The organism is Lentibacter sp. (genome assembly GCF_965658795.1).
In the GTDB taxonomy this organism is placed as follows: domain Bacteria; phylum Pseudomonadota; class Alphaproteobacteria; order Rhodobacterales; family Rhodobacteraceae; genus Lentibacter.
On record NZ_CBFHTG010000009.1, the window covers coordinates 36,621 to 122,642 of the forward strand.

The following is an 86,022-nucleotide window of genomic DNA, read 5'->3' on the forward strand; positions in this document are numbered from 1 at the left end:
ACGGTGCAGCAAATAGGCCATGACACGCAGGCCATGCAGAAAGGTATTCATAGATCCCCCCCAGGAACTCATACTCAAAAACTGTCTCACAGATGGCAGCTGTGAGCGAAAATATGCCGACAGTTTTTAGAAATATAAGGGGAAAAACAAGTGTTTTGGCACAGCTTATGCGCGAAAGACTCCGTCTACGGCCTATTTATCACGTTGATTGAGAGCCAATCTGGCTTTTTGTGAGGGATTGTTTCGTCAAAATCCCGATGACGAGTGAGGCGATGATACAGGCGGTGAAGAGGTAAAGCCCCCAGGCTGTCTCAAGCCGGCCCACGCCGATGCCCTTGGCCAAGGTGATGTAAAGCGCGATGAGAAAGATATCGGCCATGGCGAGCTTGCCCAAGATATTGAGCGCGGGCAGCACAACGGGCTTGAGCAGGCCAAACTGCACCAGCGCGAGGCCCAGTGTTTTGATGTAGGGCGCAAAGAGGGCAAAGAAAGTGACGGTGAGTGCCAGCAGAACATCTGTGCCCCACAGCGACTGCAGACCCGAGACAACCGAGATTTCGCTGAGCTTGAAGAGCGGCAGCAGCCCCGCCTTCATGAGCGGCGCAAACCACGCCACGGGAAAGAGGACGAGCAGCGAAAGATTGGCAAAACGTAGCAACATGGGCGGCTCCTTTGGGGCTGTGTTAGCAGGTAAGGCGGCTTTGAGCAGCCCGCTATGGGGAGAAAGCGCCGCTTTTTCCCAGCCGCGTTAAGACCTGACTGATGTGGGAAAAACGGGGGGGTGATATCCGTGCACCACGCGTGCACCCCCCGTGCACCGCCTGAACGGACGTTTGGGGGGCTCTGCCTTTGTAAACAGGGCGTGCGGGGCAGTCTGAGGATGTTCATATTGGCTTGCGCTGCGGCTGCGCCGCATCGCGGCGGGCGAGGGGCCAGCCCCTCGCGCTCCCCGGGATATTTGGGGCAAAAAGAAAGGGGGCGGCTCTGGTGCTTAGCGCACCGCTTCGATGGGCCCTTCGGCGCGGCCGTGGATGAACTGGTCAAGGTAGGGGTCGCCCGAGCTGTCAAGCTGGCTGGCGGGGCCTGTCCATTTGATGGTGCCGTCATGGAGCATGGCCACGGTATCGGCGATGGCGCGCACAGAGCTCATGTCGTGGGTGATGGTCATGGCGGTGGCGCCCATTTCGACCACGATTTCGCGGATGAGTTCGTTGATGACGCCTGACATGATCGGGTCAAGGCCTGTGGTGGGTTCGTCAAAGAAGATGATCTCGGGGTCTGCCGCAATGGCGCGGGCGAGGCCGACGCGCTTTTGCATGCCGCCAGAAAGCTCTGATGGGAAGAGATCGGCTGTTTCGGGCTTGAGGCCGACGCGGCGCAGCTTCTCTATCGCCACCTCGCGGGCCTCGGCCTTGGGGCGCTTGAGGCCGCCGCGCAAGAGGCGAAAGGCCACGTTTTGCCAGACGGGGAGGCTGTCAAACAAAGCGCCGCCTTGGAAGAGCATCCCGAAGCGGGCGAGAAAGGCGTCGCGGTCGCCTGTCTGGACATCGTGGCCATCGACCGTGATGGTGCCGCTGTCGGGCGTTACGAGGCCGAGGACAGACTTGAGCATGACCGACTTGCCCGTGCCCGAGCCGCCGATGATGACCATGGAGGTGCCTTTTTCGATGCTCAGGTTGACGCCTTGCAAGACGTGCTTTGAGCCGAAGGATTTATGGACGTCTGTGAGCGTGATCATGATGTGAAGAACGCCTCTGTGAGCAGGTAATTGGCGGCGAGGATCATCACGCTGGCGGCCACCACGGCGGCCTTTGTGGCGCGGCCCACGCCCTGGGCGCCGCGGCCTGAGTTCATGCCGTAGTAGCAGCCCATGGTGGCGATGATAAAGCCGAAGGCCGCGCCTTTGATGAGGCCGGATGTGATGTCCCACATCTCAAGGAAGTCGACGGTATTTTTGAGATAGGCGGCTTCATTGAAGCCGAGGCGTGTAACGCCGACGATATAGCCGCCCATGATGCCGATGGCATCGCCCACAGCCACCAGAACGGGCACAGCCAGAGTGGCGGCGAGCACGCGGGGCAGGGTGAGGTATTTCATCGGGTGGGTCGAAAGCGTTGTCAGCGCGTCGATTTGCTCGGTGACTTTCATTGTGCCGATTTCGGCGGCGATGGAGCTGGCGACGCGGGCGGCGACCATGAGGCCGCCAAGCACGGGGCCAAGCTCGCGCACCATGCCGATGGCGACAATGGAGGGCACAACTTCTTCGGCGTTGAAGCGTGCGCCGCCAGAGTAGATCTGAAGCGCGAGCGCGCCGCCTGTGAACAGCGCTGTGAGGCCGACGACAGGCAGGGAGAGCCAGCCGATTTGCACCAGCGCGATCCAGAATTCGCGGCCATAATAGGGCGGGCGAAAGAGATGTGTGATGGTCTCAAAGGCAAAGAGCGCGACACGGCCCAGTGCCGCAAGCGCGCCAAGAACAGCAGCGCCGAGCGCCGCAACGGGAGAGAGAATGAGCTGCATGATCAACCGCCTGAATAGCGCCGCGTGTAGCGTGCGCCCAGAGATGTGAGAATTTCATAGCCGATGGTGCCTGCTCCTTGCGCGAGCGTGTCCACGCTCTGCTGGCGGCCCAACAGAGTGAGCGAGGCGGGGGTGTCTGACAGGTGGGTGATGTCTACCGTGATCAGATCCATAGAGACGCGACCCAGCAGCGGGCATTCGCGCTGGCCGTAAAACAGCTTGGCCTTGCCTGACATGGCGCGGATGAGGCCGTCGGCGTAGCCTGCGGCGAGCGTGGCCACGCGGCGGGGCTGGCGGGCAACATAGCCCATGTTGTAGCCAACGCTTTCGCCGGCTTCCACGTCGCGCACCTGAACGACGGGCAGCTCGAGGTAGGCCACGGGCAAGCCGCTCTGGAACGGGGCGCCGCCATACATGCCGATGCCGGGGCGGGTGAGGTCAAAGTGGTAGTCTGCGCCAAGGAGTGTGCCGCCCGTCGCCGCGAGCGAGCGGGGGGCATTGCAGCCCTCGGTCATCTCTTTGAACACGCGCAATTGGGACAGGTTCATCGCTGAGGTCGGCTCATCGGCGGAGGAGAGGTGGGACATCAGAAGCGCGGGGTTTGACGGCATGACCATGTCTTTGACAGCGGCCCATTCGGCGGGCTCCATGCCAAGGCGGTTCATGCCTGTGTCAAGCTGTATGCCAAAGCGCGCCTTGGGCAGGGCCTCAAGGTGGCGCTGAAGCTGGTCAATCGAGTTGAGAAGCGGGGTGAGCGCGAGATCATGGAGCATCTCGGTGTCGCCCATCATATGGCCCGAGAAAATAAAGATCTCGGGGCCCTCGCCGAGGGCGTGGCGCAGATCGGCGCCTTCTTCTGCGGTGGCAACAAAGAAGGTCCGCGCGCCGGCTTTGGCCAGAGCGCGCGACACGGGGCCAACGCCGAGGCCATAAGCATCGGCTTTGACAACAGCGCCTGTTTCGGGCGCGCCAGCCAAGGCCCGCCAGTTTTGCACCAGCGCATCAAGGTCAACAGTCAGGGTTCCACTCGCCATGGGGACTTGTTGTGCAGAGGGGGGCTGCACGTCAAGGGGGAAATGCGCCCAATTTAGAATTGTGGCGGAGCTGGCAGGCCTTTTCGGGGGCTTTGCCCCCCGCGCTCAAAAGCTGTGGCTTTTGAACGCTCCCCCCAGGATATTTGGGGCAAAAAGAAAGACAGGGCCAAGGGAGTGGCCTCTGGGCTACTTTGGCTCTGCGGCCAACTCGGCGAGCTTGAGGCACATGGCGGTCGAGACAGCCATATCCTGCACCGAAATCCACTCCAGCGGGCCGTGCAGCTCTTGCATCCCTGTGAAAATATTTGGGCAGGGCACACCCAGTTCGGTGAGGCGGGAGCCGTCGGTGCCCCCGCGGATGGGCGCGGAGCTGGGCGTGAGGCCGATGGCCTTGGCGGCATTGTGCGCGAGGGTGACGGGGGTCATGTCCTCTTCCAGCCAATAGCGCATGTTGCGGTACTGGGGCGTGATCTCGCAGGTGATCTCGGCGCGCGGCTCGCCTTGGGCCACGGCTGTCACAACGCTTTGCAAGAGCGCGCCTTTGGCGGCGAGGCCCTCAAGCTCAAAGTCGCGCAAGATAAAGGTGAGCGTGGCCTCGGCGGCATTGCCGACCATATCGGTGGCCATGATAAAGCCGTCGCGGTCCTCGCTTGTGTCTGGTGTCATGGTGACGCTGGGCAGGGCCGAGAGGATCTTGGCCCCAAGGCTGAGTGCGTTGACCATCGTGTCTTTGGCGGTGCCCGGGTGAATGGAGACGCCGGTGATCTCGACTTTTGCGCCATCAGCGGAGAAGCTCTCGTATTCGATGTTGCCAAGCGCGCCGCCATCGAAGGTATAGGCAAAGTCTGCGCCCAGATCGCGGGGCAGATCGGGGTGCACGCCACGGCCGATCTCTTCATCCGGGGTGAAGGCGAGGCGGATTTTGCCATGTTTCAGCGCGGGGTTGGCCAAGAGGTGGCGCGCCGCAGTCATGATGATGGCGACGCCTGCCTTGTCATCGGCGCCCAAAAGTGTGGTGCCTGAGGCTGTGATGATGTCATGGCCCTGCTTTTGGGCCAGATAGGGCGCATGCGCGGGGCTGAGCGTCAGCTCGGGGGCATCGGGGAAGGAGATATCGCCGCCGTTGTAGCTCTTGTGGACAACAGGCTTTACGCCCGTGGCATTGAACTGCGGGGCCGTATCGACATGGGCCAGCAGGCCAAGTGTGGGCGCATCTGGCCCTGCGGTGCCTGGCAGGGTGGCCAGCACGGTGCCGTAGTCTGTGAGCGTGATCTCGTCTGCGCCGATCTCGGCCAGCTCGGCCATGAGCAGGCGTTGCATATCCAGCTGGATCGCGGTGCTGGGGCTTGTAGGGCTATCGGCATCAGACTGGCTGTCTATTTTGCAGTAGCGGATGAGGCGGCTGGCGAGTTCTTCGGTGAAATCGGTGCTCATGGGGTCTCTCTTGGGTTAAAACTGGTCGCCGCCGCCTTGCTGCCATGGCTTCACAAGGTTGCCAAAGCGCGTGAACTGGGCCTCGAAAGACAGCTCGACCGTGCCGATGGGGCCGTGACGCTGCTTGCCGATGATGACTTCGGCCTTGGCATGGAGGCGGCTCATGCGCTCTTGCCACTCGGCCATTTTATCAAGCTCGTGATCAGACGGCTTTTCGCGCTCGGCGTAATATTCCTCGCGGAACACAAACATAACAACGTCGGCGTCTTGCTCGATAGAGCCGGATTCGCGCAGATCGGAGAGCTGCGGGCGCTTGTCTTCGCGGCTTTCGACCTGACGCGAGAGCTGGGAGAGCGCGATGACGGGGATCTGTAGCTCTTTGGCGATGGCTTTGAGGCCCATCGAGATTTCGCCGATCTCCTGAACGCGGTTTTCCGATGTCCCGCGCACGAGCTGGAGGTAGTCAACGATGATGAGATCAAGGCCGTGGGTTCGCTTGAGGCGGCGGGCGCGCGCGGCGAGCTGGGCGATGGGGATCGCGGCGGTGTCATCAATGAAGAGCGGGCAGGCTTCCAGCGACTTGGCCGCATCCACAAAGCGGCGGAACTCGCCTTCGTCCATATCGCCCTGGCGGATTTTGTGGGAGCTGATCTCGGAGGCCTCGGCCAGAATACGCCCTGCGAGCTGCTCGGCGCTCATCTCAAGCGAGAAGAAGCCGACAACGCCGCCATCGACCGCGCCTTCGGAGCCATCAGACAGCTTGCCGCGCTTGTAGGCTTTGGCCACGTTATAGGCGATGTTGGTGGCGAGTGATGTCTTGCCCATGGAGGGGCGACCCGCGAGGATGAGCAAGTCGGACTTGTGCAAGCCCCCGAGCATTTTATCCATATCGATGAGGTCTGTGGCGATGCCTGCAAGGCCACCTTCGCGCTGGTAGGCGGCGTTGGCGACATTAACAGCATCGGTTACAGCCTTGAGAAAGCTTTGAAAACCACTCTCGGTCTGGCCTTGCTCGGCGAGTTGGTAGAGCTTTTGCTCGGCCTCGACGATCTGTTCTTTGGGTTCGCTCTCGATATCGACGCGCGCGGCCTTGGCGCTGATTTCCTGCCCGAGGGAGATCAGATCGCGGCGGATCGCGAGATCATAGATCAGCTGGGCATAGTCGCGCACGGCAAAGGCCGAAATGGCTGCGCCGGCAAGGCGCGCAAGATAGGCAGGGCCGCCGAGCTCTTTGAGGCCTTCATCGTCATCAAAGAAGGCTTTCAGGGTGACAGGCGAGGCGAGCGCGTTCTTGGCGATCCGCGCCGCGGCGGTCTCGTAGATGCGGGCATGAACGGGATCATAGAAGTGTTTGGGCGTGATGACGCTGGCGATTTTGTCATAGACATCATTGTTGGTGAGCAGGGCGCCCAGAAGCTGTTGCTCGGCCTCGATGGAATGCGGAATGCTCTCGGGTGAGGAGATTTCGGCAGGGAGGGTCTGACCTGTGGCGTTGAATGCTGCGATTTCGTTCATGCCTCGGAAAGTCCTTTTTGTGCCTGCTGTGAGAGAGTTCTAGGGCATTGGGCGGGGAAACGCACTCTGGAAATCTCTGTGGAGAGTATGCGGGATAAGCCTGTGGATAACCCGATTTGCCAAGCGCGCTTCCAATATAGTGTAGCACAAATGGCTCAAGCCACCAAATCTGGCGTTGGTGTTTGATTCTGTCTCGGGCGTGCGCGGGCGGGCTGTGGATAAGTTTTCCGCCCTGCGCGTTTTTGCAGCAATTTGGCTGGCTTAGGCCTTTTTATGGGCCTCTTGCCACGCGCGCGGGTCTTTGAGGAAGCGCTCGACCTCGGCCAAGGTCGCCTCGGAGAAGGCCGCTTGAGCGCGGGCTTCGGCCAGAACATCCCACCATGTGCACAGGTGGTGCAGGCTGACGCCATGATCCCCCAGTGTTTTGACGGTCTCGGGGAAGATGTCATAGTAAAAGATCACGGCTGTGTGGGCGCAGGTTGCGCCTGTGTCGCGGATGGCATCCACGAAGCTGAGCTTGGAGCCACCATCTGTTGTGAGGTCTTCCACCAGCAAAACGCGCTCGCCCTCGGACATGGCGCCTTCGATGCGGGCGTTTTTGCCGTAGCCCTTGGGCTTTTTGCGCACATAGGTCATGGGCAGGGCCATGCGCTCGGCGACGAGGGCGGCAAAGGGGATACCGGCGGTTTCGCCGCCTGCGATGTTGTCAAAGGCCTCAAAGCCCGCGTTGCGCATGACGGTCACTGTCAGGAAATCCATCAAGGTCGCGCGGATGCGCGGGTAGCTGATGAGCTTGCGGCAGTCGATATAGCTGGGTGAGGGCAACCCCGAGGCGAGCGTGTAGGGCTCGTCTGTGTTGAAGTTTACCGCGCCGATCTCGAGCAGCATACGGGCTGTGAGGCGGGCAATTTCTTCGGCGGTGGGGTAGCTTGTCGGGATCATGATCGGGCCTTTGGACTTGTGGCAGAGGGCGGGAGCCTCCGGCGGGGATATTTCGTGCAAAAAGAAAGAGCTCAGGAGACGTGCCAATGCAGGGGCATGCCCGGGTCAAACACGGTGACGGTGTGTTCGCCTGCGGGGAGGCTCTTGTCAAAGGTGAGTGGCGCGCCTTTGGTGAGGGTGATTTTGGCGTCGTTTACGGGCAGGCCGTAAAAGGCAGGGCCGTGGAGCGAGGTGAAGCCTTCGAGCTTGTCGAGCGCGCCTGCGGCCTCAAACACTTCGGCGAGGCAAGACAGGGCGATGGGCGCTGTGAAACAGCCTGCTGCGCAGCACTCGGCCTCTTTGGCGTGTGTGGGGTGGGGGGCGCTGTCGGTTCCGAGGAAATAGCGCGCATCGCCCGAGGTGGCTGCGGCCAGAAGCGCTTCGCGGTGCTCGCGGCGCTTGAGGATGGGCAGGCAGTAATAATGCGGGCGCATGCCCCCTACGAGCATATCGTTGCGATCGAGCATAAGGTGCTGCACCGTGATGGTGGCAGCAAGGCCTGCTGCGTTGTCTTTGACATAGTCGGCGGCGTTTTTGGTGGTGATATGCTCCATCACCACTTTCAACCCGGGCACGCTTTTGCGGATGGGATCAAGGATGCGGTCGATAAACACGGCCTCGCGGTCAAAGATGTCGATCTCGCGGTCGGTGACCTCGCCGTGGACACAGAGCGGGCAGCCGATTTCGGCCATACGCTCAAGCACGGGGCGGACATTTTCAAAGTTGCTCACCCCTGAGGCGGAATTGGTTGTGGCGCCTGCGGGGTAGAGCTTCACCGCTGTGATGAGGCCTGCGGCATGGGCGGCGGCCAGATCATCGGGGTCTGTGTCTTCGGTGAGATAGAGCGTCATCAGCGGCGTGAAGCCGGCCCCCTCGGGCAGCGCGGCCATGATGCGTGCGCGGTAGCTTTCGGCATCGGCCCCTGTGACCACGGGTGGCACAAGATTGGGCATCACGATGGCGCGGGCAAAGTGGCGGGCCGTTTCGGGCAGAACGGCCTTGAGCATTGCGCCATCGCGCAGGTGCAGGTGCCAATCATCGGGGCGGGCGAGCGTAAGCGTGTGTGTCATGGCCGAGCGCTTACACAAATTGCGCGCTTTGCGCCAGAGAAAACAGTGTGGCGTGGCTCAGCTGTCGGCGGCCTCAAGCTCGCTCAGGCGGGCTTCAACCCCCTTCAGGCGGCGCTCGAATGCGGGGACGCCATCAAGGCGGGCGATGACGTTTTTGCAGAGGGCATAGGCAAGTTTTGTGCGGCCCTTGTCATCAATATAGCGCAAAAGATTGCGCAGATACTGGCGGTCGTCGCGCCGTGCGCGGGCCAGTTTGGCAAAAATTTCAGGCGTGAGACGGCCTGTGCCTGTGAGCGCGATGAGGCGGGACAGCACCTTCATGTTGCGCAGGCTGAACTGGAGCGCGCCGCCGGCATGGCGCATGCGCAGCTTGTGCACATTGGGCCGCGTAAAGAGGGCCGCATGCATGGCATCTTCTGTTTCTTCGGGGTCATAGATGATGAAGGCTTCCTGGGCCGCATCGATCATATCGGGGGCGTAGCCGTAGCGCGATGTGAAATCGAGCCGGCGCTGGCGGATGAAGCGCTCGTCCCATTCTGTGACGCGCGGATCAAGCGTGGCCTGGGGCTGAAGCGCGAGGACGCGCGCGCCGGGGGCCGCGATGGAGTAGGCGGCGGCGGCATAGCCACAGGGGCCAGCGCCATAGAAGATGACATTGTCAAACTCTTCAAAGAAGCCGTCATCAATCAGATCGTCAAAATAGGCATAGATCTCGCGGTCGCGAAACCAGCTTTGACCATCGGACATGACCGTGAGGGACGACCAGCCCAGAACCTTGGCCACTTCCCAGCCCAAGGGGTGGGCGTTGGGGGAGATGCGCTGGATGCCGTCATAGCTCTCAAAGGTGACAAGCAGGGTTTCGCCCCCTGCGATGTAGGAGGAGAAGTGCTTGCGCCCGAGCGGTTGGAAGTGGCCGTTCTCCTCGGAGATGTCAGCCAGAGCTGTCAGCCAGTCGCGCTTGGGCATTTCGGCCAGCGAGCCTTTGAGTGTGTGTGCCAGATCCTGCATGTCTCAATACCTTTTTTGCACAAATTTACTCTGTGCTTTGAAGACTAGTTACAGCTGGATTGGGGCCGAAATGCGGAATATGCGTGTAACTTTAAGGCTATTTATGGCCCTTTTGGGCATGTGCAAGGATGAGGCGGGCATATTCGGGCGGCACGGGGCGCGAGGGGGGCGTCTGCAAAAGGCGGCCAAAGAGGGCGCGGTAGGGCTCAAGATCCATCAGGGCGGCAATGCGGCGGCGGCGCCATGTGACGGCCTTGGCGTGTAGCGCTGCCAGCGTTGCATCGCTCTGGAGCGCGCTCCATTCGGCCTCAAACGCAGGTGAGAGCGCAAGGATGCTGGTGTCTTCACAGCTGCAGTGGTTGCGCTCGACCCAGTAGTCGACATCCAGCATGTGATCTGAATGCACCGCGCGGCCACGGTCGGCTTTGGTGAGAAAACTCTCCATGGAGCCAAGGGCGTAGTGGTTGAGCTGGGCCAGCGCATAGTTGCTGCGGCCATAGTCGGAAAAGATGCGCTTTGTCTTGAAGTCATCGCCAAGCGCGCGGCCCTCGCCATCATACCAGCGGGCGGTTTGCACGGTCTCTGTGTTGGGCTGGCGCGGGCGGTGGACGCCTATTTTGCCGTAGGTGCCATCGTTTTTGTAGAGCGTTTTGAACATGGCGGCGCGCCATGGCCAGCTCATGATGGCGGGGGCGGCGCGGGTGAACTGGCGCGTCACGGGCGCATCGGCGTAGCGCACCACATCGTTGTTGCCAAAGAGCCGCCATGTGAGGGTGATGGCGGTGGCCTCGGGCAGGGTGGCGAGCAGCGCGCCAAGCGTATGGTCGCCCACATGGATGTTGACGAACTCGTCGATATCCAGCGCCAAAATCCAGTCGGCCTCGCGCACGCGCTTGTGCTTTGACGCCAGCTTGAGGCCCGTGAACTGGATGCCGCTTTTGTCATAGGGGCCATTGTTGCGGATGTGGGTGATGAGGCCGAGGCTTTCGAGGCGGTCAAGCATCAGGTCGGTGCCGTCGTCACAGTCGTTTGAGAGAATAAGAAAGTCGGTAAAGCCCACGGCCCTGTGGTGCGCCAGCCATTCCAGAAGGAAGGACGCCTCGTTGCGCAGGGTCAGGACGGCGAGGGCCTTCACTTGGTGGGCCACTCGCGGCGGAAACAGACGACTTTCTGGTCAGACAGGCGCGGAAAATAGGTGAGGCCTGCGGCATGCATGGCATCAAACACCGCGCGCACACCCGCCGCGCCGATCCACTGGGGGTGCAGCTCGATGACCGCCGCACGCAGGCCCGTATACTTGAGGTGGGGCAGCAGATCGGCCTCGGCGCCTTCGATATCGCAGATGAAAACATCGGGTTTGATCTTGTTGAACATGGTGTTGATGCCGAGCACCTCGACCTCTTCAACCGATTTGACAGGCATGTTTGTCACCTCTGGCTCAAGCGAGGAGGCGAGGAAGTTTTCGCGCACATAAAAGCTCTGCGGTTTGCCTTTGCGGGCGGCCAGCAGGGCGTTGTGGGTGGTGATTGTGGTGACGTCGTTGAGCCGGTGCATCTGGCGGTGAAAGTCGATGAGATGCGGGTTGGCCTCGAATGTGTGGATCGCCTTCACATCGCGCTTTTTGGCCAGAATGGTGGAGACATAGCCGATGCCGCCGCCCAGCTCGAGCACGGTATCGCCGGAATTGACGACACGCAGCGCGGCGTTGACTTCTTTGCCCTCATAGCCGTTGAGGCGCAGGGAGCGCCTGATCCTTGGGGTGATGACAGCAGGGTCTTTTGGCACGCGCACGCCGCGCGAGCGCACGATACCTATTTCTGTGGCTGTGTCGGGTGTTTCGGTTTGAACACTGTCCATTTTAGCTCTCCATATCAAGGGCGAGGGAATAGGCCACGCGCTCGGTTTCGTTGAGTTTCACTTTGAGCGCTTGGGCATAGAGCTCTTGGAATTCCTGGGTTTGGTGCAGGTCTTGCACCTTGGCCTTGTGCCATGCGAGGCCCTCTTCGTGCAGCTTGCGCAGCGTTTCATCGCTGATCAGGCGCGCATATTCGGCGCGGGTGCGCGCGAGGTTGCGCTGGATCGTGATGTCGCGGTGATCAGACCAATCCATGCGGATCCAGTAGTTGAGGCCGATGGAGCGATCAACGTGCAGCGCGCGGCCGCGCTGGCGCTTGATGAGGAAGCTTTCGGCGGAGCGCAGCGCATAGTGGTTGAGCTGAACAAGGTCATAACCAATTGTTTTCTTTGAGCTTCTCCAGCCGCCTTTGATATAGTCGCCTGTCACGTCATCGCCAGAGCCGTTGACCCATTTGAGCTGGTCGCGCTTCTCGTCAATCACCTGATTGGGGCGGTGACACGAGATTTTGCGGTAGGCATCGAGGTTTTTGAACATGGATTTAAAGCCCCAGACGGTGTGGGGCTTGGGGCAGTATTTGGGCGCGCAGGTGTCAAACTGTTCGATGACAAAATCATCGCTCAGCTTGTGCACATCATTGTGCCCGAAAAGCCGCCATGTCATCGCGATGTTGGTGGCGCCTTTGGTGGCTTTGAAGAGATCTTCCAGCGTGCCGTTGCCTGTGCGCACGTTGATGAACTCGTCCACATCAATATGGATGATCCACTCGGCGTTCTGGATGACCGGCTCTTTCTGGGCCTTGTTGAGCGCAAATTGCTGGGGCGACTTGCCCTTCCACTTGTTGTTGTCGCGGTGCTGAAGCACGCCCATCTTTTGCAAGTGGTCCAGAAGCTCGGTTGTGTTGTCTTCGCAGCCGTTGGTGTAGATCAGGAAGTTGTCTACCCCCATGGCGCGGTGATAGGCGACCCACTCCAGAATATAGGGGCTTTCGTTCTTCATACAGCCGACAATGACATTGCCGGTGTTGCCCTTGGGCAGCTTGCGCATGGGCACTTCGCTATATTGGGGCTGCTCGGCTTCTTCGCGCACTTTGCCCATGTCGTTGTGCGGGCGGATGTGGGTGGACATGACGATCTGGTGGTTGACCTTGAACATCTCAAGGAACTCGCCGCGTTTGTCGGAGGTGCCGCTTTGGTGCTTTTCTTCAAGCTCGGCATCAACCGGCACAAACTCCGACAGGCGCGCGGCGCTGTCTTCCTGCTCGGTGGTGAGCGCCTTGATGTCTTCAAAAGTGGGTGCCTGTTTGCGGATGAAATGTGTGGAGGAGGCCATATATTGCGTGGCGCGCCAGCCGCCTGTCATGGGGGCGGGGGTCCAGAGCTCTGTGGCCTTTGGCGGGGTGAACCAGCCGTCTTCCAGCGTGTCAAAGCGCTTGGTCAGCGCTGCGTTGTCGGCTTTGAAGCGCTCGGCCACAGGAAAGAGCGCGCCAGCCTCGATCACGGGGCCGCGCACACGGTGGGGGTAGATGAGCTTCTTGCGCATCTCAAAGGGCATGGAGAGCTCTTTGGCCTGCATGTAGCGCACGAAAATATCGTTGAGCTGGCGCGCGCGCTCAAGGGTCTCTGCACTTGGGCTTTTGTCAGGTTCAACGGCCTCGATCTGGCCCATGGGGATATCGGTGCCAAGAATGGCGTTCAGCTCGGCGGCCCCGTCTTCGGAGCCGAGGCGCTCCATATTGAGGGAGCGCATATGCACGTTGCCTGCGCCAAACACCTCTTCCCAATGGGTCAGAAGCCCCATGTAATCGACCCAGAAGGGCGGAAAGTGAATGTCGTTATACTCGGCTGTGAGCGGGTTGGGGGGCGTGCGCATGGCAAGGGCCGCGTCCCACCAGCTGTCGGCTTTGGTGAGCTCTAGCTCGTGCGAAAGCGGGTGGCGGCGGCCATCCATGACGGTTTTTTCGTAGTTTTGCACCAGGGCGCGGCTCTGTTCATCGACGTAGGCGTGAATCTGGATATCGTCAGAAAAGGGGGCGAAAAAGGCGCGCAGGCGCTCAAGCTCGCTCTTTTTGTGCATGAGCGCGCCCAGCTGGCCCGAGCTGATCACGAGGTGATCGGGCTTTTCACCTTCAAGAGACGCGGCAATCTGGGATTGCAGGTGCGAGTAAAGCGCCTGTTGCGCTGCAAGCATTTCAAAGCCGCGCAAGTGGCGCACGAGGCCAACTTCGGAGTTGGAAGAGCAGGCCATATAGATACGGATATGGTTCCAGTCGGGGCTGAACACCTTATGCTTGGCCAAAAGCGCGGATTTCTTCTTCAGAACCGTGCGAAAGCGCGCTGTGCCGTAGTCTGTCGGGCCGATTATCAGGCTGATTTTCATCGTTACTCTTCTATTTACTCTTACTTACACAGGCGTGGTTTCAAACAGGGTCGGCAGGCTCCGCGGGGGCTGTCTTGTTTTCATTGGCGCGGCCCCACCACGGCAGCTCGAAGCCGAGAAAAGCGCCTATTTTGCCGGGGGCGTCAGGGTCGGTGATGTCAAAGGCCAGAAAGTTGTCAGCCCCCGCAAAAACACGTTCACAGAACATATAATGCCCCAGAACCCAGCGGGCGAGGTGGCTCTCGTCACTGCCGTAGCCCTTGGGCAGGCCCGGCACATTGGTGTTGGGCAGGCGCAAGGTGCCAAGGTTGCCCCATCGCATGATGGAGGAGGCGGTGGCGGCAGGGTCGCGCATATTCAGAAGAAACCGCGTGTCGGGGTGGTGACGCTGGATTGCGTCGATCAGGCCCCAGTCGGTCTGGGGCCAGATGGAATAATGCAGGCCCGCCTGAGACAGCTCGTTGAAGCCGCGAAACCCGCCAAGGCGGCGCAGCGGGTCGCCATGATCAAAGTAGTCGCGGTACATGACCGTGCCAAGGTGCTTGCCGACAAGCTCGGGATCAGCGCTTTGGCGGCGGTGAATGCGCCAGTCTACCGTGCGGATACGGGCACGGCGCAGCGCGCGCGTGAGCGTGGTTGTGCCTGTCTTGGGCAAACCCAGATTGATGATTTTGAACCCGTCGCTCATGCGGGCATCCCGATAAGCTCGCGCAGCGCGGCCTCGTTTGGCGCATAGGGCGAACAGGTCTGAAGCTGCTTGCGCATCTCTTTGTAGGTGTCTTGCGCCATCAGCTCTTTGAGCTTGGCGCGGTGCAGCGCGACGCTTTCTTCGTGCAGCTCGGCAATGCCCGGCAGCGCCTTGAGGCGCGCCATTTCGGCGGCGAGCGGCTCGGCGTAGCGCAGGATGCTGTCGTCAAAATAGGCCGCATCGTTGCGCTCGCGCCAGTAAGTGTCATCAAAGTCGCGGAACTCGCGGTTCACATCGCCGCGGTCATTCTTGACAAGGTAGCTGTCAAGCGAGCGCAGCGCGTAGTGATTGAGCGTGGCGAAGTTGCGCACGCCTTTTGAGGGAAACTTGCGGATGCGCCGCTTGTTGACCCGTTTGATAAACTGGATCATCGCAGGCTGGCCCGAGCCGTCTGTCCAGCTGGGCTGCTTGCGGCGGGGCAGGTTGGCGCCCTCGTGAAACGGGCGGTGCGCGCCATAATAGGTCATCGGGAAATCCGAGCGCACGAGGGATTTGACCTCGATCGCGGTTTCATGTGTCCAGATGTCGGGGTTGTGAGAGTAGAGGAACTGCTCGATCACAGGCTTGTCTTCATAGGTCTCGACACCGCAGTTGGCGAAGAACTGGAAGGTGACGGAGATACATTGCGGGTTGCCGCAGGCCTCGATCAGCGCGGGGATCGTGTGATCGCCGACATGGATGTTGAGAAATTCGTCGACATCGGCGACCCAGACCCAATCGGCCTTTTTGATCGACGCGCGGCGGCGCGACTTTTTGAGCGCCTCCATCTGGTAGTTGCGCCCCTTGGCGGGGTTCACCATGGTCTCGACGATGCCATGCTCCTGAAACTTCTCCAGCAGGCGGTCGGTGCCGTCGGTGCAGTCGTTGTGATAGATCATGAAATCGGTCACGCCGATGACGCGGTTAAAGGCGATCCATTCCAAGAGGAACGGGCCTTCGTTTTTCACGCAGGTGAGGGCTGTGATATTCATGCGGAGCGCTCCGCGCGGGACTCGGTACTATACTGCATTAACTGCCTGACTCGTTAACTGTGCCAGCCTTTTGGCTTGGTGGCATCTTATTGTTTCCAAAACTATGCCAGTTGCTCCCCTATGCGTCAATATCTGCGCTTGTTTGCTTAATATTTTCCGAATTGCTGTGTGATTTTGGCGCTTGGAGAAACAATATGAGGATGCATTCCAAACTTGATATGTGTCAAGTCGGCCGGCTTTGAGCTGTGATATTCAAAGCTTGGAATGTAACAGGAGGAAACACCATGACATTGGACTGGAAACTGGGCGGTGTGCTGCTCGGGGGCGTCTTTTTTCTTGCTGTGCTGCTCGTAAAGCCCATTGGCGTGAGCACGCAGTTTGTCATTTTGGACGCAATCATTGGCGACACGGTCAACAGCGCGCTCGTGAGCGAAACGGACACGGGCTATACCTCGACCAACGCCTATCTGGCGAAATCAGACGGCAAATATGCCAAAGCGGCGGCCAATCCGCTGAACTACTCGTTCATTTTTGTTCTGGCGATGATGGCCGGGGCCTTTGCCTCGACGCGCCTGCGCGGTGGTCTGGACGCAGCCGAGCGCAGCATGCCTGCGATCTGGCGTAACACCTACGGGGACAGCCCCGTAAAGCGCTATGCGCTGGCGTTTTTGGGCGGGTTTGTTGTGCTCTATGGCGCACGTCTCGCGGGGGGCTGCACCTCGGGCCATATGATGAGCGGCATGATGCAAACCGCCGTGTCGGGCTACATCTTTGCTGCGGGTGCCTTTGCAACGGCGGTGCCTGTGGCCTTGTTGATGTACAGAAAGGAGAGCTGAGATGGAAGTTTTACTCGCAATCGTGATCGGGGCCGCTTTTGGCGCGGTGCTTGACCGTATCGGCGCAACCAACCCCACCTGGATCGGGCGTATGCTCGCGCTGACGAACCTCAACCTGATGAAGACAATTCTTCTGGCCATTGGCACAGGCTCTATCCTGATGTTTGCAGGCCAGATGGCAGGGCTTGTCGATGTGGGCCACATGAGCGTGAAGGCGGCTTATGCCGGTGTCTTTATCGGTGGCCTGATGCTGGGCGCGGGCTGGGCGGCCTCGGGCTTCTGCCCGGGTACGGGCGTCTGTGCGGCGGCCTCCGGGCGCAAGGATGCCTGGTTCTTTATTGCGGGCGGCCTTTTGGGCGCTGCGGCCTATATGGTGACCTATCCGGCATGGAAGGCCAGCGGACTTTTGGACGATATCGCCGGTGGTAAGACCACACTCGGCACAGTGCCCGGCGCAAGCTATGACGGGCTGACCGCCATGTCAGGCGATCTGATCGGGATCTTGATGGGGCTGGCGTTTGTTGTCATCGCCTTTGTCCTGCCCGAGCGGATCGGCGGCGGCGGTGTGGCTGTGCCTGCCGAATAAGGCTGACCGAGACCCATGGGTGAACGGCGCGTGCTGAAAGGCAGGCGCCGTTTGCTTTTGGGGCGCTGAGAGGCTGGCTGTGACCCTGCGGGGCGGCTTGCGCCGCGCAGGTTTTTTGATTGGGGGCCAGCCCCCAAACACACTTTAGATTGGGGGCCAGCCCCCAAACCCCCGGGATATTTAGGGCAAAAAGAAAGATCAGGCGGGCTTGCGCGCGATGAAGTCGATCAGGGCCGAGCGGCCTGCGTGGGCGGTGCCTTCGCGGATCTCGGCCTCATAGGCGCGGCAGGTGAGAATGTCCCAGCCGGCAAAGGCCTCCTGGAGGAGTGCTTCTGTGTACATATTCGCGACTTGGGGTGGGCCGCCTGTTTTATAGGCGAGTTGCGCCGGCGTGTAGCCGTGCAAGAGCATGAGGCCCTGGGGGGCGACGGCCTGTTTCATCTTGTCAAAGAGGGCGGCGCGCGCGCTTGGCCCCATGAACTGGATGAAGATGCCGAGCACCATGTCGTATGTTCCGGTGAAAGGGGTGGTGAGGACATCGGCCTCATGGAATGCCACCTCTACGCCGCGCGCCTTGGCGAGCTTTTCGGCCTTGGCGATGGCGGAGGGGGCGTATTCCAGCGCGGTGACGCTCAGGCCCTTTTCGGCCAGAAACACCGCGTTGCGCCCCTCGCCATCGGCAACAGAGAGGGCGCTCTGGCCCGCGGTGAGCAAGGCTTCGTGGGTTTTGAGGAATTGGGCGGGGGCCGTGCCGAAGAGGTAGCCCTCGGCTTTGAAGCGGTCTTCCCACATGCGTTTGGGCTCCTTAAACGAAAAACGCCCCGCGGGTGATGCGGGGCGCTATGGTGTGTCGTGTGAGCAAGGCTTACTTGCTCGCGGTCGGGCCGATCAGCATAACCATCTGGCGGCCTTCCATTTTAGGGAAGTTCTCGATCTTGCCGAGTTCAGCTTCGGTCACGTCTTTGGCAACACGCTCCAGCAGCTCGCGGCCGAGGTTCTGGTGGGCCATTTCGCGGCCACGGAACCGCAGGGTGATTTTCACCTTGTCGCCGTTTTCCAAGAACTTGGTCACATTGCGCATCTTGACGTTATAGTCGTTGATGTCCGTGTTGGGGCGGAACTTGACCTCTTTGATCTCGATGATCTTTTGTTTCTTGCGGGCCTCGGCTTCGCGCTTTTGCTGTTCATATTTGAACTTGCCGAAATCCATAATCTTGCAGACCGGCGGGTTCGCGTTTGGCGAGATCTCGACAAGGTCCAGATCGGCGTCGGCGGCCATGACCATGGCCTGCGCAGGTGTGACAACACCGACGTTTTCGCCATCAGCGCCGATCAGGCGGATTTCATTGCTGGTGATACGGTCATTGACGCGGGGGCCAGTGTCGCGCTGTGGAGGCGCGTTATGAGGTCTACGGGCTATGGTTTTGATCCTTTGTGTTGTTGACCTTGCTAGTCTTGCGCAGGGTAGAGGGGAGCTTGGGCGGATTCAAGCGGCAATCGGCTGATTTGAGCTGATTTGAGCGCCTTTCCCCCTTGCAGCTTTCAGTGGCCTGCGCCATTTGGCACATTGAGTGCGCTCATGCAAACCTGAGCGCCCAACCTAAGGGGAAAGAGTTATGAAGAATTTACTTTGGATTGTGCTTGCTGCGATTGTTTTGGGAGTTGGCTATTATGTCTACTCAGGTCAAAGCGTGACAGAGGCCGTGGAGAGCGTGACAGAGACCGTCACCGAAGCGGCACCCGTTGACGCGGTGACCGAAGCGGCCACTGACGCGGCGACAGGTGTTGCCGAGGCTGTCGAGGGCGCGGTTGATGCGGCCACAGAAACAGCCGGTGAAGCGGTTGAAGCTGTGGAAGAGGCGGCAACTGAGGCGGCTGACGCAGCCACCGATGCCGTGGAGACAGCGACAGATGCCGCAGCAGAGGCAGCAACCGCTGCAACAGACGCCGCAGCAGAGGCTGTGGATACAGCGACTGAAACGGCCACAGAGGCAGCTGACGCAACGATGGACGCCGCCACAGGCGCAGCTGACGCGGCGGTTGAAGCGGCTTCAGAGGCTGCCGATACGGTCACCGAGACAGCAACCGACGCGGTAGACGCGACCACCGACGCCGTTGACGCCACAGCAACAGAGGCTGTTGAGGCGACAACCGAAGCAGCTGAAGCCGCGGATGCGACAGCAGACACAGCGGTAGAGGCAGCGGACGCGACAGCAGAAGCAGCCACGGACGCGGCCGAAGAGGCGACATCCGGCATGGGCGAGTTGCTCACACCAGAGGGCTTCAACTTTGACAAAGTGTCAGAGATGATCGACGGCTCGGAAGCCATCGGCACGATGCAGAAAAACGTTCTCAAGCAAGGCCTTAAAGCCGCACAGGACAACCCTGACGCGCTCAAGGAAATCTTGGCAAAAGTCAAAGAGGCAATGGGCCTGTAAGCCTGATCCCCTCTGACAAAGAGAAAGCCCCGCTGGTTTTAGCGGGGCTTTTTTTATGGTCGGTTTGCTCTGCGCATCTGCGCGGGCGGCAAGGCCTGCGCTAGTCCAGAAAGGCCTTTTCAACAACATATGTCTTGGGCTCGCTGTTGGCGCCTTCTTCAAGGCCGTAGTCTTCCAGCATTTCTTTCAGCTCGAGGTTGAAGGCCATATTTCCGCAGATCATGGCGCGGTCGTTCTTGGGGCAGATCGGCTCGACGCCAAGGTCGGCAAAGGCCTCACCCGAGCGCATGAGGTCGGTGATGCGGCCCATCTTGGCGCTCTCTTCGCGTGTGGTCGTGGGGTAATATTTGATCTTCTTCCAGAAGCCCTCGCCAATCACCTCGCCCAGCAGCTCGTTTGTCTTGAGGCCCTCGATAATCTCGGCGCCATACGTCAGCTCGCCGGCTTCGCGGCAGGTGTGGGTGATGATGACCTCGTCATAGTCGGCATAGGTCTGTGGCTCGCGCAGCAGCGAAGCAAAGGGTGCAAAGCCTGTGCCCGTGGCAAAAAACCAGATCCGCTTGCCCGGCAGCAGGGCATCATGGACGAGCGTGCCCACGGGCTTGGGCCGCAGGATGACCTCATCTCCGACCTTGATATGCTGCAAGCGTGAGGTGAGGGGGCCGTCCTGCACCTTGATGGAGTAGAATTCGAGCTCTTCATCCCAGCTTGGTGAGGCGATGGAATAGGCGCGCAGAAGCGGCTTTTGCTTGCCTGTCTTGGGGTCAGGCGCGCCCATCAGGCCGATCATGACAAACTCGCCCGAGCGAAAGCGCAATGTGGCAGGGCGCGTGCAGCGGAAGCTGAACAGCCGGTCGGTATAGTGCTTTACCTCGGTCACGGTCTGCGCATCGGGCAGGGTGGGTGTTTTGATCGGTTTTGCCTCGGTCATATCAGGCTCTCGCTGCTTATTTGGGTTGGCTACGGGGTAAACCCGTATCTTTGAAATAGCTTTGATCTGGATCAGATGCAGGGGCAAGCGCTGGCGATGTTGTTTTGCTTGAATGCGGGAAATTATCTCAGTATGAGGCGCTTAAAGGGCGCAAGGCGGAACATATGTTTTGCAGGCGCGCATGTCACACGGCTTTAACGGGAGTTTCCTCATGGGGCAAAAACTTGACGCGCTTGACCGCAAAATTCTGGCCGAGCTGCAACGGGACGGAGCGCAATCGCTTGACGAGATTGCAGGGCAGGTTGGCAGCTCAAAGACCCCTGTGTGGAACCGCATTCGCAAGATGAAGGAGGGGGGCGTCATTCGCCAGCAGACGGTGCTTCTGGATGCCGAGGCGCTTGGGCTTGAGGCCTGTTTTTTTGTGCTGATCCGCACGAGCGAGCACGAGAAAGACTGGCAAAACGCTTTTTTGCGCGCGCTGCACGAGCGCCCTGAAGTGATGGAAGCCCACAGGCTTGCAGGCGATATCGACTATATCCTGAAAGTGCGCGTGGCCAATGCGCGGGCCTATGATGTCTTCTATCAGGCGCTGATTTCAGAAGTGAAAATTCACAACGTCACAGCGCTTCTGTCGATGGAAGAGATCAAACACACGACAATGCTGCCGCTCTAGACCGCCTCCAACGCTTTGATAATGGGCGAGAAGTCGGCGGCTGTCAGCGAGGCTCCGCCCACAAGCGCGCCGTCGACATCGGGCACGGTGAAGATATCGGCTGCGTTGTCGGGCTTGACCGAGCCACCATAGAGCAGGCGCACAGAGCGGCCCACACCTGCGCCAAAGCGGCGTTCAAGGCGTGCGCGGATAAAGCCGTGGACTTCGCTGATCTGGTCAAGGCTGGGCACAAGCCCTGTGCCAATGGCCCAGATCGGCTCATAGGCGACAACGAGGTTTTCGCCTGTGGAGCTGTCAGGGATAGAGCCTGCGAGCTGGCCACCGATGATATCAAGCGTGTTCTGGGCCTCACGCTGGGCAAGGCTCTCGCCCATGCAGACAATCGCCATCAGCCCTTCGGCCTGGGCGGCGCGGGCTTTGGCGCGGACAAGGTCCGAGTGTTCTTCATGGGCGTCGCGGCGCTCTGAATGGCCCAGAATCACGGCTGTTGCGCCTGCATCTTTGAGCTGGGCTGCCGCAATATCACCTGTATGGGCGCCGGCGCTGGCCATGTGGCAATCTTGTGCGCCAATGGCGATGGGCGCGTGGGCGCAGGCGGCTGTGATCAGCGTAGCAGGCGGGCAGATGAGGATATCAACCGCCGGGGCGGCGTGGGCTGTGGCAAGTTTGCCCAGCTCTGCAAGGCTGGCTTGCGTTCCGTTCATCTTCCAGTTGCCTGCTGCCAGTTTGCGCCGCATGATCTGCTCCTCAATCGTGTTCAGGCAGACCTAGCAGCTTGGGTGCGCGGGGCCAATATGCTTCTGGCGGCATTGCACTCATGGACAGACAGTTTAGAACGGTTTCAGGCGGTATGAGGATTTGGATATGATTGATAAGATTGATTTTGCAGCGCTTGAGGCAGGGGATGCGCAAGCGCGCGCCAAGCTCGCGCGCGGGGTGCTGGAAACGGGCTTTCTACAGATCGCCAACACGCCCATCTCCAAAGCAGATACGCTGGCGCTGATTGCGGCTTACGAGGCGTTTTTCAAGCTGCCTGTGGCCGAGAAAGCCAAGGTGGATATGGCGCGCACGGGCTCCAACCGTGGCTGGGGGGCGAGTGGCTCCGAGCAGGTCGATCCGATGGCCAACCCTGATTATAAAGAAGTTTTTGACTGCGGCTATGAGCTGGATGCCGAGGATCCGCTGCGCGCCAGTGGCTTGCTTGTCTACGGGGCCAACCAGTGGCCCGATGCACCCGCGGGCTTTGCCAAGACAGTGCAGGGCTATTACGGGCAGGCGATAGCGCTGTGCCGTGCGCTTTTGGGCCATATTGCCGAGGCTTCAGGGCGGGATGCGACCTATTTTGAAGCGCGCTTCAGCCGGCCAATGGCGCTGTTGCGCAGCAATTATTACCCCGCGCGGCCCGATTGGGCTGGCGACAAAGACTTCGGCATCGCCGCCCATACAGATTATGGCTGTCTGACGCTGCTGACGGGCGACGGGACGGCGGGCCTTGAGGTTCTGGGGGCGGATGGCGCTTGGCACGCGGTCGAGGTGACGCCAGGGGAGTTTGTCATCAACTTCGGCGAGATGCTGGAGATGTGGTCGGGCGGGCGTGTGAAAGCCACGTTGCACCGTGTGGTGGGCACGGGCGAGGCGCGTATTTCGGTGCCGATGTTTTTCAATCCGAATTACGACACCGATGTCAGCGCAGAGGGCGCTGCGCCGATCTCGGCGGGGGACTATCTCACCAAGCGGTATGACGAGACCTACCTGCACCTGAAGGCCAAAGCCTAAAGGCTGCGCGCCAGAAGCCAGTGATAGAGAAGCTGGCCACCCAAGAGGCAGGCGCAAGCTGTGGCGATGCTTGAGAGAACAGGGACGAAGAGCACCATCAAAAGCAGGGTGCCTGCGGCAAGCGCGGGCATAAAAGCCAGCGCCACCCTGCGCGGGGCATGCCAGCCCGCTTGCCCTGTGGGGCCAAATTGCATGGGCAAGCTGCTATGGTTTTGAAACTGGCCATTGGCGCGCCATGCCACGCCAAGCATCACACAGAGTGTCAGCAGGCAGAGCAGGGCGGCCATGATCTCAGGCTTTGCCGAGGTCGGCGGCGAGGCTCTCAACGTCTTTGAACTTGATCGATTCGCCACAGCCGCAGGCGTCTTCGACATTGGGGTTTTTGAACTTGAAGCCCGCTTCCAAGAGCGAGACTTCATAGTCGATTTCGGTGCCGAACAGGAACATCTGCGCCATCGGCGCGATGAGGATGCGGGCACCGTTTTCTTCAACCACTTCGTCGTGCTCATTGAGCTCGTCGACGTAGTCCATCGTATATTCCATACCTGCGCAGCCGCCTTTTTTCACGCCAATGCGCAGCCCGGTGTGGCCCTTGGCCTCCATGAGCTTGCGGATTTGCTTGGCGGCGGACTCTGTCATGGTAACAGCTTGTTTGCCTGGGATGCCGAACATTTGGTTTCCCTTCTAAGAGTTTGACTTGGTTACATAAAGCCTAGTTCTAGGCGCGCTTCGTCAGACATCATGTCCATGCCCCACGGGGGCGACCAGATCAGCTCGACGTCAACTTGCTTGACGCCTGCGAGCGGCTCGATGGCTTCGGCAACCCAGCCCGGCATTTCGCCCGCAACAGGGCAGCCGGGCGCTGTGAGCGTCATCAGCACGCGCACTTCGCTCTCGGCGTTGATCTCGATGGTGTAGATCAGCCCAAGGTCATAGATATTCACTGGAATTTCAGGGTCATAGACCGAGCGGCACGCCTCTACGATGTTTTCATAGAGCGGATGTCCCGTGTCTGACGGGGCGATCAGCGGTGTGCCTTCAATCGGATCAATCATTTCAGTCATGGCGCGCGTCCTCTGGTTCCTGACTGTTTATATAGGGAAAGGCCCGCGCCGCGTAAACCCGCGTGGGCCTGCTTTTTTGGTTTGGCACGGGGCAGGCTGGGGCTGTGCGGGGGCCGTAGCGTCTGCGAATTGTGGCCAGTTCACAGGTTTTTGGCCCTGTTCAGCGCTGTTTGCGCCCAATCTGTCGCAAAACTTGCACATTTGAGCCTTGCCGATTGTCGCGCCGAAAGGCATCTTGGCGCAAACTTCGTGTTGAAAACGGTGCGGGCAACACCCAAGTTAACACTTCGAAAACGCGGAAAGCGCCGAAGCTGCCTCAGGTGAGGGGTGCGGGGCTTTGCCACTGAACAGGACAAGAGCATGACAGAACAAATGAACACCTCCTTCCCAGTACTGCCGCTGCGCGACATTGTGGTTTTTCCCCATATGATCGTGCCGTTGTTTGTGGGCCGTGAAAAGTCGGTGCGCGCGCTGGAAGAGGTCATGAACGACGGGAAGCAGATTCTGCTCGCCGCACAGGTCGATCCGGGCGATGACGACCCGGACACAAGCGGCATCTATCAAGTTGGCGTTTTGGCCAATGTGCTGCAGCTTCTCAAACTGCCCGACGGCACCGTGAAGGTGTTGGTGGAAGGCATCACGCGTGTCAGCGTCACCGGTTACCTCGACAACCCCGAGTTCTTTGAAGCGACGGCAGAGCCGCTGGATGAGACCATGGGCGATGATGCCACTGTTGAAGCGCTTTTGCGCACGGTTGGCGACGAGTTTGAGCGCTATGCAAAAGTGCGCAAGAATATCCCTGAAGAGGCGCTTTCAGCCGTGGGCGAGGCGCAAGAGCCTGAAAAGCTCGCCGACCTTGTCGCTGGACACCTCGGCATTGAAGTGGAGCAGAAGCAGGAGCTTTTGGAAACACTGGATGTGAGCGAGCGGCTTGAGAAGGTCTATGGCCTGATGCAGGGCGAAATGAGTGTTCTGCAGGTTGAGAAGAAGATCAAAACCCGCGTGAAGAGCCAGATGGAGCGCACGCAGCGCGAATATTATCTCAACGAGCAAATGAAGGCGATCCAGAAAGAGCTGGGCGATGGCGAAGAGGGCGAGGGCGAACTGGCCGAGCTTGAAGCGCGCATCTCGCAAACCAAGCTCTCCAAGGAAGCCCGCGAAAAGGCCGATGCAGAGCTGAAAAAGCTCAAGAACATGTCGCCCATGTCGGCCGAGGCGACCGTTGTGCGCAACTATCTCGACTGGATGCTCTCCATCCCGTGGGGTGTAAAGTCCCGCGTGAAGAAAGACCTTGGCCGCGCCGAGGCGATTCTGGATGCCGATCACTACGGGCTTGAAAAGGTCAAAGAGCGCATTGTCGAGTATCTGGCCGTGCAGCAGCGCAGCCAGAAGCTGAAAGGCCCGATCATGTGCCTTGTCGGCCCTCCCGGCGTGGGCAAGACCTCGCTTGGTAAGTCTGTGGCCAAAGCCACGGGGCGCGAGTTTATTCGCATCTCCCTTGGCGGCGTGCGCGATGAGAGCGAGATCCGTGGTCACCGCCGCACATACATCGGCTCGATGCCCGGCAAGATCATTCAGGCGCTGAAAAAGGCAAAAACCACCAATCCGCTTATCTTGCTCGACGAGATCGACAAGATGGGGCAGGATTTCCGTGGTGACCCTGCTTCGGCGATGCTTGAGGTGCTGGACCCTGAACAAAACGGCACATTTGTAGACCACTATCTTGAGGTGGAATATGATCTGAGCAATGTCATGTTCCTGACCACGTCAAACAGCTACAACATGCCCGGGCCGCTCCTTGACCGGATGGAGATCATCCCGCTGTCTGGCTACACAGAGGACGAGAAGCGCGAGATCGCCAAGCAGCACCTGACGCAAAAGCAGATCAAGAACCACGGCCTGAAGGCCAAGGAATTTGCTCTGACCGATGAGGCGCTGACCGATATGATCCGCTATTACACCCGCGAAGCGGGCGTGCGGAACCTTGAGCGCGAGATCGCCAAGGTGGCGCGCAAAGCGGTGACACAGATCGTGAAGAAAGAGGCCGAAACCGTGAAGGTGACGGCTGATAATCTTGATGATTTCCTTGGCGTACGCAAATACCGCCACGGGCTGGCCGAAGACGAGAACGCTGTTGGTGTTGTCACGGGGCTTGCCTACACCTCTGTGGGCGGCGATCTGCTCCATATCGAGGCGCTCAAGCTGCCAGGCAAGGGCCGTATGAAGACAACCGGCAAGCTCGGCGATGTGATGAAAGAGAGCATCGACGCGGCAAGCTCCTATGTGCGCTCGATCTCTCCGAGCATCGGGGTGAAGCCGACGAAGTTTGACAAGATCGACATTCACGTCCACGTGCCTGACGGGGCTACGCCCAAAGACGGGCCAAGCGCGGGTCTTGCCATGGTTACGTCGATTGTCTCGGTGTTGACAGGCATACCTGTGCGCAAAGACATCGCCATGACAGGGGAAGTCAGCCTGCGCGGCAATGCCATGCCGATCGGGGGGCTTAAGGAGAAGCTGCTCGCCGCTTTGCGCGGCGGGATCAAGACCGTTCTCATTCCGGAAGAAAACGAGAAAGACCTCGCCGATATTCCGGACAATGTGAAAGAGGGCCTTGAGCTTATTCCTGTGAAGCATGTCAGCGAAGTGCTGAAATATGCGCTGGTGAGCACGCCCGAACCCATCGAATGGGACGAGGAGGCCGAAGAGGCCGCCGCGGCGGCGCGCTTGGCGGGGCAAGCACCTGCTGGTGCCACAGCGCATTAAGCCAGCCTAAAGCGAAGCAAACAAAAAGCGCCGCCTCAGTCAGTGAGGCGGCGCTTTCGTTTGGGCGGCTAGGCCGCGCCTTAAAGCTGAGGGATCGCCAGAACAACCGCCAGAAGCGCCACAAGCGCTGTGCCTGACGACGAGGATGTGGCCTCTGCGATAATGATATCCTGCTCGATAACAGGGTCAGAGAGCGAGCCCGCTTGAGCGGCGCTGGCTGTGAGCGCACAGGATAGGGCGAAAGCTTTTACGAAGGTTTTCATGGTAATGTCCCCCAAGACAAAGTGTTAAAGGGCTAAAGATAGCGCCAGATCGGGCCGGGATAAAGCCGATATAGCGAATTTTGCCTGTTTTTAAGGGAAAACACTATGCAGCTTGGCGGCCAGTTGTTAAAGGTTAATGAAAAAGTATCGAAAGATAGAGGCGAGTAATCATGTCCACGACAGCACCAAAAACAAAGAAAACGGCTCCTAAGGCTCCAAAAGCCACCAAGGCGAAGACGCCAGCGGCCAAGGTTGCTCCAAAGCCTGCCGCAAAAGCACCAGCCAGCAAGGCCACTGCGCCCAAAGCTGTGGCAAAGCCAAAGCCTGTGTCCAAGCCCAAGCCACCTGCACCCACAGCCGCGCCAGAGGCCAGCGCCGCCGCCCCGAAAGTGACACCTGTCGTGGTGCAAGCGCCTGAGCCGACGCTGGCAAGCCCTGAGATGCGCAAGGAGCAACTCCTTGACGAAGTTGCCAAGCGCTCGGGCGCCAAGCGCAAAGATGTAAAGCCGATCGTGGAAGCCATGCTCGAAGTGCTGGGCGAAGCTTTGGGGGAGGCGCGCGAGCTGAACCTGAAACCCTTGGGCAAGATCAAAGTGGCGCGCACGAAGCTTGTGGCCAATGGCCGTGTGATTCAGCTGCGTCTGCGCCAGTCAGACATGGTAATCAAAGAGCTTGAGGACAAAGCCCAAGCCGCCGAGTGACAACATGCTCACATGACATGATAGAAGGCGCGCCACCGAAAGGGGCGCGCCTTTGCGTTTCCAAGGCTGCATCTGAGACTTGGGGGAGGCGTTTGGTCTGCGTTAAAAGCATTTAAAAACAAATACTTATTGCATTTCATCAAAGAAAATCACGTGTTTCTCGATATTTGTCACAAAACACGCTTGCAAGCCTGCGCTGCTGTCGCTAAATACCGCCGCACGGGTCGTTAGCTCAGTTGGTAGAGCGCTTCGTTTACACCGAAGATGTCGGGAGTTCGAGCCTCTCACGACCCACCATTCTCCCCCAGATCAGCACAGTTTACCAACAATCTGCAGTTTGCTGTGGTTGGCTGCGTAAATCTGCGCCAATCCCCCTTGCATCACACTCCCCAGCCTCCTAGAAGGGCGCAGATTTAGCTGGTGCGCAAGCGCTGGCCCGTGACGCAATGCCTATATGCAAAGGATGACAAAATGCAGGTCACCGAGACCCTGAACGAAGGCCTCAAGCGCGCCTATACCATTATGCTGACAGCCGCCGAGCTGAACACGAAAGTGGATGAAAAGCTCAAAGAAGCGCAGCCCGACATCGAAATGAAAGGCTTCCGCAAAGGCAAAGTCCCTATGGCACTGCTCAAAAAGCAGTTTGGCGACAAGGTCATGGGTGAAGCGATGCAAGAGAGCATTGATGGCGCGATGCAAGAGCATTTTGAAGCCTCAGGCGACCGCCCTGCGATGCAGCCAAAGGTCGAAATGGTCGATGGCGACAAGTGGAAAGAGGGCGACGATGTTGTCGTTTCTATGGAATATGAAGCGCTGCCAGAGATCCCCGATGTGGACCTCAAAGGCATCAAGCTTGAGCGCATGGTCGTCAAAGCGGGTGATGACGAAGTTGAAGAAGCGCTGAAGTCGCTTGCCGAAACAGCGCAGAACTTTGAATCACGCAAAAAAGGCTCAAAGTCAAAAGACGGCGACCAAGTGGTTATCGACTTCCTTGGCAAAGTTGACGGCGTGGCCTTTGACGGCGGTGCCGCCGAAGATTACCCGCTCGTTCTGGGCTCAAACAGCTTTATTCCGGGCTTTGAAGAGCAGCTTGTTGGCGTAAAAGCAGGCGATGAGAAAAACGTGGAAGTGAGCTTCCCCGAAGAGTACCAAGCCGAAAACCTCGCAGGCAAAGCCGCTGTGTTCGAATGCGTTATCAAAGACGTAAAAGAGCCCAAAGCAGCCGAGCTGAACGACGAGCTGGCCACCAAATTCGGCGCAGAAGATCTTGCCGCCCTCAAAGGCCAGATTGCCGAGCGTCTTGAAGCCGAATATGCGGGCGCGGCCCGTGCGGTTATGAAGCGCAGCTTGCTTGACGAGCTGGACAAGCTTGTCAGCTTTGATCTGCCACCGTCACTTCTGGACTCAGAAGCAGGCCAGATCGCCCATCAGCTGTGGCACGACGAAAACCCTGACGTTCAGGGCCATGATCACCCCGAAATCACGCCGACAGACGAGCACATCAAGCTTGCCGGCCGCCGTGTGCGCCTTGGCCTTCTTCTTGCCGAGCTCGGCCAGAAAGCCGAAGTTCAGGTGTCCGACGCCGAGATGACCCAAGCGATCATGAACCAAGCGCGCCAGTACCCAGGCCAGGAGCGTCAGTTCTTTGAGTTTGTTCAGCAAAACCAGCAAATGCAGCAGCAGCTGCGTGCGCCTTTGTTTGAAGACAAAGTCATCGACTACGCGTTTGAGCTTGCCACTGTGAGCGACAAAGAAGTCAACAAAGACGATCTGCAAAAAGCGGTTGATGCGCTCGACGACGAGTAAGCTGACCCTTTAACCAAACGAAAGGCCGCTCCATTCGGGGCGGCCTTTTGCGTTTCAGCCTGCGCGCAAGCCGGTTTCGACCAGCATACCCCGCCGCTTGGCCTCGTAATAATAGCCGCGCGCATACCAGCTGATGGCCGTGTCGATATCTCCATCAGACAAGAGCCAAGCGCCGCGCAGATATTTTCCTGCATATTTCAGATTGGTTTCTGCATCGAGCAGGCTTTCGGGCGGGCCTGTGTGGCCCATCGTGCGCGCGGTTTGGGGCAGGATTTGCAACAGCCCATAGTAGCGGCCATTGCGCGCGCGCGGATTGTGGGTGCTTTCGCGGATCGCGAGCTTGTGCAGCAAGGCGCGCGGCATCTCGTAGTGATCGGCGTATGTGTTGATCAGCGCGCGCAACTCTGGTGTTTCGTTGGGGTAGAGCGGCGGCTCATCTGCCGCGGAGCGCGAAGCCTCTGTTGCCTCGGGCGGGCTGCCGCAGGCAGAGAGCAGGGCGCTAGCGGTGAGAAGCTGCAAGGCGGTGCGGCGGGACAGGGGCATATGTGGCCTCGATACTTGTGAAACTGGGGGGATCTAACCCCAGTTTCCCGATCTCTGCCAGCCGCACCGCAGAGATGCGCGCGAAGCTGCCGATGCCTATAGCGTGGCGAGCGCTGCTTTGACCGAGGCCACAAGCGCGGCAGTTGGCTCAATGCCAAAGCTCAGGCGCAAAAAGCCCTCTGACACATCATCGCCCCAGCGGGCGCGTCTGTCGCCTGAGGAGTGCAGCCCGCCAAAGCTTGTCATCTGGGCAAAGCCTGCGTGCTTCAGAAAGCTGTCGGCTGCCGCCGCGCTGGCAAATTTGGCCCCGATCAGAAAGCCCTGATCGAGTGCCTGCGGATGCGGAGCCGGGTAGATCACACTCTCAACGGCACCACTGTCTTGCAGAAGCGGCAGCACGGCGCGGGCGTTTTCACACATGCGCGCCATGCGGATTTCGACCGTTTCCAGACCGCGCAGCAAAAGCCAGGCCTCATGCGGCGCAGGGATGTTGCCCGTGAGGTTCCGAACGCTCAAGAGCCGCGCCATATAGGCTTCATCGCGGCTGGCAACATGGCCCATGAGCAAATCGGTGTGCCCTGCCATGGCTTTGGTGTCGGAGACGATGACAATATCGACACCAAGATCGAGCGGTTGCTGCAAGAGCGGCGTGCAAACGGTGTTATCGACCACCAGTTTTGCGCCAGCGGCTTTGCAGCGGGCCGACAGCGCGGCAAGGTCGATCACATCAAGGCCCGGGTTTGAGGGAGTTTCCACCACCACAGCTGCGATGCCGTCAAGGTCTGCCGCCAGAATATCGGCTGCGGGGCAGGTGACAAGCTTGAGCCCGAAAGGGGCCATGATGTCAGAGACAAGGTTGCGCGCTGCGTAATAGCCGTCAGAGAGCATGAGAACAGTGTCACCCGCTTTCAAGAGCGCCATGAAGGCGGCGGAATAGGCCCCCATCCCCGAAGGGAACAGCAGGCAAGGTGCGGCTTCCAGTGCGGCAAGGCGCGCCTCAGTGGCCTCAATGGTGGGGTTGGTAAAGCGGGCATATGTGCGGCATGCATCAGGGTTGCTTGGCAGCGAAAACGCCGATGACAGCACAAGCGGCTCTGGTACGGGGTCGCCAGCTTCAAGCGCATCTGTGCGGGTGTGTAACATGGCCAAGAGGCGCGATTGCATAAGATCTGGGAGGGACATGGCGGGGCCTTATCTGTGAGTTTGCGCCGACTATAGGCGCTTCACAGGCATGGACAAGGCCAAGAAAAAAGCCGCGCTCCTGACGGGGCGCGGCTTTCAATGTCAGCAAAAAGAAGCGCTTAGCTTTCTTCGCTTGTCTCTTCTGATGCGGCGGCAGGGGCATCGCCCATGTCGTCGTCGTCATTTGCGGCAGCGCCGATATCGTCAAACAGCTCGGCGATTTCGAATTCGGCTTCAGCTTCTGCTTCGGCTGCGAGTTCTTGGATCGACTTGCCCGAGGCTTGCAGCTCGGCTTCTTCAGCAGAGCGGGCCACGTTGATTTCGATTGTCGCGCTGACCTCTGGGTGCAGACGCACAAACATGTTGTGCACACCGAGGTACTTGATCGGCGCTTCAACAGAAACCTGCTTGCGGTCAATCGTGAAACCAGCGGCTGTTGCAGCTTCGGCGGCGTCACGAGGTGTGACTGAGCCGTAGAGCGAACCACCGTCAGAGGCCTGACGAATCACAACGAACTGCTGTCCATCAAGACGGCCCGCCATGTCTTCGGCTTCTTTTTTGGTTTCGAGGTTCTGCGCTTCAAGCTGGGCTTTCTGCGCTTCAAAACCTGCGATGTTGGCTTGTGATGCTGTCAGAGCTTTCTTCTGTGGCAGAAGGAAGTTGCGTGCATAACCTGGCTTAACATCGACGACATCGCCCATCTGGCCAAGTTTGGCCACGCGTTCGAGAAGGATAACTTGCATGATCTCTCTCCTTATTTCACGGCGTAAGGCAGCAGGGCGAGGAAGCGGGCGCGTTTGATGGCACGGGCCAGCTCGCGTTGCTTCTTGGCCGATACGGCAGTGATACGTGATGGAACGATTTTGCCGCGCTCTGAAATGTAGCGCTGGAGCAGCTTCGTGTCTTTATAGTCGATCTTCGGCGCGTTGTCCCCAGAGAAAGGGCAGACTTTGCGACGGCGGAAAAATGGTTTTGCAGCCATGGGTTAGACTCCTTTCTTAAGAGGGACGGCGCTCGCGGCGCTCTTCACGTTTTTGCATTTGGGCCGAGGGGCCTTCTTCGTGAGCATCAACCTTGATGGTCAAGATGCGCATCACGTCGTCATGCAAGCGCATAAGGCGTTCCATCTCCTGAACGGCCGACGCAGGGGCGTCGGTGCGCAGGTAGGCGTAGTGGCCCTTGCGGTTTTTGTTGATCTTGTAGGCCATCGTTTTGACGCCCCAGTACTCGCTCTCGGAGACTGAGCCTCCGTTGTCCGCGAGGACGGTGCTGAAATGTTCGACGAGGCCTTCGGCTTGCGTGTTGGACAAGTCCTGACGCATGATGAAAACATGCTCATAGAGCGGCATGTGCTATTCCTTCGTTTTGTGCGCATTTCATAGGAGGGTCATGAAAGCCTTCTGCGACCCATCCACGAGAGCTGCGCGGTTTACTTTTATACAGAAGACCCGTGCGCTTAACCCGATTTGGCTTTGCTCGCAAGCCTCAATCCCTTGGAAACAGCTGCAAATGCGCGCTCCAGTGGCTGGCGGGATCCTATTTCTGCCCAATTTACAGAAAATTGCCCCAATCTTACCTCCTTTGGCCCCATGTTTCGCCCGATCCTTTGGGCAGTGTTGTCTCAAATCAGATGTCAGACGCGCCAGAACGGCGCTTGATCGGGAGATAAGACATGACCATGCACAGCGCCGTTGCCCAAGCTGCTATCCGCTCCAGTGCCATTCCTCAGACCTGTGCAGAAGGGACTGCCGAGCGCCACGCTTTGCAGGCGCTGCCGCCGCTGCGGTTGTTTCATGTGTTCTCAGGCTCTGTGCTGCTGATTGCCGCTTTAGGGCTTTGGGCGGTACCGGGCTCAAGCTGGGATCAGACGGCCCAGCTGATCAAGCTCTTTATGACAGCCACAGCCATTGTGGCGGGTCTCGCACTTATGGCCCCGATGCGCCGCTGCTATCCTGAAGTGACGCTGGATCCGCGCTCAGAGCGCCTTGAGGTGATCGAGCGCAACGATTTTGGCCGCATTTCCAAAAAGCAGGTCTTTACCTATGCCGACCTCAGCGAAGTGGATGTGCGCGATGGTGTCTTTATCGCCCGTGACCATCAGGGGCGCACTGTTGTCGAGCTGCCGCTTGGCGCACAAGTGGGCGAGCTTGACGCGTTGCGCGCCGCTCTCGGGCCGAGCTTTGCGCGCATGGCATAAGCCAAACTGACCCAGTCTCTTGCAAGGCCAGCGCCCCGCGCTGGCCTTTTTCGTTGCGGGCACGGGCTGCTTCGGGCTATTTGCTCTCAAAACAAGTGAGGGGGCCATAATGAGCCGAGCATTCGTATTTCCCGGACAGGGCGCACAAACCATAGGCATGGGGGCTGCGCTTGCGGCCGCTTATCCAGCGGCCAAAGCCGTTTTTGACGAGGTCGACGAGGCCTTGGGCGAAAAGCTCAGCGCGCTGATCTGGGAGGGCGATATCGAAACGCTAACGCTCACACAAAATGCGCAGCCAGCCCTGATGGCAACATCTCTGGCCGCGATGCGCGCGCTTGAGGCCGAGGGCGTCAGCATCACCGATGCAAAGCTCGTTGCGGGGCATTCGCTTGGCGAATATTCAGCCCTGGCCGCCGCTGGCGCGCTGACTGTGGGGGACACGGCCCGCTTGCTGCGCATTCGCGGCAAAGCCATGCAAGAGGCCGTGCCTGTGGGTGTCGGCGCTATGGCGGCTCTCTTGGGCCTTGATTTTGCGGCGGCGCAAGCTGTGGCCGCCGAGGCCGCAGAGGGCGATGTCTGTCAGGCCGCCAACGACAACGACCCGAGTCAGGTTGTGGTGTCTGGCCACAAAGCCGCCGTCGAGCGTGCGCTTGATCTGGCCAAAGCCGCAGGTGCCAAGCGCGCCATGCTTCTGCCCGTCAGTGCTCCGTTCCACTGCGCTCTGATGCAGCCCGCTGCCGATGTGATGGCAGAGGCGCTCGCGGGTGTTGATATCAAAGCGCCTGCCGTGCCGCTTGTGGCCAATGTGCGCGCAGAAGCCGTGTCAGAGCCTGATATGATCCGCGATTTGCTGGTTGAGCAGGTGACAGGCTCCGTGCGCTGGCGCGAAAGCGTTCTCTATATGGGCGCGGCGCAAGGCATCGGCGAGATCTGGGAAATCGGTGCAGGCAAAGCGCTCTCTGGCATGGTGCGCCGTATCAACAAGGAAATCACCTGTCGCAACGTGGGCACGCCCGACGATGTGACAGCTGCGCTTGAAGCGCTCAAGGGCTGATCGGCCCAAGGTAAAAAAGGAATTTGATATGTTTGATTTGACAGGAAAATGCGCGCTGATCACAGGCGCGTCGGGCGGCATCGGGGGCAGCATTGCCAAAGCGCTGCACGGGGCAGGGGCAACTGTTGCTTTGTCGGGCACGCGCGAAGAGCCGCTCAAGGCGCTGGCCGCAGAGCTGGGCGAGCGCGCCCATGTGCTGCCGTGCAATCTCTCTGACGGGGACGCCGTTGACGCGCTGCCCAAGCAGGCGATCGAGGCCATGGGCGCTTGCGATATCCTTGTGAACAACGCAGGCATCACCCGCGACCAGCTGTTCATGCGCATGTCAGATGACGAGTGGCAGAGCGTGCTTGATGTCAACCTGACATCGACCATGCGCCTCTGTCGCGGTGTGATGCGCCCGATGATGAAAGCCCGCTGGGGCCGTATCATCAACATCAGCTCGATTGTGGGCGCGACAGGCAACCCCGGCCAAGCCAACTATGCAGCCTCCAAGGCCGGTATGGTCGGCATGACCAAATCGATTGCCTATGAGGTCGCCAGCCGCGGGATCACCGCCAACGCGGTTGCGCCGGGCTTCATTGCGACGGCCATGACAGACAAGCTGACCGATGAGCAAAAAGACAAGATCAACGTGCAAATCCCTGCGGCACGCATGGGCACGCCCGAAGAAATCGCGGCGGCTGTGCTCTATCTTGCGAGCCCTGAAGCGGCTTATGTGACCGGGGCGACCCTGCATGTGAACGGCGGCATGGCGATGCTCTAAGATTTGGTGCGATGTCGCTCCTGAGCTTGCAAAGGATGTGGCGCGCGCTAATTTGGACAAAGCATTTGCCAATCCTTCGCCATATGCTATAGGCCACCCAGATTTCCGGATGTTCGCAGCTTGCGATCTTTCGGGCCCTCCCATGCGGGAGACGAACCGCCTCTCGGGGCAATCCAATCCGCCAGCCCCGTGGGGCATGGGCAAAACCCGGGCCGAGAGCCCAATGTAATGAGGATGAACACATGAGCGACGTAGCAGAGCGCGTTAAGAAAATCGTTGTCGAGCACCTTGGTGTTGAAGAAGACAAAGTTGTAGAAAATGCTTCTTTCATCGACGATCTGGGCGCAGACAGCCTCGACACAGTTGAGCTGGTTATGGCGTTTGAAGAAGAGTTCGGCATCGAGATCCCTGATGATGCGGCCGAAACAATTCAATCGTTTGGCGATGCTGTAAAGTTCATCAAAGAAGCTGCATAAGACGAGGGTTTAGGCCCGGTCTATGTGACGAAATAGAGAGAAGCGGCCCCAAACAGGGCCGCTTTTTTCTTTTTCCAAACCCTATTTGAGGAGCGCTGTCAGCTCGGCCTCTTTGAGGGGTTGCACAAAGTTGATCCCGCAGTATTCCGCGTTGCTCCACTGCACCTTTGACGCTGCGGTTTTGCCCTCAAAAAACACGGTGCAAGGCGTTCCAGAGCCGTATTTGGCATCAGACTTTATCTTGACACCACTTAAGCTGATATCAAGGCAGACGGTTTCGACGGTCTGGTTGTAGACACCCACCTTCACATTCAAATGGCAGGGGTAGCGTTTGTCTCTGCGGCGGTTTTTCTGAATGACCTTGGAGTAAATCGTGAGGCCGCCGCCGATCCCGCCAAAGACCGTGAAAAACGCGCCCCATGCGACAATCGGGTTTTGCCCCGAAAACAAAATCGAAATCCCTGATGCCTCTGTGGGCCGCCAGCTTGGGTCTTGCTTACACTCAAGTGTCGATATGACAGTGTTGAGTTCGTCCATCAGCAGATTTATTTTTTTGACCTGCCCTGTGGCGCGCGTGCGCGCAGGGCCGTAGCGCTCAAATGATTGCAGGATCACCTTCTGGCGTGTCGCGATCTGCGACAGCAGCGGGCCGTGCCGCGCCAGCCCCGATTTTTGCAGATCGCGCCGCACAGAAACGGTTGAGCGCGTGTTGGCAACAGCCTCAAGCGCGCGCGCCTTTTGGGCGGCTGATCCGCTATCAATGTTCTTCACAAAGGCCGAGGTGGCGCTGTGCAAATCCACCATCCACTGCTCGATTTCGCAGGTTTCAGCCGCGAGGTCTTGGACAAAGGCACACATCCAGATGAAGCTGGCCGTCAAGGATCGTGGAAATAAACGCATATTCATAAGCTCTTAAGGGTGTAGTGACACTAGATCGCGAATCTTAAGAACCGGTTTGCAGAGGCTGGGCGTCAGGGCGGGATTTGCCTATCTTTTGTGCAATTTATATCCCTTTGGGTGTGGTTTGTGGGTTTGCGGCGTGCCGCCCGGTCTGCGCGAGCAGTGATTTGCTCAAGATGGCCTTAGGTGCGCTCGTTTGCACCATCCTCTTGCCCCTTGCCCCCAAGGCGCGCTAAGAGCAGCCAAGAGATTTGAAAAAGGGGCACATTATGCGTCGTGTGGTTGTTACAGGGCTAGGTCTGGTTACTCCGGTTGGTGGCGGAGTCGAGGACAGCTGGAAAAATATTCTGGCAGGTAAATCAGGTGCTGCGCGCATCACGCAGTTTGACCCCGAGCGCGTCACAACGAAATACGCCTGCGAAGTCAAACATGGCGACGGCAGCGATGGCACGTTCAACGCCAATGACTGGATGGAGCCAAAAGAGCGCCGCAAGGTCGATGACTTTATCCTCTACGGCATCGCCGCAGCCGCTCAGGCCGTGCAAGACGCTGACTGGACACCCGAAGACGAAGAGAGCCGCCTGCGCACAGGCGTTATGATCGGCTCTGGCATCGGTGGTCTGAAGTCTATTGAAGCCACGACGTTGCTTATGGCCGAGAAGGGCCCGCGCCGCGTTTCGCCTTTCTTTATTCCCGGCGCGCTGATCAACCTGATCTCTGGACAGGTGGGCATCCGCTATGGCTTTAAAGGGCCAAACCACTCGGTGGTGACCGCCTGTTCGACAGGCGCACACGCCATCGGCGATGCATCGCGGCTCATCCAACACGGAGACGCCGATGTGATGGTCGCAGGCGGCGCAGAAGCGGCGATTTGCGAGATCGGGATTGCTGGCTTCAACGCCTGTAAAGCGCTCTCCACAGGCCACGACGAAGACCCGACAAAAGCCTCCCGCCCGTGGGACGCTGACCGCGACGGCTTTGTCATGGGCGAGGGCGCAGGCGTTGTTGTTCTGGAAGAATACGAACACGCCAAAGCGCGTGGGGCCAAAATCTACGCAGAAGTCGCAGGCTACGGCCTCTCGGGCGATGCCTACCACATCACAGCCCCGCCCCCCGACCATGAGGGTGCGGAGCGCGCCATGCGTGCCGCTTGTGCCAATGCAGGCATCGACCCCACCGAGATCGACTATGTCAACGCCCACGGCACCTCGACCATGGCCGACACCATCGAGCTGGGCGCTGTTGAGCGCATGATGGGGCCAGAGGCGAGCGCCAAGCTCTCCATGTCGTCTACCAAGTCAATGACAGGCCACCTTCTCGGTGCCGCTGGTGCGATTGAGGCGATTTTCTCGATCCTGGCGATCCGTGACCAGATCGCGCCGCCCACGATCAACCTTGATACCGTTGATTGTGAAACCGTTGTCGACCTTTGCGCCAACGCACCGCGCGAGCGCAAAATCGACATTGCGCTGTCCAACAGCTTCGGCTTTGGCGGCACAAATGCCTCGGTCATCTTCCGAAAGGTAGACTGACCCCATGTGGCGGCACATCGCATCAAACGCTCTGACACTGCTCATCGTCCTGACATTTCTTGTTGGGGGGGTGATCCTGTGGGGGCAAAGTGAGTATGCCGCAGAAGGTCCACTGGACGAGCAGATCTGTCTGCGTGTCGAGCGTGGCAGCAACATGACCCGCGTGTCTGAAAGCCTTGAAAAGCAGGGTGCGATCAGCTCGGGCATGCTCCTGCGTGTCGGGATGGACTATGCCGGGCTTGCCAGCCAGCTCAAGGCGGGCAGCTACCTGGTGCCAGCCAAATCCTCGCCCAAACAGATCGCGGATATCATCACCCGTGGTGGCGCCAGCACCTGTGGCACCGAGATAGTCTATCGCATCGGCGTCACCCAACTTTCCAACCTCGTGCGCGAGCTTGACCCTGCCACCAGCACCTATGTTGAAAAGGCCAAGTTCGACCCGGCTTCCGAGGAGGCACCTGCCGAATATGTCGCGGTGCGTGACCGCGCCGATACGCGCTTTCGGATTGCGATTGCCGAGGGTGTGACCAGCTGGCAGATCGTGGAAGGCCTCAAGCGGATTTCAATGCTTGAGGGCGAGATCGCTGCTGTGCCCGCCGAAGGCAGCCTTGCGCCGCAAAGCTACGAAGTGAGCAAAGGCGACAAGCGCGAGGCGCTTCTGGCCGAAATGGCTTCGCGCCAAGCAATCATTCTGGCCGCCGCATGGGAGGGCCGTGTTGATGGCCTGCCTCTCGCCAGCCCCGAAGAGGCGCTCATTCTGGCCTCATTGATCGAGAAAGAAACAGGCGTGGCCGCCGAGCGCCGCCAGGTTGCGAGCGTTTTCGTCAACCGTTTGCGCAAAGGCATGAAGCTGCAAACCGACCCGACTGTGATCTACGGGATCACGAAGGGGGAGGGCGTCTTGGGCCGTGGTCTGCGCCGCTCCGAGCTGCGCGCCCCCACGCCCTACAACACCTATGTCATTGACGCGATGCCGCCCACGCCCATCGCCAATCCGGGCCGCGCCAGCATCGAAGCCGCGCTGGACCCTGACAGCACAGACTACATTTTCTTTGTGGCTGACGGCACTGGCGGACATACCTTCTCGGTGACTTTGGCAGAGCACAACCGTGCCGTGGCCCGCTGGCGCGAGATCGAGGCGGAACGCGCCAACGACTAGGCTGAGCTGATTCTACAGCCTGATAAACGCCCCTATAGATCTTAGGGGCGTTTTCTTTTGGCCAAGCGGCAGGGCGACCTGTCAGGCCAAAGCCCTTGAAAACATCACATCATCAAACACTTGGCGCCTGTCTGCGGTTTGTCACAGCTCTGTCAAACTTGCCTGCTTATCTGCGCTTGGGGGGGGGCCAATCATGGCGCTTGCCCCAAAACAAACGCGAGATATAGTGGTTGGCATGAGCAGGGCGGCAACATATGCGCCTGGCCCTGCCTAAGGTGAGAAGGGCAAGATGGACGGACATTTCAGAGAAGACTTTGTGCGCAGCCCCGCGGGCCTGAAGCAGCACCCCGCGTTGGTTCTCAATGCTGACTATCGGCCGCTGTCTTATTACCCGCTCTCGCTCTGGCCATGGCAAGACGCTGTGAAGGCTGCTTGGCTGGATCGGGTCGAGATCATCGCCGAATATGACGAGGTGGTGCGCAGCCCCTCCACGGTGATCAGGATCCCGTCTGTTGTTGTCCTCAAAGATTATGTCAAACCTCAAAAGCGCGTGGCCTTCACGCGCTTTAATTTGTTTTTGAGGGATGAATTCTGCTGCCAGTACTGTGGCTCCAAAGGCGATCTCACATTTGATCATGTGGTGCCACGCGCCGCTGGTGGCGTAACAAGCTGGCAAAATGTGGTTGCGGCCTGTTCGCCCTGCAACCTGCGCAAAGGCTCGCGCAGCCTGCGCCACTCGGGCCTGAGCCTGCGCAAGCCCCCGCGCGCCCCCGCCGCAGAAGAGCTGCGCAACATGGGCCGCAAATTCCCGCCCAATCACCTGCATGACAGCTGGATGGACTTTCTCTACTGGGATGCCGAGCTTGACGCCTGAGCGCCCATGCCAAGCCATATGATGGCCGCAGACAAGAGCGCAAAAGCAGCCGAGGCCAAGGCGACAGCCTGAAAGCCCGAGATCATGGCCGCGCCGTGGCCCTCTGTCTCGGAGAAGGCCCCAAAGCTCTCAAGCCCGCCTGAGGCGACATAGCCCGCTTGCGCAAGCACGCCCAGGCTTGCCACCCCCATCAGCCCCGCCACCCGTGCGGCGGCATTGTTAACCCCGGAGGCTGTCCCTGCCTGCGCATCAGGCACCGAGTTCACAACAGCGGTGGTGAGCGGCGCCACAACAAGCGCCAGCCCGAAGCCCACCAGCGCCGTTGAGGGCAAGACACCAAACCAGAATGTCTTTAAGGCAACGGCAAAGCTCAAGCCCACAAAGCCGGCAGCGATAACCAGTGCGCCAGCGGCAATGAGCGGACGTGGCCCCCAGCGGTCGGCTTGCTTGCCCATTTTGGGCGAGAGCAGCGCAATCATAACAGACATGGGGGCAAAGGTCAGCGCGGTGAGGAGCGCATCTTGCCCCCAGCCTGCGATCAGGGTCATCGGCAAGTAAAACAGCACGCCCTGAAAGCCCATCCAAAGGAACAGCGTGGCCAGATTGACTGAGGAAAAGTCGCGCAAGGCAAAGAGGCCAATGTCGACCATTGGCTGCTCTATGCGCCGCTCATACCAGACAAAAGCCGCCAGAACCCCAAGCCCGGCAACCCCGTAGCCTGCGGTCTTTTGGGTAAAGGCAAAGGCGATCAGGAAAAAGGCAAGCGAGGCGAGGGCCGCACCTGCAAAGTCGATCTTCTGGGCCGGATCAGTGGCCGCGTCGCGGGTGTTGGCCACAATCAGCCAGATCGCGAGCGCCCCGAGCGGCAGGTTGATCGCAAAGATCATCCGCCACGCCTCTGGCCCGCCAAAGCTGAGGAACATGCCCCCCAGCATCGGCCCAAGCGCTGTGGTGAGAGACGAGCTGGCCGCCCAGAGGCCAATGGCCGCTCCGCGCTCGCCGCGCGGATAGGCCCGCGAAATCGCCGCCAAAGAGCCGGGGACCATCACCGCGGCACCAAGCCCCTGCGCGACGCGCGCCGCAATCATCTGGTCGGGCGTTTGCGCCAGCGCACAGAAGACAGATGCCGCCACAAAAAACGCGATCCCGCCCGCAAAGCTGCGCCCAAGGCCGAGCTTGTCGCCCAAAGCGCCCCCCGCAAGGATAAACCCGCTCAGCATCAGCATATAGCCGTTATAGATCCACTGCGCCTCCGCCAGCCCTGCGCTCAGGCTCTCACGGATGGCAGGCAGGGCAATGGCCAGCACCGAGCCATCGATAAACCCGAGGGCCGAGGCGAGGATGGCCGCAATCAGCACAAAGTGGCGCTTGTCGGCGGCCACAAAAGAAACGGGCACCACAGTCTCCTGTGATGCCCCTGTCTGACGTGTCATCTGGTCAGCCGCTTAGGCTGGATCTTTGGAGGCAGGGGCTGCCGCTGCGGCGGCCGCTTGGGCTGCGCTGCCTTTTGCGCCCGAGTTCAGCGGATCATCCTGACGCTGCACCGAGCCTTCAAAATGCGCGCCGCTCTCGATGGCGATTGTCTTGTGGATGATGTCGCCTTCAACACGTGCTGTTGAGGTCAGGCGCACTTTCAAGCCACGGACACGGCCCACGATACGGCCGTTTACAACCACATCGTCTGCAATCACTTCGCCTTTGACAGTGGCACCTTCACCAACCGTCAGAAGATGCGCGCGGATGTCGCCCTCGATCGTGCCTTCGATCTGGATGTCGCCCGTCGTGCGCAGGTTGCCTGTGACGTGAAGGTCAGAGGACAAAACCGAGGCAGGGGGCTTGGCTTTGGGCGCAGATGGCTTGAACTCGTTGCCGCCAGACATGGCAGGCTTGGACGGAGCCGCAGGGGCTCCCTTATCAGCGCTTGGAGCAGGTGTTGTGCTATCAGCCTTGGGGCCAGGTTCGTTGATTTTGCTTTTAGAAAACATCGTTAGCTGCCTTGATATAGATCATTGGGTTCACGGCTTCTCCGCCTACACGTACTTCATAGTGCAAGTGGGGGCCTGTCACACGTCCAGAGGCTCCCATATCACCAATTCTTTGTCCGCGCGAGACCCTTTGTCCAACTTTAACTCGAATTTGGCTCTGGTGTGCGTAGCGGGTCTCGATGCCGAACTCGTGCTGGATCTTCACAAGGCGGCCATATCCCGAGCTCCAGCCCGCATGTGTGACGATACCATCCGCCGTCGCATAGAGCGGTGTGCCGACGGGGCCGGCAAAGTCCACGCCCTTGTGCAGGCGGCGTCCGCCAGTCTTTGGGTCGCGGCGGTAGCCGAAAGGCGAGCTGAAGCGGTAGCCGGCTTTGACAGGGTTGGCAAAGGGCGCTTTTGAGGCGGCCAGGCGGTAAAGGTTGAGGCGGTCAAGTTCGCCGATAATACGGTTGGCGCGGCGTTCGGCGGGGGAGGGGTCTTCACCGCGCGTTGAAAACGACATCGGTGTGAGCGCGCCGCCTTGGCCCGAATAGCCACGGCGCACTTGGCGCAGAAGCGTCTCTGTGTTCATGCCTGCGGCGCGGAACATCTTGTCCAGCGGCTTCACAGACACTGTCATGGCTTCTTCAAGCTGACGGAAAATCTGGTCGTTCTGGTCTTTCATCAGTGCGATGCGCTCTTCCATCTCGGCGGCCTGGACAAAGGCGTCTTGCGCATCGGCAACCACTTTGTCGCGCTCGGCGGCGGTTTCGGCCAGCGCCTTGGTGATCAGGCCAAGCGCGTTGCTGTTCGAGCTGATCCCGGCAACCTGCACAGGGCTGCCGCTGTCTTGGGCGGCGGCCAGAGAGGCCAGCTGCTCACGGGCATCATCCCGCTCGTTCATGGCCGAGCGCAGAGTGTTCTGGATGATCTCGATGCCTGTTTCCATCTCGCGGCGGCGGGTTTCAGAGGCCAGAAGCTCTGATTGCATCCGCGAAATCTGCTGAAGCGCTGTGTTGAAGCGCTCTTGCGCGGCGAGGGCCTCTTCAGCGCGCACATCGCGCTGCTCGGAGATAAAGTTCAGGCGGGCTTGATAGGTTTGCTGGTCGCGTTTGGCTTGCTCGCGAAAGTTGCCCGCACCGATGCTGTCCATCATGAGAATGGCTGTCGCCACAATCGACCAAGCCACCACCGTGGCCGCTGCCATAAAGGTAAAGAGCTGCACCAGCGGACGAAGGCGGATAAACCGCGTGTCCTTGTCAGATCTCAAAAAGACACGCCGCTCTGGAAAATACCGTTCCAGAAACGAGTCGATACGTATTGCAAGCTGTGTGCGCAAAGATGAGTTCCTCGGCCGTTTCTATCATAACGTGGTGTGCCCCTCACGGGGGCTGCCACAGTCTGACGGCCCATCCCAAGACGCCATCTCAAAAGGGATTACCGCTCCGTTAACAAAGGCGCAAGTTTTTTGGCCAATCTGTAACGCAACTTATTGGAAACACGCATTTAACGGCGAAATCCCGCCGATCCGCACGCGGGCCTTAGCGCGCTTTGGTGGGCGTTTCGTCGGCAAGCGGCCAGTAAAAGTCAGGCGGCAAGCCTGCTTCGGCGCGTTTTTCTTCGTTGAACGGCGGTTTGAGCTGGCTGTGAAAGTAGTGTTTCACAAGACGGTGGAACTCGTCCTTCGGGTCAAGGTTGTGGCGCCCGCACAAGAAGTGGAACCACTTTGAGCCATAGGCCACATGGCCCACTTCCTCGCCATAAATGATCTCAAGCGCGTCGACCGCCTCGGTGAGGCCCGCTTTGCGAAACACCTCGATCATCCCCGGGGTCACATCAAGGCCGCGCGCTTCCAGCACCATGGGCACAACCGCGAGCCGCCCCATAAGGTCTTCGGCGGTGTCTTCGGCCGCGCGCCACATCCCCGCATGGGCAGGCAAAGCGCCGTAGTGGCTGCCCAAAGCTTCAAGGCAGTCGCTCACAAGGTTGAAGTGCTTGGCTTCTTCATCCCCTGCTTTGACCCAGTCGTCATAGTAGCCGATGGGAAAAGGCACATGCGAAAACCGCGCAATGATATCCCAATGCAGATCAACCGCGTTCAGCTCGATATGGGCCACCGCATGCAAAAGCGCGATGCGCCCCTTTTCAGAGCCGGGTTTGCGGCGGGGCACATCACGGGGGCTGAGCAGCTCGGGCGCGTCAGGGCGGGCAGGGTGCAAGGGCGGATTGGCCGTTCCGATCTCAAGCGGTGTGCCAGCAGCGCGCGCGGCAAACCATGTGGCCGCATGTTTGCGCGCCAATGCGGTTTTTTCGCGCCCGTCGGCACAGCTCAAGACCTCAACAGCCATCTCCGCCAGAGTATCAGCCATTGGCCAGCTCTTTCACGGCGTCAAGCACAGCCTCTACGTGCCCCGGCACCTTCACTTTGCGCCACGCGCGCACAACCTGGCCTTCGCCATCAATCAGGAATGTCGCACGCTCAATGCCCATGAAACTTTTGCCATACATCTTTTTTTCGGCCCAAACGCCGAAGTCCTCGCAGGCGCTGCCGTGCTCGTCTGACAAAAGCGGCACAGTCAGCTCTTGCTTGGTGCGAAACTTGCCGTGGCTCTCAAGGCTGTCCTTTGAAATCCCGAAAACCTTTGCGCCAGCGGCTTCAAAGGCGGCAAGATCGGCCGAAAAGCCCTTGGCCTCTGTGGTGCATCCGGGCGTGTTGTCACGCGGGTAGAAAAACAGAACAACAGCCTGACCGCGCAGCGCGCTCAGCGTCACAGTCTCGCCTGTGTCACTCGGCAAGCTAAAATCAGGGGCGGAAAATGGCGTATCTTGGGTCATCTTGGCTTTACCTCTACCGTCTCGTGGGGTTTCATATTATCGCGAGGGCGCGCACGCAAGGCGAACGGCTCTGACTGGCTACGGCCTGGCGTGCTGACCCGATGAAAGAAACTGCCAGCGCGTTGTGCGATGGCCCGAAAGCGGACCATGACCCAAGAGCCCGAAAGCCCAGAGAGCCCCCCCGAGGCGCCCCAGCTGATGAGGCCCAAAAGCCGGCGCAAGCGCGCGGCTGTGGGTGTGCTCAGTCTTGCGCTTCTGGCGCTCATGCTTGTGGCGGGCGCCATCGGCTTTGTTGCGCTGCGCACCGAGCCTCTGGCCATACCCGCTTGGGCCGAGGCGCGTATCCTCACACAGATTAATGCCAACCTTGCGCCTTATACTGCACAGATCGGCAGCACCTCTGTCGTGGTTGAGGAGGGCTGGGCCCCCCGTGTTTTGCTGACAGATGCCGAGCTGCTGGATGGCGAGGGCGCGCGCCTTGTCTCGCTTGAGAGCCTGTCTGTGGGGCTGGCGCTTGCGCCGCTTGCCAAAGGCGCGCTTCACCCGACAGACCTTCGCGTTTCAGGCACACGCCTTGGGGTGCGCCGTGACACGCAGGGCGCGTTTTGGCTCAGCTTCGGCGAAGAGCTGGCCGCTGGCGGCGATGCCGAGCAAAGCGCAGGGTTTGCCCAGAGCATGGCCAAGGTCGATGACTGGTTGGCGCGCGAGGCTTTGGCCAGTTTTGACCGTGTCGATGTGAGCGACGTGACGCTGCGCTATGAAGACGAGCGCGCCGCGCGCAACTGGACGGTGGATGGCGGCCGCCTTGAGCTTGTCCATGAGGCAGGCGATCTGCGCTTGCGGGCCGATTTTGCGCTGCTCACAGGTGGCGCGTCGGCGGCGGGTGTTGAGGCCACATTCGAGCGCCGCGCCGGTGCGCAGGACTCTGTGCTCAGCCTCAATCTGATAGACTTCCCCGCGCGCGATCTGGCCACACAGTCAGCCGCGCTTTCGTGGCTTGAAGCTCTCAACGCGCCGATCTCGGGCGCGCTGCGCCTTTCGGTGGGCGCTGCGGGCGAGCTTGGCCCGCTCAGCGCCACCTTGCAAATCGCCGAAGGTGTGCTGCAGCCCAATGAGGCGGCCAAACCTGTGCCCTTCACCTCGGCGCGCACCTATTTCAGATATGACCCGCTGCGCCAGATCGTGCAGTTTGACGAGATCGACCTGCAAAGCGACTGGGTGAGCCTGCGCGCCGAAGGTCAGCTTGGCCTTGTCATGGAAGAGGGGGGCTGGCCCGAAGCGTTCGTGGGCCAGCTGCGCCTTGGCAAGATCGAGGCGAACCCGACCGAGATCTTGCCAAACCCTGTCGGCTTTGATGGCGGCTTTGTTGATCTGCGCCTCAGCCTTGATCCGTTTCGGGTCGAGGTTGGCCAGCTCGGGCTGCGCGATGGCGAGACAAACCTCCATCTGGAAGGCAGCATCGAAGCGCTGCCCAAAGGCTGGAGCTATCAAGTGCAGGCTGCGGCCACAGCGCTTGATCTGGAGAAAGTGCTCGCGCTCTGGCCGGAGAGCGCCGGTGTGAAAACCCGCAAATGGGTGGCGGCCAACGTTCTGGAAGGCCGTATCAACGAGGCCCAGTTTGCCCTGCGCGCAGGCCCAGATGTCAAACCCGAGCCGCTTGTGTCTTTCGGGTTTGAGCGCGTTAAGCTGCGCTTTTTGGAGGGGTTGCCGCCCATCGAGGGGCTGGCAGGGCAGGCGAGCCTTCTGCGCAAGCGCTTTGCGGCGCGCGCCACACGCGGCACGGTGCTCGCCGCAGAAGGGGGGCGCGTCAATGTGGCGGGTACAGAGTTCATCATTCCGCGCACCTTACCCGCGCCTGCAAAAGCGCAGGTGAAGCTGATGGCCAAGGGGCAGATCACGGCACTGCTGAGCGTCGCCAATCTTGAGCCGATCAATGCGCTGCGCGCCACAACGCTGCCCGTGTCTCTGGCCGACGGGCGCGCAGAGGTCGAGGGCACCATCGGCTGGACGATGCAGCGCAATCCGCCCCCTGATGCGCTTGGCTATGACATCACCGCCAAGCTGACAGAGGTGCGCAGCTCCGTGATTGTGCCGGGGCGGGTTCTGGCCAGCCCCGCGCTTGAAGCGCGCATCACCCGCGAGGCGCTCACGGTCACAGGCGCGGCGCGGCTTGATACGATCCCTGTCTCGGGCACGTTCCGCGCGCCCCTTGGCCCTGAGGCCGATGCCCCGACTGTGACAGCAAAAGTAGAGCTTTCCCCCGAGTTTGTGCGCAGTTTCAACCTTGGCCTCCCTGACGGCACCGTCTCTGGACGCACCAACGCCGATATTGCGCTGACGCTCGTAAAAGGCGCAGGCCCGCGCTTTGAGCTGCGCTCTGATCTTGCGGGGCTTGGCCTTGCCATCCCCCAGATCGGCTGGCGCCACAGCGCAGCTGCGACAGGGGCGCTTGCGGTCACAGGGCGTTTGGGCAGCGATATGGCGGTTGACAAGATCAGCCTCGCGGCCTCTGGCCTGACGGCCGATGGCACCGTCTCGCTGGACCAAGGCCGCTTTCAAAACGCCAGCTTTGAGCGTGTGACCGTGGACAACTGGCTCTCGGTGCCCCTCAAGATCGTGTCTCGCGGTCAGGGCCGCGCCCCGCAGATCGAGATCAGCGGAGGCCGGCTGGATATGAGCCAGACCACGCTGGGCGCAGGGGGCAGCGCAGGCGACAAGGGGGGCGGGCCGATCCTTGCGCGCCTTGACGAGCTGGTCATTTCCTCGGGTATTTCGCTGCGCAGCTTCCGTGGGGAGTTTGACACAGCCAATGGCATTGAGGGCAACTTCTCCGGGCGCGTGAATGGCGAGGCGCTTGTGTCAGGGCGGGTTGTGCCCCAAGGCGGGCGCAGCGCCTTTCGTCTGCGCTCTGAAGACGGGGGGCAGGTTCTCAAGGCCGCAGGGCTGTTGAAGAACGCGACAGGGGGCACGTTTGATCTGACAATGGCGCCGGCCTCAGCCAAAGGCAGCTACAATGGCTCCCTCAAAATGACCGCCGTGCGCCTCAAGGATGCGCCCGCCATGGCCGAGCTTTTGAACGCGGCAAGCGTCATCGGGCTTCTGGAGCAGCTTGGCGGCACGGGTATTCTCTTTAACGAGGTCGAGTCCCGCTTCCAGCTCACACCCTCCCGCGTTGTGGTGAGCAAGGCCAGTGCCGTGGGCACGTCGATGGGCATCTCCATGGATGGCTATTACGACCTTGCCTCTGGCGCGATGGATATGCAGGGCGTTGTCTCGCCGTTTTTCATCCTCAATGGCATCGGCGCGATCTTTACGCGCAAGGGCGAGGGGCTGGTGGGCTTCAACTATAACATGCGCGGAACAGCCGCCGCACCCAAAGTGCAGGTCAATCCGCTTTCGATCTTTACGCCAGCGATGTTTCGCGAGATATTCCGCCGCCCACCGCCCGAGATAAAGCGTTAGAAAATATGAAACTTTCCGACTTCGACTTTCACCTCCCCGAAGCGCTCATTGCAACGCGCCCTGCGCGGCCTCGCTCCTCGGCGCGGCTTTTGGTGGCCGAAGGGGCCGAGACAGGCGCACCCCTTGCAGATGCGCAGGTGTTTGAGCTGACGCGCTGGCTCGGGGCCGGGGACAGGCTGGTGATCAATGACACCAAAGTCATTCCCGCGCGTCTCTTCGGGGCGCGCCACCGCACCGGTGAGGCAGGGGCCACAAGCTCCCAGATCGAGGTGACGCTTCTCAGCCCCACCGCCACGGGCGGCTGGTCGGCGCTGGTCAAGCCTTTGCGCAAAATCCGTGATGGCGAAGAGATCGTCTTTGAGGCGGGTCTTGTCGCCACGCTCCTCAGCCGCGCCGACGGGCAGGCAGAGCTGCGCTTCAACCTTGAAGGCGAGGCCTTTGAAGCCGCGCTCAACGAGGCAGGGGCCATGCCGCTGCCACCCTATATTGCCGCCAAACGCGCAGCCGATGCGCAGGACAAAACCGACTATCAGACCGTATTTGCCCGCCAGACAGGGGCCGTGGCCGCGCCCACAGCCTCGCTCCACTTTGATGATATCTTGCTGGAGGCGCTCAAAGAGGCAGGGGTCGCCTTTACCTTTGTCACGCTGCATGTGGGCGCAGGCACGTTTCTGCCCGTCAAAGTCGATGATGTGACAACCCATAAGATGCACGCCGAATGGGGCGAAGTTACAGAGCAGGCCGCTGCCGAAATTGCAGCAACCAAAGCGGCGGGTGGCCGTGTCATCCCTGTTGGCACAACAGCGCTCAGGCTGCTGGAGAGTGCGGCGCGCGGCGGGGCGATCAAGCCATGGGAAGGCGAAACCGATATCTTCATCTACCCGGGTTTTGAGTTTCAGGTGGCTGACGGGCTGATGACCAATTTCCATTTGCCCAAATCAACCCTGATGATGCTGGTTTCAGCCCTCATGGGGCGCGAACGTGTCATGGAAATTTACAAACACGCGATAGACACGGGCTATCGCTTCTTTTCCTATGGCGATTCTTCACTGCTTCTGCCCAAAGCCCGCGCAAACCGCTAGGCCAGCCACGCCGCACGGGGCGCAAAATCCGCCAAAGGCCAAAACAGACGTGAAGTGTCGGTTTCAATCCCGACATGAAGCTGTTTGAAGTCCACTCCCGCCGTGAGGCATAAGGATAAAGTCATGTTACAGGTTCTCTCATCATCTTGGGCGTTGATGCTCGGTATGATGCTTTTGATGGTCGGCAACGGCTTGCAAGGCACATTGCTTGGTGTGCGCGGTGACATCGAGGGCTTTAGCGCCTTTCAGATGTCGATTGTTATGTCGGCGTACTTTGTCGGCTTCCTTGGCGGATCGCGCCTTACGCCCACCATGATCCGCCGTGTGGGCCATGTGCGGGTCTTTGCGGCGCTTGGCTCGTTTATCTCGGCAGTGCTTATCCTCTACGCCACATGGACAGACCCTTGGGCCTGGACCTTCATGCGTGTGATCATCGGTTTTTGCTTCTCGGGCGTTTACGTGACAGCCGAAAGCTGGCTCAACAACTCAGCCGACAACCAGAACCGTGGCAAGGCCCTCTCGCTTTACATGATCATGCAGATGCTCGGCATCATCATTGCGCAGGCGCTGCTGCTGGTGGCCGATCCTGCGGGCTATGTGCTCTTCGTCATTATTTCGGTGCTGGTCTCGATCTCTTTTGCGCCCATTCTGCTCTCGGTCAGCCCCACACCAGCCTTTGAGGCGACCAAGCCCAAGACCCTGCGCGAGATCATGGAAATCTCGCCTCTGGGCTGTGTCGGCATGTTTCTCCTTGGCGGCGTCTTTGCGGCCCAGTTCGGTATGAGCGCGGTTTATGGCACAAAAGTGGGCCTGAGCCTGCCTCAAATCTCGCTGTTTGTGTCGATGTTCTATATCGGCGCAACGCTGATCCAGTATCCGCTTGGCTGGCTTTCTGACCGAATGGACCGCCGCTTGCTCATCATGATCGTGTCAGGCGTCTGTGCGCTTGGCGCGATGGTGGGCATGGTGTCGGGCGGAAACTATCCGCTCTTGCTGGTCTCGGCCTTTCTCATCGGCGGGCTGTCAAACCCGCTCTATTCGCTGCTCGTGGCCTATACCAACGACTTTATCGAGCTTGAGGATATGGCCTCGGTCTCGGGTGGGTTGGTGTTCATCAACGGGTTGGGGGCAATCTCGGGGCCTGTCATCACAGGTTGGCTCATGAGCACCTTTGGTGCAGGGGCCTATTTCTTGCTGATCGCGGCTTTGCTTGTGGCCCTCACGGTCTATGCCGCCTACCGCATGACACAGCGCTCCGCCCCTGCGGGCGATGAGACAAGCTCCTACGCGCCGGTCTCTATGTCGTCCTCCGCTCTGGCGGTGGAATATGCCCTCGAAGCAGGGGCCGAAGATGATGAAAGTACAGAAGCGTCATAATTTTGTTAATTTTGTTGCAAAACTTTACTTTCATTTGAATTTTTTGCCGCTAACCTCACGTTAACCGGGGGCAAATGGTGAGGAGTTGGACCCATGAGCATGCAGGTAACGCCAGAGGATGTTTTGGCATTTTGGTTAGACGACGTCGGGCAGGCGGGCTGGTATAACAGCACCGATGCGCTCGATGCCGAAATCCGCGACCGTTTTCTGGGCACATGGGAGGTTGGCGCAGCGGGCGGTCTGAGCGAATGGCTCAAGAATGCCGAGGGCGCGCTTGCCTATATCATTCTTCTGGACCAGTTCTCGCGCAACATGTTTCGCGGGCAGGGCGAGGCCTTTCTCACAGACAAGAAGTCGCTCTGTGCTGCCAAATGCGCCATCAACAAAGACTGGGATCTGAAAATCGCCGAGCCACAGCGCCAGTTCTTCTACCTGCCGCTCATGCACGCCGAAAGCCTCTCTGATCAGGATCGTTGCATCCGCTTGCTGATGAACCGCCTGCCAGAAACAGGCGCATCTAATCTATTGCACGCGCGGGCACACCGCGAGGTCATCCGCGAGTTTGGCCGCTTCCCGTATCGCAACGAAGCTTTGGGCCGCACAACAACTGCACCTGAAGCAGAGTACATGCAAAATGGCGGCTACGGCGCAACCGTACGCGCGCTTGAGGCAGCCTAAGCCCTTCTGTTCACTGTGAAATAGAGCGGAGCCTGCGCAAATTGCGCTGGCTTTTGCTCAAAAGATTGATCCGCGCCTGAATTTAGTTTAACGTCAAACTAATTTTTCAGGCGTGGTTTTTGCCGCGCGATTCTCGTGACAAAAGCGGAGACAGACATGGCAGCCAAATCCTTTGATATGATCGTGATCGGCGCAGGCCCGGGCGGTTATGTGGCCGCGATCCGCGGCGCGCAGCTGGGCCTGAATGTGGCCATCGTCGAGCGTGAGCACATGGGCGGCATCTGCCTCAACTGGGGCTGCATCCCGACAAAGGCGATGCTGCGCTCCTCTGAAGTCTTTCACCTGATGCACCGCGCCAAAGAGTTTGGCCTCAAGGCTGACGGCATCGGCTATGATCTTGACGCTGTCGTGAAGCGCTCGCGCGGGGTGGCCAGCCAGCTTTCAGGCGGCATCAGCCACCTGATGAAGAAAAACAAGGTTACAACCTTCATGGGCGAGGCCACAGTGCCCGCCAAAGGCAAGGTGTCAGTCACAACAGAGAAGGGCGTTGAAGAGCTCACCGCCAAGCACATCGTTCTGGCCACAGGCGCGCGCGCGCGCGAGCTGCCCGGCCTTGAAGCCGATGGCGATCTGGTCTGGACATACAAACACGCGCTCACGCCCAAGCGTATGCCCAAGAAGCTCCTCGTGATCGGCTCAGGCGCGATCGGCATCGAGTTTGCCAGCTTTTACAACACTTTGGGTGCTGACACGACCGTGGTCGAAGTCATGGACCGCGTGCTGCCCGTGGAAGACGCCGAGATCAGCGCATTCGCCAAAAAGCAGTTCGTCAAGCAGGGCATGAAGATCATGGAGAAAGCCATGGTCAAACAGCTCGACCGTGGCAAAGGCCGCGTCACCGCTCATATCGAAACAGGCGGGAAGACCGAAACCCAAGAGTTTGACACCGTCATCTCCGCGGTCGGCATCGTCGGCAATGTCGAAGGCCTCGGCCTTGAGGCGCTCGGCGTCAAGATCGACCGGACACACGTCACTGTTGATGAATACTGCCGCACAGGTGTTGAAGGCCTCTACGCCATCGGCGATATCGCAGGCGCGCCGTGGCTTGCCCACAAAGCCAGCCACGAAGGCGTCATGGTCGCCGAGATGATCGCGGGCCAGAAGCCCCACGCCGTGCGCCCCGAAAGCATTGCAGGCTGCACCTATTGCCACCCGCAGGTGGCGAGCGTGGGCTACACCGAAGCCAAGGCCAAGGAACTCGGCTATGATGTCAAAGTCGGCCGCTTCCCCTTTATCGGCAATGGCAAGGCCATCGCCTTGGGCGAGCCTGAAGGCATGGTCAAAACTGTGTTTGATGCCAAAACAGGCGAGCTTCTGGGCGCGCATATGGTGGGGGCAGAAGTCACCGAGCTGATCCAGGGCTATGTCGTGGGCCGTCAGCTTGAAACAACCGAAGAAGACCTCATGCAAACGGTCTTCCCACACCCCACGCTTTCTGAAATGATGCATGAAAGCGTGCTGGATGCATATGGGCGCGCGATCCACTTTTAAGGGTTTTGTCTATGGTGTCTCTCAACCGCGTGGTGATGAACAGATCAAGCGCCACGTGGTTGAATGCACTGCCGCTGCAAAGCATGGAGCTGGCCGAGATTTCCGGAAAATGGGGCCAGCGCCTCACGGCCAAGAGCTACGAGCGCTTCAAATATCCCGAGCATGACATCTGCAAAGGCCCCTACCTTGATAAACAGGGCCGCGCGCGCCAGTTTGATCTCATTCTGGCCAATCAGGTCTGGGAGCATCTCGACAGGCCTTTTACCGCGCTCTGCCATGTCCATGACATGCTGCGCGACGGGGGCTACTTCTGGATCGCGGTGCCGTTCTATCTGCCCTTTCATGCGGCGCCCAATGATTGCTCCCGCTGGAGCGCGCGCGGGCTGAAAAACCTGCTCATTGAGGCAGGCTTTCCAGAAGAGCACATCCGCGCTGAAGAATGGGGCAACCGCGCCGCAGCGCTGCGCAACCTCGAGCCTGACTGGCCCCCGAAATATGACCCTGCCACAGACGATCTGGGCAATGACCCAGCATTTCCGATCTGTGCCTGGGCCTTGGCGCAGAAACGCGACTAGAAGGCACGCCGCGCCTTTGGCGCGCCGATCCGCTGGGGGCTTGGCCTGTAACGCGCGCAGTCGGCCCCAGACCCTCGGGATATTTTAAGCAAAAAAGAGGGGCTAGCGGCTCAGCGCCCCGCCTGCGGCTTGCCAATGGCTCAGCCCGCCAAGGTTGTGGACGTGCTGATACCCCAGCTTGCGCAGGATCATCACCCCTTGGGCCGAGCGTGCGCCTGTGGCGCAGTAAAGGGCCACGGGCTTGTCAGGGCTCAACGCCGTGTGGCGTGCGCTGTTGCTGGCGTCTGCTGCCGCAGCCAAGCGCCCCAGTGGCAGGTTGATCGCACCGTTGGCAAAGCCTGTTGTGTCCAGTTCCTGCGGCTCGCGCACATCGACCAGCAGCATTTCTCCCGTCGAGATCCGCTCAAGGCAGAGGGCCGGGTCTGTGCGTTTGAGCGCGCGGAAAAAGGCAAACATGGCGAGGCCTCGCAGTGGGGCAGGGCAGTGTCCTGCAATATTCAAATTCTGATAATGGAATATAACCTGAGCAGCAACCCCGCATTGAGGCAGCCGCGCACTTGCGCCTATAAGCGCGGATGAAAACCAATTTTCCTCTTGTCTTTCTGCTCTGGGGTGCGGGCCTTGGCGCGGCAGCCCAATATGCCAAGGTCAGCGTGGTTTTTGATTCATTGCCAGAGCTTTACCCCGAGGCAGGCGCGGCCCTTGGGCTGGCTGTCTCTCTGGTGGGGGCGGTTGGTCTCGTGCTTGGCGTTGTTGCGGGCATTCTGGTGGCGCGCGCAGGGTTTCGCCGCACATTGCTGCTGGCGCTTTGGGGCGGCGCTGTCCTGTCGGCCTTGCAGGCGCTTGTGCCGCCCTTTGTGGCCTTTCTTGCGCTGCGCCTGCTGGAGGGGGTCTCGCATCTGGCACTTGTGGTGGCGCTGCCAACCTTTATCGCCCAGCTGAGCGCGCCAGCCCACCGCGGGCTAACCCTCACGCTCTGGGGCACTTTTTTTGGCGTAGCTTTTGCGCTTGTTGCGGCTTTGGGCCAGCCGCTCGTGGCGCGCTATGGGGTGCCGGCGCTGTTTTTGGCCCATGCGGCCTATATGGCCAGCTTTGCGCTGGTCCTGTCGCGCGTGCTCAAGCCGTTGGGGCAGGGCGTGCCCGAGGCCTTGCCCGGCTTTGGCGCGCTCATGGCGCAGCATGTGGCCATCTACTGCTCGCCAAACCTCTCGGCGCCTGGCTTTGGCTGGCTGTTTTACACCTTCTGCTTCGTCGCTGTGCTCACGGTTTTGCCGCCTTATTTGCCTGAGGCCGCGCGCTTCTGGGTGATGGCGGCAATGCCCTTGCTCAGCATCTTCAGCTCCATGACCCTTGGGGTTGCTCTGTTGCGCTTTATGCCTGCGGTGCGTGTGACCATTCTGGGGTTTCTGCTTGCTGTGCTCACCATGGTCTGGCTTTGGGCTGTTCCGGCCGCGCCTCTGGCCTGCCTTGCGCTGGCGCTAGCCTTGGGGCTGATCCAGGGCTCCGGCTTTGCCTCGGTGCCCGAGCTCAACCAGAGCGCGGATGCGCAGGCACAGGCCAACGGGGCGATGGCGCAGATGGGCAATCTGGGCAATACGCTTGGCACGCCTGTTATGGTCGCGGCCTTGGCTTGGGCTGGCTATGCCGCGTTGCCTCTGCTCATCGGTGCGATGCTTCTGGCGGGGGCGGGCGTACACCTCTGGCTCGCATATCGCCGTGCGCGCCACAGCTTTTCATCCGACAGGTAAAAACCTGCGTATTCCCTATGCTACCTTTGCGGGGCGTTCCTGAAACGTTCTCATTTTCGGGTTGGAAGTTACCCAAAACTTAACTACATCTGGGCCCAAGCAAAGCTGAAGGGCGAGCAGATGGCAGAACTCAAATACATCGAAGTGCGCGGCGCGCGTGAGCACAACCTCAAAGGCATTGACGTTGATATCCCGCGCGACCAGCTTGTGGTGATCACGGGTCTGTCAGGCTCGGGCAAATCAAGCCTCGCCTTTGATACAATCTACGCCGAGGGCCAGCGCCGCTATGTGGAATCGCTCTCTGCCTATGCGCGCCAGTTTCTGGACATGATGGAAAAGCCCGATGTGGACCACATCAGCGGCCTGAGCCCCGCGATTTCTATCGAGCAGAAAACAACGAGTAAAAACCCGCGCTCCACCGTCGGCACCGTCACCGAGATCTATGACTATCTGCGCCTTCTGTTTGCCCGCGCGGGCACGCCCTACAGCCCCGCCACAGGTGAGCCGATCGAGGCCCAGCAGGTGCAAGACATGGTTGATCGCATCATGGGCATGGAAGAGGGCACGCGCGGCTACCTGCTTGCGCCCATCATCCGCGACCGTAAGGGCGAATACCGCAAGGAATTCCTTGAGCTGCGCAAACAGGGCTTTCAGCGCGTGAAGGTTGACGGCGAGTTCTACGAGCTCGACGAGCCGCCCACGCTCGATAAGAAATTCCGCCACGACATCGACGTGGTGGTTGACCGGATCGTCATCCGCGAGGGCATGGAGACACGGCTGGCTGACAGCTTGCGCACAGCGCTTGATCTGGCCGACGGGATCGCGATCCTTGAGACAGCGCCAAGCGAAGGCGAGCCCGAGCGCCACACGTTTTCCGAAAAATTCGCTTGCCCCGTCTCGGGCTTCACCATCCCCGAGATCGAGCCGCGGCTCTTCTCGTTCAACGCGCCCTTCGGCGCGTGCCCCGAGTGTGACGGCCTCGGCATGGAGCTGTTCTTTGATGACCGCCTCGTGGTGCCTGATGCCACGCTCAAAATCTATGATGGCGCGCTTGCTCCGTGGCGCAAGGGTAAGTCGCCCTATTTCCTCCAGACCATCGAGGCCATCGCCAAACACTACGAGTTTGACAAAAACACCCGCTGGAAAGACTTGCCCGCCCATGTGCAGCAGGTCTTCCTTTATGGTTCGGGAGATGAGGAAATCCCCTTCCGCTATGATGAGGGCGGCCGCGTCTATCAAGTCAGCCGCGTGTTTGAAGGCGTGATCCCCAACATGGAGCGCCGCTATCGCGAGACCGACAGCAACTGGATCCGCGAAGAATTCGAACGCTACCAGAACAACCGCCCCTGCGGTGCCTGTGGTGGCTACCGTCTGCGCGAAGAGGCGCTCGCGGTCAAAATCGCGGGGGAACACGCGGGGCAGGTGGTGCAGAAATCCATCCGCGAAGCGCTGGAATGGGTTGAAAACGTGCCTGCCAGCCTCAGCGTGCAGAAAAACGAGATCGCCCGCGCGATCCTCAAGGAAATCGGCGAGCGCCTTGGGTTCTTGAACAACGTGGGCCTTGATTACCTCTCGCTCAGCCGCAACTCGGGCACGCTCTCAGGCGGCGAAAGCCAGCGCATCAGGCTTGCGAGCCAGATCGGCTCAGGCTTGCAAGGCGTGCTTTATGTGCTGGATGAGCCCAGCATCGGCCTGCACCAGCGCGACAATGGCAGGCTTCTCACCACGCTCAAAAACCTGCGCGATGCGGGCAACACCGTGATTGTGGTGGAGCATGACGAAGAGGCCATTCGCGAGGCGGACTATGTCTTTGATATCGGCCCGGGCGCGGGTGTGCATGGCGGTAACGTGGTGAGCCACGGCACCCCCGAGTATGTGACCAATGACCCAAACAGCCTCACAGGCCAGTATCTGTCCGGCACCCGCGAAATCGCCATCCCGCCCAAGCGGCGCAAAGGCAACGGCAAGAAAATCAAGGTGGTCAAGGCGACAGGCAACAACCTGAAGAACGTGACAGCCGAGTTCCCGCTGGCCAAGTTTGTCTGTGTCACGGGCGTGTCAGGCGGGGGCAAATCCACGCTCACCATCGAAACGCTCTTCAAAACCGCCTCGATGCAGCTCAATGGCGCGCGCCAGACGCCCGCACCCTGCGAGACCATCAAAGGGCTGGAGCATCTGGACAAGGTCATCGACATTGACCAACGCCCGATTGGCCGCACACCGCGCTCCAACCCTGCCACCTATACGGGCGCGTTTACCCCCATCCGCGACTGGTTTGCTGGCCTGCCCGAAGCCAAGACGCGTGGCTACAAGCCGGGGCGCTTTTCCTTCAACGTCAAAGGCGGGCGCTGCGAGGCTTGCCAAGGCGATGGTGTGATCAAGATCGAGATGCACTTCCTGCCGGATGTCTATGTCGAATGCGAAACCTGCAAAGGCGCGCGCTACAACCGCGAGACGCTGGAAGTAAAGTTCAAGGGCAAGAGCATTGCCGATGTGCTCGATATGACCGTGGAAGAGGCGCAAGACTTTTTCAAAGCCGTGCCCAGCATTCGCGAGAAGATGGATGCGCTCATGCGCGTGGGCCTTGGCTATATCAAGGTCGGCCAGCAGGCGACAACGCTCTCGGGCGGTGAGGCGCAGCGCGTCAAGCTTTCCAAAGAGCTGGCCAAGCGCTCCACAGGGCGCACGCTCTACATCCTTGATGAGCCCACAACAGGGCTTCACTTTGAAGATGTGCGCAAGCTTCTGGAGGTGCTGCAAGAGCTGGTTGAGGGCGGCAACACCGTGATCGTGATCGAGCACAACCTCGACGTTGTCAAAACCGCCGACTGGATCATCGACATTGGCCCCGAAGGTGGCGATGGCGGCGGCGAGATCGTGGCCGCAGGCACGCCCGAGAAAGTGGCTGACGAGCCGCGCAGCCACACGGGCTATTACCTCAAGCCAATGCTTGCCGCAAAGCAAGCCGCAGCGGAGTAACGCCATGACCCTTGGCCTCGCTCTCGGGTCTGGCGGTGCGCGCGGGTGGTGTCACATCGGCGTGCTGCAAGAGCTTGAGGCCATGGGCATCCGCCCCGACGTGGCGGCTGGCTGCTCCATGGGGGCACTTGTGGGGGCGGCTTGGGCAGGTGGGCGGCTTGATGCGCTGGCCGATTGGGCCACAGGGCTCACCCGCAGCCGTGTCATGCGCCTGCTGGATGTGCGCCTTTCGGGCGGCGGGCTTGTGCAGGGGGGCGCAATCGCCCAGATCATTGAAGAGATCGGGTTGCCCGATGACTTTTCTGACCTTGAGAAGCCCTTTCTGGCCGTGGCCACAGATATGACCACAGGTCAGGAAATATGGCTGCGTGAGGGGAGCCTTTGCAACGCTGTGCGCGGCTCGATGGCCATGCCCGGTGTCTTTGCACCGTTTCACCACGAAGGGCGTTGGCTCTTGGATGGCGGGATGGTCAACCCTGTTCCAAGCTCGGCCTGCCGTGCGCTTGGTGCCGATACAACCCTCGCCGTAAACCCGAACGGAGCGCATGATGACAAGCTCTGGGTGCCTGCGGAGCCGTCGCGCAGCTTCTGGCGCTTTGAGGGGCTCAAGGAGTGGGCCGATATCTTGCCAGAGGGCTTGCAGAAAATGCTGCCCGAGGCGCGCAAAGACGAGCGCCCCGTACCACCTGATTATCTTGATGTGGTGTCCACATCGATGGACATTATGAGCCGCTACCTCCGCCAGACGCGGCTTGCCAGCGATCCGCCCCAGATTTTGCTAGAGGCTGATCTGCGCCAGACTGTGCTTGTGTTGGAGCTTGAAAAAGCGGGCGTCGCCATTGAAGCAGGGCGCGAGCTTGTGCGCGCGCAGGCTGATGACATCCGCGCAGTCTGCGGCGGCAAAGGCCAGTAGCCCGCCGCCGCGCTGTCTTATTTTTTCATCGGGCAGGTGTTGAACCCGAAGATCTTGTAAAGCGGGCAAGTGCTCATCAGGCCTGTCGCAAGCGGGACGATCCCGATGAGGTAGAGCCAGTTGTAGCCATTGGCCGAGTTCAGAAAAAATCCGAGGATCAAAGCAGCACCGACAACGATGCGCAGGATGCGGTCAAGACCGCCAACATTCTTGGTCATAACGACCTCCAAAATAACATTCCACAATTCATATGTGTAATCTTAATTTTCGGTAAACAAAAGGGGGAAGTTGGAGGGGCCACTTCAGGAGCGCGCGCGGCCTTACCTAAATTTGTGTTAACACAAGCGAGGTGCAGGGCGGTGCACGCATGGTGCACGCCCGGTGCACAGGTATCACCCCCCCATGATAGACCCCCAGTGGAGGCGTTAACCCCGCCGCGCGATAAAGCCATATTTGAGTAACCAGACATAGCAGCGCTCTACAGTCAGCGGGTTGAATTTGAGGTCTTTGGCAATCTCTGTTGCGACAGCGCCCTGCGGGCCGACCTCTGTAATAGCGTCAAGAACGCGGCGCAGTGTTTCAACCTTTTCAAAGGGTTGTTTAAGGTTCTTAAACTGGCGCAAGTCATAGACGTCTTCCAGAGAGGGGCTGCGATGGGTTGCCACACAGGCCGCGATGCCACGGGGCAGCGGCGCACTCGGGTAGCTCGCAAAGAGCTTTGTTGGCGCAGGTGCGGCAGGATTTGGCTGTAATCCAGCCGTGTCACGGGCGCTCAAAGCCCTCTGGCGAATACTTGAAAGTTCTGCCCAAAGCATCTGATATTGCGGAATAATTTTGGCCCAAGAATACAGTTTTCTAACCCGTTTCAGGCCAGCCGCGCCCATGGCCCTCCGCTTCTCGGGGTCACACGCCAGCCTGACAATGGCCTCGGTGAGAGCCGTCAGGTCAACTTCAGTTAAAGCGCTGATATTGCTGGTATATTGCGCATATGACAGCCGTTTTGACACATAGGCCCAAGCCTCTGTCGCCCCATGGCCCGCGGCAAGCCCTCGGGTGGGAACGCGAATACCCACATCCTCACTCACCGTGTCGCGCATCCCGTCCCAATCCGTGGTGATCTGGGGCAGGCCTGCAGCCATGGCTTCCAGCGGGGCAAGGCCGAATGTTTCTTGAATGTTATCAATGGGGAAGGTGAAGATATCTGCGCCCGAAAGGGCCTCGTCGCGCGCCTCTTTCAGGCTGCCGTCAAGGTGGGTGTAGCTCACATTTGGCATGAGAGCTTTCGCACCTGTTTCAAAGATCTCTTGAGAGTGTTTGTCTGCATAAATCCCGCAAGCCACAAAGTGCAGCTTCATCCCCTTGGGGAGCTTGGCCTGTGCGGCTTCCATAGCCAGAAACAGCGGGAACGGATCAAATTTGCCATAGGGTGTCAGGCGGGAAAGTGTCGATATAACAATATCCTGTGCGCCAATACTCAAGCGCTCTCGCAGCCGTTTGCGCGCTGCAGGATCGTGGGCGTAATCCTCGGGTGTGATCCCCAGTGGAATAACAGGCATCATCGGGCGGGCCGGCACAGTGCCAAAGCGCTGGCGGATATAGTCATCCACCATATCGTGCTGTGCCTCCTGGCTCGCAAGCACCGCCTGTGAGGTACAGATCACCGCATCCCAAGGCATTTGCGGTGCAAGGCGCAGATCGACAGCCCCCTGCATGACCGCGCTTGTGGCGGTCGTATGGGTGATGCCGCAGATGGAATAGGCTGTATTTCCAAGGGTTTGCCGCCGCCACAGCTCGCTCGCGTAGTTGGGGGCCGGATAGTACAGCACATCAACAGGTGCTATCTTGCGCGCATTGAAAAACTCGACACCGCGAATTGGCTTCTTAGCACCCAAAGCCTTTAATTGTGCTTCAAAAGCCTGTGCGCCTGACAGGGTTTCGCTGAGGCTGACAAACTCATCCACCTGAGCATGCTGCACAAACCCTTTCAAAAACGAGGCTCCCGCAACACGGCGGCCATTGATCCCTTTTGTTTCAGGGTCATAGCCATCACTGGCATACCAGATTGCGGCGTTGGCAGACGGTGCGCTCACAGCGGGCGCTCACAGGTAAACATAAACATTTTAAAGCTCGATATCGTTTTCCAAACAGTAGCGCGCGGCACACAAAATCCAAAGCGCTGTTTGCTCTGCATTGTCCGCACCGCGCGTTAAATGTGGCTTAACTCTCCTCAGTCATGTTGGAGCGTGATAAGAGCTTAACCTCGGCTGCGTTTTTCAAAGCGTGGCAACATGGCAGAAAAGTCGGTTCCAAGGCCGCCTTCTTCTTCTACAAATTGCTCGTAGAGTGCCATAGCTGCTTGGCCCATTGGGGTATCAGCATCGGCAGAGGTTGCGGCTTGTTGTGACAGGCGCAGGTCTTTGAGCATGAGCTCAGAGGCAAATCCTGGCTTGTAGTCATTGTCTGAGGGGCTTTGTGGCCCAACGCCCGGGGCGGGGCAGTAGGCGTTCATCGTCCAAGAATAGCCCGAGGAGGTGCTGACAACATCAAACATTTTCTGGCGGTCAAGCCCGAGCTTATCTGCCAGTGCAAAGGCTTCACAGGTGGCAATCATGGTGACGCCCAAGATCATGTTGTTGCAAATCTTGGCCGCTTGGCCTGCGCCTGCGTCACCGCAATGTACGGCTTTTTGGCCCATGATCTCAAACAAAGGGGCCGCTTTGGCAAAGCCGGCTTTGGTGCCGCCCGCCATAAATGTGAGGGTTCCGCCCGATGCGCCGCCGACGCCGCCCGAGACAGGGGCATCGACAAACAGCACACCAAGCGCCTCGGCTTCGCCTGCAACAGCGCGTGCGCTGTCAACATCGACGGTTGAGCAGTCGACAAGTGCTGCGCCACTTGCCATGGCTGGCAGGATGTCTGCGGCCACTGCACGCAAAATCGCGCCATTGGGCAACATGGTGATCACCACGTCTTGGCCCGTGGCCGCCTCGGCGGCGCTGGCGGCCATGCTGACGCCTTCGACAGCAACATCTGCCATGTCAAAGCCGGTAACGCTGTGGCCTGCTTTTGCAAGGTTGCCCGCCATGGGCGCACCCATGTTTCCAAGGCCGATAAATCCGATTTTCATGGGGGTCTCTCCTTATGAGAAAGTCAGCTCGGCGCCGTCAAGCGGGGCCAGCATTGCGTCAATCATCTGCGGGTCGAGCTGTGCGATGGAATGCTTCCAGCGCGGGCTGCGGTCTTTGTCAATAATGGCGGCGCGGATACCTTCGAGGAAGTCGCCATGCTCCATCGCACGCGATGTGAAACGGTATTCGAGCTTGAGCGCGTCGCGGATGTCACGACAGCCCTTGAGCTGCTGCATCATGGTGAGTGTGGCAGCCATAGCCAGCGGCGAATTGCGTGTTACAGCTTTGAGGGCAAACGCGGCAAAGGCTGTGTCACTGGCCTCAAGGCGGGCGACCAGATCCGGCAAGCTTGCTGCGCCAAAAACCGCATCGATCTCGGCTTGGTGTGCGCCAAGTTGGCCCTCTGGTGCCGTGCTGCTCGCAGCGCTCAGCGCCCCGAGTTCTGCGCCAGCTTCAAGCGCTTCGATCAGGGCAGGCCATTTGTCGTCGCTGATGTAAGTATCTGCAAAACCTGCGTAAATTGCATCAGCCGCATTCAGTCTTGCGCCCGTTAGGCCAAGGTATGCACCAGATGCGCCCGGCGCATTGGCAAGGATCATGGAGCCGCCCACATCGGGCACAAGGCCAATCCCGCATTCTGGCATCGCTATCTGGGAGGTTGCGCCCACAATACGGTGAGAGCCATGGCAGCCCACGCCCATACCGCCGCCCATGGTGAAGCCTTGCAGGAACGACACGATGGGTTTGGAGTAGCTGCGCAGGGCTGCATTCATACGGTATTCATCGCGCCAGAAGGTCTGGCCAAAAGCGTAGTCGCCGCGCTTGCCTGTCTCGTAGAGCTCGGCGATATCACCGCCCGCCGAGAAGGCTTTCTCGCCTTCAGCATCAATGATCACGCGCGTGACAGCGGAGTCACTTTCCCAAGTCTTCAGGGCCGCGGCGATGGCTGTCACCATTGGGTAGGTCACAGCGTTTAGAGCTTTGGGGCGGGTGAGGGTGATCCGCCCCGCAGCGCCGACAACGCGTATCGAAATATCGCTCATGCTGCGTCCGAGATCATTTGGCGGGAGATGATCATACGCATGATCTCGTTGGTGCCCTCAAGGATCTGGTGAACCCGCAGGTCACGGACGATTTTTTCGATGCCATAATCTGCAAGGTAGCCGTAGCCGCCGTGCATTTGCAGGCAACCGTTGGCCACATCAAAGGACACATCTGTCACCATCAGCTTGGCCATAGCGCAGAATTTGGTCGCATCATGCGCGCCTGTGTCGAGCTTCCATGCGGCTTGGCGCAGAAAGATACGCGCGGCTTGAAGCTGGGTTTCAAACTCGGCCAGTTTGAACTGAAGCGCTTGAAACTGGTTGATGGGTTTTCCGAAAGCCTTGCGCTCGGCCATATATTGCATGGTGAGGTCGAGGGCATTTTGTGCGCCCCCAAGCGCCGAGGCGGCAATGTTGAGGCGCCCACCATCCAAACCTGCCATTGCATAAGCAAAACCCTGTCCTTCTTCGCCAATGAGGTTGTCATGAGGGACGGTGCAGTCATCGAATTGGACTTGCGCTGTGGGCTGGGCACGCCAGCCCATTTTCTCTTCAAGCGCGCCAAAACTCAGGCCCGCAGCGCCATCTTCAACAACAACGGTCGAAATGCCTTTTGGCCCGTCGACACCTGTGCGCACCATCGTCACATATGCGTCTGAATAGCCACCGCCAGAGATAAAGGCTTTGGTGCCGTTCAGCTTATAACCTTCGTTGGTCTTTTCGGCGCGGGTTTTCAACGCCGCCGCATCCGAGCCTGAGCCCGGCTCTGTGAGGCAGTAGGAAAAGACTTTTTCCATTGAACACAAGGCAGGGAGCCATTTGGCGCGGGTTTCATCAGAGCCGAACTTGTCGATCATGCCACCGCACATATTGTGGATCGACAGAAACGAGCCAACAGCAGGGCAGGCCATGGCCAGCGCTTCAAACACCAGTGTCGCATCCAGCCGAGAGAGGCCTGAGCCGCCGCTTTCTTCGCGTACATACAGCCCGCCAAAGCCGAGCTCGGCCAACTTGGGCCAAAGATCTTTCGGAATGGTGCCTGCCTTCTCCCACTCCATAGCAAAGGGCGCGATATGCTCAGCGCCGAAGCTTTTGGCCATGTCAAAGATCAGGGTTTGCTCTTCACTCAATGCAAAGTCCATGACGTTATCCTTTTCCCTCAGAGTGGCTTGCGCGAATTGAACGCTTGTTTAATTCCTAAACCTTACAGGAGTTTTGCAAAGCTTCAACCCGTCTACTCAACGATGATGGTTCCTGTCATGCTGCCATGCCAGCGGCACACATACTTGAATTGACCTTTGTTAGGAAAGGTGATGCTGGCAGATTTTCCGCGCCTCAGGTTGCCTGTATCCCAGCTGTCATCTCTGGCTGTGGCGGTGTGTTCCATTGTGCCTTTGTTTTCAAACAGCACGGTGTCACCAGCCTTGATCCTCAGTTGGCTGGGTGAAAAGCGCATAGACTGCATCCGCACGGTATGCTGCGCAGCTGCAGCCGATTGAGGGGTGAGCAGGGCGAAGGCAGGGAGGGAAAAGATAGCTTTGAGGGTATGGCGGCGTGTCAGCATTTCGGGCTCCAGTTTGGGTTATAGATCGGCATGAAACTCTGCGATCAGGTGGGTTACAACGACACCAAGCGCCGCCTCTTCATTTTGTCCGGTGGCGCGGGCTTCTGTGTAGATACGGCGCTGCGTGTCAGCGGCATTGCCGTGTGCGGCAATGTCGCGCGCGCGTTCGATTTCTTGGCGGCAAGACAAGATACCTGCGTCTTCGTCTATGAGGTCGACAAGCTCGTTGATGAGGGTCTCAAAGGGAACAATTTCGCGTGCACCAAGGTCGATCAGCCCCTCGCTAACGCCGTAACGTTGCGCGCGCCAGCGGTTTTCGGCGATGAGGAAGTTATCGTAAATCCGCCAGCGCTGGTTTTTCATAGCCAGCCGCCACAACATACGGGTGAGCGCTTGGCTCAAAGCGGCCAGCGTGAGCGCAGTCTCCATTCGGGGGGCTACATCGCAGATACGGCTCTCGATCGTTGGAAAACGGGAGGAGGGCCGCAGATCCCACCAGACTTTTGAGCTGTCTTCAATCACGCCCAGCTCCACAAGCGCTTCGATAGAGCGTTCAAATTCGCCCCAGCTTTCCATGCGCGGTGGTAGCCCCGTACGCGGCAGGTTATCAAATACAGAGAGACGATAGCAGCTCAGGCCCGTGTCATGCCCCTGCCAAAACGGTGAAGAACAGCTGAGCGCCAGAAGGTGGGGCAGGAAATATTTAAGCTGGTTCACCAGATCTATGCGCATGGATTTTTCGGGGATACCAACATGGACGTGGCACCCGCAAATGAGCAGTCTCTGAACCACACCGGCGAGGTCATCATGCAGCTCGTTGTAGCGGTCCTTCGGTGTATGGTGCTGGTCACGCCAGTCTGAGAACGGGTGGCACGAGGCCGCGATCGGCGCGAGCCCAAACTGTCCTGCAATCCTTGCAACCGTGCTGCGCAGGTGCTTCAGGTCTTCCCGGGCTTCGGCAACATTCGCACAGACTTTTGTCCCAATTTCGATCTGACACTCAAGAAACTCGGGGCTGAACTGGCCTTCCAGAGCCGAGGCACAGGCTTGCATCATCGCCTCAGGCGCCCGTGCGAGCGCGAGGCTGTCTTTATCTACGAGCAGATACTCTTCTTCGATGCCAATCGTAAACGCGGGTTCGGCACGTGACATGGCCTCTCCTTTTCTGCAAAGATTAAATGCATCTCAACAGGAAAGACCGCTTAGCGCAAGCTTGCCAGCTCAGGCTTGTGTCACCCAGGCTTTCGCCTCACTCATAGAGCAGAAGATGCAGGTTTGCGCCCAATGAGATTGCTCTGTGAGGTTTTCAAAGATGCGGCTCATGCCGAAGACAACTTCGCTATCAGCAACAATTGCCACCCTCATTGGGACGCCCGCTTCTGCGTAGCGGCGGCCAAACATTGAAAACAGCGTGTACACCTCGTTGAAACCGACAGAAGAGATGTCGACCGTTCGCAAGTCTGCAATATGGGGGCGCCTGAGCTCGAATTCCGGAGCTGCTTGGTAGCTCTCAAACATCGCAATGATATCTTCAATGCGCACCACTCCGCGATAGTGCGCCATCACCACATTTGGGCTTTCCAAGATTTCATAGGTGACAGGCATGGGGCGCTCGAGTTCTTGTTAGCATGACGAAAAACGGCCTCCCAACTTGGAAGGCCGTTTCTACCATGAGGTCTATCTAAAGTTTAGTCCATAGGCTTAAAGTTGAATTCACCACCATCTTTGATACCTGATGGCCAGCGCGATGTAACGGTTTTGGTGCGCGTGTAGAACTTGAATGCATCAGGCCCGTGCTGGTTCAAATCGCCAAAGACTGATTTCTTCCAGCCACCAAAGGTGTGATATGCCAAAGGCACAGGGATTGGCACGTTGATCCCGATCATGCCCACGTTGATACGGTTGGCAAAGTCACGGGCCGAGTCGCCATCACGCGTGAAAATGGCGGTTCCGTTGCCATATTCGTGATCCATGGCCAATTTGAGCGCTTCCTCATAAGAGCCCGCGCGCACGGTGCAAAGCACTGGGCCGAAGATCTCTTTTTGGTAGATGTCCATATCCGGTGAGACGCGGTCAAACAGGTGGGGGCCAACAAAGAAGCCATCTTCATAGCCTTGAAGCGCGAAGTCACGGCCATCAACAACCAGTTCGGCGCCTTGCTCAACACCTGATTCAACGAGCTTGAGGATGTTTTGCTTGGCGGCAGCGGTCACAACGGGGCCGTAGTCTACATCATCACCTGATGTATACGGGCCAACTTTCAGCTTTTCGATGCGCGGAATAAGCTTTTCGATCAGTTTATCAGCGGTTTCCTCGCCGACAGGAACCGCAACAGAAATGGCCATACAGCGTTCACCCGCAGCACCATAGCCTGCACCGATCAGAGCATCGGCTGCTTGGTCAAGATCGGCGTCTGGCATAATGATCATGTGGTTTTTGGCACCGCCAAAGCACTGTACACGTTTGCCTTGTGCGCAGCCCGTGCCGTAGATGTATTCGGCAATCGGTGTTGAGCCGACAAAGCCCACTGACTGGATCGTCTCGTCATAAAGAATAGCGTCTACGGCTTCTTTGTCGCCGTTGACGACCTGCAGAATACCCTTGGGTGCGCCAGCTTCTTCCATCAGCTCCGCCAGCATGAGCGGAACAGAAGGGTCACGCTCGCTTGGCTTCAGGATAAAGGCGTTGCCACAAGCAAGTGCCGGGCCGAACATCCACATGGGGATCATGGCAGGGAAGTTGAACGGGGTGATGCCCGCTGTCACGCCGAGCGCCTGACGCATGGAATACATGTCAATGCCCGGGCCAGCACCGTCGGTATATTCACCTTTCAGCAGCTGAGGGGCGCCGATGCAATATTCGATAACTTCAAGACCGCGCTGCACATCGCCCTTGGCGTCAGGGAATGTTTTGCCGTGCTCGCGGCTCAGGGCTTCTGCGAGCTTGTCCATATCGCGGTTCAGCAACTCGACGTATTTCATCATGACGCGGGCGCGGCGCTGTGGGTTGGTGGCGGCCCAAGCAGGCTGTGCGGCGGCGGCGATGGCGACAGCTTTTTCCATTTCCTCTTTTGAGGCAAGGGGGACCTTGGCTTGAACTTCGCCTGTGGCGGGGTTGAAAACATCCGCAAAGCGGCCTGACGTGCCTTTGACGTGTTCGCCGCCAATGTAGTGTGTAAGTTCTTGCATGTTATCCTCCAACAGATTTAACGCCACCTTAGCCTTGCATTTATGCCGCAAAAAGCGGCAAGTTCTCACAGCAAGTTTTGCATTTTTGCATTATGGGGGGCCGATACCGTGAATTGGGACGATATGAAGAGCTTTTTGGCTGTCGCACGTGCCGAGACGCTGTCTGGTGCTGCTGCGCTCCTGAAGGCCGATCCTGCAACTGTCGGACGACGCGTTGCACGGCTCGAGGAGGCAATGAGCGAAGTCTTGTTCACAAAGTCTCCGCAGGGCTATGTGCTCACCGCTCAGGGCCAAAAGCTGATGCCTCATGCTGTGCGCCTGGAGCAGACCATGATGGACGCGCGTGATGCAATGGCAGGGCAGGGTGCAGCCCTCTCAGGCCAAATCAGAATAGGAGCGCCAGATGGTTGTGCGAACTTCCTGCTGCCTCAGGTTTGCGCCGAGATCACAGAGCAAAACCCCGACCTGGACATTCAGATTGTCGCGCTCCCGAGGATCGTCAACCTCACCAAGCGAGAGGCAGACATGGCCATCACCGTAAGTCGCCCAGAAGCGGGACGACTGCTGGTGCAAAAGCTGGCTGACTATCAGCTACACCTTGCTGCCTCAGAGGCCTACCTTGCGACGCACGCGCCCATCTCAGACGTAGCGGCCCTGCATGATCATCGGATTGTGGGCTACATTCCGGATATGATCTTTGACAAAGAGCTGGATTATCTGAGCGGCACGCCGTTTTCGCGTGTGGCCCTGGCGTCAAACTCTGCATCAGTGCAGCTCAATGTGATACGTCAAGGTGGTGGTGTCGGGGTGGTCCACGACTTTGCTTTACCTGCCGCTCCCAATCTTCGCAGGGTTTTGCCTGAGAGTTTTAGCCTCAAGCGTAGCTTTTATCTTATTCGACACGAGGATGACCGCAGGGTTGCCCGCTTGACACGGTTTGCGGAAGCTCTGACCGATGGTTTGCGGCGTGAGGTGGCTCGGCTTGAAACGCTAGCTTGACAGGTCGGCCCATCACGTCGCAACCTGAGAAAAAAGGAGAGTGCCCCATGCTTGTGCTGCAAATCCTCAAATCAAAGGGCGATGGTCCTGTGATTACGATTACCGCAAAAACCTCTATTGCGGAGGCAGCCAATGTGCTTGCCGAGCGCCGTATTGGCGGTCTGATTGTCTCGGACGATGGCAAAGAGGTGGAAGGTATCCTTTCTGAACGTGACATTGTCCGCTCGCTGGCGTTGCGTGGGGCCGTTTGCCTTGAAGAAACTGTTGGGGACCTGATGACCCGCAACCCGGTGTGTTGCAGCAAAGACGAGACGACTGACTCGGTTTTGGAGAAGATGACCAACGGACGTTTCCGACATATGCCCGTCACTGAGAATGGCGCGCTGATTGGCATCATTACAATCGGAGATGCGGTAAAGGCCCGCTTGGAAGAACTGGCCATGGAAAAAGACGCGCTCCAAGGGATGATCATGGGCCACTAACGATGACATCACATCCTTAGGGTTGCAATTCGTGCGCTCATACTGCATTGCGACGTAATATTGTTTCGCACTCAACTCACGAGGCTCTTCATGCGCATTGGTCTATATCCGGGGACGTTTGACCCAGTTACTTTGGGTCATCTTGATATTATCAAGCGCGGGGCCGCCCTCGTGGACAGGTTGGTTATAGGGGTCGCAATCAACCGCGACAAAGGCCCGCTGTTTCAGCTCGAAGAGCGTGTCGAGATGATCGAATCCGAGTGCGAGGCGCTCTCAAAGCTCACTGGTACGGAAATCGTTGTTCATCCGTTTGAAAACCTGCTGATTGATTGCGCCAAAGACGTTGGAGCGCAGGTTATCGTACGGGGTCTGCGCGCTGTTGCTGACTTTGAGTATGAATATCAGATGGTCGGGATGAACCGGTCACTCGACGACTCTGTGGAGACAGTTTTTTTGATGGCTGAGGCGCGCCATCAGGCGATTGCCTCTAAACTGGTCAAAGAAATTGCGCGGCTGGATGGGGATATCTCAAAGTTTGTGACGCCGCTTGTGCGTGAGCGCGTGCTAAAGCGCCTTGGCAAGGCTTAGCGCCAGAAAGCCAGCCACTCGATCAGTTCTGCCATCTTTCGCATAAGAAAAACGGTACCGTCCCAATCGTAGAAGAACTTGTCCAAAAACAAGAGTGACACAATCACAAGTCCAAGGCCTATTGAGATTTGTGTGTTCATACCGTGACTTTCTACCAAATAAAAAAGCGCTCCAGTGAGATATGCCCCACCAGAACGCTTTGCGCAAGAATACTGCTGTTGCCTTAAAGGCGGCCCATCATGGCGGCAACATCGGCCATGCGGCAGCTGAAGCCCCACTCGTTGTCATACCAGGCCAATACGCGGACCAGACGGCCACCCATTACTTTGGTTTGCGCAGGGGCAAAGATCGAGCTTTCTTCTGAGTGGTTGAAGTCGATCGAGACCAGCGGAGCCTCTTCATATCCGAGGACACCCTTCATTACGCCCTCAGCTGCTTCGCGAACAATTTCGTTGATATCTGCAACGGTGACATCTTTTTTAGCCATAAACGTCAGGTCTACAGCGCTTACATTCGGGGTCGGCACGCGGATGGCCGAGCCATCAAGCTTACCTGCAAGCTCCGGAAGGACCTCGCCAAGGGCTTTGGCCGCACCTGTTGATGTGGGCACCATGCTCATCGCGGCGGCGCGCGCGCGGTAGAGGTCATTGTGGCGGCGGTCCAGTGTGGGCTGGTCACCCGTGTAGGCGTGGATTGTGGTCATGATACCGCTTTCAATCCCCACAGCGTCGTTGAGGACTTTGGCCACGGGCGCGAGACAGTTTGTTGTGCAGGAGCCATTGGAAATCATCGTATGCGAGGCTTCCAGCGCTTCGTTGTTCACGCCATAGACAATTGTGCGGTCAACATTTTTGCCTGGTGCTGAGAGCAGAACTTTCTTTGCGCCTTGAGCAAGGTGCGCTTTGGCTTTGTTGCCATCGTTAAACTGGCCTGTACACTCAAGAACGACATCAACGCCTGACCAATCGAGCTCTTCCATATTATAGGTCGAGAACATTTGCATCTCACCTGCGCCCAAGTCGAGCGTTCCGTCTCCGATTTTGACTTCGTTCGGGAAGCGACCGTGGACCGAGTCATACTTGATCAGGTGCGCAGCTGTTTCGAGTGAGCCTGTCGCGTTGACTTTCACTACCTTCACGTCTTGGCGTCCTGATGCCGCAATATGTGAAAGTGTGCAGCGGCCGATGCGGCCAAATCCATTGATGCCTACGGTGATTGTCATGGTCTCTCTCCTTGCGCGAATGTCTTGCCCTGCTCTTAGCGAGGTCGGCGCAAGGCGGAAAGGGGGGCGAAGGCCAAATCATCCACCTGTTAGCGTTAAACCTGACCCAAATCCGACTCTTCTGGTTTCGCGGTTGCGCTGAAGCAGCCCTAAGGGCAAAACTGCGTTCAAATTGAAAGGGTATTTGATGAGTGGATTGTTAGCACTTTTAGACGATGTGGCAGCGATTGCGAAGGTGGCGGCCGCTTCTGTGGACGATGTGATCGGGCAGGCGGCAAAAGCAGGAGCTAAAGCTGCAGGTGCCGCGATTGATGATGCCGCTGTCACGCCCAAATACGTCCATGGCTTCTCAGCTGATCGTGAGCTGCCCATTATCTGGCGTATCGCGCGGGGGTCAATCTTCAACAAGCTCGTGTTTCTGTTGCCTGCGGGGCTCGCGTTGAGCAACTTTGCGCCTTGGGCGATCCCGCCGCTGCTTATGATGGGGGGAGCCTATCTTTGTTTTGAGGGGGCTGAAAAAGTGGCGCATAGTTTGGGCTGGCTAGAAGCACATCCTGCAGAGGCCGACGCAGAGTCTGATGACCCGGCACACCTTGAGGAAGAGCGTGCAAAAGGCGCGATCAAGACCGACTTTATCCTATCGGCGGAAATCATGACCATTGCGTTGGCCGCCATCCCCAAAACGACGTTCTGGATGGAGGCCTTCACTTTGGCCGCTGTCGCCGTGATGATCACCGTGGCGGTGTACGGATCTGTTGCGCTGATCGTTAAGGCCGACGACGTGGGGCTGCATATGGCCAACACGGGTCGTTTGGGTCTGACACGGCGGTTAGGGGAAGGGATCGTGAAAGCGATGCCCGGTTTCTTATGGGCGCTCACGGCTATCGGGACTGCAGCAATGCTTTGGGTCGGCGGGTCGATCATTCTTCACGCACTACACGAGATGGGCGTGCACCTTCCTTACGAAAGCGTCAAACAGGCGGCCAGCGCTATGGCCTCTGGGCTTGGTGGCCCAATTGGTGCGTTGAAGTGGTTGTTTACAGCGTTGATGGATGGGATCTTGGGGCTTGCGCTTGGCCTTATTCTAATCCCGATTGGTCTGAAGCTCGTGACCCCTCTTTGGCAGGGGTTGCCTCGCAAACTTAGCTGATGTGGGTTTAAGGCAATGCTAAAAAAAAGCGAGGGAGGCATAGCCCCCCTCGCAATAATCAATGAGTGAATACCGATGCTTTTACAGCAAGGATTTTACTTTGGCGGCAACGGCTTCAGCCGTAATGCCGAATTTTTCAAACAGAACTTCAGCTGGTGCCGAAGCACCAAAGCCTTCCATACCAACGAAAGCAGCTTTGCCTGATTTACCACGCTCGCCCGTCAACCAACGGTCCCAACCAAGGCGGCCGCCGGCTTCAACGGCAACACGCACAGGGCCTGCTGGCAAGACTTTGCGGCGGTAGGCTTCGTCTTGCTCTTCGAACAGTTCCAGACACGGCATGGATACAACGCGTGTGCCAATGCCCTCTGCTTCAAGGATCGCGCGGGCGTCCATCGCGACAGATACTTCCGAACCCGTTGCCATCAGGATGGCCTGACGCTTGCCTGTCGCTTCGGCCAGAACATATGCGCCTTGGGCCGAAAGGTTCTTCAATTTGTGCTCTGTCCGTAGTGTCGGCAGGCCCTGACGGGTCAACGCCAGAACTGAAGGGGTTTCTTTGGACGTCAGAGCTATTTCCCAAGCCTCAGCTGTTTCGACCGTGTCGCAAGGGCGGAAGGTGTAGCTGTTTGGCGTGGCACGACAAATTGCCAGATGTTCCACTGGCTGGTGTGTGGGTCCATCTTCACCGACACCGATGCTGTCATGGGTCATGACAAAGACGGTGGGGATTTTCATCAAAGACGCCAAGCGCATGGACGGGCGCGCATAGTCTGTGAATGTGAAAAACGTACCGCCGTAGGCGCGTACGCCGCCATGCAGCACCATACCGTTCATCGCAGCGGCCATTCCGTGTTCACGGATACCATAGTAAATATAGCGGCCCTTGCGGTTGTCGATGTCATGGGTGCCAAGATCACCTGTCTTGGTGTTGTTTGAGCCTGTCAGGTCGGCTGAGCCGCCAACAGTTTCGGGCATGATCGGATTGATCACTTCCAAAACCATCTCAGAGCTCTTGCGCGTTGCCACTTTGGGTGCGCCTTCAGAGATCTGCTTTTTCAGGGCTTTGATTGTGGCCGAGAGCTTCTTTGGAGCCTCAAGTGCTAGGGCGCGTGTGAAGTCTTCCTGCTTGCGGCCCGAAAGCGTGGCAAAGCGCTCTTCCCATGCCGCGCGCTCGGTTGCGCCACGCGCGCCGATGGCTTCCCATTCTGCTTTGATGTCGGATGGGACTTCAAATGGTCCCCAAGTCCAGCCATATCCTTTTTTGGCGGCGGAAAGCTGATCGGCGTCTGTGAGCGCTCCATGGCCTTTTGAGGTGTCTTGGGCCGCATGGCCAAGTGCGATGTGTGTTTTGCACGCAATCATGGAAGGCTTGTTTGTGGTTTTTGCCTTGGTGATTGCGGCATCAATCGCGATCGGGTCATGTCCGTCGATCTCGATGACATGCCATCCCGCAGCTTTGAAGCGCTGTGGTTGGTTCGTGCGGTCCGAGAGCTCAACTGTGCCATCGATTGTGATGTTGTTGTTGTCCCAGAATACGATCAGTTTTCCAAGACGTTGGCGTCCAGCGAGTGTAATGGCTTCCTGGCTGATACCTTCCATCAGACATCCGTCACCAGCGATGACATATGTGTGGTGATCAACGACTTTGCGGCCGTAGCGCGCGCGTTGAATTTCTTCGGCGAGAGCGAAGCCCACGGCATTGGCGATCCCTTGGCCGAGAGGGCCAGTTGTTGTTTCGATGCCTTTGGCATGTCCAAACTCTGGGTGGCCTGCAGTGATCGCGCCCCATTGGCGGAAGTTTTTGACTTGCGAGAGTGTCATATCTTCGTAGCCGGTGAGGTGCAGAAGAGAGTAGAGCAGCATAGAGCCATGGCCCGCTGACAAAATAAAGCGGTCGCGATCTGGCCAGTCGGGTGCTTTTGCATCAAACTTAAGGTGCTTTTCATAGAGCACAGTCGCAACATCGGCCATGCCCATAGGCATGCCTGAATGTCCTGAGTTTGCAGCGGCAACAGCATCAAGTGTCAGCGCGCGAATGGCGGCAGCGCGCATCCAGTGGTCGGGGTTGGCAGCGCGAAGGGCGGCAATATCCAAGGCTTTGTCCTCATTTGGTGGCAACGGGTTTCTGGAGGGTCTTTAACAGCCTCTGGCGCAGAGGCAAATGTGGTTTTCCGCGGATGGGTGCAAAAGGTGGAAATATGACCTAAACTTTTGTCTACACCGCTCGAAACGGCAGTGATTTGATTCGCGATTGCGGAACAAGACAATAGACAGGCACGGTATTGAGGATGTGCAGATGAGTGAAATTGAAGAGCTGGAGCGCCGCATTACGGCGGCACTAGACCGAATTGGGCGCTCAGCTGAGGCCATGGGCACTGAAGTGTCAGGAGCTGATCCTGCCGAGGTGGCTGAGCTAAAGGCGGAGCTTGAAGCAGAGAAGCTTGCAAGCGCACAGCTTGAAGAGCGCAATAAGAAAATGCGCGAAAAATATGAAGAGGCCCGAGAGACGCTTGAAGCGGACCTTGAGCGTCAGCGCGAGGCGACTGCCACGCTCGATGTGGAAATGCAGCGGATGCGCGCAGCCAACGAGCAGTTGCGCGCCTCGAACGCAGCACTGCGCGAGGCGAATGAGCAAGGTGTCGGTGATGCACACCTCATTAACAAGGCAATGCTGGCCGAGCTTGAAGGCCTGCGCGCCGCGCGTGCAGTTGATAAGGCTGAGGTTGCAGCCATCGCTGAGACAATTGGAGCAGTGCTCACAGGGCCTCTGCCTAAACTTGAGGAGGATGTCTGATGCCGGAAATCAAGATCGAAATCGGCGGACGTGAATTTGATGTGGCCTGCCAAGAGGGGGAGGAGCACTACCTTCATAGTGCTGCTGCGATGCTCGATGTTGAAGCGAGCACGCTCACGAGTCAGATCGGCCGGTTGCCCGAGCCGCGCATGTTGTTGATGGCTGGGTTGATGTTGGCCGATAAAACAGCAGGTATTGAGGATAAGCTTAAAGCCCGTGACGCACGCATTGCAGAGCTTGAGAGCGAAATCGCTCGGTTGAGCGCCATGCCTGCGCCAGAGCCTGAGCGCATAGAAGTCCCGGTTATTCCAGCGTCGCTCAGTGACAGTATGGCGGAGCTCGCAGCAAGAGCAGAATCCATTGCCGGGGCGCTTGAAGAGCGTGTCGGTACGAAAACTTTGGCTGGCTGAACATTTCTGCCAGATTTCGTATTTACATCCCTATGAGATGCCGCTTATAGAAGCCCACGGTCACGGGGCGTAGCGCAGCCTGGTAGCGCACCTGTTTTGGGTACAGGGGGTCGTAAGTTCGAATCTTACCGTCCCGACCACTTCACTACATCATGAGAGAGAGCGTCGCAGTTTTGCGAGCGCTCTCTTTCGCGTTGTGTTGATTGGCCCCAAACTCCGACATATCCACTACATATAGGGTTCTGCTCTCTTCGCTGGAGAGGCGGTCGCACTGGGAGATTCGGCCCTCAGTGGTTATAGAAACTCCCAATTGATGCTAAAATTTTAGGCAAAGCTCTGAGTGTGCTTTGTGATTGGGTGCTCGCCAATAGGCTGAGTGAATTTATTTTCACAACCGCCAAAGTTATCCACCGCCATGTATAAAAACGACATCCAAATAACGCCTTTCATTAAGCGGTAGGGCTAAGCCTGCTAAAAGAAAAGGCTTTCACGGTTGCAGGGCTGATACCCTGGTTAGGTAGTGCCCTATCCGTAAGAAGTGGATGAATCGGGGGAGGGTTCGAGCCGATGCCTGAGGATGATTTCGTCAACAGTTAAATGGACAATTTTCTAAAAAGTTTCCGTTGACCTCTCACTGTCAAATACGCCAGATAGTGCCAGTCAGGCAAAAAACCACAACATATAGAGGTTAACGGTCGGGCGGGGACAGGTGTTTTTACAGATTGAGCCTTCGGGCGGTTTAATCGGATTGGCTGCTGTTTGATCGCAGACTGCAGCCACGTGCCCCTTCCAGATCAAGTCGGATTAAGTAGGACGCCATTCACAATCGTGGGTGGAAGTCGGGTATTTGGATTACAGTCTAGAAGGCAGAGCTGAGCAATGAAAATTGAGAGAAAATTCACCGAGGCAGGCAAAGACGCGTACGCAGATGTAGAGTTCGTCAAAACGACATCCGAGATCAGAAACCCTGATGGCACGGTTGTCTTCAAACTTGACGCAGTGGAGGTTCCGAAAAAGTGGAGCCAAGTTGCTTCTGATGTGATCGCTCAAAAATACTTCCGCAAAGCCGGTGTGCCGACCGCTCTCAAAAAGGTTAAGGAAAAAGACGTACCGGAGTTTCTCTGGCGCTCGGTTCCAGCCTCTGACAAAACTGAAAAGACAGGCGAGATCAGCGCTAAGCAGGTGTTTGACCGTCTTGCAGGCGCTTGGGCCTATTGGGGCTGGAAGGGCGGCTACTTTACAACAGAAGAAGACGCGAGCGCCTATTACGATGAAATGCGCCACATGCTGGCGACACAGCGCGCTGCGCCCAACTCGCCCCAGTGGTTCAACACCGGCCTGCATTGGGCTTATGGGATCGATGGACCGGGTCAGGGCCACTACTATGTAGACTACCAGTCAGGCGAGCTGACAAAATCAACATCAGCATATGAACATCCACAGCCCCACGCGTGCTTTATCCAGTCTGTTAAAGACGATCTGGTCGGCGACGGCGGCATCATGGATCTTTGGGTGCGTGAAGCGCGCTTGTTCAAATACGGTTCCGGCACGGGCACAAACTTCAGCCACCTGCGCGCTTCAAATGAAGCCCTCTCAGGCGGTGGCAAATCCTCTGGCCTTATGGGGTTTCTCAAAATTGGTGACAGGGCTGCTGGTGCGATCAAATCGGGCGGCACAACACGCCGCGCAGCCAAGATGGTTATCGTCGATGCGGATCACCCCGATATCGAGGAATATATCAACTGGAAGGTGAAAGAGGAGCAGAAAGTTGCTTCAATCGTCGCGGGCTCAAAGCTGCATGAAGAAAAACTCAACGAGATTTTCGGTGCAATCCGCACTTGGGACGGTTCCAGCGAAGATTCTGTGGATCCGAAGAAAAACGAACAGCTCAAAGCTGCTATTCGCAGTGCGAAAAAGGTCCACATTCCGGAAACATACGTCAAACGCGTGTTGGATTATGCAAAGCAGGGCTTTGGCTCGATCGAATTTCCGACCTATGACACAGATTGGGACTCAGAGGCCTATGCCTCGGTGTCGGGTCAGAACTCCAACAACTCGATCCGCGTGACCAATGCCTATCTCAAGGCCGTCAAGGATGATGCTGATTGGGAGCTTATCCGCCGCACAGACGGCTCGGTCGCCAAGACCATCAAGGCACGCGCGCTTTGGGAAGATGTGGGCCACGCGGCTTGGGCTTGTGCTGATCCTGGCATCCAGTTCCACGACACAGTCAACGAGTGGCACACATGCCCGGAAGATGGCGAAATCCGTGGTTCCAACCCGTGCTCGGAATATATGTTCCTTGATGACACCGCGTGTAACCTTGCCTCGATGAACCTGTTGACCTTCCTGAAGGACGGCAAGTTCCAGACCGAAGACTACATGCACGCCACGCGCCTCTGGACTGTGACGCTCGAGATTTCCGTTATGATGGCCCAGTTCCCGTCAAAGGAAATTGCGCAGCGCTCCTATGACTTCCGCACATTGGGCCTTGGTTACGCCAACATCGGTGGCCTTTTGATGAACCTTGGCCTTGGCTATGACAGCGATGAAGGCCGTGCGATTGGCGCCGCTCTAACTGCGATTATGACAGGTGTGTCTTACGCGACATCAGCCGAAATGGCGGGCGAGCTGGGCGCATTTGCTGGCTATGAGCGCAACCGCGAGCACATGCTGCGCGTCATCCGCAACCACCGCAATGCAGCTTATGGCGCCACGGAAGGGTATGAAAACCTTGAGATCAAGCCCGTGCCGCTTGATCTGGCCAATTGCCCTGACAGCACCATGGTTGATCTTGCTATGGCCGTTTGGGACGAAGCCCTCCAGCTCGGCGAAAAGCACGGCTACCGCAATGCGCAGGTCTCTGTTATTGCGCCCACAGGTACGATCGGTCTTGTGATGGACTGCGACACGACAGGCATCGAGCCAGACTTTGCGCTTGTGAAGTTCAAAAAGCTTGCGGGTGGTGGCTACTTCAAGATCATCAACCAGTCTGTGCCTGCCGCGCTTGAAAAGCTTGGCTATGGCTCCGCGCAAATTGAGGAGATTGTCTCCTATGCTGTGGGTCACGGCACCATGGGCAACGCGCCCGGCATCAACCACACGTCACTCATCGGCCACGGCTTTGGCCAAGCACAGATTGATAAGGTCGAGAATGCTCTCGGAACAGCCTTTGATATCCGCTTTGTGTTTAACCAATGGACGCTGGGGGAAGAGTTCTGCACCGGCACGTTGGGGATCCCTGCGGCCAAGCTGAACGACCCGACCTTTGATATGCTCAAGCACCTTGGTTACACACGTGCCGATGTTGAAGCGGCCAATGACCACGTGTGTGGCACCATGACGCTGGAAGGCGCGCCGCACTTGGCTGAAAAGCACTACAACGTCTTTGACTGTGCCAACCCATGCGGCAAGCGCGGCAAGCGCTACCTGTCAACCAACGCACACATTTACATGATGGCGGCGGCGCAGAGCTTTATTTCAGGTGCGATCTCCAAGACGATCAACATGCCGAATGATGCGACAATTGAGGACTGCCAGAAGGCATATGAGCTCTCATGGTCACTGGGTGTGAAAGCCAACGCGCTGTATCGCGATGGCTCCAAGCTCAGCCAGCCTCTGGCCTCTGCGCTGGTTGAGGATGACGACGAAGCGCTCGAAATCCTCGAAACGGGCTCAGCACAAGAAAAAGCAGCTGTTTTGGCAGAGAAGATCGTTGAGAAAATCATCGTCAAGGAAGTTGTAAAATCACATCGTGAGAAAATGCCTGAGCGCCGCAAGGGCTATACGCAAAAAGCGGTTGTTGGCGGTCACAAAGTCTATCTGCGGACAGGTGAGTACCAAGACGGCTCTCTCGGTGAGATCTTCATCGACATGCACAAAGAGGGCGCTGGCTTCCGTGCCATGATGAACAACTTCGCAATCGCGGTATCGGTTGGTCTTCAGTATGGTGTGCCGCTCGAAGAGTTTGTCGATGCCTTCACCTTCACCAAGTTCGAGCCTGCGGGCATGGTTCAGGGCAACGACAGCATTAAGAATGCAACGTCGATCCTTGACTATATCTTCCGCGAACTGGCGGTGTCCTACCTTGACCGCACCGATCTTGCGCATGTGAAGCCATCAGGTGCGAGCTTTGATGACCTCGGCCGTGGCGAGGAAGAGGGTGTGAGCAACATCAAGGAGATGAGCGAAAACTCTGCCTCTCGTTCGCTGGAAGTGCTCAAGCAGATCAGCTCGACCGGCTATTTGCGCAAGCGTTTGCCTCAGGAGCTTGTGGTGCTGCAAGGCGGACAGAGCTTTGGTGGCATGTCGATGGCAACAGCCGACCCTGTGACGGCGCTCAATACGCTCGTGCCGGAGACGTCGGGTGTGACGGCGGCAGCTGTGATCACCGACACCGAAACGCTGGCCACAACCACCAGCACGACAGCCATGGCAATGGATGAGCGCACGAAGGCCAAGATGCAGGGCTATGAAGGCGAAGCCTGTGGCGACTGCGGAAACTACACGCTGGTGCGCAACGGCACCTGCATGAAGTGCAACACATGTGGAGCGACCTCAGGGTGCTCATGACGGTCACGGGGCGGGTGCGCTCGCCCCTGAACGCGTTCAGGCCGCAGGCATAAAACTCCGAGCGGTGAATATAAGTGAGCCTGAACGGCGAAACTTGATGGGGGGTCCAAGCGGCCCCCCTTTTTTTGTCTGAGAATCAAATGCATAGACGGGGGCGCAGGTTTTTTGGGGCGTAAGATTTATCGGCTTTCCGGGGGCTTGCAAGAGGGCTTGTGCGCGGTCGGATGACCGTAAGCGCAGCTTTGCCAGAGGTGTGCTGAGTCGTGCGCGCCAAATGGCTCAGACGGGATCTCGCTTTTGGAATGAGCCAAGTAGCGCCTGTGAAAACCGCCTCTTTGGCAGCTTTTGGCGCGTGGTTTCGGGCCTTTGATTTGGGGCTGTTCGGGCGTTCTGTTCCGTGGCTATGGTCGATTTGAAGGCATGAAGCCTTTTTCAATTTAGGTAATCGAACAATGAAAAAAGTTACTCTCACACTCGCAGCGCTCGCAACCGCTCTGACACCCATGCTCGCACATGCGGACATGATGGCAGATCTGGATAGCAATGGTGACGGTGTGGTGACCGTGGATGAGCTGCAAGCAGCGATGCCCGACGTGACAGCTGAGAGCTTCTCGGAAATGGACATCAATGACGATGGGATGCTTGATGCCGACGAGATCGCAGCCGCTGAAGACGCAGGCCTGATGAACCAAGACGGCTAAGGCCGCTCTTGAACCGAGGCGCGCGCCGTCTTGGCAACACATGAAGAAAAGCCCCGAAGCATTTGTTTCGGGGCTGTTTTTATACCTCGGCGCGCTTGAGCATCCCGAAGAGATCACGGGGGTCGTCAGGGTCGGCCAGCATATCAAGGTCTTGATAGAATGCCGTGCCTTTGATGTTCTCTCGCACGTATCGCAGCGCGGAGAAATCTTCGATGGCAAAGCCGACGCTGTCAAACAGGGTGATCTGCTTGTCGCTCACGCGGCCCTTGGCTGCGCCTGTGATAACTTCCCAAAGCTCGGTCACGGGATGATCTTCGGCAAGCTGCTGGATTTCGCCTTCAATACGCGTTTGCGGCGGAAATTCTACAAAGATATCAGAACGATGCAGGATCGCTTCGGCCAGCTCTGTTTTGCCGGGGCAGTCGCCGCCGATGGCGTTGATATGCACACCTGCGCCGATCATGTTGTCTGTCAGGATCGTGGCGCATTGCTTGTCTGCGGTGCAGGTTGTGATGATCTCTGCACCTTCCATGCTGTCTTCGGCGGATTTGCACTTGGTGACATGCACCCCCATGCCCTCAAGGTTGCGGGCGGCCTTATCTGTGGCGGCGGGGTCAGTGTCGTAAAGCCGCACAGCCTCAAGCCCGATGATGGCTTTCATCGCCAGTGTCTGAAACTCCGATTGTGCGCCATTGCCGATCATGGCCATGGTCTTGGCGCCTTTGGGGGCAAGGTGCTTGGCGGCCATCGCCGAGGTGGCCGCTGTGCGCAGCGCGGTGAGCAGTGTCATCTCGCTGAGCAGGGTCGGGTAGCCAGTGTAGACATCGGCCAGCAGGCCAAAGGCGGTGACGGTTTGAAGGCCTTCGGATGTATTTTTCGGGTGACCGTTCACATATTTGAAGCCGTAAGCCTCACCATCAGATGTGGGCATGAGCTCGATCACACCGACATCAGAGTGGCTTGCGACGCGAGGGGTTTTGTCAAACAGCTCCCAGCGTTTGAAGTCGGTTTCTATCTCGGCGGCCAGACCGCGCAGCATGTCTTCCAGCCCGATATGGTGGACAAGGCGCATCATGTTTTCGACGGAGACGAATGGAACGTAAGCCTTTGAAGATGGTTTCAGCATGTTGAATTCCTTATGAAAAAGCGCGTGTCGGGCGGTCAAAGACGCGGCGGCCAAGGGCCGAGGCGGCCAGATCGACCATGACTTGCGCGGTGCGGCCGCGCTCATCGAGGAACGGGTTGAGCTCGACAAGGTCGAGCGAGGTCATCAGCCCGGAATCGCATATCATCTCCATAACCAGGTGGGCCTCGCGCATGGTTGCGCCACCGGGAACCGTTGTGCCAACGGCGGGGGCGATCATTGGGTCGAGAAAGTCGACATCTAGGCTCACATGCAGCGCGCCTTTGGCTTTGGCCACCACGTCCAAAAAGGCCGTTAGCGGGGCGGCGATGCCTGTCTCGTCAATCATCCGCATGTCATATGCGCGAATTTTGGTCTCTTGCATGGCCTCACGCTCGGGCGCATCGACAGACCTTAGGCCCAAAATACAAACATTTTCTTGCGGGATAGGACGTTCGACCTTGGGAAAGCCGTTAAACCCTTTGCGGCCAGTGACATAGCCAATCGGTGTGCCGTGTAGGTTGCCTGACGCTGTTGTCTCGGGGGTGTGGTAGTCGGTGTGGGCGTCAAGCCACAACAAAAACTGCGGCTGGCCTTTTTCAGCGGCGTAAGCGTTGACCCCGCCAACCGAGCCGAGCGAGAGCGCGTGATCACCGCCCAGAAAGATGGGAAGACCCTTTGACATGGCGTCCTGGCCTTTGCGCCAGAGGCGGTTTGTCCAGCCGACTGTTTCGTGGTTTTTGTAGATGCGCGCCTGTGGGTCGTCTTCGGGGTGCTCGGCGGGGGCCATATTGCCCCAATCGCGCACGCGGTAGCCAAGCTCTGTGAGAGCGTCTCCGAGGCCTGCTGTGCGGTAGGCATCTGGCCCCATGAGGCAGCCCTTGCGGCGCTTTCCAGAGTCCATCGGAGCACCGATGAGGATGATATCACGCATCTTTTCTGTCCTTGTTCGCGTTTGGTTGTCTGCAGAATATGAACGATTTGGGGCAGTAAACAGCTTTCAAAGTGATCATGCTGAGGCTAGATTGTTCGAAATGATGCGCAGGAGTGACCATAATGGACGAACTTGATCAGAAGCTGGTGGCTGCGCTGCGCCGTGATGCGCGGGCCTCGCACTCAGACCTTGCCGGGGCGCTTGGTGTGACGCGGGCGACGGTGCGGGCGCGGATTGAGCGGCTGGAGGCGCGGGGGGTTATTCTGGGCTATTCTGCGGTGTTGCGCGAAGACCGTTTGGCCGACCCTGTGAGAGGGCTGATGATGATCGGGATCGAGGGGCGGGGCACCGAGCGGATCTTGCGCCAGCTGGCGGGCTTTTCGGCTGTGCGCGGGGTGCATAGCACCAATGGGCGTTGGGATGTGATTGCGGAAATCGGAACAGACAGCCTAGAGGCTTTTGATGCGGTTCTGACCCAGATCCGCAAGCTCGACGGGGTTGCGACTTCGGAGACATCCTTGCTTTTGAGCACCAAGAAGGCCACGGGCTGAAGGCCAGCGCGCGCTCGGGTTAACGGTGCGCAGCGCGGCAAAATGAGGGGGGTGATATGCGTGCACCGGGCGTGCACCATGCGTGCACCGCCTGAGCACCGTCGGCCTTAACCCAAAATTAATGAATGCAGCGTGCGCTCAAACGCGGTTCTTGGCGGCGGCGAGCCAGACGAGGGCAAGAGCGATGGACACGATCGCGTTCCAGCTGGCCATGGACAGTGTGAACAGCTCCCAAGGCGCTTCATCACAGCGCACGATGGGGGCGGACATGATTTGCGCCAGAAGGTCGGAGCCGCTGAGGCCCGAGACCGTGTTGGAGGCGCAGCTCGACGGCCCGTCCCAGAGTTTGCGCTCCACACCTGTGTGATAGATCCCGATCGCGGCCGTTGTGAGGGCCGCACCTGCGCCAAGCAGGGGCCAGAGGCGCCCGGGCACAAACAGGCCGATCACGGCGATGACAATGGCCAGGATATGCGGGTAGCGCTGCCAGTAGCAGAGCTTACAGGGCGGCATGTTGCCGATATACTGAAAGGCGAGCGCGCCCAACATCATGGCGGCAGAGCCGAGGCCTGCCACAAGGATAAGATTGGTGCGCGAGACGCTCATAGGAATTTCACCACATAGAACCCGCCCAGAAGCAGGGCGCAGAATAGGATGAACATAAGCCCAAGGCGGCGCTCGATAAAGTCACGAATAGGTGCGCCGAATTTCCAGAGCAGGAATGCGACGAGGTAAAAGCGCAACCCGCGCGCCACAATCGAGGTTATGATGAAGGTGAACAAAGACATGCCTGTCCAGCCCGACATGATTGTGATCACCTTATAGGGGAAGGGCGTCATGCCTGCGACAAGCACGGCCCAGAAGCCGACGTCGTTAAAGCGTGTGTTGAAGGCTGCGACAGCGTCGGCTTTACCCAAGCTCTCAAGGATCGGTTGGCCCAGCTCTGCAAAGGCGAGCGCGCCGATGGCGTAGCCCAGAAGCCCGCCGATCACAGAGGCTGTGAGCGCCACGGTTGCGATAAGCCACGCGCGCGAGGGGCGGGCGAGGATCATGGGGATCATCAGGATATCAGGTGGAATGGGGAACACCGAAGATTCGATGAACGCCACGAAGGCCAGCCACCACATCGCATGGCGATGTTCGGCAAGGCGCATTGTCCAGTCATAAAGGCTGCGCAACATGTGTCTGCTCTTGTTGTTATTGTTATCTTTACTGCCTGCGCCTATTGGGCCGTGCTTTTTGGGGCGCGTCAAGGCTTGGGGCGCGCATATCATATGTAAAACGCCACAGGACCACCGAAGGGACGGGGAAAGAGACCCTGTTTTCCACTTTTGCGGAACTGATTTGGCACTCTGTGCATTTTTGACTTTTCGCGCCCCAGCGAACAGGCTAAACGGCTCAGCATGTGCCCAAGTGGCGGAATGGTAGACGCAGGGGATTCAAAATCCCCCGCCGCGAGGCGTGCCGGTTCGAGTCCGGCCTTGGGTACCACAGCACATAAATTTAAGGCGCTGCATCGCAGCGCCAGATAGCAACATATGATTCGTTTGAAACCTCAATCGATTCGTATGTTAAAATTGTGGCAATTTTTTCAGACCGTGTTCAATCCTGCAGATGCCAGCGCATCATCTCTGATCTGTGACCAATGGTTTTGCAGAGATCTCGCGGTTTTGGACTTTGTTAAATCTTTTTAGGAGCTGATTAACTGTTGCTTGATTGTGCACAATCGAGCGCCAGAGGGGCACGGCTGTCTGGCGCAGGCAGTCAAAAATATCTCGCAAAAACAGACCCAAAACGGCTTCTCGGCGTGTTGCGATATTGGAAACAGTGGCCGTGTTTCTGCGCCAAACGCCTCTGTTTGATCGGCGCTGATTTGCTCTTAGGGGGAGCAATACTGCACTTTTCCCAACAAATTTATCTTTCGAGACTCTCTTAATAGCCCTATGACTGAAAGGGCCCAACTGGGGGGCGTAGTGAGTAAATGGTCACGGGGGCGACCGCTGAACTGCGAAGCATCGGGATGATGCGAAAAGCGCTGCTGTGTCTTTTAGAGAGACTTTGCGGCGATTGCTGCCAACTGAGATGTGCCCTTGGGCACGCTCGCTGCTGTGATGTCTTTTCTGCCTCTCTATCCCACTGCCTTTGCGTGAAATGTAACGGATGTCTTGAGCTTGCTCATGATGTTCACAATCGGCGGACGGGGCGTTCCCCGAGGTTGAGATAGAGGGCTTTGTTATGGCTGATCTGGTACTGAATTGGGGATTGTTGGGCGCTTACGGCACCAACTTGGAGCCAACACAAACTGTCGACACGGGCGGTGTAAATGTGACCGTCGGCTTCCAGGCGCAAGACGAGGAGGCCTCTG

Annotated in this window: 84 protein-coding genes and 3 tRNA genes; 36 read left to right on the plus strand and 51 right to left on the minus strand. The window is 58.6% G+C overall.

The window, feature by feature from the left end:
* Positions 1-199 precede the first annotated feature (199 nt).
* The 14 genes from ACTG3X_RS08260 to ACTG3X_RS08325 all read right to left on the minus strand — a co-directional run bounded on the left by ACTG3X_RS08260 (position 200) and on the right by ACTG3X_RS08325 (position 15,515).
* A complete protein-coding gene (locus ACTG3X_RS08260) occupies positions 200-661 on the minus strand; it encodes a paraquat-inducible protein A (RefSeq protein WP_439110779.1) in 462 nt (153 codons plus the stop codon).
* A gap of 330 nt (positions 662-991) precedes the next feature.
* On the minus strand, positions 992-1,738 hold the full coding sequence (locus ACTG3X_RS08265; RefSeq protein ID WP_439110780.1) for an ABC transporter ATP-binding protein: 747 nt from the start codon (positions 1,736-1,738) through the stop codon (positions 992-994).
* A complete protein-coding gene (locus ACTG3X_RS08270) occupies positions 1,735-2,520 on the minus strand; it encodes an MlaE family ABC transporter permease (RefSeq protein WP_439110781.1) in 786 nt (261 codons plus the stop codon). Before ACTG3X_RS08270 ends, ACTG3X_RS08265 begins: the two co-directional genes overlap by 4 nt.
* Before the next feature lie 2 nt (positions 2,521-2,522).
* The gene (gene alr / locus ACTG3X_RS08275) at positions 2,523-3,554 is read right to left on the minus strand and encodes an alanine racemase (protein WP_439110782.1); all 1,032 of its coding nucleotides are present in this window, start codon (positions 3,552-3,554) and stop codon (positions 2,523-2,525) included.
* A 186-nt stretch (positions 3,555-3,740) separates the two neighbouring features.
* A complete protein-coding gene (pepT, locus tag ACTG3X_RS08280) occupies positions 3,741-4,988 on the minus strand; it encodes a peptidase T (protein WP_439110783.1) in 1,248 nt (415 codons plus the stop codon).
* Positions 4,989-5,003: 15 nt separating this feature from the next.
* Positions 5,004-6,503: a replicative DNA helicase gene (locus tag ACTG3X_RS08285; RefSeq protein ID WP_439110784.1), complete on the minus strand. Its 1,500-nt coding sequence runs from the start codon at positions 6,501-6,503 to the stop codon at positions 5,004-5,006.
* A gap of 261 nt (positions 6,504-6,764) precedes the next feature.
* Positions 6,765-7,445 carry an orotate phosphoribosyltransferase gene (locus ACTG3X_RS08290; RefSeq protein ID WP_439110785.1) on the minus strand — a complete coding sequence of 227 codons (681 nt, stop codon included), beginning with the start codon at positions 7,443-7,445 and terminating at the stop codon, positions 6,765-6,767.
* A gap of 71 nt (positions 7,446-7,516) precedes the next feature.
* On the minus strand, positions 7,517-8,554 hold the full coding sequence (gene pyrC / locus ACTG3X_RS08295; protein ID WP_439110786.1) for a dihydroorotase: 1,038 nt from the start codon (positions 8,552-8,554) through the stop codon (positions 7,517-7,519).
* A gap of 57 nt (positions 8,555-8,611) precedes the next feature.
* Positions 8,612-9,562, minus strand: a complete 951-nt coding sequence (locus tag ACTG3X_RS08300; RefSeq protein WP_439110787.1) for a phosphoadenosine phosphosulfate reductase — start codon at positions 9,560-9,562, stop codon at positions 8,612-8,614.
* Between the two features lie 97 nt (positions 9,563-9,659).
* The gene (locus ACTG3X_RS08305) at positions 9,660-10,697 is read right to left on the minus strand and encodes a glycosyltransferase family 2 protein (protein WP_439110788.1); all 1,038 of its coding nucleotides are present in this window, start codon (positions 10,695-10,697) and stop codon (positions 9,660-9,662) included.
* On the minus strand, positions 10,694-11,419 hold the full coding sequence (locus ACTG3X_RS08310) for an FkbM family methyltransferase (protein WP_439110789.1): 726 nt from the start codon (positions 11,417-11,419) through the stop codon (positions 10,694-10,696). Before ACTG3X_RS08310 ends, ACTG3X_RS08305 begins: the two co-directional genes overlap by 4 nt.
* Before the next feature lies 1 nt (position 11,420).
* Positions 11,421-13,796: a glycosyltransferase family 2 protein gene (locus tag ACTG3X_RS08315; protein ID WP_439110790.1), complete on the minus strand. Its 2,376-nt coding sequence runs from the start codon at positions 13,794-13,796 to the stop codon at positions 11,421-11,423.
* 40 nt (positions 13,797-13,836) lie between these two features.
* Positions 13,837-14,484, minus strand: a complete 648-nt coding sequence (locus tag ACTG3X_RS08320) for a hypothetical protein (protein ID WP_439110791.1) — start codon at positions 14,482-14,484, stop codon at positions 13,837-13,839.
* A complete protein-coding gene (locus tag ACTG3X_RS08325; protein WP_439110792.1) occupies positions 14,481-15,515 on the minus strand; it encodes a glycosyltransferase family 2 protein in 1,035 nt (344 codons plus the stop codon). The genes ACTG3X_RS08320 and ACTG3X_RS08325 overlap by 4 nt, the downstream gene beginning before the upstream one ends.
* Before the next feature lie 284 nt (positions 15,516-15,799).
* Here ACTG3X_RS08325 and ACTG3X_RS08330 point away from each other — a divergent pair, with 284 nt between their 5' ends.
* Both ACTG3X_RS08330 and ACTG3X_RS08335 read left to right on the plus strand, forming a co-directional pair.
* Positions 15,800-16,351 carry a YeeE/YedE thiosulfate transporter family protein gene (locus ACTG3X_RS08330; protein WP_439110793.1) on the plus strand — a complete coding sequence of 184 codons (552 nt, stop codon included), beginning with the start codon at positions 15,800-15,802 and terminating at the stop codon, positions 16,349-16,351.
* A 1-nt stretch (position 16,352) separates the two neighbouring features.
* Positions 16,353-16,937, plus strand: a complete 585-nt coding sequence (locus tag ACTG3X_RS08335) for a YeeE/YedE thiosulfate transporter family protein (RefSeq protein WP_439110794.1) — start codon at positions 16,353-16,355, stop codon at positions 16,935-16,937.
* A 198-nt stretch (positions 16,938-17,135) separates the two neighbouring features.
* On the opposite strand, the gene ACTG3X_RS08340 is transcribed toward ACTG3X_RS08335, so the two are convergent.
* Together ACTG3X_RS08340 and infC are read right to left on the minus strand one after the other, a co-directional pair.
* Positions 17,136-17,729: an SAM-dependent methyltransferase gene (locus ACTG3X_RS08340; RefSeq protein ID WP_439110795.1), complete on the minus strand. Its 594-nt coding sequence runs from the start codon at positions 17,727-17,729 to the stop codon at positions 17,136-17,138.
* Between the two features lie 73 nt (positions 17,730-17,802).
* Positions 17,803-18,423 carry a translation initiation factor IF-3 gene (infC, locus tag ACTG3X_RS08345; RefSeq protein ID WP_439110861.1) on the minus strand — a complete coding sequence of 207 codons (621 nt, stop codon included), beginning with the start codon at positions 18,421-18,423 and terminating at the stop codon, positions 17,803-17,805.
* Positions 18,424-18,553: 130 nt separating this feature from the next.
* On the opposite strand from infC, the gene ACTG3X_RS08350 reads away from it, so the two are divergent.
* On the plus strand, positions 18,554-19,375 hold the full coding sequence (locus tag ACTG3X_RS08350; protein ID WP_439110796.1) for a translation initiation factor 3: 822 nt from the start codon (positions 18,554-18,556) through the stop codon (positions 19,373-19,375).
* A 100-nt stretch (positions 19,376-19,475) separates the two neighbouring features.
* Here the strand turns inward: ACTG3X_RS08350 and ACTG3X_RS08355 are convergent, their stop codons facing one another.
* Positions 19,476-20,306, minus strand: coding sequence for a ferredoxin--NADP reductase (locus ACTG3X_RS08355; protein ID WP_439110797.1), 831 nt, complete (start codon positions 20,304-20,306; stop codon positions 19,476-19,478).
* 211 nt (positions 20,307-20,517) lie between these two features.
* On the opposite strand from ACTG3X_RS08355, the gene ACTG3X_RS08360 reads away from it, so the two are divergent.
* Positions 20,518-20,979, plus strand: a complete 462-nt coding sequence (locus ACTG3X_RS08360) for an Lrp/AsnC family transcriptional regulator (RefSeq protein WP_439110798.1) — start codon at positions 20,518-20,520, stop codon at positions 20,977-20,979.
* Here ACTG3X_RS08360 and tpiA read toward each other — a convergent pair.
* Positions 20,976-21,716 (minus strand): triose-phosphate isomerase, encoded by a 741-nt coding sequence (gene tpiA, locus ACTG3X_RS08365; RefSeq protein ID WP_439110799.1) that lies wholly within the window; start codon positions 21,714-21,716, stop codon positions 20,976-20,978. The two genes, ACTG3X_RS08360 and tpiA, sit on opposite strands and share 4 nt — an antisense overlap.
* Before the next feature lie 127 nt (positions 21,717-21,843).
* On the opposite strand from tpiA, the gene ACTG3X_RS08370 reads away from it, so the two are divergent.
* A complete protein-coding gene (locus ACTG3X_RS08370) occupies positions 21,844-22,755 on the plus strand; it encodes an isopenicillin N synthase family dioxygenase (RefSeq protein ID WP_439110800.1) in 912 nt (303 codons plus the stop codon).
* On the opposite strand, the gene ACTG3X_RS08375 is transcribed toward ACTG3X_RS08370, so the two are convergent.
* The 3 genes from ACTG3X_RS08375 to ACTG3X_RS08385 are packed head-to-tail and all read right to left on the minus strand — an operon-like array spanning position 22,752 to position 23,819.
* Positions 22,752-23,042 carry a hypothetical protein gene (locus ACTG3X_RS08375; protein ID WP_439110801.1) on the minus strand — a complete coding sequence of 97 codons (291 nt, stop codon included), beginning with the start codon at positions 23,040-23,042 and terminating at the stop codon, positions 22,752-22,754. The two genes, ACTG3X_RS08370 and ACTG3X_RS08375, sit on opposite strands and share 4 nt — an antisense overlap.
* A gap of 4 nt (positions 23,043-23,046) precedes the next feature.
* Complete coding sequence (locus tag ACTG3X_RS08380) at positions 23,047-23,427, minus strand: HesB/IscA family protein (protein ID WP_439110802.1); 381 nt, start codon at positions 23,425-23,427, stop codon at positions 23,047-23,049.
* A 29-nt stretch (positions 23,428-23,456) separates the two neighbouring features.
* Positions 23,457-23,819: an SUF system Fe-S cluster assembly protein gene (locus ACTG3X_RS08385; protein WP_439110803.1), complete on the minus strand. Its 363-nt coding sequence runs from the start codon at positions 23,817-23,819 to the stop codon at positions 23,457-23,459.
* 360 nt (positions 23,820-24,179) lie between these two features.
* On the opposite strand from ACTG3X_RS08385, the gene lon reads away from it, so the two are divergent.
* On the plus strand, positions 24,180-26,585 hold the full coding sequence (lon, locus tag ACTG3X_RS08390; RefSeq protein WP_439110804.1) for an endopeptidase La: 2,406 nt from the start codon (positions 24,180-24,182) through the stop codon (positions 26,583-26,585).
* A gap of 80 nt (positions 26,586-26,665) precedes the next feature.
* Here the strand turns inward: lon and ACTG3X_RS08395 are convergent, their stop codons facing one another.
* Complete coding sequence (locus ACTG3X_RS08395; RefSeq protein WP_439110805.1) at positions 26,666-26,848, minus strand: hypothetical protein; 183 nt, start codon at positions 26,846-26,848, stop codon at positions 26,666-26,668.
* Between the two features lie 170 nt (positions 26,849-27,018).
* Between ACTG3X_RS08395 and ACTG3X_RS08400 the strand changes: the two genes are divergently transcribed.
* The 3 genes from ACTG3X_RS08400 (at position 27,019) to tig (ending at position 29,355) form a co-directional block, all read left to right on the plus strand.
* Positions 27,019-27,549 carry an HU family DNA-binding protein gene (locus ACTG3X_RS08400; RefSeq protein ID WP_439110806.1) on the plus strand — a complete coding sequence of 177 codons (531 nt, stop codon included), beginning with the start codon at positions 27,019-27,021 and terminating at the stop codon, positions 27,547-27,549.
* Positions 27,550-27,770: 221 nt separating this feature from the next.
* Positions 27,771-27,846 (plus strand) — tRNA-Val (locus tag ACTG3X_RS08405).
* Positions 27,847-28,020: 174 nt separating this feature from the next.
* Positions 28,021-29,355: a trigger factor gene (gene tig / locus ACTG3X_RS08410; RefSeq protein ID WP_439110807.1), complete on the plus strand. Its 1,335-nt coding sequence runs from the start codon at positions 28,021-28,023 to the stop codon at positions 29,353-29,355.
* Positions 29,356-29,409: 54 nt separating this feature from the next.
* Here the strand turns inward: tig and ACTG3X_RS08415 are convergent, their stop codons facing one another.
* The 5 genes from ACTG3X_RS08415 to rpsF form a co-directional block, all read right to left on the minus strand.
* Positions 29,410-29,898: a lytic transglycosylase domain-containing protein gene (locus tag ACTG3X_RS08415; RefSeq protein WP_439110808.1), complete on the minus strand. Its 489-nt coding sequence runs from the start codon at positions 29,896-29,898 to the stop codon at positions 29,410-29,412.
* Between the two features lie 96 nt (positions 29,899-29,994).
* Complete coding sequence (locus ACTG3X_RS08420) at positions 29,995-31,080, minus strand: PLP-dependent transferase (protein WP_439110809.1); 1,086 nt, start codon at positions 31,078-31,080, stop codon at positions 29,995-29,997.
* Between the two features lie 119 nt (positions 31,081-31,199).
* Positions 31,200-31,823 (minus strand): 50S ribosomal protein L9, encoded by a 624-nt coding sequence (rplI, locus tag ACTG3X_RS08425; protein ID WP_439110810.1) that lies wholly within the window; start codon positions 31,821-31,823, stop codon positions 31,200-31,202.
* 11 nt (positions 31,824-31,834) lie between these two features.
* Positions 31,835-32,062 carry a 30S ribosomal protein S18 gene (gene rpsR / locus ACTG3X_RS08430; RefSeq protein WP_008328567.1) on the minus strand — a complete coding sequence of 76 codons (228 nt, stop codon included), beginning with the start codon at positions 32,060-32,062 and terminating at the stop codon, positions 31,835-31,837.
* Between the two features lie 16 nt (positions 32,063-32,078).
* Positions 32,079-32,429: a 30S ribosomal protein S6 gene (gene rpsF, locus ACTG3X_RS08435; protein WP_439110811.1), complete on the minus strand. Its 351-nt coding sequence runs from the start codon at positions 32,427-32,429 to the stop codon at positions 32,079-32,081.
* 323 nt (positions 32,430-32,752) lie between these two features.
* Between rpsF and ACTG3X_RS08440 the strand changes: the two genes are divergently transcribed.
* From ACTG3X_RS08440 to ACTG3X_RS08455, 4 genes are all read left to right on the plus strand, one after another.
* Complete coding sequence (locus ACTG3X_RS08440) at positions 32,753-33,277, plus strand: hypothetical protein (RefSeq protein WP_439110812.1); 525 nt, start codon at positions 32,753-32,755, stop codon at positions 33,275-33,277.
* A 109-nt stretch (positions 33,278-33,386) separates the two neighbouring features.
* Positions 33,387-34,331: an ACP S-malonyltransferase gene (gene fabD / locus ACTG3X_RS08445; RefSeq protein WP_439110813.1), complete on the plus strand. Its 945-nt coding sequence runs from the start codon at positions 33,387-33,389 to the stop codon at positions 34,329-34,331.
* 28 nt (positions 34,332-34,359) lie between these two features.
* Complete coding sequence (fabG, locus tag ACTG3X_RS08450) at positions 34,360-35,097, plus strand: 3-oxoacyl-[acyl-carrier-protein] reductase (RefSeq protein WP_439110814.1); 738 nt, start codon at positions 34,360-34,362, stop codon at positions 35,095-35,097.
* 242 nt (positions 35,098-35,339) lie between these two features.
* A complete protein-coding gene (locus tag ACTG3X_RS08455; RefSeq protein WP_439110815.1) occupies positions 35,340-35,573 on the plus strand; it encodes an acyl carrier protein in 234 nt (77 codons plus the stop codon).
* Positions 35,574-35,654: 81 nt separating this feature from the next.
* On the opposite strand, the gene ACTG3X_RS08460 is transcribed toward ACTG3X_RS08455, so the two are convergent.
* Positions 35,655-36,473, minus strand: a complete 819-nt coding sequence (locus tag ACTG3X_RS08460; protein WP_439110816.1) for a PilZ domain-containing protein — start codon at positions 36,471-36,473, stop codon at positions 35,655-35,657.
* Between the two features lie 269 nt (positions 36,474-36,742).
* Here ACTG3X_RS08460 and fabF point away from each other — a divergent pair, with 269 nt between their 5' ends.
* The 3 genes from fabF (at position 36,743) to ACTG3X_RS08475 (ending at position 40,038) form a co-directional block, all read left to right on the plus strand.
* A complete protein-coding gene (gene fabF / locus ACTG3X_RS08465; RefSeq protein WP_439110817.1) occupies positions 36,743-38,005 on the plus strand; it encodes a beta-ketoacyl-ACP synthase II in 1,263 nt (420 codons plus the stop codon).
* 4 nt (positions 38,006-38,009) lie between these two features.
* Entirely contained in the window at positions 38,010-39,164 is a 1,155-nt protein-coding gene (gene mltG / locus ACTG3X_RS08470; protein ID WP_439110818.1) for an endolytic transglycosylase MltG, read from the plus strand.
* A 289-nt stretch (positions 39,165-39,453) separates the two neighbouring features.
* Complete coding sequence (locus ACTG3X_RS08475) at positions 39,454-40,038, plus strand: HNH endonuclease (protein WP_439110819.1); 585 nt, start codon at positions 39,454-39,456, stop codon at positions 40,036-40,038.
* Here ACTG3X_RS08475 and ACTG3X_RS08480 read toward each other — a convergent pair.
* The 5 genes from ACTG3X_RS08480 to bcp all read right to left on the minus strand — a co-directional run bounded on the left by ACTG3X_RS08480 (position 40,011) and on the right by bcp (position 44,840).
* Positions 40,011-41,471, minus strand: coding sequence for an MFS transporter (locus ACTG3X_RS08480; RefSeq protein WP_439110820.1), 1,461 nt, complete (start codon positions 41,469-41,471; stop codon positions 40,011-40,013). The two genes, ACTG3X_RS08475 and ACTG3X_RS08480, sit on opposite strands and share 28 nt — an antisense overlap.
* A gap of 12 nt (positions 41,472-41,483) precedes the next feature.
* Positions 41,484-42,023 carry a bactofilin family protein gene (locus tag ACTG3X_RS08485; RefSeq protein ID WP_439110821.1) on the minus strand — a complete coding sequence of 180 codons (540 nt, stop codon included), beginning with the start codon at positions 42,021-42,023 and terminating at the stop codon, positions 41,484-41,486.
* On the minus strand, positions 42,013-43,344 hold the full coding sequence (locus ACTG3X_RS08490) for a DUF5930 domain-containing protein (protein WP_439110822.1): 1,332 nt from the start codon (positions 43,342-43,344) through the stop codon (positions 42,013-42,015). The genes ACTG3X_RS08485 and ACTG3X_RS08490 overlap by 11 nt, the downstream gene beginning before the upstream one ends.
* Before the next feature lie 202 nt (positions 43,345-43,546).
* A complete protein-coding gene (locus ACTG3X_RS08495) occupies positions 43,547-44,374 on the minus strand; it encodes a ferritin-like domain-containing protein (protein WP_439110823.1) in 828 nt (275 codons plus the stop codon).
* Positions 44,367-44,840, minus strand: a complete 474-nt coding sequence (gene bcp / locus ACTG3X_RS08500) for a thioredoxin-dependent thiol peroxidase (protein ID WP_439110824.1) — start codon at positions 44,838-44,840, stop codon at positions 44,367-44,369. The genes ACTG3X_RS08495 and bcp overlap by 8 nt, the downstream gene beginning before the upstream one ends.
* A gap of 198 nt (positions 44,841-45,038) precedes the next feature.
* On the opposite strand from bcp, the gene ACTG3X_RS08505 reads away from it, so the two are divergent.
* Both ACTG3X_RS08505 and queA read left to right on the plus strand, forming a co-directional pair.
* Positions 45,039-48,302: a hypothetical protein gene (locus tag ACTG3X_RS08505; RefSeq protein ID WP_439110825.1), complete on the plus strand. Its 3,264-nt coding sequence runs from the start codon at positions 45,039-45,041 to the stop codon at positions 48,300-48,302.
* Positions 48,303-48,307: 5 nt separating this feature from the next.
* Positions 48,308-49,384, plus strand: coding sequence for a tRNA preQ1(34) S-adenosylmethionine ribosyltransferase-isomerase QueA (queA, locus tag ACTG3X_RS08510; RefSeq protein WP_439110826.1), 1,077 nt, complete (start codon positions 48,308-48,310; stop codon positions 49,382-49,384).
* Here queA and ACTG3X_RS08515 read toward each other — a convergent pair.
* Positions 49,381-49,509, minus strand: coding sequence for a hypothetical protein (locus ACTG3X_RS08515; protein WP_439110827.1), 129 nt, complete (start codon positions 49,507-49,509; stop codon positions 49,381-49,383). The two genes, queA and ACTG3X_RS08515, sit on opposite strands and share 4 nt — an antisense overlap.
* Here ACTG3X_RS08515 and ACTG3X_RS08520 point away from each other — a divergent pair.
* The 4 genes from ACTG3X_RS08520 (at position 49,508) to ACTG3X_RS08535 (ending at position 53,565) form a co-directional block, all read left to right on the plus strand.
* A complete protein-coding gene (locus ACTG3X_RS08520; protein WP_439110828.1) occupies positions 49,508-50,761 on the plus strand; it encodes an MFS transporter in 1,254 nt (417 codons plus the stop codon). The two genes, ACTG3X_RS08515 and ACTG3X_RS08520, sit on opposite strands and share 2 nt — an antisense overlap.
* Positions 50,762-50,854: 93 nt before the next feature.
* Positions 50,855-51,439, plus strand: coding sequence for a DUF924 family protein (locus tag ACTG3X_RS08525; protein WP_439110829.1), 585 nt, complete (start codon positions 50,855-50,857; stop codon positions 51,437-51,439).
* A gap of 156 nt (positions 51,440-51,595) precedes the next feature.
* Positions 51,596-52,990: a dihydrolipoyl dehydrogenase gene (gene lpdA, locus ACTG3X_RS08530; protein WP_439110830.1), complete on the plus strand. Its 1,395-nt coding sequence runs from the start codon at positions 51,596-51,598 to the stop codon at positions 52,988-52,990.
* Positions 52,991-53,001: 11 nt separating this feature from the next.
* Positions 53,002-53,565 carry a class I SAM-dependent methyltransferase gene (locus tag ACTG3X_RS08535; RefSeq protein WP_439110831.1) on the plus strand — a complete coding sequence of 188 codons (564 nt, stop codon included), beginning with the start codon at positions 53,002-53,004 and terminating at the stop codon, positions 53,563-53,565.
* Positions 53,566-53,667: 102 nt separating this feature from the next.
* Here the strand turns inward: ACTG3X_RS08535 and ACTG3X_RS08540 are convergent, their stop codons facing one another.
* Positions 53,668-54,021, minus strand: a complete 354-nt coding sequence (locus ACTG3X_RS08540) for a rhodanese-like domain-containing protein (RefSeq protein ID WP_439110832.1) — start codon at positions 54,019-54,021, stop codon at positions 53,668-53,670.
* A 119-nt stretch (positions 54,022-54,140) separates the two neighbouring features.
* Between ACTG3X_RS08540 and ACTG3X_RS08545 the strand changes: the two genes are divergently transcribed.
* From ACTG3X_RS08545 to ACTG3X_RS08555, 3 genes are all read left to right on the plus strand, one after another.
* Entirely contained in the window at positions 54,141-55,313 is a 1,173-nt protein-coding gene (locus tag ACTG3X_RS08545) for an MFS transporter (RefSeq protein WP_439110833.1), read from the plus strand.
* Positions 55,314-55,433: 120 nt separating this feature from the next.
* Positions 55,434-58,292 carry an excinuclease ABC subunit UvrA gene (uvrA, locus tag ACTG3X_RS08550; protein WP_439110834.1) on the plus strand — a complete coding sequence of 953 codons (2,859 nt, stop codon included), beginning with the start codon at positions 55,434-55,436 and terminating at the stop codon, positions 58,290-58,292.
* 4 nt (positions 58,293-58,296) lie between these two features.
* Positions 58,297-59,205: a patatin-like phospholipase family protein gene (locus tag ACTG3X_RS08555; protein WP_439110835.1), complete on the plus strand. Its 909-nt coding sequence runs from the start codon at positions 58,297-58,299 to the stop codon at positions 59,203-59,205.
* Between the two features lie 17 nt (positions 59,206-59,222).
* On the opposite strand, the gene ACTG3X_RS08560 is transcribed toward ACTG3X_RS08555, so the two are convergent.
* The 9 genes from ACTG3X_RS08560 to ACTG3X_RS08600 form a co-directional block, all read right to left on the minus strand.
* Positions 59,223-59,423, minus strand: a complete 201-nt coding sequence (locus tag ACTG3X_RS08560) for a YgaP family membrane protein (RefSeq protein ID WP_439110836.1) — start codon at positions 59,421-59,423, stop codon at positions 59,223-59,225.
* A gap of 207 nt (positions 59,424-59,630) precedes the next feature.
* Entirely contained in the window at positions 59,631-61,295 is a 1,665-nt protein-coding gene (locus tag ACTG3X_RS08565) for a glycosyltransferase family 4 protein (RefSeq protein WP_439110837.1), read from the minus strand.
* Positions 61,296-61,459: 164 nt separating this feature from the next.
* A complete protein-coding gene (mmsB, locus tag ACTG3X_RS08570) occupies positions 61,460-62,332 on the minus strand; it encodes a 3-hydroxyisobutyrate dehydrogenase (RefSeq protein WP_439110838.1) in 873 nt (290 codons plus the stop codon).
* A 12-nt stretch (positions 62,333-62,344) separates the two neighbouring features.
* Positions 62,345-63,376 (minus strand): enoyl-CoA hydratase/isomerase family protein, encoded by a 1,032-nt coding sequence (locus tag ACTG3X_RS08575; protein ID WP_439110839.1) that lies wholly within the window; start codon positions 63,374-63,376, stop codon positions 62,345-62,347.
* Positions 63,373-64,518, minus strand: a complete 1,146-nt coding sequence (locus tag ACTG3X_RS08580; protein WP_439110840.1) for an acyl-CoA dehydrogenase family protein — start codon at positions 64,516-64,518, stop codon at positions 63,373-63,375. Before ACTG3X_RS08580 ends, ACTG3X_RS08575 begins: the two co-directional genes overlap by 4 nt.
* A 92-nt stretch (positions 64,519-64,610) precedes the next feature.
* Positions 64,611-64,940, minus strand: a complete 330-nt coding sequence (locus tag ACTG3X_RS08585) for a cupredoxin domain-containing protein (protein WP_439110841.1) — start codon at positions 64,938-64,940, stop codon at positions 64,611-64,613.
* An 18-nt stretch (positions 64,941-64,958) separates the two neighbouring features.
* A complete protein-coding gene (locus tag ACTG3X_RS08590) occupies positions 64,959-66,092 on the minus strand; it encodes a carboxylate-amine ligase (RefSeq protein WP_439110842.1) in 1,134 nt (377 codons plus the stop codon).
* Positions 66,093-66,161: 69 nt separating this feature from the next.
* A complete protein-coding gene (locus tag ACTG3X_RS08595) occupies positions 66,162-66,545 on the minus strand; it encodes a hypothetical protein (protein WP_439110843.1) in 384 nt (127 codons plus the stop codon).
* Between the two features lie 83 nt (positions 66,546-66,628).
* Positions 66,629-68,128 (minus strand): CoA-acylating methylmalonate-semialdehyde dehydrogenase, encoded by a 1,500-nt coding sequence (locus ACTG3X_RS08600; RefSeq protein ID WP_439110844.1) that lies wholly within the window; start codon positions 68,126-68,128, stop codon positions 66,629-66,631.
* A 123-nt stretch (positions 68,129-68,251) separates the two neighbouring features.
* Between ACTG3X_RS08600 and ACTG3X_RS08605 the strand changes: the two genes are divergently transcribed.
* The 3 genes from ACTG3X_RS08605 to coaD all read left to right on the plus strand — a co-directional run bounded on the left by ACTG3X_RS08605 (position 68,252) and on the right by coaD (position 70,197).
* A complete protein-coding gene (locus tag ACTG3X_RS08605) occupies positions 68,252-69,127 on the plus strand; it encodes a LysR family transcriptional regulator (RefSeq protein WP_439110862.1) in 876 nt (291 codons plus the stop codon).
* 47 nt (positions 69,128-69,174) lie between these two features.
* Positions 69,175-69,609 carry a CBS domain-containing protein gene (locus ACTG3X_RS08610; protein WP_439110845.1) on the plus strand — a complete coding sequence of 145 codons (435 nt, stop codon included), beginning with the start codon at positions 69,175-69,177 and terminating at the stop codon, positions 69,607-69,609.
* Positions 69,610-69,699: 90 nt separating this feature from the next.
* Complete coding sequence (gene coaD, locus ACTG3X_RS08615) at positions 69,700-70,197, plus strand: pantetheine-phosphate adenylyltransferase (protein ID WP_439110846.1); 498 nt, start codon at positions 69,700-69,702, stop codon at positions 70,195-70,197.
* Here the strand turns inward: coaD and ACTG3X_RS08620 are convergent.
* Entirely contained in the window at positions 70,194-70,337 is a 144-nt protein-coding gene (locus tag ACTG3X_RS08620) for a hypothetical protein (RefSeq protein ID WP_439110847.1), read from the minus strand. The two genes, coaD and ACTG3X_RS08620, sit on opposite strands and share 4 nt — an antisense overlap.
* Positions 70,338-70,420: 83 nt before the next feature.
* Entirely contained in the window at positions 70,421-71,419 is a 999-nt protein-coding gene (gene gap, locus ACTG3X_RS08625; RefSeq protein WP_439110848.1) for a type I glyceraldehyde-3-phosphate dehydrogenase, read from the minus strand.
* A gap of 187 nt (positions 71,420-71,606) precedes the next feature.
* Between gap and ACTG3X_RS08630 the strand changes: the two genes are divergently transcribed.
* A complete protein-coding gene (locus tag ACTG3X_RS08630) occupies positions 71,607-72,569 on the plus strand; it encodes a DUF808 domain-containing protein (RefSeq protein ID WP_439110849.1) in 963 nt (320 codons plus the stop codon).
* Between the two features lie 81 nt (positions 72,570-72,650).
* Here the strand turns inward: ACTG3X_RS08630 and tkt are convergent, their stop codons facing one another.
* The gene (gene tkt, locus ACTG3X_RS08635; RefSeq protein WP_439110850.1) at positions 72,651-74,666 is read right to left on the minus strand and encodes a transketolase; all 2,016 of its coding nucleotides are present in this window, start codon (positions 74,664-74,666) and stop codon (positions 72,651-72,653) included.
* A 202-nt stretch (positions 74,667-74,868) separates the two neighbouring features.
* On the opposite strand from tkt, the gene ACTG3X_RS08640 reads away from it, so the two are divergent.
* The 5 genes from ACTG3X_RS08640 to ACTG3X_RS08660 all read left to right on the plus strand — a co-directional run bounded on the left by ACTG3X_RS08640 (position 74,869) and on the right by ACTG3X_RS08660 (position 81,049).
* Positions 74,869-75,366 carry a hypothetical protein gene (locus tag ACTG3X_RS08640; protein ID WP_439110851.1) on the plus strand — a complete coding sequence of 166 codons (498 nt, stop codon included), beginning with the start codon at positions 74,869-74,871 and terminating at the stop codon, positions 75,364-75,366.
* Positions 75,366-75,776: a cell division protein ZapA gene (locus tag ACTG3X_RS08645; protein WP_439110852.1), complete on the plus strand. Its 411-nt coding sequence runs from the start codon at positions 75,366-75,368 to the stop codon at positions 75,774-75,776. The genes ACTG3X_RS08640 and ACTG3X_RS08645 overlap by 1 nt, the downstream gene beginning before the upstream one ends.
* 63 nt (positions 75,777-75,839) lie before the next feature.
* Positions 75,840-75,916: transfer RNA gene (locus tag ACTG3X_RS08650), tRNA-Pro, on the plus strand.
* A gap of 739 nt (positions 75,917-76,655) precedes the next feature.
* Positions 76,656-80,348: a vitamin B12-dependent ribonucleotide reductase gene (locus tag ACTG3X_RS08655; RefSeq protein ID WP_439110853.1), complete on the plus strand. Its 3,693-nt coding sequence runs from the start codon at positions 76,656-76,658 to the stop codon at positions 80,346-80,348.
* 452 nt (positions 80,349-80,800) lie between these two features.
* A complete protein-coding gene (locus ACTG3X_RS08660) occupies positions 80,801-81,049 on the plus strand; it encodes a hypothetical protein (protein WP_439110854.1) in 249 nt (82 codons plus the stop codon).
* Positions 81,050-81,128: 79 nt separating this feature from the next.
* Here the strand turns inward: ACTG3X_RS08660 and ACTG3X_RS08665 are convergent, their stop codons facing one another.
* Positions 81,129-82,175 carry an ornithine cyclodeaminase gene (locus tag ACTG3X_RS08665; protein ID WP_439110855.1) on the minus strand — a complete coding sequence of 349 codons (1,047 nt, stop codon included), beginning with the start codon at positions 82,173-82,175 and terminating at the stop codon, positions 81,129-81,131.
* A gap of 10 nt (positions 82,176-82,185) precedes the next feature.
* The gene (rocF, locus tag ACTG3X_RS08670) at positions 82,186-83,106 is read right to left on the minus strand and encodes an arginase (protein ID WP_439110856.1); all 921 of its coding nucleotides are present in this window, start codon (positions 83,104-83,106) and stop codon (positions 82,186-82,188) included.
* 122 nt (positions 83,107-83,228) lie between these two features.
* Between rocF and ACTG3X_RS08675 the strand changes: the two genes are divergently transcribed.
* Complete coding sequence (locus ACTG3X_RS08675) at positions 83,229-83,657, plus strand: Lrp/AsnC family transcriptional regulator (RefSeq protein WP_439110857.1); 429 nt, start codon at positions 83,229-83,231, stop codon at positions 83,655-83,657.
* Positions 83,658-83,795: 138 nt separating this feature from the next.
* On the opposite strand, the gene ACTG3X_RS08680 is transcribed toward ACTG3X_RS08675, so the two are convergent.
* Positions 83,796-84,263 carry a disulfide bond formation protein B gene (locus ACTG3X_RS08680; RefSeq protein ID WP_439110858.1) on the minus strand — a complete coding sequence of 156 codons (468 nt, stop codon included), beginning with the start codon at positions 84,261-84,263 and terminating at the stop codon, positions 83,796-83,798.
* Positions 84,260-84,838 (minus strand): YqaA family protein, encoded by a 579-nt coding sequence (locus ACTG3X_RS08685; protein ID WP_439110859.1) that lies wholly within the window; start codon positions 84,836-84,838, stop codon positions 84,260-84,262. The genes ACTG3X_RS08680 and ACTG3X_RS08685 overlap by 4 nt, the downstream gene beginning before the upstream one ends.
* A gap of 226 nt (positions 84,839-85,064) precedes the next feature.
* On the opposite strand from ACTG3X_RS08685, the gene ACTG3X_RS08690 reads away from it, so the two are divergent.
* A tRNA-Leu gene (locus ACTG3X_RS08690) sits at positions 85,065-85,148 on the plus strand.
* The last annotated feature ends 874 nt before the right edge of the window (positions 85,149-86,022 follow it).

Bases quoted from the DNA above. Each gene is read 5' to 3' on its own strand.
- ACTG3X_RS08505 (WP_439110825.1), top strand. From the start codon at position 45,039: ATGAGGCCCAAAAGCCGGCGCAAGCGCGCGGCTGTGGGTGTGCTCAGT.
- ACTG3X_RS08640 (WP_439110851.1), top strand. From the start codon at position 74,869: ATGAGTGAAATTGAAGAGCTGGAGCGCCGCATTACGGCGGCACTAGAC.
- pepT (WP_439110783.1), bottom strand. From the start codon at position 4,988: ATGAGCACCGATTTCACCGAAGAACTCGCCAGCCGCCTCATCCGCTAC.
- ACTG3X_RS08580 (WP_439110840.1), bottom strand. From the start codon at position 64,518: ATGGACTTTGCATTGAGTGAAGAGCAAACCCTGATCTTTGACATGGCC.
- ACTG3X_RS08260 (WP_439110779.1), bottom strand. From the start codon at position 661: ATGTTGCTACGTTTTGCCAATCTTTCGCTGCTCGTCCTCTTTCCCGTG.
- ACTG3X_RS08315 (WP_439110790.1), bottom strand. From the start codon at position 13,796: ATGAAAATCAGCCTGATAATCGGCCCGACAGACTACGGCACAGCGCGC.
- ACTG3X_RS08475 (WP_439110819.1), top strand. From the start codon at position 39,454: ATGGACGGACATTTCAGAGAAGACTTTGTGCGCAGCCCCGCGGGCCTG.
- ACTG3X_RS08610 (WP_439110845.1), top strand. From the start codon at position 69,175: ATGCTTGTGCTGCAAATCCTCAAATCAAAGGGCGATGGTCCTGTGATT.
- ACTG3X_RS08300 (WP_439110787.1), bottom strand. From the start codon at position 9,562: ATGCAGGATCTGGCACACACACTCAAAGGCTCGCTGGCCGAAATGCCC.
- ACTG3X_RS08680 (WP_439110858.1), bottom strand. From the start codon at position 84,263: ATGAGCGTCTCGCGCACCAATCTTATCCTTGTGGCAGGCCTCGGCTCT.
- ACTG3X_RS08655 (WP_439110853.1), top strand. From the start codon at position 76,656: ATGAAAATTGAGAGAAAATTCACCGAGGCAGGCAAAGACGCGTACGCA.
- ACTG3X_RS08350 (WP_439110796.1), top strand. From the start codon at position 18,554: ATGAAGAATTTACTTTGGATTGTGCTTGCTGCGATTGTTTTGGGAGTT.
- ACTG3X_RS08665 (WP_439110855.1), bottom strand. From the start codon at position 82,175: ATGCTGAAACCATCTTCAAAGGCTTACGTTCCATTCGTCTCCGTCGAA.
- ACTG3X_RS08630 (WP_439110849.1), top strand. From the start codon at position 71,607: ATGAGTGGATTGTTAGCACTTTTAGACGATGTGGCAGCGATTGCGAAG.
- ACTG3X_RS08375 (WP_439110801.1), bottom strand. From the start codon at position 23,042: ATGGCCGCCCTGCTCTGCCTGCTGACACTCTGTGTGATGCTTGGCGTG.
- ACTG3X_RS08660 (WP_439110854.1), top strand. From the start codon at position 80,801: ATGAAAAAAGTTACTCTCACACTCGCAGCGCTCGCAACCGCTCTGACA.
- lpdA (WP_439110830.1), top strand. From the start codon at position 51,596: ATGGCAGCCAAATCCTTTGATATGATCGTGATCGGCGCAGGCCCGGGC.
- mmsB (WP_439110838.1), bottom strand. From the start codon at position 62,332: ATGAAAATCGGATTTATCGGCCTTGGAAACATGGGTGCGCCCATGGCG.
- ACTG3X_RS08360 (WP_439110798.1), top strand. From the start codon at position 20,518: ATGGGGCAAAAACTTGACGCGCTTGACCGCAAAATTCTGGCCGAGCTG.
- ACTG3X_RS08325 (WP_439110792.1), bottom strand. From the start codon at position 15,515: ATGAATATCACAGCCCTCACCTGCGTGAAAAACGAAGGCCCGTTCCTC.
- fabD (WP_439110813.1), top strand. From the start codon at position 33,387: ATGAGCCGAGCATTCGTATTTCCCGGACAGGGCGCACAAACCATAGGC.
- ACTG3X_RS08285 (WP_439110784.1), bottom strand. From the start codon at position 6,503: ATGAACGAAATCGCAGCATTCAACGCCACAGGTCAGACCCTCCCTGCC.
- ACTG3X_RS08340 (WP_439110795.1), bottom strand. From the start codon at position 17,729: ATGTGGGAAGACCGCTTCAAAGCCGAGGGCTACCTCTTCGGCACGGCC.
- ACTG3X_RS08290 (WP_439110785.1), bottom strand. From the start codon at position 7,445: ATGATCCCGACAAGCTACCCCACCGCCGAAGAAATTGCCCGCCTCACA.
- ACTG3X_RS08620 (WP_439110847.1), bottom strand. From the start codon at position 70,337: ATGAACACACAAATCTCAATAGGCCTTGGACTTGTGATTGTGTCACTC.
- ACTG3X_RS08685 (WP_439110859.1), bottom strand. From the start codon at position 84,838: ATGTTGCGCAGCCTTTATGACTGGACAATGCGCCTTGCCGAACATCGC.
- ACTG3X_RS08520 (WP_439110828.1), top strand. From the start codon at position 49,508: ATGTTACAGGTTCTCTCATCATCTTGGGCGTTGATGCTCGGTATGATG.
- ACTG3X_RS08335 (WP_439110794.1), top strand. From the start codon at position 16,353: ATGGAAGTTTTACTCGCAATCGTGATCGGGGCCGCTTTTGGCGCGGTG.
- lon (WP_439110804.1), top strand. From the start codon at position 24,180: ATGACAGAACAAATGAACACCTCCTTCCCAGTACTGCCGCTGCGCGAC.
- ACTG3X_RS08515 (WP_439110827.1), bottom strand. From the start codon at position 49,509: ATGACTTTATCCTTATGCCTCACGGCGGGAGTGGACTTCAAACAGCTT.
- pyrC (WP_439110786.1), bottom strand. From the start codon at position 8,554: ATGACACACACGCTTACGCTCGCCCGCCCCGATGATTGGCACCTGCAC.
- ACTG3X_RS08415 (WP_439110808.1), bottom strand. From the start codon at position 29,898: ATGCCCCTGTCCCGCCGCACCGCCTTGCAGCTTCTCACCGCTAGCGCC.
- tpiA (WP_439110799.1), bottom strand. From the start codon at position 21,716: ATGCGGCGCAAACTGGCAGCAGGCAACTGGAAGATGAACGGAACGCAA.
- mltG (WP_439110818.1), top strand. From the start codon at position 38,010: ATGTGGCGGCACATCGCATCAAACGCTCTGACACTGCTCATCGTCCTG.
- ACTG3X_RS08455 (WP_439110815.1), top strand. From the start codon at position 35,340: ATGAGCGACGTAGCAGAGCGCGTTAAGAAAATCGTTGTCGAGCACCTT.
- rpsF (WP_439110811.1), bottom strand. From the start codon at position 32,429: ATGCCGCTCTATGAGCATGTTTTCATCATGCGTCAGGACTTGTCCAAC.
- ACTG3X_RS08380 (WP_439110802.1), bottom strand. From the start codon at position 23,427: ATGTTCGGCATCCCAGGCAAACAAGCTGTTACCATGACAGAGTCCGCC.
- fabF (WP_439110817.1), top strand. From the start codon at position 36,743: ATGCGTCGTGTGGTTGTTACAGGGCTAGGTCTGGTTACTCCGGTTGGT.
- ACTG3X_RS08320 (WP_439110791.1), bottom strand. From the start codon at position 14,484: ATGAGCGACGGGTTCAAAATCATCAATCTGGGTTTGCCCAAGACAGGC.
- ACTG3X_RS08495 (WP_439110823.1), bottom strand. From the start codon at position 44,374: ATGGCTGATACTCTGGCGGAGATGGCTGTTGAGGTCTTGAGCTGTGCC.
- bcp (WP_439110824.1), bottom strand. From the start codon at position 44,840: ATGACCCAAGATACGCCATTTTCCGCCCCTGATTTTAGCTTGCCGAGT.
- ACTG3X_RS08540 (WP_439110832.1), bottom strand. From the start codon at position 54,021: ATGTTTGCCTTTTTCCGCGCGCTCAAACGCACAGACCCGGCCCTCTGC.
- ACTG3X_RS08460 (WP_439110816.1), bottom strand. From the start codon at position 36,473: ATGCGTTTATTTCCACGATCCTTGACGGCCAGCTTCATCTGGATGTGT.
- ACTG3X_RS08585 (WP_439110841.1), bottom strand. From the start codon at position 64,940: ATGCTGACACGCCGCCATACCCTCAAAGCTATCTTTTCCCTCCCTGCC.
- ACTG3X_RS08480 (WP_439110820.1), bottom strand. From the start codon at position 41,471: ATGACACGTCAGACAGGGGCATCACAGGAGACTGTGGTGCCCGTTTCT.
- rocF (WP_439110856.1), bottom strand. From the start codon at position 83,106: ATGCGTGATATCATCCTCATCGGTGCTCCGATGGACTCTGGAAAGCGC.
- ACTG3X_RS08560 (WP_439110836.1), bottom strand. From the start codon at position 59,423: ATGACCAAGAATGTTGGCGGTCTTGACCGCATCCTGCGCATCGTTGTC.
- ACTG3X_RS08485 (WP_439110821.1), bottom strand. From the start codon at position 42,023: ATGTTTTCTAAAAGCAAAATCAACGAACCTGGCCCCAAGGCTGATAGC.
- ACTG3X_RS08395 (WP_439110805.1), bottom strand. From the start codon at position 26,848: ATGAAAACCTTCGTAAAAGCTTTCGCCCTATCCTGTGCGCTCACAGCC.
- ACTG3X_RS08555 (WP_439110835.1), top strand. From the start codon at position 58,297: ATGACCCTTGGCCTCGCTCTCGGGTCTGGCGGTGCGCGCGGGTGGTGT.
- ACTG3X_RS08265 (WP_439110780.1), bottom strand. From the start codon at position 1,738: ATGATCACGCTCACAGACGTCCATAAATCCTTCGGCTCAAAGCACGTC.
- rpsR (WP_008328567.1), bottom strand. From the start codon at position 32,062: ATGGCTGCAAAACCATTTTTCCGCCGTCGCAAAGTCTGCCCTTTCTCT.
- ACTG3X_RS08420 (WP_439110809.1), bottom strand. From the start codon at position 31,080: ATGTCCCTCCCAGATCTTATGCAATCGCGCCTCTTGGCCATGTTACAC.
- ACTG3X_RS08575 (WP_439110839.1), bottom strand. From the start codon at position 63,376: ATGAGCGATATTTCGATACGCGTTGTCGGCGCTGCGGGGCGGATCACC.
- ACTG3X_RS08370 (WP_439110800.1), top strand. From the start codon at position 21,844: ATGATTGATAAGATTGATTTTGCAGCGCTTGAGGCAGGGGATGCGCAA.
- ACTG3X_RS08440 (WP_439110812.1), top strand. From the start codon at position 32,753: ATGACCATGCACAGCGCCGTTGCCCAAGCTGCTATCCGCTCCAGTGCC.
- uvrA (WP_439110834.1), top strand. From the start codon at position 55,434: ATGGCAGAACTCAAATACATCGAAGTGCGCGGCGCGCGTGAGCACAAC.
- ACTG3X_RS08600 (WP_439110844.1), bottom strand. From the start codon at position 68,128: ATGCAAGAACTTACACACTACATTGGCGGCGAACACGTCAAAGGCACG.
- ACTG3X_RS08310 (WP_439110789.1), bottom strand. From the start codon at position 11,419: ATGGACAGTGTTCAAACCGAAACACCCGACACAGCCACAGAAATAGGT.
- ACTG3X_RS08400 (WP_439110806.1), top strand. From the start codon at position 27,019: ATGTCCACGACAGCACCAAAAACAAAGAAAACGGCTCCTAAGGCTCCA.
- ACTG3X_RS08675 (WP_439110857.1), top strand. From the start codon at position 83,229: ATGGACGAACTTGATCAGAAGCTGGTGGCTGCGCTGCGCCGTGATGCG.
- coaD (WP_439110846.1), top strand. From the start codon at position 69,700: ATGCGCATTGGTCTATATCCGGGGACGTTTGACCCAGTTACTTTGGGT.
- alr (WP_439110782.1), bottom strand. From the start codon at position 3,554: ATGGCGAGTGGAACCCTGACTGTTGACCTTGATGCGCTGGTGCAAAAC.
- ACTG3X_RS08595 (WP_439110843.1), bottom strand. From the start codon at position 66,545: ATGCCTGTCACCTATGAAATCTTGGAAAGCCCAAATGTGGTGATGGCG.
- ACTG3X_RS08270 (WP_439110781.1), bottom strand. From the start codon at position 2,520: ATGCAGCTCATTCTCTCTCCCGTTGCGGCGCTCGGCGCTGCTGTTCTT.
- ACTG3X_RS08590 (WP_439110842.1), bottom strand. From the start codon at position 66,092: ATGTCACGTGCCGAACCCGCGTTTACGATTGGCATCGAAGAAGAGTAT.
- tig (WP_439110807.1), top strand. From the start codon at position 28,021: ATGCAGGTCACCGAGACCCTGAACGAAGGCCTCAAGCGCGCCTATACC.
- ACTG3X_RS08605 (WP_439110862.1), top strand. From the start codon at position 68,252: ATGAAGAGCTTTTTGGCTGTCGCACGTGCCGAGACGCTGTCTGGTGCT.
- gap (WP_439110848.1), bottom strand. From the start codon at position 71,419: ATGACAATCACCGTAGGCATCAATGGATTTGGCCGCATCGGCCGCTGC.
- queA (WP_439110826.1), top strand. From the start codon at position 48,308: ATGAAACTTTCCGACTTCGACTTTCACCTCCCCGAAGCGCTCATTGCA.
- rplI (WP_439110810.1), bottom strand. From the start codon at position 31,823: ATGCAAGTTATCCTTCTCGAACGCGTGGCCAAACTTGGCCAGATGGGC.
- ACTG3X_RS08525 (WP_439110829.1), top strand. From the start codon at position 50,855: ATGAGCATGCAGGTAACGCCAGAGGATGTTTTGGCATTTTGGTTAGAC.
- ACTG3X_RS08535 (WP_439110831.1), top strand. From the start codon at position 53,002: ATGGTGTCTCTCAACCGCGTGGTGATGAACAGATCAAGCGCCACGTGG.
- ACTG3X_RS08545 (WP_439110833.1), top strand. From the start codon at position 54,141: ATGAAAACCAATTTTCCTCTTGTCTTTCTGCTCTGGGGTGCGGGCCTT.
- fabG (WP_439110814.1), top strand. From the start codon at position 34,360: ATGTTTGATTTGACAGGAAAATGCGCGCTGATCACAGGCGCGTCGGGC.
- ACTG3X_RS08330 (WP_439110793.1), top strand. From the start codon at position 15,800: ATGACATTGGACTGGAAACTGGGCGGTGTGCTGCTCGGGGGCGTCTTT.
- ACTG3X_RS08385 (WP_439110803.1), bottom strand. From the start codon at position 23,819: ATGACTGAAATGATTGATCCGATTGAAGGCACACCGCTGATCGCCCCG.
- ACTG3X_RS08355 (WP_439110797.1), bottom strand. From the start codon at position 20,306: ATGACCGAGGCAAAACCGATCAAAACACCCACCCTGCCCGATGCGCAG.
- ACTG3X_RS08645 (WP_439110852.1), top strand. From the start codon at position 75,366: ATGCCGGAAATCAAGATCGAAATCGGCGGACGTGAATTTGATGTGGCC.